This is a genomic window from Paenibacillus sp. FSL R10-2778, from assembly GCF_038593035.1.
GTDB lineage: Bacteria > Bacillota > Bacilli > Paenibacillales > Paenibacillaceae > Paenibacillus_AQ > Paenibacillus_AQ odorifer.
Genome location: NZ_CP151956.1, coordinates 3,055,330 through 3,170,672 on the forward strand (window position 1 = coordinate 3,055,330; position 115,343 = coordinate 3,170,672).

Annotated in this window: 119 protein-coding genes and 1 pseudogene (1 of these 120 running past the window's edge); 100 read left to right on the forward strand and 20 right to left on the reverse strand. The window is 41.4% G+C overall.

The window, feature by feature from the left end; all coding sequences use genetic code 11:
* Nucleotides 1-230 precede the first annotated feature (230 nt).
* The 11 genes from NST40_RS13525 (at nt 231) to NST40_RS13575 (ending at nt 9,765) form a co-directional block, all read left to right on the forward strand.
* The gene (locus NST40_RS13525; RefSeq protein WP_256718902.1) at nt 231-494 is read left to right on the forward strand and encodes a GNAT family protein; all 264 of its coding nucleotides are present in this window, start codon (nt 231-233) and stop codon (nt 492-494) included.
* Nucleotides 495-1,707: 1,213 nt separating this feature from the next.
* Nucleotides 1,708-2,067 (forward strand): helix-turn-helix transcriptional regulator, encoded by a 360-nt coding sequence (locus tag NST40_RS13530; RefSeq protein WP_036686667.1) that lies wholly within the window; start codon nt 1,708-1,710, stop codon nt 2,065-2,067.
* A gap of 93 nt (nt 2,068-2,160) precedes the next feature.
* Nucleotides 2,161-2,544, forward strand: a complete 384-nt coding sequence (locus NST40_RS13535) for a DivIVA domain-containing protein (RefSeq protein WP_036686669.1) — start codon at nt 2,161-2,163, stop codon at nt 2,542-2,544.
* 213 nt (nt 2,545-2,757) lie between these two features.
* Nucleotides 2,758-3,630, forward strand: coding sequence for a PRD domain-containing protein (locus NST40_RS13540; protein ID WP_076126156.1), 873 nt, complete (start codon nt 2,758-2,760; stop codon nt 3,628-3,630).
* A 22-nt stretch (nt 3,631-3,652) separates the two neighbouring features.
* A complete protein-coding gene (locus NST40_RS13545) occupies nt 3,653-4,159 on the forward strand; it encodes a PTS glucose transporter subunit IIA (RefSeq protein WP_076126158.1) in 507 nt (168 codons plus the stop codon).
* Nucleotides 4,160-4,206: 47 nt separating this feature from the next.
* Complete coding sequence (gene nagE, locus NST40_RS13550) at nt 4,207-5,661, forward strand: N-acetylglucosamine-specific PTS transporter subunit IIBC (RefSeq protein WP_036686675.1); 1,455 nt, start codon at nt 4,207-4,209, stop codon at nt 5,659-5,661.
* A gap of 143 nt (nt 5,662-5,804) precedes the next feature.
* Complete coding sequence (locus NST40_RS13555; protein WP_036686678.1) at nt 5,805-6,122, forward strand: hypothetical protein; 318 nt, start codon at nt 5,805-5,807, stop codon at nt 6,120-6,122.
* 119 nt (nt 6,123-6,241) lie between these two features.
* Complete coding sequence (locus NST40_RS13560) at nt 6,242-6,760, forward strand: sigma-70 family RNA polymerase sigma factor (protein ID WP_076301889.1); 519 nt, start codon at nt 6,242-6,244, stop codon at nt 6,758-6,760.
* Nucleotides 6,761-6,806: 46 nt separating this feature from the next.
* A complete protein-coding gene (locus NST40_RS13565) occupies nt 6,807-7,892 on the forward strand; it encodes a DUF4179 domain-containing protein (RefSeq protein ID WP_248548173.1) in 1,086 nt (361 codons plus the stop codon).
* A complete protein-coding gene (locus NST40_RS13570; RefSeq protein ID WP_342410796.1) occupies nt 7,892-8,884 on the forward strand; it encodes an ABC transporter ATP-binding protein in 993 nt (330 codons plus the stop codon). The genes NST40_RS13565 and NST40_RS13570 overlap by 1 nt, the downstream gene beginning before the upstream one ends.
* On the forward strand, nt 8,881-9,765 hold the full coding sequence (locus tag NST40_RS13575) for an ABC transporter permease subunit (RefSeq protein ID WP_076183784.1): 885 nt from the start codon (nt 8,881-8,883) through the stop codon (nt 9,763-9,765). Before NST40_RS13570 ends, NST40_RS13575 begins: the two co-directional genes overlap by 4 nt.
* Before the next feature lie 77 nt (nt 9,766-9,842).
* On the opposite strand, the gene NST40_RS13580 is transcribed toward NST40_RS13575, so the two are convergent.
* Nucleotides 9,843-10,169, reverse strand: a complete 327-nt coding sequence (locus NST40_RS13580; protein ID WP_036686688.1) for a winged helix-turn-helix transcriptional regulator — start codon at nt 10,167-10,169, stop codon at nt 9,843-9,845.
* A gap of 194 nt (nt 10,170-10,363) precedes the next feature.
* On the opposite strand from NST40_RS13580, the gene NST40_RS13585 reads away from it, so the two are divergent.
* The 6 genes from NST40_RS13585 to NST40_RS13610 all read left to right on the forward strand — a co-directional run bounded on the left by NST40_RS13585 (nt 10,364) and on the right by NST40_RS13610 (nt 15,863).
* Nucleotides 10,364-11,146, forward strand: a complete 783-nt coding sequence (locus tag NST40_RS13585) for a GTP cyclohydrolase II (RefSeq protein ID WP_076183786.1) — start codon at nt 10,364-10,366, stop codon at nt 11,144-11,146.
* 78 nt (nt 11,147-11,224) lie between these two features.
* Nucleotides 11,225-12,280 carry an ABC transporter ATP-binding protein gene (locus NST40_RS13590; protein WP_076126169.1) on the forward strand — a complete coding sequence of 352 codons (1,056 nt, stop codon included), beginning with the start codon at nt 11,225-11,227 and terminating at the stop codon, nt 12,278-12,280.
* A 127-nt stretch (nt 12,281-12,407) separates the two neighbouring features.
* Nucleotides 12,408-13,157 carry an ABC-2 family transporter protein gene (locus tag NST40_RS13595; RefSeq protein WP_051491475.1) on the forward strand — a complete coding sequence of 250 codons (750 nt, stop codon included), beginning with the start codon at nt 12,408-12,410 and terminating at the stop codon, nt 13,155-13,157.
* Between the two features lie 6 nt (nt 13,158-13,163).
* Nucleotides 13,164-13,949, forward strand: coding sequence for an ABC-2 family transporter protein (locus NST40_RS13600; protein WP_036686696.1), 786 nt, complete (start codon nt 13,164-13,166; stop codon nt 13,947-13,949).
* Between the two features lie 114 nt (nt 13,950-14,063).
* Nucleotides 14,064-14,693, forward strand: a complete 630-nt coding sequence (locus NST40_RS13605) for a hypothetical protein (protein WP_076279014.1) — start codon at nt 14,064-14,066, stop codon at nt 14,691-14,693.
* A gap of 36 nt (nt 14,694-14,729) precedes the next feature.
* Complete coding sequence (locus NST40_RS13610) at nt 14,730-15,863, forward strand: GNAT family N-acetyltransferase (RefSeq protein WP_342410797.1); 1,134 nt, start codon at nt 14,730-14,732, stop codon at nt 15,861-15,863.
* A gap of 112 nt (nt 15,864-15,975) precedes the next feature.
* Here NST40_RS13610 and NST40_RS13615 read toward each other — a convergent pair whose 3' ends face one another.
* Together NST40_RS13615 and NST40_RS13620 are read right to left on the reverse strand one after the other, a co-directional pair.
* The gene (locus NST40_RS13615; protein ID WP_312147961.1) at nt 15,976-18,279 is read right to left on the reverse strand and encodes an MMPL family transporter; all 2,304 of its coding nucleotides are present in this window, start codon (nt 18,277-18,279) and stop codon (nt 15,976-15,978) included.
* A 47-nt stretch (nt 18,280-18,326) separates the two neighbouring features.
* Nucleotides 18,327-18,947: a TetR family transcriptional regulator gene (locus NST40_RS13620; protein WP_076218025.1), complete on the reverse strand. Its 621-nt coding sequence runs from the start codon at nt 18,945-18,947 to the stop codon at nt 18,327-18,329.
* Between the two features lie 254 nt (nt 18,948-19,201).
* On the opposite strand from NST40_RS13620, the gene NST40_RS13625 reads away from it, so the two are divergent.
* From NST40_RS13625 to NST40_RS13695, 15 genes are all read left to right on the forward strand, one after another.
* Complete coding sequence (locus NST40_RS13625) at nt 19,202-19,822, forward strand: DUF3885 domain-containing protein (RefSeq protein ID WP_076305484.1); 621 nt, start codon at nt 19,202-19,204, stop codon at nt 19,820-19,822.
* Between the two features lie 181 nt (nt 19,823-20,003).
* Nucleotides 20,004-20,957 (forward strand): phospho-N-acetylmuramoyl-pentapeptide-transferase, encoded by a 954-nt coding sequence (gene mraY, locus NST40_RS13630; protein ID WP_076279012.1) that lies wholly within the window; start codon nt 20,004-20,006, stop codon nt 20,955-20,957.
* A 106-nt stretch (nt 20,958-21,063) separates the two neighbouring features.
* Nucleotides 21,064-21,375 (forward strand): helix-turn-helix transcriptional regulator, encoded by a 312-nt coding sequence (locus tag NST40_RS13635; protein ID WP_076183917.1) that lies wholly within the window; start codon nt 21,064-21,066, stop codon nt 21,373-21,375.
* Between the two features lie 81 nt (nt 21,376-21,456).
* Entirely contained in the window at nt 21,457-22,626 is a 1,170-nt protein-coding gene (locus NST40_RS13640; protein WP_076275727.1) for an MFS transporter, read from the forward strand.
* 152 nt (nt 22,627-22,778) lie between these two features.
* On the forward strand, nt 22,779-23,399 hold the full coding sequence (locus NST40_RS13645) for a thermonuclease family protein (protein WP_076218022.1): 621 nt from the start codon (nt 22,779-22,781) through the stop codon (nt 23,397-23,399).
* 67 nt (nt 23,400-23,466) lie between these two features.
* Nucleotides 23,467-23,904 carry an NUDIX hydrolase gene (locus tag NST40_RS13650; RefSeq protein WP_076218042.1) on the forward strand — a complete coding sequence of 146 codons (438 nt, stop codon included), beginning with the start codon at nt 23,467-23,469 and terminating at the stop codon, nt 23,902-23,904.
* A gap of 109 nt (nt 23,905-24,013) precedes the next feature.
* Complete coding sequence (locus tag NST40_RS13655; RefSeq protein ID WP_076275726.1) at nt 24,014-25,117, forward strand: PRK06851 family protein; 1,104 nt, start codon at nt 24,014-24,016, stop codon at nt 25,115-25,117.
* 148 nt (nt 25,118-25,265) lie between these two features.
* Nucleotides 25,266-25,982 carry an AzlC family ABC transporter permease gene (locus NST40_RS13660; protein ID WP_076275725.1) on the forward strand — a complete coding sequence of 239 codons (717 nt, stop codon included), beginning with the start codon at nt 25,266-25,268 and terminating at the stop codon, nt 25,980-25,982.
* A complete protein-coding gene (locus NST40_RS13665; protein ID WP_036686713.1) occupies nt 25,979-26,290 on the forward strand; it encodes an AzlD domain-containing protein in 312 nt (103 codons plus the stop codon). Before NST40_RS13660 ends, NST40_RS13665 begins: the two co-directional genes overlap by 4 nt.
* Nucleotides 26,291-26,321: 31 nt before the next feature.
* A complete protein-coding gene (locus tag NST40_RS13670; protein ID WP_076275724.1) occupies nt 26,322-27,821 on the forward strand; it encodes a PLP-dependent aminotransferase family protein in 1,500 nt (499 codons plus the stop codon).
* A gap of 36 nt (nt 27,822-27,857) precedes the next feature.
* A complete protein-coding gene (locus NST40_RS13675; RefSeq protein WP_076218018.1) occupies nt 27,858-28,847 on the forward strand; it encodes an ROK family protein in 990 nt (329 codons plus the stop codon).
* Between the two features lie 80 nt (nt 28,848-28,927).
* Nucleotides 28,928-29,194, forward strand: a complete 267-nt coding sequence (locus tag NST40_RS13680) for a PQ-loop domain-containing transporter (RefSeq protein WP_076275723.1) — start codon at nt 28,928-28,930, stop codon at nt 29,192-29,194.
* A 49-nt stretch (nt 29,195-29,243) separates the two neighbouring features.
* Nucleotides 29,244-30,119, forward strand: coding sequence for a serine/threonine protein kinase (locus NST40_RS13685; protein WP_076275722.1), 876 nt, complete (start codon nt 29,244-29,246; stop codon nt 30,117-30,119).
* A gap of 26 nt (nt 30,120-30,145) precedes the next feature.
* The gene (locus NST40_RS13690; protein ID WP_076275721.1) at nt 30,146-30,586 is read left to right on the forward strand and encodes an NUDIX domain-containing protein; all 441 of its coding nucleotides are present in this window, start codon (nt 30,146-30,148) and stop codon (nt 30,584-30,586) included.
* A gap of 64 nt (nt 30,587-30,650) precedes the next feature.
* Nucleotides 30,651-31,184 carry a hypothetical protein gene (locus tag NST40_RS13695; protein WP_076126201.1) on the forward strand — a complete coding sequence of 178 codons (534 nt, stop codon included), beginning with the start codon at nt 30,651-30,653 and terminating at the stop codon, nt 31,182-31,184.
* A gap of 11 nt (nt 31,185-31,195) precedes the next feature.
* Here NST40_RS13695 and NST40_RS13700 read toward each other — a convergent pair whose 3' ends face one another.
* Nucleotides 31,196-31,630 carry a DUF4395 domain-containing protein gene (locus tag NST40_RS13700; protein WP_076126204.1) on the reverse strand — a complete coding sequence of 145 codons (435 nt, stop codon included), beginning with the start codon at nt 31,628-31,630 and terminating at the stop codon, nt 31,196-31,198.
* 142 nt (nt 31,631-31,772) lie between these two features.
* Between NST40_RS13700 and NST40_RS13705 the strand changes: the two genes are divergently transcribed.
* The 3 genes from NST40_RS13705 to NST40_RS13715 all read left to right on the forward strand — a co-directional run bounded on the left by NST40_RS13705 (nt 31,773) and on the right by NST40_RS13715 (nt 34,884).
* Complete coding sequence (locus NST40_RS13705; protein WP_143761845.1) at nt 31,773-32,156, forward strand: hypothetical protein; 384 nt, start codon at nt 31,773-31,775, stop codon at nt 32,154-32,156.
* Between the two features lie 653 nt (nt 32,157-32,809).
* Nucleotides 32,810-33,379, forward strand: a complete 570-nt coding sequence (locus NST40_RS13710) for a TetR/AcrR family transcriptional regulator (protein WP_076186025.1) — start codon at nt 32,810-32,812, stop codon at nt 33,377-33,379.
* Nucleotides 33,380-33,429: 50 nt separating this feature from the next.
* Nucleotides 33,430-34,884, forward strand: coding sequence for a DHA2 family efflux MFS transporter permease subunit (locus NST40_RS13715; RefSeq protein ID WP_076130929.1), 1,455 nt, complete (start codon nt 33,430-33,432; stop codon nt 34,882-34,884).
* Between the two features lie 195 nt (nt 34,885-35,079).
* On the opposite strand, the gene NST40_RS13720 is transcribed toward NST40_RS13715, so the two are convergent.
* The 4 genes from NST40_RS13720 to NST40_RS13735 all read right to left on the reverse strand — a co-directional run bounded on the left by NST40_RS13720 (nt 35,080) and on the right by NST40_RS13735 (nt 37,888).
* Nucleotides 35,080-35,898 carry an SDR family oxidoreductase gene (locus NST40_RS13720; protein WP_076275719.1) on the reverse strand — a complete coding sequence of 273 codons (819 nt, stop codon included), beginning with the start codon at nt 35,896-35,898 and terminating at the stop codon, nt 35,080-35,082.
* 58 nt (nt 35,899-35,956) lie between these two features.
* The gene (locus NST40_RS13725) at nt 35,957-36,490 is read right to left on the reverse strand and encodes a PadR family transcriptional regulator (protein WP_081387354.1); all 534 of its coding nucleotides are present in this window, start codon (nt 36,488-36,490) and stop codon (nt 35,957-35,959) included.
* Between the two features lie 268 nt (nt 36,491-36,758).
* Nucleotides 36,759-37,253, reverse strand: coding sequence for a hypothetical protein (locus tag NST40_RS13730; protein WP_076275718.1), 495 nt, complete (start codon nt 37,251-37,253; stop codon nt 36,759-36,761).
* 137 nt (nt 37,254-37,390) lie between these two features.
* Complete coding sequence (locus NST40_RS13735; protein ID WP_342410798.1) at nt 37,391-37,888, reverse strand: hypothetical protein; 498 nt, start codon at nt 37,886-37,888, stop codon at nt 37,391-37,393.
* A 132-nt stretch (nt 37,889-38,020) separates the two neighbouring features.
* Here NST40_RS13735 and NST40_RS13740 point away from each other — a divergent pair, with 132 nt between their 5' ends.
* From NST40_RS13740 to NST40_RS13765, 6 genes are all read left to right on the forward strand, one after another.
* Nucleotides 38,021-38,353 (forward strand): PadR family transcriptional regulator, encoded by a 333-nt coding sequence (locus NST40_RS13740; protein WP_036678319.1) that lies wholly within the window; start codon nt 38,021-38,023, stop codon nt 38,351-38,353.
* Complete coding sequence (locus tag NST40_RS13745) at nt 38,350-39,675, forward strand: FtsW/RodA/SpoVE family cell cycle protein (protein WP_342410799.1); 1,326 nt, start codon at nt 38,350-38,352, stop codon at nt 39,673-39,675. The genes NST40_RS13740 and NST40_RS13745 overlap by 4 nt, the downstream gene beginning before the upstream one ends.
* Nucleotides 39,676-39,734: 59 nt before the next feature.
* Nucleotides 39,735-40,646 carry a hypothetical protein gene (locus NST40_RS13750; RefSeq protein ID WP_052097010.1) on the forward strand — a complete coding sequence of 304 codons (912 nt, stop codon included), beginning with the start codon at nt 39,735-39,737 and terminating at the stop codon, nt 40,644-40,646.
* 14 nt (nt 40,647-40,660) lie between these two features.
* Nucleotides 40,661-41,425 (forward strand): M15 family metallopeptidase, encoded by a 765-nt coding sequence (locus NST40_RS13755; protein ID WP_340012537.1) that lies wholly within the window; start codon nt 40,661-40,663, stop codon nt 41,423-41,425.
* 129 nt (nt 41,426-41,554) lie between these two features.
* Complete coding sequence (locus NST40_RS13760; RefSeq protein WP_340012538.1) at nt 41,555-42,295, forward strand: copper amine oxidase N-terminal domain-containing protein; 741 nt, start codon at nt 41,555-41,557, stop codon at nt 42,293-42,295.
* A gap of 247 nt (nt 42,296-42,542) precedes the next feature.
* The gene (locus NST40_RS13765) at nt 42,543-44,042 is read left to right on the forward strand and encodes an MDR family MFS transporter (protein ID WP_076194336.1); all 1,500 of its coding nucleotides are present in this window, start codon (nt 42,543-42,545) and stop codon (nt 44,040-44,042) included.
* 71 nt (nt 44,043-44,113) lie between these two features.
* Here the strand turns inward: NST40_RS13765 and NST40_RS13770 are convergent, their stop codons facing one another.
* On the reverse strand, nt 44,114-45,007 hold the full coding sequence (locus NST40_RS13770) for a DMT family transporter (RefSeq protein ID WP_076129293.1): 894 nt from the start codon (nt 45,005-45,007) through the stop codon (nt 44,114-44,116).
* 128 nt (nt 45,008-45,135) lie between these two features.
* Here NST40_RS13770 and NST40_RS13775 point away from each other — a divergent pair, with 128 nt between their 5' ends.
* From NST40_RS13775 to NST40_RS13805, 7 genes are all read left to right on the forward strand, one after another.
* Nucleotides 45,136-46,011, forward strand: coding sequence for a LysR family transcriptional regulator (locus tag NST40_RS13775; RefSeq protein ID WP_076278999.1), 876 nt, complete (start codon nt 45,136-45,138; stop codon nt 46,009-46,011).
* A 359-nt stretch (nt 46,012-46,370) separates the two neighbouring features.
* The gene (locus NST40_RS13780) at nt 46,371-47,120 is read left to right on the forward strand and encodes a sulfite exporter TauE/SafE family protein (RefSeq protein WP_340012539.1); all 750 of its coding nucleotides are present in this window, start codon (nt 46,371-46,373) and stop codon (nt 47,118-47,120) included.
* A 189-nt stretch (nt 47,121-47,309) separates the two neighbouring features.
* Nucleotides 47,310-48,353: a LacI family DNA-binding transcriptional regulator gene (locus NST40_RS13785; protein ID WP_076194330.1), complete on the forward strand. Its 1,044-nt coding sequence runs from the start codon at nt 47,310-47,312 to the stop codon at nt 48,351-48,353.
* A 10-nt stretch (nt 48,354-48,363) separates the two neighbouring features.
* Nucleotides 48,364-49,524: a Gfo/Idh/MocA family oxidoreductase gene (locus tag NST40_RS13790; protein WP_076185992.1), complete on the forward strand. Its 1,161-nt coding sequence runs from the start codon at nt 48,364-48,366 to the stop codon at nt 49,522-49,524.
* A 25-nt stretch (nt 49,525-49,549) separates the two neighbouring features.
* Nucleotides 49,550-50,272 carry a ThuA domain-containing protein gene (locus NST40_RS13795; RefSeq protein ID WP_342410800.1) on the forward strand — a complete coding sequence of 241 codons (723 nt, stop codon included), beginning with the start codon at nt 49,550-49,552 and terminating at the stop codon, nt 50,270-50,272.
* A 20-nt stretch (nt 50,273-50,292) separates the two neighbouring features.
* Nucleotides 50,293-51,396: a Gfo/Idh/MocA family oxidoreductase gene (locus tag NST40_RS13800; RefSeq protein WP_076217926.1), complete on the forward strand. Its 1,104-nt coding sequence runs from the start codon at nt 50,293-50,295 to the stop codon at nt 51,394-51,396.
* Between the two features lie 75 nt (nt 51,397-51,471).
* Complete coding sequence (locus tag NST40_RS13805; RefSeq protein ID WP_076275711.1) at nt 51,472-52,266, forward strand: hypothetical protein; 795 nt, start codon at nt 51,472-51,474, stop codon at nt 52,264-52,266.
* Between the two features lie 89 nt (nt 52,267-52,355).
* Here NST40_RS13805 and NST40_RS13810 read toward each other — a convergent pair whose 3' ends face one another.
* On the reverse strand, nt 52,356-53,177 hold the full coding sequence (locus NST40_RS13810; RefSeq protein ID WP_076275710.1) for a DUF2785 domain-containing protein: 822 nt from the start codon (nt 53,175-53,177) through the stop codon (nt 52,356-52,358).
* A 28-nt stretch (nt 53,178-53,205) separates the two neighbouring features.
* Nucleotides 53,206-54,090 (reverse strand): AraC family transcriptional regulator, encoded by an 885-nt coding sequence (locus NST40_RS13815; protein WP_076217923.1) that lies wholly within the window; start codon nt 54,088-54,090, stop codon nt 53,206-53,208.
* 124 nt (nt 54,091-54,214) lie between these two features.
* Between NST40_RS13815 and NST40_RS13820 the strand changes: the two genes are divergently transcribed.
* Genes NST40_RS13820 through NST40_RS13830 form a run of 3 tightly spaced genes read left to right on the forward strand, consistent with a single transcriptional unit; the run spans nt 54,215 to nt 56,667 of the window.
* Nucleotides 54,215-55,102 (forward strand): sugar phosphate isomerase/epimerase family protein, encoded by an 888-nt coding sequence (locus tag NST40_RS13820; RefSeq protein ID WP_076217922.1) that lies wholly within the window; start codon nt 54,215-54,217, stop codon nt 55,100-55,102.
* A gap of 18 nt (nt 55,103-55,120) precedes the next feature.
* On the forward strand, nt 55,121-56,152 hold the full coding sequence (locus NST40_RS13825; protein WP_076275709.1) for a Gfo/Idh/MocA family oxidoreductase: 1,032 nt from the start codon (nt 55,121-55,123) through the stop codon (nt 56,150-56,152).
* Nucleotides 56,153-56,193: 41 nt separating this feature from the next.
* A complete protein-coding gene (locus tag NST40_RS13830; RefSeq protein WP_076194362.1) occupies nt 56,194-56,667 on the forward strand; it encodes a GNAT family N-acetyltransferase in 474 nt (157 codons plus the stop codon).
* A 63-nt stretch (nt 56,668-56,730) separates the two neighbouring features.
* Here the strand turns inward: NST40_RS13830 and NST40_RS13835 are convergent, their stop codons facing one another.
* Nucleotides 56,731-57,225 (reverse strand): hypothetical protein, encoded by a 495-nt coding sequence (locus tag NST40_RS13835; protein WP_076129305.1) that lies wholly within the window; start codon nt 57,223-57,225, stop codon nt 56,731-56,733.
* A gap of 170 nt (nt 57,226-57,395) precedes the next feature.
* Here NST40_RS13835 and NST40_RS13840 point away from each other — a divergent pair, with 170 nt between their 5' ends.
* The 8 genes and pseudogenes from NST40_RS13840 (at nt 57,396) to NST40_RS13875 (ending at nt 62,098) form a co-directional block, all read left to right on the forward strand.
* Nucleotides 57,396-58,262 carry a S66 peptidase family protein gene (locus NST40_RS13840; protein WP_076275708.1) on the forward strand — a complete coding sequence of 289 codons (867 nt, stop codon included), beginning with the start codon at nt 57,396-57,398 and terminating at the stop codon, nt 58,260-58,262.
* A 172-nt stretch (nt 58,263-58,434) separates the two neighbouring features.
* The gene (locus NST40_RS13845) at nt 58,435-58,962 is read left to right on the forward strand and encodes a ClbS/DfsB family four-helix bundle protein (RefSeq protein WP_076275707.1); all 528 of its coding nucleotides are present in this window, start codon (nt 58,435-58,437) and stop codon (nt 58,960-58,962) included.
* A gap of 15 nt (nt 58,963-58,977) precedes the next feature.
* The gene (locus NST40_RS13850; protein WP_076217918.1) at nt 58,978-59,493 is read left to right on the forward strand and encodes a TlpA disulfide reductase family protein; all 516 of its coding nucleotides are present in this window, start codon (nt 58,978-58,980) and stop codon (nt 59,491-59,493) included.
* A gap of 10 nt (nt 59,494-59,503) precedes the next feature.
* Entirely contained in the window at nt 59,504-59,635 is a 132-nt protein-coding gene (locus NST40_RS13855) for a hypothetical protein (protein ID WP_256718900.1), read from the forward strand.
* Between the two features lie 646 nt (nt 59,636-60,281).
* Nucleotides 60,282-60,722, forward strand: a complete 441-nt coding sequence (locus NST40_RS13860) for a hypothetical protein (RefSeq protein WP_179086965.1) — start codon at nt 60,282-60,284, stop codon at nt 60,720-60,722.
* Nucleotides 60,723-60,766: 44 nt separating this feature from the next.
* A complete protein-coding gene (locus NST40_RS13865; protein ID WP_076275872.1) occupies nt 60,767-61,498 on the forward strand; it encodes a DUF5071 domain-containing protein in 732 nt (243 codons plus the stop codon).
* Between the two features lie 43 nt (nt 61,499-61,541).
* Nucleotides 61,542-61,868: pseudogene (locus tag NST40_RS13870) on the forward strand (PhzF family phenazine biosynthesis isomerase); the annotation flags it as partial.
* Nucleotides 61,869-61,882: 14 nt separating this feature from the next.
* Complete coding sequence (locus NST40_RS13875) at nt 61,883-62,098, forward strand: sulfurtransferase TusA family protein (RefSeq protein WP_076129310.1); 216 nt, start codon at nt 61,883-61,885, stop codon at nt 62,096-62,098.
* Nucleotides 62,099-62,100: 2 nt separating this feature from the next.
* Here the strand turns inward: NST40_RS13875 and NST40_RS13880 are convergent, their stop codons facing one another.
* On the reverse strand, nt 62,101-62,985 hold the full coding sequence (locus NST40_RS13880) for a LysR family transcriptional regulator (protein WP_076135116.1): 885 nt from the start codon (nt 62,983-62,985) through the stop codon (nt 62,101-62,103).
* Between the two features lie 173 nt (nt 62,986-63,158).
* Between NST40_RS13880 and NST40_RS13885 the strand changes: the two genes are divergently transcribed.
* The 9 genes from NST40_RS13885 to NST40_RS13925 all read left to right on the forward strand — a co-directional run bounded on the left by NST40_RS13885 (nt 63,159) and on the right by NST40_RS13925 (nt 73,489).
* On the forward strand, nt 63,159-63,848 hold the full coding sequence (locus NST40_RS13885; RefSeq protein ID WP_076135115.1) for a YeeE/YedE thiosulfate transporter family protein: 690 nt from the start codon (nt 63,159-63,161) through the stop codon (nt 63,846-63,848).
* Between the two features lie 66 nt (nt 63,849-63,914).
* A complete protein-coding gene (locus NST40_RS13890) occupies nt 63,915-64,142 on the forward strand; it encodes a sulfurtransferase TusA family protein (RefSeq protein ID WP_076129313.1) in 228 nt (75 codons plus the stop codon).
* A 22-nt stretch (nt 64,143-64,164) separates the two neighbouring features.
* A complete protein-coding gene (locus NST40_RS13895; protein ID WP_232061338.1) occupies nt 64,165-64,725 on the forward strand; it encodes a YeeE/YedE thiosulfate transporter family protein in 561 nt (186 codons plus the stop codon).
* 84 nt (nt 64,726-64,809) lie between these two features.
* A complete protein-coding gene (locus tag NST40_RS13900) occupies nt 64,810-66,030 on the forward strand; it encodes an FAD-dependent oxidoreductase (RefSeq protein WP_076275705.1) in 1,221 nt (406 codons plus the stop codon).
* Nucleotides 66,031-66,274: 244 nt separating this feature from the next.
* Complete coding sequence (locus NST40_RS13905; RefSeq protein ID WP_076129315.1) at nt 66,275-67,243, forward strand: ABC transporter permease subunit; 969 nt, start codon at nt 66,275-66,277, stop codon at nt 67,241-67,243.
* 29 nt (nt 67,244-67,272) lie between these two features.
* A complete protein-coding gene (locus NST40_RS13910; protein WP_036678249.1) occupies nt 67,273-68,169 on the forward strand; it encodes a carbohydrate ABC transporter permease in 897 nt (298 codons plus the stop codon).
* A 72-nt stretch (nt 68,170-68,241) separates the two neighbouring features.
* Complete coding sequence (locus tag NST40_RS13915) at nt 68,242-69,927, forward strand: extracellular solute-binding protein (protein ID WP_175617374.1); 1,686 nt, start codon at nt 68,242-68,244, stop codon at nt 69,925-69,927.
* A 171-nt stretch (nt 69,928-70,098) separates the two neighbouring features.
* Nucleotides 70,099-71,679 carry a response regulator gene (locus NST40_RS13920; RefSeq protein WP_076217915.1) on the forward strand — a complete coding sequence of 527 codons (1,581 nt, stop codon included), beginning with the start codon at nt 70,099-70,101 and terminating at the stop codon, nt 71,677-71,679.
* 16 nt (nt 71,680-71,695) lie between these two features.
* Nucleotides 71,696-73,489, forward strand: coding sequence for a sensor histidine kinase (locus tag NST40_RS13925; RefSeq protein WP_076217914.1), 1,794 nt, complete (start codon nt 71,696-71,698; stop codon nt 73,487-73,489).
* A 37-nt stretch (nt 73,490-73,526) separates the two neighbouring features.
* Here NST40_RS13925 and NST40_RS13930 read toward each other — a convergent pair whose 3' ends face one another.
* Complete coding sequence (locus tag NST40_RS13930; protein WP_036678243.1) at nt 73,527-73,733, reverse strand: DUF1657 domain-containing protein; 207 nt, start codon at nt 73,731-73,733, stop codon at nt 73,527-73,529.
* Nucleotides 73,734-73,945: 212 nt separating this feature from the next.
* Here NST40_RS13930 and NST40_RS13935 point away from each other — a divergent pair, with 212 nt between their 5' ends.
* The 12 genes from NST40_RS13935 (at nt 73,946) to NST40_RS13990 (ending at nt 90,308) form a co-directional block, all read left to right on the forward strand.
* Entirely contained in the window at nt 73,946-74,806 is an 861-nt protein-coding gene (locus NST40_RS13935; RefSeq protein WP_076129318.1) for a DUF421 domain-containing protein, read from the forward strand.
* Between the two features lie 872 nt (nt 74,807-75,678).
* Nucleotides 75,679-76,896: a right-handed parallel beta-helix repeat-containing protein gene (locus tag NST40_RS13940; RefSeq protein ID WP_081387376.1), complete on the forward strand. Its 1,218-nt coding sequence runs from the start codon at nt 75,679-75,681 to the stop codon at nt 76,894-76,896.
* A gap of 199 nt (nt 76,897-77,095) precedes the next feature.
* Nucleotides 77,096-78,538 (forward strand): spore germination protein, encoded by a 1,443-nt coding sequence (locus NST40_RS13945; RefSeq protein WP_076217912.1) that lies wholly within the window; start codon nt 77,096-77,098, stop codon nt 78,536-78,538.
* Nucleotides 78,535-79,686 (forward strand): Ger(x)C family spore germination protein, encoded by a 1,152-nt coding sequence (locus NST40_RS13950; RefSeq protein WP_076275704.1) that lies wholly within the window; start codon nt 78,535-78,537, stop codon nt 79,684-79,686. Before NST40_RS13945 ends, NST40_RS13950 begins: the two co-directional genes overlap by 4 nt.
* A 21-nt stretch (nt 79,687-79,707) precedes the next feature.
* The gene (locus NST40_RS13955) at nt 79,708-80,796 is read left to right on the forward strand and encodes a GerAB/ArcD/ProY family transporter (protein WP_076217910.1); all 1,089 of its coding nucleotides are present in this window, start codon (nt 79,708-79,710) and stop codon (nt 80,794-80,796) included.
* Nucleotides 80,797-80,927: 131 nt separating this feature from the next.
* Nucleotides 80,928-81,905: a MoxR family ATPase gene (locus NST40_RS13960; RefSeq protein ID WP_076217909.1), complete on the forward strand. Its 978-nt coding sequence runs from the start codon at nt 80,928-80,930 to the stop codon at nt 81,903-81,905.
* Nucleotides 81,906-81,908: 3 nt separating this feature from the next.
* Nucleotides 81,909-82,997 carry a DUF58 domain-containing protein gene (locus NST40_RS13965; protein WP_076217908.1) on the forward strand — a complete coding sequence of 363 codons (1,089 nt, stop codon included), beginning with the start codon at nt 81,909-81,911 and terminating at the stop codon, nt 82,995-82,997.
* Nucleotides 82,994-84,322: a hypothetical protein gene (locus NST40_RS13970; protein WP_076275703.1), complete on the forward strand. Its 1,329-nt coding sequence runs from the start codon at nt 82,994-82,996 to the stop codon at nt 84,320-84,322. Before NST40_RS13965 ends, NST40_RS13970 begins: the two co-directional genes overlap by 4 nt.
* 132 nt (nt 84,323-84,454) lie before the next feature.
* A complete protein-coding gene (locus tag NST40_RS13975; protein WP_081387349.1) occupies nt 84,455-87,052 on the forward strand; it encodes a hypothetical protein in 2,598 nt (865 codons plus the stop codon).
* Nucleotides 87,053-87,091: 39 nt separating this feature from the next.
* Nucleotides 87,092-87,811, forward strand: a complete 720-nt coding sequence (locus NST40_RS13980) for an ABC transporter ATP-binding protein (protein WP_076275702.1) — start codon at nt 87,092-87,094, stop codon at nt 87,809-87,811.
* Entirely contained in the window at nt 87,801-89,189 is a 1,389-nt protein-coding gene (locus NST40_RS13985; protein ID WP_179086823.1) for an ABC transporter permease, read from the forward strand. Before NST40_RS13980 ends, NST40_RS13985 begins: the two co-directional genes overlap by 11 nt.
* 30 nt (nt 89,190-89,219) lie before the next feature.
* Nucleotides 89,220-90,308, forward strand: coding sequence for an efflux RND transporter periplasmic adaptor subunit (locus tag NST40_RS13990; protein ID WP_076129326.1), 1,089 nt, complete (start codon nt 89,220-89,222; stop codon nt 90,306-90,308).
* A 19-nt stretch (nt 90,309-90,327) separates the two neighbouring features.
* Here NST40_RS13990 and nagZ read toward each other — a convergent pair whose 3' ends face one another.
* Nucleotides 90,328-91,626, reverse strand: a complete 1,299-nt coding sequence (nagZ, locus tag NST40_RS13995) for a beta-N-acetylhexosaminidase (protein ID WP_076275701.1) — start codon at nt 91,624-91,626, stop codon at nt 90,328-90,330.
* Between the two features lie 127 nt (nt 91,627-91,753).
* Here nagZ and NST40_RS14000 point away from each other — a divergent pair, with 127 nt between their 5' ends.
* A complete protein-coding gene (locus tag NST40_RS14000; RefSeq protein ID WP_076129328.1) occupies nt 91,754-92,257 on the forward strand; it encodes a ferritin in 504 nt (167 codons plus the stop codon).
* A gap of 37 nt (nt 92,258-92,294) precedes the next feature.
* On the opposite strand, the gene NST40_RS14005 is transcribed toward NST40_RS14000, so the two are convergent.
* The gene (locus NST40_RS14005) at nt 92,295-93,653 is read right to left on the reverse strand and encodes a PQQ-binding-like beta-propeller repeat protein (RefSeq protein WP_076275700.1); all 1,359 of its coding nucleotides are present in this window, start codon (nt 93,651-93,653) and stop codon (nt 92,295-92,297) included.
* Between the two features lie 249 nt (nt 93,654-93,902).
* Here NST40_RS14005 and NST40_RS14010 point away from each other — a divergent pair, with 249 nt between their 5' ends.
* The 9 genes from NST40_RS14010 (at nt 93,903) to NST40_RS14050 (ending at nt 102,069) form a co-directional block, all read left to right on the forward strand.
* Entirely contained in the window at nt 93,903-94,772 is an 870-nt protein-coding gene (locus tag NST40_RS14010) for a cation diffusion facilitator family transporter (protein ID WP_076129330.1), read from the forward strand.
* A 135-nt stretch (nt 94,773-94,907) separates the two neighbouring features.
* Nucleotides 94,908-95,318 (forward strand): bacteriohemerythrin, encoded by a 411-nt coding sequence (locus NST40_RS14015; protein ID WP_051491008.1) that lies wholly within the window; start codon nt 94,908-94,910, stop codon nt 95,316-95,318.
* Nucleotides 95,319-95,470: 152 nt separating this feature from the next.
* Nucleotides 95,471-96,664 (forward strand): metallophosphoesterase, encoded by a 1,194-nt coding sequence (locus NST40_RS14020; RefSeq protein ID WP_076129331.1) that lies wholly within the window; start codon nt 95,471-95,473, stop codon nt 96,662-96,664.
* A gap of 141 nt (nt 96,665-96,805) precedes the next feature.
* Complete coding sequence (locus NST40_RS14025; RefSeq protein WP_076129332.1) at nt 96,806-97,255, forward strand: MarR family transcriptional regulator; 450 nt, start codon at nt 96,806-96,808, stop codon at nt 97,253-97,255.
* Between the two features lie 17 nt (nt 97,256-97,272).
* Nucleotides 97,273-98,079, forward strand: a complete 807-nt coding sequence (locus NST40_RS14030; protein WP_076275699.1) for an NmrA family NAD(P)-binding protein — start codon at nt 97,273-97,275, stop codon at nt 98,077-98,079.
* Nucleotides 98,080-98,150: 71 nt separating this feature from the next.
* Nucleotides 98,151-98,828 (forward strand): response regulator transcription factor, encoded by a 678-nt coding sequence (locus NST40_RS14035; RefSeq protein ID WP_076129334.1) that lies wholly within the window; start codon nt 98,151-98,153, stop codon nt 98,826-98,828.
* Entirely contained in the window at nt 98,825-100,201 is a 1,377-nt protein-coding gene (locus NST40_RS14040) for a HAMP domain-containing sensor histidine kinase (RefSeq protein ID WP_076194281.1), read from the forward strand. Before NST40_RS14035 ends, NST40_RS14040 begins: the two co-directional genes overlap by 4 nt.
* Before the next feature lie 69 nt (nt 100,202-100,270).
* Nucleotides 100,271-101,389, forward strand: coding sequence for an ABC transporter permease (locus NST40_RS14045; protein WP_076275698.1), 1,119 nt, complete (start codon nt 100,271-100,273; stop codon nt 101,387-101,389).
* A complete protein-coding gene (locus NST40_RS14050; protein ID WP_076129337.1) occupies nt 101,386-102,069 on the forward strand; it encodes an ABC transporter ATP-binding protein in 684 nt (227 codons plus the stop codon). The genes NST40_RS14045 and NST40_RS14050 overlap by 4 nt, the downstream gene beginning before the upstream one ends.
* 24 nt (nt 102,070-102,093) lie before the next feature.
* On the opposite strand, the gene NST40_RS14055 is transcribed toward NST40_RS14050, so the two are convergent.
* From NST40_RS14055 to NST40_RS14070, 4 genes are read right to left on the reverse strand one after another with little or no spacing between them, the layout of a single operon-like run.
* Nucleotides 102,094-102,984 carry a LysR family transcriptional regulator gene (locus NST40_RS14055; RefSeq protein WP_036678189.1) on the reverse strand — a complete coding sequence of 297 codons (891 nt, stop codon included), beginning with the start codon at nt 102,982-102,984 and terminating at the stop codon, nt 102,094-102,096.
* 22 nt (nt 102,985-103,006) lie between these two features.
* Nucleotides 103,007-103,861 (reverse strand): SDR family oxidoreductase, encoded by an 855-nt coding sequence (locus tag NST40_RS14060; RefSeq protein WP_076275697.1) that lies wholly within the window; start codon nt 103,859-103,861, stop codon nt 103,007-103,009.
* A gap of 34 nt (nt 103,862-103,895) precedes the next feature.
* On the reverse strand, nt 103,896-104,375 hold the full coding sequence (locus NST40_RS14065) for a GNAT family N-acetyltransferase (RefSeq protein ID WP_256718899.1): 480 nt from the start codon (nt 104,373-104,375) through the stop codon (nt 103,896-103,898).
* A 26-nt stretch (nt 104,376-104,401) separates the two neighbouring features.
* Complete coding sequence (locus NST40_RS14070; protein ID WP_305953559.1) at nt 104,402-105,238, reverse strand: AraC family transcriptional regulator; 837 nt, start codon at nt 105,236-105,238, stop codon at nt 104,402-104,404.
* A 154-nt stretch (nt 105,239-105,392) separates the two neighbouring features.
* Between NST40_RS14070 and NST40_RS14075 the strand changes: the two genes are divergently transcribed.
* The 10 genes from NST40_RS14075 to NST40_RS14120 form a co-directional block, all read left to right on the forward strand.
* On the forward strand, nt 105,393-106,556 hold the full coding sequence (locus NST40_RS14075; RefSeq protein WP_076275696.1) for a Gfo/Idh/MocA family oxidoreductase: 1,164 nt from the start codon (nt 105,393-105,395) through the stop codon (nt 106,554-106,556).
* A gap of 25 nt (nt 106,557-106,581) precedes the next feature.
* Nucleotides 106,582-107,343 carry a sugar phosphate isomerase/epimerase gene (locus tag NST40_RS14080; protein ID WP_076275695.1) on the forward strand — a complete coding sequence of 254 codons (762 nt, stop codon included), beginning with the start codon at nt 106,582-106,584 and terminating at the stop codon, nt 107,341-107,343.
* A gap of 32 nt (nt 107,344-107,375) precedes the next feature.
* Nucleotides 107,376-108,476: a Gfo/Idh/MocA family oxidoreductase gene (locus NST40_RS14085; RefSeq protein ID WP_076275694.1), complete on the forward strand. Its 1,101-nt coding sequence runs from the start codon at nt 107,376-107,378 to the stop codon at nt 108,474-108,476.
* Nucleotides 108,477-108,495: 19 nt separating this feature from the next.
* Nucleotides 108,496-109,497 carry a Gfo/Idh/MocA family oxidoreductase gene (locus tag NST40_RS14090; RefSeq protein WP_076275693.1) on the forward strand — a complete coding sequence of 334 codons (1,002 nt, stop codon included), beginning with the start codon at nt 108,496-108,498 and terminating at the stop codon, nt 109,495-109,497.
* A 236-nt stretch (nt 109,498-109,733) separates the two neighbouring features.
* Nucleotides 109,734-110,774 (forward strand): hypothetical protein, encoded by a 1,041-nt coding sequence (locus tag NST40_RS14095; protein ID WP_342410802.1) that lies wholly within the window; start codon nt 109,734-109,736, stop codon nt 110,772-110,774.
* A gap of 216 nt (nt 110,775-110,990) precedes the next feature.
* The gene (locus tag NST40_RS14100) at nt 110,991-112,499 is read left to right on the forward strand and encodes a malate:quinone oxidoreductase (RefSeq protein ID WP_076275692.1); all 1,509 of its coding nucleotides are present in this window, start codon (nt 110,991-110,993) and stop codon (nt 112,497-112,499) included.
* Between the two features lie 137 nt (nt 112,500-112,636).
* Nucleotides 112,637-113,053: a GntR family transcriptional regulator gene (locus NST40_RS14105; protein ID WP_076129346.1), complete on the forward strand. Its 417-nt coding sequence runs from the start codon at nt 112,637-112,639 to the stop codon at nt 113,051-113,053.
* Nucleotides 113,050-113,736: an ABC transporter ATP-binding protein gene (locus NST40_RS14110; protein WP_342410805.1), complete on the forward strand. Its 687-nt coding sequence runs from the start codon at nt 113,050-113,052 to the stop codon at nt 113,734-113,736. The genes NST40_RS14105 and NST40_RS14110 overlap by 4 nt, the downstream gene beginning before the upstream one ends.
* Nucleotides 113,733-114,578: a hypothetical protein gene (locus NST40_RS14115; RefSeq protein WP_342410807.1), complete on the forward strand. Its 846-nt coding sequence runs from the start codon at nt 113,733-113,735 to the stop codon at nt 114,576-114,578. The genes NST40_RS14110 and NST40_RS14115 overlap by 4 nt, the downstream gene beginning before the upstream one ends.
* 24 nt (nt 114,579-114,602) lie before the next feature.
* A protein-coding gene (locus NST40_RS14120; protein ID WP_076275689.1) for a hypothetical protein crosses the window boundary here: on the forward strand, nt 114,603-115,343 show its 5' portion. It continues 474 nt past the right edge of the window; the window shows 741 of its 1,215 coding nt (coding positions 1-741); the start codon lies at nt 114,603-114,605; its stop codon lies off the right edge, out of view.

Consider the following 115,343-nt stretch of genomic DNA (forward strand, 5'->3'; position numbering starts at 1 on the left):
TGTTATCATAATCTCTAAATTATTGACTCGGAGGTATAAGATGAGAGAGATAGATTACTGTCATTATTTTTGGCAGGATGAGAAAATAAGACTAAGATCTGTTCACATTTGCAGAATTCTCATCACAGCGACTGATGTTTACGATCGAGAATCTAAATGATTAATATGTGGTTGGAGTAAATTTTAATAGCATAGACGAGAAAAATGGTACGTTCAGTATAGGCGTGCAAGTGGATAGAGATCATCGAGGTAAGGGGTATGGGACAAGAGCTATCAACATCCTGTTGAAGTATGCTTTTTTGGAGCTTAGACTCAACAAATTTAACGAATGTGCGCTCGAAGGTAACGAACCCTCAGCAGCTATGCTTAGAAAAGTGGGTTGTGTTCAAGAAGGCGTGCGCCGTAAAGTTATTTATACAAATGGACAGTATTTAGACTTACTGTTGTTTGGATTGACGAAGGATGAATTTATGGAGAAAAACGCTATGAAATAGTGCTTAGGAGAGGTTACTTGGAAAGCGGAGTGGCGCAGGGATTATAGCTGAGAAGGACGTTTAGAAAATGAACTTGGCAAAGTGGAACTTATTAGTTACCTAAAAAGCGATTCTTCAATACATGGAGGATCGCTTTTTTGCGTTTTGCTGTTCGAATTGATGTTCTATTGAAGCTTGCGGACCCAGAAGACGCTATTTGCATATTTTTCGCTTTTTCAGAGTAGTATCGGACTCCAGTGCAGCTATTCCTCAAGAATCGCTCTATTTATGTTACTTTTTATACCAATAGCGTCCATGGGGTCCGATAGCACACCAAAAGTGGGAAAAAGCAGCGAATAGAGTCAACTGTGTCCGATAGCAACTCGAACGAGCAATCTTGAACAAACTAAACAAAGAATGGGAGGGGAGCGTGCTGAAGCCTGTGGATTCAGATAGAGTTTATTTCGTGCAGAAGTTTGTGGGCTCAGATAGAGTTTATTTCGTGCAGAAGTATGTGGGTTCAGATGGAGTTTGTAACGTGCTGAAGTATGTGGATCCAGGTAGAGTTTGGTTTGCGTAGAAACTTGCCGATCTAAATAGAGTTTGGTTCACGCAGAAACTTTCGGACCCAGAAGACGCTATTTGCAAATATTAAGCTTTTTCAGAGTAGTTTCGGACACCAGTGCAGCTATTCCACAAGAATAGCTCTATATATGTTACTTTTTATGCCAATAGCGCCCATGGGGTCCGATAGCACACCAAAAGTGGGGAAAAGCAGCGAATAGGGTCAACTGGGTCCGATAGTAGCTCGAACAAGCAACTGATCAAACTAAACTGATCAATCCAAACTGATCAATCCAAACAAACCAAACGAATCAAATTAAACAAAGAATGGAAGGGGGTGCAGAAGCATGCGGGTTCAGATAGAGTTTGTATCGTGCAGAAGCATGTGGACCTAATTCTTCGAGGATCATTCTACGAAATCAACGATGTACCATCATTTATTCCATAATTTCATCATATGAAAAATTCACAATAGAAAACCACAAAAAAACCAAACTCTACCTACTCACATCCACATAAATCATCCTATATCCCACCAAATTTCTATAAACAACGTAATAAGTGAACCCTCTATCAAATTTCAGGTTGTGAAAGTTGGAAAATAGTGCTTATACTAGAGTAATAGAAGGAAAGATTAGCCAACAACATTTACAACATGAGGAGGGTTTATATGGCGTTTATGATTGCTCAACGAGCGTTTATCAAAGTGTATCTTATAACAATGGTAGAACAACACCGCGGTTACGGATATCAAATGCTGGAGGATTTACGTCGGGATTTCAAAGCCCATGGTTATTCTCCTCCACAGAGTGAAATCTATCGCGCCCTGCATGAGCTGGTGCAGCAAGGGATTTTATATCGAACCAAGCAGCTGAAAGGCAATGACCCTAAAGTGGATTTTCAAGAAATCGTACTTTACCATTTCACCTCAGATGGAGAAGAGAAAGCAAAGTTATATAAAAAGCAGGTAAAGACGGATCTTGACCGTTGCTTAGGCATTTTGAATAAAGCTGTTGTGGACAACTATTAGAACTGCAACTATAGTAATATTTTCAGGATGCTCTCACCCTGTTATAATGGTTACTGCCGGATGATTGCAGTATATACTTGGAGGTAGCAAAAGATGGATGAACATATGAAACGCCGGTTAGACAAACAGCGGAAGCTGTTCAGTCAACTTGGCATCACATTAGACGCTCTAACCATACATGAAAAAGAATTCAGCATGAAGCTGCGTGGCTACGATGCGGAGGAAGTAGATACATTTCTGGACAGCGTAATCAAAGATTACGAACGTTTCTATGCGACGATAGCTGATCTGATGGATAAATGGCAAGAGCAGCAGCTGGAAATGCGGGAATTAAAGGCAGAAACAAAAACAGAGGTTATCCAGGTTCCTGTTTCCCGAGGCATTGATCCAAAAGAATTGGAAGAGGTTATTCTGAGGCTTGAAACTAACGTCCGCCAGCTTAAAGATAAGCTTCCTCGCGTGGAAGAGTTTTTATAAGGCGCTGTTTGGGATAATGGGAGCTCCGCTTGACATTTCTAAATTTACCATTGACGAGTTAGCAGTTCATGAATTATGATATGTTCATAAATGATCATTTATATTTTAGTGGCGTGTTACCGTTAAGGGCATGAGCCAAGAATTGTCTTTATTTCCATTAGACAATTCTTGGCTTTTTTTGTTCCAATTTGACGATAATTAGGGAGAGGAGTGATGAGCTTGTCGCGAGAGATCGAGCAATTTCAAGTACAGCGTGTAATTGGGAATAACGTTGTAATGGTTCAGGGAAGCAAAAACGGGAAGGAATATGTCATCATTGGCAAAGGTATTGGATTTGCAGTGAAGGGTTCTGGTGTGATCGAAGGAAATGATGCTCGAATTGAGAAATTGTTTCGTCTAGAAGATCGCGAAGCCTGGAGCCAATATCAAGTTTTGCTGGAAGATATAGATCCTAAGGTAATGAAAATAACTGATGAGATAATTGCAGATATCCAAAGTCAATTTCCTGACAAGTTAAACGACAAGATTTATCTGGCACTCCCGAGCCACATACAGTTCACCATCTACCGTCTGCGCAACGGGATGGATATTATTAATCCGTTTTTGCAAGAAACCAAAATGTCATTTCCGAAGGAATTTGAGATCGCTTACAAGGCATCGGAGAAAATCAATGCTGAATTTCAAGTGCAAATCCCCGAAGATGAGATTGGATTTCTTACTTATCATGTGTATTCAGCAGTCAATAATGTATCGGTTGGTCAGTTAGTCAAGGCCTCTAATATTGTCAATGAGCTTCTAGACATGATTCAGCAAGAACGAAAGATAACTTTTGAGCACGGCAGTATGAATCATATCCGATTAATGATCCACTTGCGTTTTTCGCTGGAACGTATTTTAAAAGGATCACTAATAGATAATCCCTTTGTGAAACATATTAAGAAAGAATACAAAGAGGAATACAAGCTGGCTAAAAAGCTCGGTAAAGTAATGCAAAGATCGCTTGAGGTCGAAATTCCGGAAGAAGAACTATGTTTTCTAGCCATGCATTTGCACCGGTTATTTCAGACCTTAGTGAAATCAAATTAACATCTTAAGAGGAGTGGAGCATATGTTTTCCAAATGGAAATCAAAAAAAGAAGAGAAACATACTGAACATACCATCGAAATCATGGCACCAATCAGCGGGGAGTCAGTTCCACTAGCACAGGTTCCGGATGAAACCTTTGCTGGCGGTCATATGGGTAACGGAATTGCAATAAAACCATCTGAAGGAATTTTGAAAGCGCCTTTTGACGGTAGGGTTGCTCATATCGTGAAATCGAGTCATGCAGTCATTCTGGAACATTCCTCCGGTATGCAATTGCTATTACATATCGGAATCGATACTGTCAGCCTCAAGGGCAACGGTTTTGTCAGTCATATAACCTCTGGAGATCAAGTAAAAGCAGGTCAAACCCTAATCGAATTTGATCTGGACGTAATTCGCGCGGCAGGTTGTGACACAATTTCGCCTGTAATCGTGACCAGTACAGAGGAGAATCCACCTCAAGTAAGCGGACATTATGGTCAGGTTACAGCAGGACAGGATCTGATTCTTACCGTGGCTTCAAAGTAAATGGTTTATAGAGCACTACTACTATTGAACCGAAAGGATGATTTTAAATGTTGGCTTTTCTACAAAAACTAGGTAAGTCGTTAATGCTTCCTGTTGCAACCATGCCGGCGGCAGCTATTCTTCAAGGGTTTGGTTTGCTTAACTACGAAAAAGATATTCCGCTAGGAGCGACCATTGGTGGATTTCTGAATCAATACTTTGCTCCATTTCTAAACGCCGGAGCGAATGCGATCTTCGGTAACCTAGCCTTAATCTTCGCGGTAGGGGTTGCCATTGGATTTGCCGGTGACGCCGTAGCAGCTTTGTCAGCAGTAATTTCTTACATGGTACTGACTAAGATTCTGCTTATCGTACCGCTTCAATTCTCTTTCATCAATGATGATGTTGTATTGAACATGGGTGTGCTTGGTGGTATTTTTGCCGGTGCTTGGGCAGCGTTCTTATACAAGAGATATCACAATATAAAAATGCCTGATTGGCTCGGATTTTTTGCAGGTAAACGTTTTGTCCCAATCATTACGGCAGCTTCTATGATGGTTCTTGCTGTATTTGTGGGTATGATCTGGAGTCCGATACAAGATGTTATTAGTGACTTCGGGAACTGGGTTGTGTCACTGGGGGCTGTTGGAGCATTCATCTTCGGTACAGCTAACCGCTTGCTGATTCCGTTCGGTCTTCACCACGTGCTTAATACGATTGCTTGGTTCCAAATTGGTGATTTTACGAATGCAGCTGGTGAACTGGTGCATGGTGACTTGTACCGCTTCTTCGCTGGAGATAAAACTGCTGGGATGTTTATGACTGGATTCTTCCCAATTATGATGTTTGCGCTTCCAGGGGCAGCACTTGCATTTATTCATACAGCTAAACCGGAAAAACGTAAAATGGTTGCTTCCATCTTCATCGGTTCTGCCATTGCTTCTTTCTTAACAGGGATCACTGAACCACTTGAGTTCTCCTTTATGTTCGTAGCACCACTCTTGTACGGAGTTCATGCTTTATTAACAGGATTCTCCATGGCCTTGATGTACATTTTAGATGTTAAGCTTGGTTTTGGTTTCTCCGCAGGTTTGATCGATTATCTTGTAAACCTGAAACTGTCTACTAATGCATGGATACTTATTCCTGTGGGTCTTGGATTCTTCGTCTTGTATTATGTACTATTCCGCTTTATTATCTCATTGTTCAAGCTAAAAACACCTGGACGTGAAGATGATGATGAAGAAAGTCTGTTAGCACCACCTGGAGGTAATGGAACGCCTTCATCGTCTTCTAAAGCTGCTCAAATTCTTGAGAACATCGGCGGTCCATCGAACATCCGCAATATCGATGCATGTATCACACGCCTTCGTCTGATTGTTAATGACGAAAAAGCCGTTAAAGATTCCGCATTGAAACAGCTCGGAGCTTCCGGTGTTATGAGACTGGGTCAAGGGGCTGTGCAGATCGTATTTGGTCCAAAATCAGAGCAAATTAAAGATGATATTCAAAAGCTTTTATAACTAAATTGATCATGTTGAAATCATTAAACAGGGCTGGTTCTCATACCAGTCCTGTTTTTTTGCTGTGTCCAGAGATAAAGGGTTGCTTTATAGATAATGCCTAGTATAATACTTGGTATAAGTAAGCAAAGGAGTCGGTACACATGTCAGTCGATGATTATTTGGATCTTTTAAATTACGCCAAGGCGATTAAAGATGGGCAGTGGCAGGCTGACATCATTGAGCGCTTAAAGAATCTTAGTGCAGCAGCGGAAAGTCCTCAGATACAAGAAGAAAGTGTAATAGAACTTTGGTCAAGGTTTGATGCCATTAACATAATGATCATGAAGCTGTTTGAGAAGTTACGGGAGAATGAACATTCAGAGCAACAGTTTCAGTGGAAAGAGCAGCTCTGGGAGCTTAGGCTGGAACGGAGTATTTTATCTAAAAAGATTCTTAATCGTTACATTCGAATTAGGTAAACACTAGAAGACAGTTTCCTTATTAATTTAGGGGCTGTCTTTTTTTACGTAATCTTGATACAAAAATACATTGATAGTCGTCTTACTTATAGCTGCAGCTGATAAGGAGGATTTACAAGATGGAAATTCCGGAATCTGAAATTTTTAAAGCAATATTCTATGAACATTATCCTATTGTCAGACGTAAGCTGACCGCTTTGGTTCGTGATGAGTCGGCAGCAGATGATTTGGCACAAGAAGTTTTTCTGAGATTGTATCGTAACCCCCCAGATGATCCAGCAGCGCTGGGTGCCTGGCTTCATAGAGTCCTTACTCGTATTGGATATGATTATCTGGACAAAAAAGCAAGGGAACGGCGGCTGCAAAATAAACAAGAACAGTTATACGAAGTGAGGGAATCACCTCCTTCAGGAGAGGAAGTCTTAATCAGTAAGCTGGATCAGGAGGATGTTCATGAATGGTTGAACGAGCTGCCTGACAGGGATAGACAAGCGCTTCTGCTTAGATACTCTGGTTACAGTTATGCGGAAATAGCAGGCGAGCTTGGTCTAAGACCTCCCGTAGTAGGGACATTACTGCACCGTGCGACCCAGAGGTTAAGACAAAATGCAGCAAAATCACTGTCTCAGACGGAATAATAAAACGAGATAAGCGAAGCTCCAAATTATTTAGGAGGGATTACTAATGACTAAACAACCGCTAAATCAAGATCATAATAAACAACATACAGATGAAGCCTGGGCCAAATTGCAAAACAAGTTAGCGTCTGAGCCTGCAAGTCCCAAATGGTCTGTGTGGAGTCAGCAGTTGTCTGTGGATGGTATGAAAGATGATGACAAAACAGATCCACATATAGACCAGCCTCAATCTACGGATGACAATCCAAAAGCTAATATCCGATCCAAGCGTCCTCGCATGAATCGTCGGCGCAAATGGGGAGTAGCAGTGGCAGGTGCCGCGATCTTTGCGGTTATACTTGGAACTCCAGTAGGAAATACGGCTATGGCATCGCTGCTGAATCAATTTCGGATGGAAGAAGTTACAGTTGTGAATGAAAATGATATCCGGGATATTTTTTATCAGGTAAATGAAAGTCAATCCATGAATGAAGCTATGAACAAATTTGGTGTGTTTACAAGTTCCTTTGGTTCAAATAAAGGGATTATTCCGCTAGATCAGGTGGAAGAGACTCTAGGTTTTACACTTCCAAGCGGAACTTTGCTCGAGAATGTGAAGAGCGCATATATAACCAATTCACAAGAAATAACCTTGAAGCTTAATATTGAAGCAGTTAATAAAGCAATGAAAAGATTGGGTGCAAAACAGCTTCTTCCAGAAGCCATAGATGGGAAAGAAATTAAATTAGATCTTTCGGAGATCGTGAATTATGATCTTTCGATAGATAATGATAAATGGGCTAATCTTACACAGACGAAGACTCCTTTAATTACGGTAGATCCAACTATAAAGGTTGATGAAGCTTTGGAAGCTATAATCGATTTTCCATTGCTGCCAGATTATCTGAAATCCAGCTTAAAGCAGAGCCGCATTTTATCGGGTGAAATTCCTCTGCCACTGGTAAAAGGCCTGAATACCGATCAAATAAAGATTAAAGATACAACGGTTCTACTGAATCAGAATGAATATAGTCAAGGGATTGTGTACTCGGCCGTTTGGGTACAGAACGGACAACTGTTTGATTTCAACGGAGGAAGCGTGTATACAGATAAAGCTGTATTCTTAGAGAAGCTAGGGGAGTTGATTGAATAATGACGGCTGCTGCAATAGAAGCGAAGTCTTTGACCAAAGAATATGATAACGGACGTGGTTGCCGTGATGTAACGATTACTGTTGGGAAAGGGGAAGCCTTTGGCTTCCTCGGCCCTAATGGTGCGGGGAAAAGTACCTTTGTCAAAATTTTGGTAGGTCTCATTCGTCCATCGAATGGTAGTGCTACTCTATTTGGTCATAAGATCGGTTCACTTGAAGCCAAGTCCCAAATCGGATATTTACCGGAATTATATCGCTATCAAGAATGGCTTACGGGGGAAGAAGTAGTAAGACTGCATGCCAAGCTGTGCCGTGTAGATCGATCTGTAGCCGACAAAAGAATTCCAGAGCTTCTAGCGGAAGTTGGAATTGGAAACCGTGGACGGGATCGTGTGAAACATTATTCCAAAGGGATGCAGCAGAGATTAGGGCTTGCTTGCGCTCTTGTAAACAATCCGGCCATCGTTTTTCTGGATGAGCCCTCATCGGCGCTAGACCCGATTGGACGTCAGGAAGTTCGGAATATTTTGCAGAGGTTAAAAGAGAAGGGAGTTACAATATTTCTTAACTCTCATCTACTGGAGGATGTTGAACTCATCTGCGACCGTATGGCACTGCTGAATAACGGAGTTATACTGCGGCATGGGAAAGTATCTGAGATCTTAAATAAGCGAACAAGCTGGCATTTTAAAGTGGGCGGTTTTACGCCTATTTTGTTGTCTTGGTTACAGGATAGTACTGAACTTCAGATCAAAGTTTCAGCGGATATCGGAGCTCAATCTGAAAAAGGAGCTTCATTCCCAGCTACATTGGAGAGTAGCACAGTTTGGCTGGAAGCGGAATTGGAGAATGAGGAGCAAGTAGGCTGGCTGAACACGTTAATTATTGAACAGGGCATGACCTTATATGAAGTCTCACGGAAGCGAGAACGTCTGGAAGACTGGTTTATGAGTGCTGTATCCGGCCTAAGTCACAGAGGTGAACACGAATGAGAATAATCATAGGAATGACCTGGAAGGAATTGCTGCGTAAACGAGTAATGGTATTAACATTGCTTATGACCATTGTCTTTCTTATAGGGTTTTGGTTTGTGGCAAATACGATCGGACAAAGCGGAATACCGAACAGAACAGATATTAGCAGTGGCGAGCATCTCTTAGCTAATTTTACAAATGGTGCTTTTATATTATCACTTGGCTTCTTTTTTGGCGCTTTTGTACTCGCCTTTTTGGCGATCTTCAGTTCCTTCTCAGCTATTGCAGGTGAAGCGGAACAAGGGGTTATGCAGGCTTTACTGCCAAGACCGCTGCCGCGGTGGAAATGGTATACAGGTCGCTGGCTTGGATATGTGACGCTTGGGATCGGTTATGCCCTGATTTTATTTATTTCTATTTTATGGATTACTGAGATCCATGCCACCGTTCCTAGAGATGCCGTAGTCCTATTGAAATCATTTTTGTTATTCTCCTCTGTAGTACCTTTGCTAATTACGATTTCTATGCTGGGTTCTGGATTCTTCTCAGCAGTGGGGAATGGTGTCTTTATGACAATGTTATATGGAGCTGGCTGGTTAGGTGGGATGATTGATAAGATCGGAGGATCGCTGAGATTAGAACCCGATGTCCTTGACACATTAAATAATCTGTCAGGAATGATGGCACTGCTTATGCCAGTGGATGGTTTACAGCGGAAAATGACCGCCGTCCTGTTCAGCGCTAATGAAATGAGTGGAATGATGGGGTTGTTCGGCAGCATGAATGGATTGCTGGATTTTAATACGGTTCCGTCAAATATGTTTATTTTTTATGCGATTGGATATACCCTGTTAGCTTTTGTTATAGGTCTACTTCGCTTCGAGCGAAAAGACTTATAAAGGGGATGTTAATCCAAAAAGAGCCCTCTTGTCTCATGATCGGGACAATTAGGGCTCTTTGTGTTGTGTAGCGGGAATCATTTCTTAATACCAAGCTCAATCCATTCGGTAGACCAGTTTCCAATTTCACCAAGTATAGGAGCAAGCGCTGTGCCTTTTGGAGTCAGAGAGTACTCAATACGTACTGGCATTTCAGGATATACAGTTCGCTCTATAATGCCTTCGGTTTCCATTTCCTTCAATCGGTCAGATAACACCTTGCCACTGAGATTGGACAGACAGCTCTCAATTTCACCAAAACGGCGTGGCCCTGGCATAAGCACGAAAACAATAAGCGCGACCCAACGTTTACTTAGCAAGTCTACCGCTTTTTCAAAGCGAGGACACATGTTGAAATCATTCATAATATCACCTCGACATTCATTATATCATAAACTTACATAAAGTAATTATAAATATTTAAAGATATATTATAACTTGACGAAGTTATATTACAATGATAAACTTACTTACAAATAGTTACTTATAATTTAACTAATATTTTATCCTTATGCTTAGCTCTATCTAAGCATTGATGAACAATGAGGAAGGTGTAATTATGATTAAACCAGAAATCACTTCTATTTTACAGAATAAAATCACGCGAATTCCTTTAGCAAATTCCACAAATATATTGGTTGGACCCATTACATTACCGGTGAATTTAGACGGCGAGACCGTTGTTTTTAAATGGTACAACTGGCTGAATACAACGGATGCAGAGCTTCTTCAAGAGGATAGCAGTAAAGCAACGGCAGCTTTAATTTCACGTTTGCCATCCATGAACTTAGCAGAAGGACAACAATCCAGTGTGTTGGTATATGGCGATTTCGAAGAATCTGAGGATGCATTGATCCGGATGCATAGCATCTGCCATACTGGCGATATTTTTGGCAGTAAACGTTGCGATTGCGGCTTCCAGCTGCATCAATCCATGAAAATGATTGTTGAGCATGGCTCTGGGGCATTATTTTATCTCGCGAATCATGAAGGAAGAGGCATTGGCCTGTTCAGCAAATCTTTAGCGTATCTTTTACAGGAAGAAGGATACGATACAGTTGAGGCTAATTTAGAGTTGGGATTTGCTGATGATTCAAGAAACTACGAAGAGGCAATCAGTGTTCTGCAAACTTTACGTCACAAACCAGTGACGCTGATTACGAATAATCCGAAGAAATTGGATGCGCTCAAGGCTGCAGGGATGAATGCCGTGAAAAGAGTAGCGTTATGGGGAGATGTATCTTCTTTTAACGAGAAATATTTGCGGACTAAAGTCGCTCGCTCAGGGCATTTAGAAGCTGTGAAGGACACCCATTCGCTAAATGAAAGACTGGCTAAGTAAAGATTGAAGTAGTGCTTTTGCGCTTCTTCTATTATAATGGGGTACTGGGAACCAACTCTAAGCTTAGTGAGGTACAATATGACTGCTATTCAAGTACAAGACTTACGCAAAACATTCAAAGTACAAAAAAACCGCGAGGGTCTCAAAGGGGCCTTCGCTGATTTGTTTAAAAGGGAATATACGGAAGTGACTGCGGTGAAGGACATTTCCTTTTCCATTCCTGAAGGTGAGATCTGTGGATATATCGGCGAGAACGGTGCTGGGAAATCGACCACGATCAAAATGCTCACAGGTATTCTCGTGCCGACTTCCGGAAACCTGACAGTAGGTGGGTATGTTCCGTATTTGGAGCGCGAGAAATTCGTGAAAAATATCGGTGTGGTATTCGGGCAACGAAGTCAGCTATGGTGGGACATTGGCGTGATTGAGTCGTTCCAGCTCCTGCGCAAGGTTTACCGGGTGTCTGAACAAGATTTCAAGAAACGGCTGGATGAATTGGTCGAACGACTGCAACTGCAAGAACTGCTGAATCGTCCGGTTCGTAAGCTTAGTCTAGGTCAGCGGATGCGTTGTGAATTAGTGGCAGCATTGCTTCATAATCCATCGATTGTATTTCTGGATGAACCGACCATTGGCTTAGATATTGTGGTGAAGTCAGAGATCCGTGAATTCCTGAAAGATATGAACCGCGAGCATGGGACAACCATACTGCTGACTACACATGACCTGCAAGATATTGAGGCGCTTTGCTCCCGAGTGATAATGCTTGATGATGGCCGTATCATTTATGACGGAGGACTGGAAGACCTGAAGCAGCGTTGGGGAACTGGACGTGAGGTTCAATTTCAATTTGGAAATGCAACGAAACGTCAGCAACTTGAGTTATGGACTGAGGGATTGCCTGTTACTTGGTCTGCGGAGAACGATTTAGGGGCGTCTGTCTGGATACCGCTAGAGCTAAATGTATCGGATGTATTAGGCAGAGTAGTGGGAAAAGCAGACATTACTGATATCAAAATCATAGAGACCAATACGGACGATATTGTTCGCAGTATTTATCAATCCGGGTCTGCAGACAAGCCTGATGAAATGGCTGCCGCTCTGAAGGATGAAAGAGAGGCTTTACATGTCTGATAAGCTTAATCCTGCAACAGCTATGTCTTCCTCCTCAGGAAGTTCATCTTCTGGCGGTCCTCAGGAGAATAGCCGTAAATTACTATTCGGGGCTTACTTAGATTTTATACGCATCCGTTTTCTTACCATGCTTGCTTATCGGATTAACTACTACTCAGGTATTCTTATCTATTCACTGAATATTGGGGTTAACTATTTCACTTGGATGGCCATCTATGGCAATGGGGATTCATTGGGTGGCTTTACTGCAACGCAAATGACGTCATATGTAGCTGTATCGTGGATGGCTAGAGCCTTTTATTTTAATAACCTAGACCGCGAAATCTCTACGGATATCCGTGATGGAAGTATCGCTATCCAGTTTATAAGGCCCTATAACTATGTCTTAGTCAAAATGATGCAAGGTCTTGGAGAGGGAATGTTCCGCTTCCTCTTATTTATGATTCCCGGCATGGCCATAGCGATGTTGCTGTTCCCGGTTCAATTGCCAACAGCGCCATCTGCTTGGGCAGGGTTCCTGGTGATGCTCTTTTTCAGCTTTTTAATTAATTCACAGATCAATATCATTACAGGGCTCTCGGCATTTTTTGTAGAAAATAATGAAGGCATGATGCGAATGAAGCGGGTGATTGTAGACTTATTCTCCGGCTTAATCGTACCGATCAGTCTGTTTCCTAACTGGTTATCTTCCGTACTTGAGGTGCTGCCGTTTCAGGCGATTACCTACTTGCCAGGTTCAGTGTTTACGGGACGGGTGCAAGGGGTTGGAATATGGAATGTATTAGGGATACAAATTATTTGGTTCCTGGTATTGCTGATTCCAATTGTCTGGTTATATCATGCGGCGCGGCAGCGTCTCTTCGTGCAGGGAGGTTGAGGAAACATGTATTACCTGGGATTATTAATTGAATATATCAAAAACTATATGAAGAGCCGGCTCACCTATCGCGCTGACTTTTGGGTAGAGGTCATTTCAGACTTACTTTTTCAAGCTACCAACTTTATCTTTATTCTCGTAATTTTTATGCACACAGATAGCCTGGGCGGCTGGAATCAGAATGAAGTAGTGTTCGTTTATGGATTCTTTATGGTGCCATTTGGGGTGTTTAGTTGTTTTGTGAATCTATGGGGATTTAGTGAACGTTACATCGTTAAAGGTGAGATGGACCGTATTTTGACACGCCCAGCTCATAATTTGTTCCAGATCTTTTTGGAAAATGTTGATCCACCAGCACTTATGGGCTCATTCATAGGTATTATTATTATGGCCATCAGTGGCAGCAATTTGGGTCTTCCCTTTGAATGGTGGACGATACCGGCTCTGATCATTCTAACGTTAAGTGCGGTCGCCATCTATACGGGGATTTACACAACGTTGACTTCATTGTCTTTCTATTCGGATGCTCCTACCGGCATTCTTCCGTTAATGTACAACATTCAGACTTATGGCCGTTACCCGGTAACGATTTACAATCGTGCTATACAGGTATTGCTTACTTGGATCATTCCATTTGCATTCGTCGGAGTGTATCCAGCCGCGCTTTTTCTACAGCGGGAGGAGATGACCAGCCTTGCTCTGATGACACCTGTAGTAGGCGCTATATTCCTGGGGATTGGTTTGTTAGCCTGGAGTTATGGCGTACGAAGATATAAAGGTGCGGGGTCTTAAGTTAAGCTAGTGTTTTGTTAAGTTGGAAAGGCCACCTTCGGGTAGTCTTTTTTTTCACCCGGAATTCATGAATATGCTAAAATCATTTATATCTACAATGGGGAGGAATCATAGATGAATGTGTTAGATATTTTACCAGCACCCGAAAACTTAAAAAAACTTATGAAAATACTTGCTTCTCTAAATATTGTCCTATGTCCAGAGGACTGGCTTCGCTATCATAGTTTTGATTCTAAATTTGATAAGAATGTTTCTCTAGCATCGATCGATAACGGCTCAGGCGATAATTTGTTTATTATTTTTACACCTCATGGAACGATAATTAAAGGTTTTGATCATGAGTCCGAAGTAAGTCCATATGCGCGTGACGAACATGAAGTTTGGCCAGGAATCTATGAAGAGGTCCCAACCTCGCTATTGTCTATACTGGAAGATGAGGCGATAGCTAAGGATGATGTTACTTTTTGTTTTTGGCGTGAAAATAATGATTTGACGTGGCAGAAGGGGAAGGTAGAGATTCCAGCGGAGGTAGAAGATGGTTCGGACTTTTTGCTAGGGACTATTTTCCGCACAGCTGAGGATTTTGTGGAATTTGCCGAAGGTTATTTTGAACTCACACTCCCTTTAGAGGTTGTTGCACAAGTTTATGAGGGGGCAGCCATTACAAAAGAGATGATCAAAGCGTTAAATCCTGATGGTGATGTAGAGACAATCCTTCAGGAGTTAGCAGAGCTAGACTCTTAGGGACTTATTGATTTTGAAAACAAAGGGGGATGCGAAATGGAACTTTACGTGGAAAAGCTGAATGCTGATGCTGCTAGGGATATTTTAAGCTGGCAATATGATCCACCCTATGATTTTTACAATAATGAACTAACTCCTGAAGCTATAAGTGAAATGCTAGAGGAAGCATTTTTTTCTGTACTTGATACAGATAAACAATTGATCGGATTCTTCTGTGTAGGAAGTCCGGCACAGGTTCCAAATGATATATATACATATTCTCAGGATTTTATAGATGTGGGTTTAGGAATGAAGCCTGAGTTAACCGGACAGGGGAATGGGACACTATTTTTCACAACAGTCCTTAACTATATTAATGAGAGATGCGAGGAAAAACCAAAGCGGCTGACAGTGGCGAAGTTCAACGATAGAGCGATACGCTTGTATGAAAAACTAGGATTTAGCAGGGAAGCTGAAATCGTTAAAGGAACTACAGAATTTATAATTATGATTTATAATGAAAATGATAATCTTACTCCCATGTATGAGCGGGCAAAACCCGGCGAAATAATTACTTTTGGTTCTTATCCGCAAATGGCGGACGGAGCAGACCAAATGCCGATAAAGTGGCGGGTGCTGCAAAATTCAGGTAGAGAACTGTTCATTTTGAGCGAGTATATTTTGGACTGCAGGCGGTTTCACGATGAATATGTTGATGTTACATGGCATGACTCCGATTTGCGAAAGTGGTTGAACGATGAGTTTTATAATGCCGCTTTTAATGACTCCGAGCACAGGCTCATCAAGACTACACAATGCACAGATAACGGAGAGGGAAGTATAAACACGGAAGAAAAGATTTTTCTGCTTAGTGTTTCGGAGGCGAATGAATTCACCTTTAAACTTGGAGAAGATACTTTACGTGCGAAGCGTAGGGCGATAGGAACGGGATTTTCTAAAGAGAAAAAGAACGATGGATGTAAATTGTATGTGTATGATAAAAAAGTCAAAGCTGATTATATCCTTGAGAAAAATGAAGAGTTTGGCTGCTCATGGTGGTGGCTGAGAACTCAACCTGCGATTTCTTCACGTGCGTATTTTGTAGGTACTCGTAGCAGTATTCGCAGTTACGGACATGTCAACTTAGCTTGTTACGGTGTGCGCCCCGCTTTAATCCTTAATCTTCAATGAGATAATTTCCAGAGCCTTGCCCATCTGCTCTTCGCGGGAAGTGAACCCTGCCACAGAAACAAAACAGCCTGAACCCCTAGGAATACAGGACTCAGGCTGTTTATTATTGTATCTATTTCATGGAATTAGATTTGTCTTTAGCATTGAGTGTAGCAATCAGTTTCTCGCCTTCGACATCCAGGTTTGGCAGAATACGGTCGAGCCATTTTGGAAGTGCCCAAGCTTTGTTGCCGAAAATAGACATTACAGCAGGAACTAATCCCATTCGAATAATGAAAGCATCGATTAAGATCCCTACGGCCAGTGTAAAGCCGATTTGTTTAATCATGACATCATCCGTAAAAATAAACCCTGCAAAAACGGAGATCATAATTATAGCAGCGCCTACTACGACACGACTCACCTGGTTGTATCCATGAACAACGGACTCTGATCCCTCATGACCATGAACGTACGATTCACGCATGGAACTGACAAGGAAAACCTGATAGTCCATCGCAAGCCCATATAGGATACCCGTAACGATGATTGGCATAAAGCTTAGCAATGGGCCACCGGTGTCGAAACCAAAGAGAGAATGGAGCCAGCCCCATTGGAACACGGCTGTGGTGATCCCGAAGGTAGCGAGTATGCTAAGCAGAAAGCCGATCGTAGCTTTGATAGGAACGATAATCGAACGAAATACCAACAGAAGAATAATGAGCGATAGGAGAATGATGATTCCTACATAAATGGGAAATACATCTGCCAGTTTGGCCGACATATCGATGTTAACAGCGGTAAAGCCGGTAACCCCGAGTTTAACATCATTACTTTGAGCGATACTAGATTCAGTGGCACGTAAATCATTCACCAGATTTTTGGTTGTTATATCGCTAGGACCCGTTTCTGGAATCAGACTGAAGATAGCTAAATCCTTAGTCATACCCAGAGGAGTGACCAACGCGACATTCTTTTGAGCTTGGAGCTCTTTTACAAGATTTCCTAGGAGCTCCGGAGTGACTGGATTGGAAGAATTCTTTGGTTCTGCAACCAAAATAAGCGGTCCGTTAAATCCCTCTCCAAAACCCTCGGATATAGCATCATAACTTTGTCTTGCTACCGTATCCAAATTCGCTGAGGCAGCTCCGGGAATGCCCATTTCCATTTTGGCTATAGGGGTTGCTGCTACGCCAAGTACCACGACGATGGCAACAATAGTGACCCAACGATACTTGATGACGAATTTAACCCATCTATCAGCTATACCGCGGTTACCCGTTGTATGATGATCCTTGTTTTTCTTGCGAGCTTTAGGCGAACAGATGCGTTCACCCACCAATCCGAGCAATGCCGGCAATAAGGTTAAGGCAACAAATACGTTGATAAGGACGGTAGCAGCTGCTACTAACGCCATCGTAGATAAGAAAGTAAGCCCGATTACAAGCATACCGCAGAGAGCAATAATAACCGTCAAACCGGCGAAAAATACGGCGCTGCCGGATGTGCCAATTGCTCTAGCCGCAGCTTCTTGTGCGCTTAATCCTTGATCAATAATCATCCGGCGTTGGCGATTTACAATGAAAAGAGCATAATCGATTCCGACGGCTAATCCAATCATAAGCGCCAAGACGGAAGTGACACTAGGCATTTCAATGAATTTGGAAATAGAAAATGCTCCACCTACACCGATGCCGACTCCAAGCAGTGCAGTTATAAGGGGCAGACCTGCTGCAACGACAGAGCCAAGCGTCACCAGCAAAACAATTGCAGCAATGACAAGTCCGACAATCTCAGCTGATCCTACACCGATAGATACTGATTTGAGTGTCTCGCCCGGCAGTACAGTGATGTTGGTATCTTTCTCGACATTCATGACGGTATCAATTACAGAATCAAAAATATCTTGAGAGATAGCAGATTGCTCAATAGTAAACTGGAATTGGAACAATGCAATGCTACCGTCTGCGGAAAGAATAACTCCAGGTACTGGAACGCCATCTGCCATCAGAGGACCATAGGAAAGGGGTGCTGTGGCTGCTGCAGACTGATCCATACTGGCAGCCTGAGTTGCTTCAGTAGTTGAACTACTTGCTTCCGCTGCATAATCCGCAGGATTAATCACTTCGTTTATACCGTAAACCTCATTAACACCTTTAGTGATCGCTGCCAAACGTTCTGGCGTATCCAATCGCTCATTTTCAGGTGCTTTGAACACGACACTCCCTTGTCCACCAGATGCAGCCGGAAGTTCTGTTGCTAATTGATCCAAAATCTTTTGCGATTCTGTGCCTTCAATCTTCATTTCTGAACTGATATGAATACCATTCATGCTGATCATAGAGATGACAATTCCTAAAATTAAAATCCAACCTAAAATGAAGTACCCAGGTTTGCGATAAGCGGTTTTTCCCACTCTGTATAATAATGTTGACATGTATCTATTTTACACTCCCTCGATGATGAAAACTGATTGTTAGCCTATTAGAATCCGTTGCGTAAATATCCGTAAATAGTTTCCAAAAATTGATCGAACGTAAGCGTTTCAGGACTTGGATCGTCGCTCGTCGTTTGTCCCGGAAGCAGCACATTAAGTTTTCCGTCAATTAAGGGAAGTACAGTTCCGTAAACCGAATTTATAAGCAGATAAGTATAGACCTCGTCATACTTACCATTTGACAAGTGCAACAATGTTTTTTGTGCTCCAGTTTGCGTAAGATGTATTGCTCTTAGATAATGGGGCTCGAGAGCTGGGAATTTTCGGGAAAGTAAAGAAAGCTCACGCAACCTCCCTATAAGCTCAGATGTAAGTTGCATCTTAATTAGTTGATATAAGGTATCCAGCAGGGAGGCATTTTCAGGGATTTTGGTGAGCAATTCTTCATACTCATTTGTGTTCCGTACGGTAACTGCTCCCATCGCAACTGCCTCTTCCTTGCATGTGAAATAGTTTGCGAAAGTTCTTCTGGAGTAGCCGGCTTTTTGCACGATATCTTCAACAACAAAACCGTCCAACCCATGTTCAAGTGCAAGTTCGAATGCCGCTTCTGCTAGCGCTTTTTCAGTGGCTTCTTTTTTGAAATCTCTCAACGTTTGTTTAATCATAATTTATGTATACACCTCCCATATAGCTGTAATTGTGGTGAAGAACCTATGAAGTATTCAATTTTTCCAAGGTTACCTCTGTGAGGATTAGTATTGCAGATTATATTCTATCGCAAACTTGCCCAAAGTGCAAAGTTGCTCATTGTGCAAATTTAGCTTCGGGATCTGCTAGAAGAAAATTCCCAGCAGTTTCACAGCTATATGACTACGGCTGAAAATTGAATTGTGGTATAAATAAGAATGGAGGGGATCAAATGCTACAAGAAACATGTGATTATATAAATGACAATTTTCCTGAATATTGGAGCGATATCAACATCCGTTTTGAGTTAGGAAATCCTTATCGAAACGGATCAAAAAAGAGAATTGATCAAGTAAATAAAAGGGTAAATATAATATTCGAAGAATTGTTTAAACCGAATGATGTTATATATGTTTTAATCAAAGATTGGGGAGCAAATGCAGATCCCATGTTTGGAAATACAACCCCTGACTATCTATATGAAATACTTCAAGATAGAGCTATAGAAAGGGAGACCTTCTTTGAGATCGACGAAGAAAAAGATGACAACGGTAACAGCATTCAAGTTAAAAATGAGTATCAACTTATAGTTTTGTCGGGGATAGTTTCTTCGATTCCATATAAGAAAATTTTTGAAGGGATTTCTCATTATGAGCAGGGAAGAGAACCTTCCATTGGGCAAAAAGTTTACTTTCTAAGTCGAGAAAAGAACATTCTATTTCACATGTATGATGATAGAGGATGTATCGCTTACGCTCTTTCAGTACCAAATCTAAAGATACTATATACAAAATATAACGACTGGATTGTTGATTACTGGAGAGAGTATATGGATGGTATATTCAAGAACTAGTTCTTATTTAACATACATGCAGTATTGCTAGATGAGCATTGAAAACAGGAAATAAAAATAGAATAATTTCTCTTTATCAACAGATGAAAAGAGTACATAATTACAGACGACCTCATTAACTCTAGAAATATTTTGTGAGTATTATAAATGATCTTTTCAAAGAGGGGAGTTCGTTTGTTGTATGTATGGAATTCTGGCTGTTTCCGGCCTGTCTTTTCTTCTGGTGGCGGTGTTTACACCTCTATTGATCTGGACGCTGCATAGACTGAGGTTGACGCAGCCGATTCGTGCCGAGCTTCCAGCAGATCATCAGGCCAAACGGGGTACACCACTAATGGCAGGGTTGATCCTGCTTATCGGGATAGCGATTTCGCTGCAGTTTCAACCTGGGCCTCTAATGTTACTCTTATGCGTTGTGTTTTTGTTGTTTAGTTCAGTCGGATTTTTGGATGATTTCAAAAAGGCTTTTTGGCAAAACCCATCCGGCATCAGCGGCCGCTCAAAACTAGTGCTTCAATTTCTTTTTACTGGAATTATATTATATGTGTTGTTCCATTCGTTCGGCCTGACGAGTAATATCGAGTTATTTAAAGGCCAAAATCTGCAGTTGCCTTTATACCTTTATGTGACTATCATTTTGCTGTTTGTGGTCGGCTCCGCGAATGCCATCAATTTTACAGATGGTCTCGATGGGCTACTGATCAATGTTGCCATACCGTCGTATTTTTTCTTTTTTATGATTTCGGACAAACCTGAAGTGCAGACATTTTCACTTGTTATGATCGGTTGTCTGCTAGGGCTTTTGCTTTACAATATTTATCCTGCAAGAGCGTTTATGGGCGATACTGGATCACTCGCGATCGGTGGCTCCCTTTCCGTTCTGGCTGTCATTGAAAAGGTTGAGCTTTTGATTCCGATTTTGTTTTTCGTTTATTTTGCGGAGCAGTTGTCGGTCATTTTACAAGTTTGGTACTACAAACGGACGAAGCTGCGGCTATTCCGGATGGCTCCGATCCATTACCACTTCAGCTTAAAATACGGATGGAGTGAAAACAAAATCGTGATGATTTTCGGTTTCATTTCTTGGGTATCTGTACTGCTGTGCTGGTTGATATGGAAATATTTAATTCACTAAACGAACAATTCGATACGAAATATGAATCTACATAATGTTATTGCAACAACGAGACATCGGCATCTTTTGTATTTACAAATCTATAAAAATAGATATAATGAAACACATGGAACCTTTATTGATATTCAAAGCGTTGTCTAACGAGACTCGTAGTCAAATTATGATGTGGCTAAAAACTCCCGAGGAATTTTTTGATGAAAAGCCTTATTTACAACAAGGCCTAAATTTTCAAATTGGGATTTGCGTGGGAGATATTCAAGCTAAAGCGGGGCTTGCACAGTCGGTTATTTCGAGCTATCTATTGACTATGCAAAAAGCTGGTTTGCTGGAATCTGAGCGAATTGGGAAGTGGACGTATTATCGTCGAAACGAAAAGACAATTCAAGAGTTTTCCGAGTATATTAAAGAGAAACTATAGGAGAAAGGAGGAAGGGATTTTTTTTGGTAATACATATCTACAAATCTAAATATGTAAATATAAATGGAGGATTATTTTAAAATGAAAAAGGTTAACCCTTTTCTTATTATTATTTTGGCTTTAGGCGTATTTGGCATTATTACAACGGAAATGGGGATTATAGGTGTTCTGCCACAGGTAACTCAAAAATTTAATATATCAACTTCTCAGTCTGGATGGCTTGTAAGTATATTTGCTTTAGTTGTTGCTATTTCAGGTCCATTTCTGACCTTATTGGCTTCTGGAATTAATCGTAAAGTAATTCTATTAACTGCTGTACTTATTTTTGCAATTTCAAATATTGTTTATGCGTATACGACCATGTTTGAAGTAATGCTGATTTTCCGTATTATCCCTGCTATTTTTCATCCCGTGTTTTTTTCAGTTGCACTTGTTACCGCTGCCCAACTTGTTCCTCCGGAAAAGAGCACCAAAGCAGTTACAAAGGTTTTCGCCGGAATAACGGTCGGGTTTGCTTTTGGTGTGCCTTTGACTTCTTATCTCGCGGACAAAATTTCGTTAGAAGTCGCTTTTCTGTTTGGAGCTGTCGTAAGTATAATTGCCTTTTTAGGAATACTAGCTTGGCTTCCTTCCATGCCAGTTAAAGAAAAAATGTCATATGGTAAACAACTTGGTATTTTACGCAAACCCCTATTGTGGTTAAATATTGTGGCAGTTATTTTTATCTTTGCAGCTATGTTTTCTGTGTACAGTTACTTTGCTGAATATCTTGGGCAGGTAACACATATGAACGGGTCAGGGATTAGTATCATGTTGATGACCTTTGGGATAATCATGATTTTTGGGAATTTTTTATTTGGAAGCCTTTTGCATAAAGGCATTACAAAGACCGTTATCATGTTTCCATTGTTATATGCGGTAACTTACTTATTCGTATATTATCTAGGTTCTTATTTCCTTCCGATGGTTGTTATCATAATCATTTGGGGGGCAGTGCATTCCGGCGGACTGATTGTCAGTCAAGCATGGTTAACGACCGAAGCGAAAGAAGCTCCCGAATTCGGTAACAGCTTGTTTATCTCATTTTCCAACCTTGGAATAACAATAGGGACTGCTATCGGTGGTTGGTTTATTTCTCATGCAGGAATACATCGACTCATCTGGATCGGAATTATGTTTTCCCTGCTTGCTTTCTTATCGATCATAATCAAAATAAAGATTTCCAAATTAAACGTGGTGGAAGTAGAGTAAAGGCGAAACAGCGATAGCCAAGTATCTTTTTTCTGTTACATGGCTGTCGCTGTTTTCTATGATTAGTAGTACAGTCTTGTGTTTTTAAGTTTTTTAATTTATTTTTAATAGACCCCATGAAATTACATACGTGTATAAGAAAGAGGTTAACAATGAATAAGATTTATCTAGTAAAAAGCTTTTTAGCTATCACACTCTTACTTGGAACAACAACTGCCTGCAACTTAGCCGAGCAGATTACTTTAGAGCCAGTTCCAACGATTACGGCTGATTCCAGTTCTGGATTAGATTCTGCGCCAGACAATACAACAGAGGACAACAAACGTTTAATAGATGCAAAGGTAACACGAGTAGTCGATGGTGACACCATGAAGCTGACTATAGGCGGCAAAAAGGAAACCATTCGTTTATTGCTGGTCGATACTCCAGAGTCAGTGAATCCGAACATTCCCGAACCACAGCCCTTTTCGCTAGAAGCTTCTGATTTCGCCAAAAAGATGCTTACGGATAAAGTTGTACAAATTGAACTTGATGTATCGGAGCGCGACAAATATGGCCGCCTACTTTGTTACCTCTATATAGATGGGAAAATGTTCAATGAGATTCTGCTAGAGCAGGGTTATGCACGTGTAGCCTATGTATTTGCACCTAATACAAAATACGTAGATCAATTTAGAGCGATTCAGGATAAGGCGCGAGAGCGGGGAATAGGTATTTGGAGCATTGAAAATTACGCGCAAGACAATGGTTTTCATGTGCAGAAAAAGAAATAAATTTTAATTAGCTTAGGATATTTGAGCCTATTAGAAGAAAGGATGTAGTTTTTTGAGCGATTATATTATGGAGTTAAGAAAGCTGGTAGGTACCAGACCGCTTATAATGGCAGGAGCCTGTGTTTTATTGTGCAGCAATCATCAATTATTATTACAACGTAGAACGGACAACGGATGCTGGGGTTTGCCAGGTGGCTCGATGGAGCTTGGGGAGACTTTAGAAGAGGTCGCTAAGAGGGAGCTTTTTGAGGAAACGGGCTTAACAGCCAAAGGTCTTGAATTGTTCGACATGTTCTCTGGAAAAGATCTTTATTATAAATACCCGCACGGGGATGAAGTATATAATGTTGTGGCTGCGTATCTATGCACAGACTTTGATGGGGCGCTAAAGGTAGATGGAATTGAAGTGCAAGAATTGCGTTTTTTTAATTATGCAGAATTGCCAAGCGAGCTGTCTCCTCCAGATGTTCCCGTCATTAAGAGGTTTTTGGATCGTTTTGTTTGAAACTGAATTATCTAACGAAACCACATCTCACTCAAAGCGTCACCTTTCCTTGGGTACATTAATAAGATGAACAATGAAACATGACATCAGCCCGGAAAGGTGTGCGATTATGGACGGAACAATCCTGAATTTCTTTGCTGGCGGCAACACAGCTCACGGCTTCTCTAACCTCTATGAGTCGTCATTGCAAGGTTTAACACGTTTGTTTGTTTTAAAAGGAGGCCCCGGTACGGGGAAAACTAGAATCATTCGAGAAATCGGAGATCTTCTGGCTCAACAAGGTTATGAGATCTGGTTAATTCACACAGCGTCAGATAATGATTCACTCGACGGAGTGGTTATTCCTGAATTAAAAGTAGGAATTATAGATGGTACGGCTCCACGGGTCATTAAGCCAGAATTGCCTGAAGAGGCCATCATACATGTGAATTTGGAGCAGGCCGTCGATACGCTCCAGTTAAGCCAGCGTTGTGTTGAGATCGACAGCTTAGTTGATCAGTACACGGAAGAGCATGAACTCGCTTATTCAGGCTTTGCTGAAGCACTCCGCATTCATGACGAATGGGAAGCGATTTATATTGCGACAATGAATTTCCAAGCCGCTGATGAGCTGACTCAGGAGTATATTCAACTTCTGTATGGTGATCAGAACTTCGAAAAAGTAAGCCGGGTGGATCACCGTTTTTTAGGTGCAGCTACGCCTAAGGGTGCAGTGGATTTTGTACCTAATTTAACCGCAGGGCTAAAAAGATATCTTGTAAAAGGTCGCGCGGGTTCTGGTAAATCTACACTTTTAAAAAAATTGGCGGCTGAAGGAATAAAACGTGGTGTCAATGTTGAGATTTACCACTGTGGTTTCGATCCGAAAAGCCTTGATATGATTATCGTACGAGAGCTTGGGTTTGCTATTTTTGACAGCACAGCTCCGCATGAGTATTTCCCTGATCGTGCTACCGACGAGATTGTTGATATGTATTCACGGTGCATTCAGCCAGGTACGGATGAAGCTTTTGCCGAAGCCATCGCAAGTATTAAAGAGAGATATTCCAGCACCATGAAACAATCCATTCAACATCTGACAGATGCCAAAGTATTTTTGGATGAGTTAAAGACAATCTATGCCGCCGCTACAGATTTTGACCATGTAGATCAGATTAAATCCCAAATTCAACAAGAAATCAGCGGGATTGTGGAAAGTCCTCAGGAGGTTTAACCTTCATTAAAGATCGCTCTCTTAGCGGGCGGTCTTTTTTCTATGTCAAGAAATTGGTATGGTACATACGCACCCATGCGGTTATTTCCACCAGAATTGTATCCAAGTATGCTCTCTCTAGGGACAACGATAAGGGAGAGAGAAACTTATGAGTGATCAGAAAGTGATGTTTAGAACGGGTCTTAAGGATTCTGTAGCTATTGTTGCAGGATTTATTCCTGCTTGTTTTACGTTTGGATTGGTCGGTAAGGGATTAGGCCTGGGGAGTCTGGAAGTGTTCTTATTGTCAGCGCTCGTATTTGCGGGAGCCAGCCAATTTATTGGCGTGAAAATGCTTGCTGCTGGTGCCGCCGCTCCAATGATCCTGCTGCTTACATTGATCATTAATTTAAGATATTTGTTTATCAGCCTATCTTTTGGGGGTCAGCTTGACCGTACAATCAATCCGCTGGCCAAAGTCTGGATTGGGTTCAGTTTAACAGAAGAAGTGTACGCTGTTAGTATGATCCCCCGCAATCATTCAAAAGAAAATATAACTCTTCCATATTTGCTGGGTCTACAAATTCCTCCGTATATAGCAAATTTGCTGGCAACAGCTGCGGGAATATCGCTGGCATCCTACATTCCGGCTGTATACTTACCTGCTTTGAACACCTCATTATATGCCTTACTGATAGCACTAATAGTGCCACAACTAAAGGGAAGCATTCGGAATTTGGCCATATGTTTAGCAGCGGCGGGTTCTTCATGGCTTCTACATCCCGTACTTGGAAACTCCTCGATACTTGCAGCTATGTTAATGGGTATGGCAGTAGGCTCCTTATTTCGAAAGCAAGCTGAAGTAGAAAAGGAGGTATCCGTATGACTATTCTGATCATTATCGGGATGGCAATCCTTACATTTTCATTTCGTTTTGTACCTTTGCTGCTGACAAAGCATACGAATGGCTCTTCCAAAGTCCAAGCTTTGTTGGAATATTTGCCTATCGCGGTTCTTAGTGCTTTAACGGTTCCTGGGATATTTCAGGTGGACGCAGATGACAATCTTGTAGGTATCGCTTCGGGTATAGTCGCTGTTATACTGGTATTAATTAGGAAAATACCGCTGTTACTCGTGATCTTAGGCGCTGTTTCTGCAGCACTAATTGTAAAAATCCTTACTATGAACCATTAAGAAAACCCGGATTAGAAGGGTAGGAAATCTTATGAAGCATGAATTGCTGATTACTCTCGATAAACAAAGACCTATTCCATTAAGCCGTCAAATTTATGAGCAGGTTCGTAATGCTATCCATTCAGGAGCTTTAAGTGGGGGGGATTCACTGCCTCCATCAAGGACTTTGGCCAATCAACTGGAAGTATCCAGAAGTGTAATTCTTCAATCCTACGAGCTACTTCAAGCAGAGGGTTATCTGGAGATGAGAAAAGGGGCAGGAACCTATATAACGGGGCTGCCGGTGGAGGAGAAAGACCCCCAGGATTCTGAGAACCCTTACAATTTTATAACGAAGGGTCCTGATTTCCTAACACTCAATCCTACTTCTATTATAGAAAACGACTTGAACACAGTATTATGTAATTTTCGGCACGGTGTACCTGCATGGGACGCTTTTCCAATGGATAAGTGGCAAAAAGCATTAATGAATGCCTGTCGTCGTGCATCTCCTGATACTTTGGGTTACGGCCCGGTCGAGGGCTCTTTGGGACTACGCCAAGAGATTGCACGTTTATTACGGTCCACACGTTCGATGCCCGTGGTTCCGGAGCAAATTGTGATTACATCCGGGGCAACGCAGGCATTGGATATATTATCGAGAATTTTTGTTTCAAAAGGTGATCATGTTATTGTTGAAGATCCATCACATAACGTTGTGCGGGAGATTTTTTCGTTCGCTGGAGCGGTGGTTACACCCATCAGAGTTGACCTAGAGGGTATCTGTGTAGATGAGCTCCAAGCAAGCTGTGATACCATCAAAGAAGATCCTCATAAAAAACCAAAACTAGCTTATGTCACTCCTTCGCATCAGTTTCCTTTCGGGGTGACCCTGTCGATGAAACGAAGAGTGCAGTTACTGGAATGGGCCAAAGCCAATCAAGCTTTTATTATTGAAGATGATTATGACAGTGAATACAGGTACGAGGGTCCGAAGCTATCATCACTTGCTGGACTAGATGTTGAGGGTAGAGTAATTTATGTAGGCAGTTTTAGTAAAGTGTTATTTCCTTCTCTGCGCATAGGTTATGTTGTATTGCCTCCGACTTTGATTCAACCTTTTTTGGCGGTCAAATGGATAACAGATCGTATGTCTTCTGCTTTGGATCAGGAAGCGTTGGCGGAATTTATTCAGAATGGACATTATGCAAGGCATGTTACGCAGATGGGGAAACTTTATGCTGCCCGCAGGGCTTGTCTAGTAAAAAGTTTGGATGCTGAATTTGGCAGTCGTGTCCGCTATTATGGGGAAGAGGCGGGTCTTCATTTATTAATTGAGCTGGAATCCAATGCCGAAGAGCATCGTATAGCTGAATTGGCGTTACGATATGGAGTTCGGGTCTATCCTGCGTCTTCTTATTTTGTGGGCATTAAACCTCAAGGTCCTGTCTTTCTACTTGGTTATTCCAATCTCACCGAGAATCAGATTAAGATGGGTGTGAACCGCTTGATGTTAGCTGAAACGGAAGCGGCAGTTAGTACTAGAACTTAATCGAAAGCGATAGAATATCTAATTCTGGAGGTTTTTATGAAACGGTATATGTTAGGGATTGATCTTGGCGGAACCAATATTAAAGCAGGGGTTTACGATACTGATTTTATGGCTGTAAAAGAAAGATCTATACCAACAGAGGCTGCTAAGGGCCCGGCCCATGTGTTGGGACGGATTAGAGAAGCAGTACGTTTAATCACGGATGAAGCGAATATTCCATTAGATTTGGTAGAAGGAATGGGAATCGGAGTGCCAGGATTACTTGATCCAGTAACGGGAATTTCTTTTTTCTCACCGAATTTTCCGGAATGGGAGCATGTACATGTTGTAGATGAGATGAAAAAATTCTATGACTTTCCTACTTTTATTGATAATGATGTTAGGGTTAATCTTTATGGTGAATGGCAACAAGGTGCAGGAAGAGGGTATAACAATCTGGTTCTGATTACCTTGGGAACGGGATTAGGGTCGGGTATTGTGAACGACGGAAAAGTGATCTACGGTACGTCGTATAGCGCTGGTGAAATTGGGCATATGAATATGTACAGGAACGGGCGTCCCTGCAAATGTGGAAGCTCCGGTTGTTTGGGGCGATATGTGTCCGCGATTGGCATGGTGAATACTTTTAAAGAGAAGCTGAAAGAAGGAAGAACAAGTATTATTCAGACTTGGACTAAGGATCAAGATGAGCAAATTACCGCGTTAATGATATCTGAAGCTTACGAACTTGGAGACGCTCTCTCTATGGAAGTAATGCAGGAGACTGGAACTATACTTGGATTTGGATTAGCGAATGTTGTGAATATCCTCAACCCGGATCTTATTATTGTAGGTGGGGGAATGGCAGCGGCGGGAGATAAATTGCTCCAACCTGTAAGAGACACTGTGCATCATCATGCATTGAAGCTATCAAGCAGTAAGTGTAAAATTGTTCAAGCAGAGCTTGGGAGTCGAGCAGGAACTATAGGTGCGGCCTCTTATGCGTATAGTAAACTGCAAGATGCAGGAAAATTATACTTTGCTTAGTGTTATTTGATTTTTTACATCAAATGGAACCAGATCAAGCCACCCGGAATACAACTGTATAAAACCGTGGAGGTGCTCTTATGTTTGCAATCATGCAATTAATAGGTGGAGTGATTCTTTCTTTGGGATGGATCCCGCAGATTGTTCAAATCCTCAAATCAAAATCCGTAGCCGATTTAAATCTCAAATCGTATTTACTTATGCTGCTCGGGATTAGCTTAATGGAAGCTTATGCGATCAGTTTGGCGGTTACGGGGGTTGGATTAGCTTTTTTGATTACGAATACGATGTCTTTATGTGTTGTATTGCTGGTTATTATTCTAGTGATTAAATATCGAACAAGATAATGAATGAAGCTTATTAATTTAAACTGGATAGTTAACGCAGGAGGTTAATTTGCGCGAAAAAAATTATACATATGAAATCGATGCGATAACTTTTCAATTACAGGAAGCCTGTGATTTTGCTTGGTTAACTAAGCTGGGAAAAGTGTTTAAAGTGTTCGATCAGCAAGACTCCGGAAATCTTTCTTTTGGAGTGGAGCAGGATGGGAAGAAGTGTTTTGTGAAATTTGCTGGGGCGAAACCTTTGACTTATGCCGGGAATCCTCAGGATGCTGTTAACCGTTTAATTGAAGCTATTCCGTTATATAACGAACTTAGATATGATGCGCTGATCGCGCTACTGTCGCATTTTGAAGTTGAGTCGGGGTATGTAGCAGTCTTTGATTGGTTTGCAGGTGAATGTTTACATTCGCATTGGCTGTTTGCGGGAGAAGCGAAGCTGAGTCATCCGGAGTCGCCTTTTTTTCGTTATAAGCAATTATCCGTTGAAAAACGTCTGTCTTCATTAGATGTAATCTTTTCGTTTCATGAATATGTGGAGTTACAGGGTTATGTGGCTGTCGATTTTTATGATGGAAGTATTCTATATGATTTTGTAAACGATGAAACTAAAATTTGTGATATTGATTATTATAGACGTAAGCCTACTGTAAATGATCTGGGAGAGAACTTCTGGGGTTCATCCAGATTTAAGTCACCGGAAGAGTTTATCTTGGATGCGCCGATTGATGAAGTTACGAATGTATTTAATATGGGTGCCACAGCATTTGTTTTGTTAGGAGGAGCATCCGATCGATCGTTTGCAAAATGGGAAACCAGCCAAGCCCTCTACGAGGTTGCTTTGCGGGCTGTCAGTGCGGTGAGGGAGCAGCGGTATCGGAATGTAGAAGAATTTAAATTGGCTTGGGATGCGGCAAAAAATGTTTGAGGCTGGAGGGAAGGCGAGGGATATAATTGCAGGTAAACTTTTATGATTTGGATAAGGAAAAAGAAGTTGAGCTGAAGTACGTTGTTATTATGGTTAAACATGGTGAAGAATGGATTTTAGCGAGACATCAGAACCGTTCGACGTGGGAGTTTGCCGGAGGGCATATAGAGGTTGGCGAAATCCCGGAGCAGGCTGCTGCCAGAGAATTATATGAAGAAACGGGTGCGGAACAATTCTCACTTTTTCCAATAGCTATTTATAGGGTCACTAGTATCGACACTCCAGAAAATTATGGTAAGTTATATTTTGCAAATGTGGAACAGTTCGCAGAACTTCCTCCTTATGAGATGGCAGAAATCAGAGGATTTACTGAGATACCAAAAGAGCTGACGTATCCCTTGATTTACCCAGCCTTGATATCAAAAGTTCAGGATTTCATTAACCATTCATCTTCAGCTGTAGGATAAGAATGATAGCCCTGCTGTTGTCACATGATATGATTAATAAATAGAACAAGCAGGAGGGATTTCATTGAAAAGAGACATTCAGCATGTACCCTATGGCTATGAGCCGCCAGTTGAGCAACGTAAAGGGACTTTAGTGTTTTACGACTCTTTTGAACATATAACAGATCAAGAGCTTGAAGTGGCGGCAAAAACTGCAACAGACCGGCGTTTCACCAAACTGGTGTTATATCCACTTCATGAGGAAACGGTGCGACGGATGACCAAAGAGCCGGTGAGCGCTTATTATAAGCGAGAGGACCGGCTGCATGAATGGAAAAGGGAGCAAGGGCGTAGCTTTATCACGGTAGAGAGTTTGGAAGGGAAGCGAAAGAAGTATACTCCGCTTGATTCAGCGTTGCGGCATCTTTTGGAGATCTATCCTTCGCCGATTTTTCTGTATTTAACGCCTGAGGTGGCGAATCAGTTTGCGTCTTATTCTTCTTTTGAAGAGTGGATTGTAAAGATTCGGTTATTGTTGCCAGCTGCACCTTCATCACTGCATCCACGGTTACTAAAATTTCGCCATCGCTGGGATGTTGTTGGAGAAGAGAGAGATTAAGATTAACAAATTTAATTTGTGCTGCTTTGTTTACGTCTATAATTGTACATTCTCCATTGATAATGGATAAAACATCCGATACAAAAACCTAAGATTGCCACAGTGGCGGCCACCGCAACGAGCGCTGTGAAAATGTAAGCTGCGATCGTCCAGCCAACGATGAAGCTGATCAGACCCCCTGCGAGGCAGAAGACTGCTATGCTTTGATTAAACTGTTGTTGTGACCAGTCTTCGAGTACATAGTGGGAACGCTCTTTTGTCAGAAACCTGGCAGCTAGCTTAATGATGGGATTATAACCGAACAAAAGACCGAGCAATCCGGCAAACAAGGGCAGCGCTAGTATCCAGTGTTGTCCTGTTAGCCATGTTAATATTACAGAAATGACGATAAACGCCTGATTAGTTTTTACTAATGGCCGGGGAATTCCTTTGGGCACGTTTTGCATTTTATTCATACCTTTCTCATTGGAATAATTATAGTATACGCTGGGATTGTGGGAATGGGAAGTAGATAATTTCAAGCGGACGTGGGGTGTCGGGAGTTGATTTAGTGATGGAGAGAGAAGGTATGGAGATGGCTGGAAGCGGATGGGGAAGATGAGGCGGGCGGATGGAGGTAGGTGGAGCAGATGGGCGGATGAAGCAGACGGGCTAGAAGGGGGCAGATGGAGCAGATGGGGCGAGTGGGGGCAGAAGGAGCAGATGGGCTGGATGGAGGCAGGTAGTAATTTATTGAGAAAATACAGATGGACATTAATAGCATCCCACCCCAAGCACATTACGTCCTCACCTCCTCTCCACAGCACATTGGGCCTTCTCTCGTTCACACCATCTCCTGCACTTCATCTGCCTCACTTCATCTGCCTCACTTCATCTGCCTCACTTCATCTGCTTCACCCCATCTGCTTCACCTCATCTCAATCACTCCATCGGACCCCAGAGTCCTTATATGCTGGAAAAGTAACCTTTTGAGTAATTATCGGACCCCAATGCAGCTATGAGCACAAAAAGGGATAAAAAAAGTCTGGTTTCAGGGGAATAGCGACGGTGAGGTCCGATAAATTGTGAAAGGACATGATTTAGCGCAAATAGCTGCATCTGAGTCCGATAGGAATGTTAGCTTGAGAGCAAGTGTAATACATGGAAAACAAAAGTGTGGGAGTAAGTGTGAAGCAAGGGAGTAGACGGACAAATGCATGCGCGGAAATAGTGTGAGGCAAGTGTGCGACCTAATGAAGCTAATAGCTCGATGAGAAGTAAATGTGAAGTAGAAGGATGTACGAAATTAGGAGCTATTGGACCCCACAGTCCTTATATGCTGGAAAAGTAACCTTTTGAGTAATTATCGGACTCCAATGCAGCTATGAGTACAAAAAGGGATAAAAAAAGTCCGGTTTCAGGGGAATAGCGGCGCTCAGGTCCGAAAATGAGCCCAAAAGCATGTTTTAGCGCGAATAGCTGCATCTGAGTCCGATAGGGAGGATGGAGCTAACCCAACCCAACCCAACCCCCACGATCTTCCACCAAAATTACTTTGAATTTAAGTAATTTATGTGTTGACATATCTCTTTGAAATATGGTTTTATTATGTAGACCAATTGTTATAATGCAAAGGAAGTGTCAGCTTGTCGAACAAGCCGAATACGCGTGAGGCGATTTTGGACACAGCTTCGAAATTGTTTTTTTCTCAGGGATATCATGCAACAGGACTGAATCAGATTATTAAAGACAGCGATTCACCGAAGGGGTCTCTTTATTACTACTTTCCTCACGGTAAAGAAGAACTGGCTTTAACATGTATTAACCGGACTAGTGAAGTTGTCGCTCAGAAGCTTAGACATCATATGGAGAACAGCAAGAGTGCGTCTGAGGCAATGGAGGATTTCATTCTAGGAATGGCTAAAGATGCTGTGGAATCCTCATACGAAGGGATTGTTCCGTTTAGTTTTTGGTTGGCGGCGGAGACATCCTGTATTAGTGAGGAGCTGCGGACTGCGTGTAAATCTGTGTTTATGGACTTGCAGGATGTGATCAAGAAACGTCTTTTGGATGAGGGCGTAGAGAACAAGCCCGCGGCCGATAAGGCTTCAGTGGTAATCTCTTTATTTGAAGGGGCGCTTCTCCAGACGCTGACTTTTCGGGAGGAACAACCGCTTCTCGCGGCGGCAAAGTTTATCCCAGTAATACTTGGTTAGATACAGACAAATAGATAAGATTATCAGGAGGACTAAGGGTGGAAGCAACTATGCAAGGGAACCAACAAAAAGAGGTCAAGAAGTTTAAGACTATTCCAATTCTTGTCTCTTTATTACTAGCAGGTTTTATCGGAATGTTCAGTGAAACGGCATTAAATGTTGCCTTAAGTGATCTTATGAATGTCCTACAAATTACCCCAGCAACAGCACAATGGTTGACAACAGCTTATCTGCTTACACTGGGTATACTAGTACCAATTTCGGGGATGCTGCTTCAATGGTTTTCGACGAGACAGCTGTTTATAGCGGCTTTATGTTTTTCAATCCTAGGAACATTCCTAGCAGCAGTATCACCTAACTTTGAGTTCTTACTTACAGCAAGAGTGGTTCAAGCTATGGGAACAGCGCTTCTGTTGCCACTGATGTTTAATACAATCCTTATCATCATTGCTCCTGAAAAACGTGGGGCAGCAATGGGGATGATCGGTCTGGTTATTATGGTTGCTCCGGCGATTGGGCCTACCATTGCTGGACTGCTTATTGAAAGCCTCAGCTGGCACTGGATCTTCTGGTTGTCATTGCCATTCTTAGTGATTGCATTGATATTCGGGATTCTGTTCATGCAAAATGTAACAAAGGTGACGAAACCGAAGATTGATATCCTCTCCATTGTGTTGTCTTCACTCGGGTTTGGCGGTATTGTGTTTGGTTTCAGCAGTGCCGGTGAAGAAGCGGGCTGGGGAAGTCCGAAAGTGATCATTGCGATCATCGTAGGTGTAGTAGCACTGTTATTGTTTGGACTTCGTCAAATGAAGATGAAGGAGCCAATGATTAATCTGCGTGCTTTTAAATATCCAATGTTCGCTATTGGTGTAGCTATGGTATTTATCTGTATGATGGTTATTCTGTCCTCCATGTTGATTCTTCCGATGTACCTTCAACAAGGACAAGGTTATACAGCTTTCAAAGCGGGTCTGTTGCTGCTTCCAGGTGGAATTATAAACGGATTGATGTCCCCAATTATGGGTCGTATGTTTGATAAATACGGTCCGAAATGGCTCGTGATTCCAGGTCTGATTATTGCAGCAGTAGCCTTGTGGTTCTTCTCCAGTATTACTGTAGCTTCTACGGTTGTGTTCGTAATCGTACTTCACAGTACGCTTATGATTGGTATTTCGATGGTATTTATGCCGGCACAGACGAATGGTATTAACCAGTTGCCACTAGAACTTTATCCAGATGGTACAGCTATTATGAATACACTGCAGCAGGTTGCTGGTGCGATTGGTACTGCATTAGCAGTCAGCATTATGACCGCGGGTTCAAAAAGCTACATGAAAACTGTGGAGAACCCAGCAGATCCAGCTAATATGTTACCTGCGTTCACGAACGGTGTACAAAATGCTTTTATTTTCGGAATGAGTATGGCGATTGTAGGACTAATTCTTGCTTTCTTCATAAAAAGAGTAGTTGTTAATCATAAAATGAATACCCCGATGCATTAATAAATAAATTTGACGCAAGAAAAGGTGTTCGAATAGGTTAGTTTGTAAAATCCCCTTAGGATAGACAGTGAAAAAAAGTTCATGATCTCATGGACTTAACACTGTTGATCGAAGGGGATTTTTTTTTTCGCAATAAGAAAGAGGACCACTCCTCGTTAGAATACCGAAAAGCGACTCCACTTAAAGCTTTCTTTTTTAAGAAAAATGCTGGGATATATTAGTCAGATATTCTTCTTCGGCCGTATTTTCTTTCATTTGAATGAGCATTTTTGCATCTTCACCAACAACATATCGGAATTGACTTGTCTCATCTGTGGCGGCTTGATATATTGTTTCCGCAACAAGTTCTGGAGGCGAAGCATACGCAGGTTGTTTTTCCATCTCACCCAATTTACCCAAAAATGCAGTAGTAAAAGGTTTATATTCCGTTAATGCATCATTAAAAAAGAACTCCATCGATCTACTACCAAAGTCTGTCTGAATGGCACCAGGTTCAATTAACTTAACTTTGATGTTTTGTGATGCTAATTCATAAGATACGGATTCAGAAAAACCTTCTACGGCAAATTTCGTTGAATGATACAGAGACATTGTAGGAAAGGTTACTTTCCCACCCATAGAAGAGATATTGATAAGCAAACCATCTTGGTTAGCTCTAAAATGTGGCAGCATGGCTTTAGTCATACTGATAAGACCAAAAACGTTGACTTCAAACTGTCTTCTGATCTGCTCATCTGTAGCTACTTCTATAAGTCCCATTGTTCCATAACCAGCATTATTGAGAAGAACGTCAATTTTACCGAACCGTTTGATCGCCTCCTCTAACGCAGGTTGAATCGTGTCTGCTTTCTCAACATCGAGCCGTAACACCAACACATTATCGAGTGTAGTGAATTCACTTTCTTGTTCAGGTGAACGCATCGTGGCTACCACATTCCATCCTCTTTCAGCAAAATGTTTTGCTGTAGTTCTACCGATACCAGACGAAGCACCCGTTATAAAAATTGTTTTCATCTACAATTCCTCCTAAAAGTTTTATGAGCGGTACATCTTAACCTGGTTCGTATTAAACTCACTTCGGAAGTGCTAACTTCTCCATGTTTAACAATCCCTCAGCAATGGTTGTTAGTTTAGCCTTATATTCTTCTATGCCAATTTGAATGCAGATGATCTGTGCTGGATGCATTTCATCTTTATAAAGCGAATACTGAGCGAGTAATTGATCTAACTTATGTTGTGATTCCTCTTGAGCTTGCTTCAACCAAATAATCACCTTCTCATACCCGACAAATTCACCAAAATAAAGCCTCATCATAAAATCAGATTTCTTAATACTGTCAGCCTCTAGTGGAGCTAGTAAATAGGCATTAAAACTATCTCTTCCTTTATCCGTGATGTTTAAAAGATTTTTATTAGGCTTACCTTCTTGAGGTATGTTTTCCTTAGTAATCAGACCCTCCTTTTCCATGCGAGCAAGCGTAGGGTAAATCGTTCCATAACTAGAACTATAGAAATTAGAGAATATTTCCTCCAATAACTGCTTTATTTCGTATCCAGTCAACGATTTTTTCATAAGCATGCCTAAAATAACATCCTGACTGTTCAAAATAGGGCCTCCTTTAAGTTTCTAAATATTTGTATATCGTTATCACAATATATCAGACCTTTATATATTGAGTCAATATATATTGGACGGATACTTGGAGTTGTTTTTTTATGTATTCATTTCCCTAGAATATAAATGCAGTGGCAGTAGAATGAGGACTACAAGTATGAGGATTATAATAATAAATAGGCATTCCGAAAAAAACGACGATCGCTCCCTGGCAGAATACCGGGGAGCGATCGTCGTTTAATTCTCACTTTATTAATTTTCATTGTGTCCATTCCATCATATATACTCGTTGTAACTCCACGTTAAGGATCACGATACAGTAGCTACCATCATCTTTTTTCTTATAATAATACAATCCTCTTTCTTCGTGTTCTATAGGGTTCGCCTGAAATAATTTTTCGTATTTTTCTTTTTCATTTGGATAAATGGCAATCACAGAGTCTTTGAAACTTGATATTCTCTCTTTTAAGAGGTCAATGGAATCAACATTGAGGGGATGCCAAAATGCTGCGTCTTTGATTTCTTTGAATTGCTTTTCGTCATAATCTAATACGTAATAGCTTTCGCCATCCCCATGGAAACTAGGTAGACTTTCAAATATCACCTTTGACTCTGTAGGTTTAGAGATCGATATGCCCCAATTTATCTTCCACGTCTCATAATAGTTCATCGAATTGTTACGGAGCATATATCCAACGAAAACAAATATGAATAGAACGGTAAAACTCAAGATTGTTATTGTTGTTTTTCTCATCGTTGATCTCCTCAACATCCTGCTTGTATTACCATTATTATACATGAATGAGGAGGGAATAAGGATTATTAATAGAAACTTTACATGCATAGATTTACGATGTATAGTTGTCCTAGGTATAAAAGGATAACTAATATTCATGATATACAGATATTAGTCATTAGAAGAGGAAGTAAATCAACGGTATAAATCCCGTAGAATGAGCTGAATCCGGTCCAAGTAAGCAAATCAACGGTATATATCCCGTAGAATGAGCCGAATTCGGCTCGACGGAGTAAATCAACGGTATATATCCCGTAGAATAAGCCGAATCCGGACCGACGAAGCAGATCAACGGTATATATCCCGTAGAATGAGCTGAATCCGGTCCGAGGAAGCAAATCAACGGTATAAATCCCGTAGAATGAGCTGAATCCGGTCCAAGTAAGCAAATCAACGGTATAAATCCCGTAGAATGAGCCGAATTCGGCTCGACGAAGCAAATCAACGGTATATATCCCGTAGAATGAGCCGAATCCGGCTCGACGAAGTAAATCAACGGTATATATCCCGTAGAATAAGCCGAATCCGGACCGACGAAGCAAATCAACGGTATAAATCCCGTAGAATGAGCCGAATCCGGTCCGACGAAGCAAATCAACGGTATAAATCCCGTAGAATGAGCCGAATCCGGACCGACGAAGTAAATCAACGGTATAAATCCCGTAGAATGAGCCGAATCCGGTCCCACGCCAATTGTAAAGTTAGAATTTAGGAGGTGTTAGCCGTTGAAAGTAAGTAAAGAGATGCTGAAGGGCAGTACGGGTACGTTAATTCTGACACTTTTACTGGAGAAGCCATTATATGGTTATGAGTTAATCAAAGAGCTGGAGCTGAGATCACAGGGTGTTTTTTCATTAAAAGAAGGAACCTTGTATCCAATTCTGCATGCGATGGAAAGTGAGCGCTGGGTAGAGGCTTACTGGATGGAGGTAGAGGGAAGGAAGCGTAAGTACTATAGAATTCTGGATGAAGGTAAAGAGAAACTCAAGGAGAAAAAAGCAGAATGGGTTATGTTTAAAGGTGCAGTTGACTCCGTTCTGGGAGAGGGTGGTGTATGATGAAAGAGAGGCAGCAGCAATTTTTGGATGAAGTGTGTGCAGAGATTAAAGCGAAAAAAACTCACCCAGAGATACGTCAAGAATTAGCTAGTCATCTAGAAGATTTAATTTGTGAAAAAGAATCAGACGGTGTATCACGGGAAGAAGCCATAGCTTGGGCGATCGCACAAATGGGAAATCCGCAAACGTTAGGAAAGGAACTTCATCTAATACATAAACCACATGTACCTTGGGGATTGTTTGGCGTTGTAGCTTTATTATCCGCGATCAGTCTGATCGGAATGAGTTCTGTGGATGTAGGCTACAGTGATATTGTTAAAGGTGCTTTTTTGGATAATGCGTTTAGACGCCAAGCGATAAATATACTCATTGGAATTGTATTGATGTTTGGATTGTATTTTATCGATTTCAGAAAGCTGAAAAGTTTCTCGTGGGTATTATACGGAACATCAATAGCAGGAATTCTGTCGAGTATATTCTGGGGGATAACAATGAATGGAGTGAATTATGGTCCTAGGATTTTTTTGATCTTACCTGATATGACATCCTATCGTCCTTATGTTTTGATAGTCGCGTTAGCAGGGATTTTAGTGAATCGTAAGGAATCGGCTAAAAAGAAAACTTGGCGAAGTGGGTTGTTCGACATAAGCCTTCTGTTAGCACCTGCATGGCTTCTTATCTCTCTAAACTCTCTTCCAGAGCTTGTGGTGTATCTAATCTCTTCACTAGTATTATATGTATGGATTACTCGCGATTGGATAAAGAGTGTAGTATTATTAGGGTTCTTTGTAATAGTTGGACTAATGGTCATCTTCAATAGCGACTACCTGATGGCCAGAATTATTAGTGCAATAAATCCATCTTTAGATCCAGAAGGTTATGGCTATATCTATCAAGTAATGCGTGAAGTTATTAGTTCAGCAGGTTGGTGGGGGCACGGATTCGGAGCAGTAGAACAAAAGCTGCCGTATGTCTACTCAGATATGTTGCCTGTCTATCTTATTCATTGTTTTGGTTGGGCGGGGGCGCTGCTTTTGCTTACAGTTATCTCCTGGTTCTTTATTAAGCTTCTATCTACGATACGAGCGATTCGTGAGCCCTATGGACAAGCTTTAGTGTTGGGTTTGGCATTTTTACTAGCCATAAGACTAACCTATGGTCTTGCTGTTTTGAGCGGCGGAATGATGCTGACTTCTATCCCGTTCCCTTTCCTGAGCTATGGGAGTCATGTATGGTTTGAATATGCGGCTATTGGACTTTTGATGGGCATTTATCGTAGGAAGGATATTGGAGCCGTCCAGGATAATACTGTACTGAGTTAGATTCAGGATCCTCTCATATGTCTAATTATTAAGTATGAATACTTAAGGGAGGTCTTTTAATGGGATGGAAAAAAACAGGCTTGTTAAGTGTTGCCTTTGCCCTAGGCTCTATGGGAGGGTTTGGGAGTATACATACAACTGATACTGTAGCTGCCGCAACTGTGAAAGAATCTGCAAAAGTCTATAACCAATTTCAACAATATGTACAGAAACCGGCATCTCTTGCTAACGCACGGAATTATTTGATTAACCATATCAAAGAAGTGGATACCTGGACAGCAACTCAGATGACACTCCAGCTCGAAAATGCACAGAAGGCATATTTACCTGTGTACTCTGAGAAGGTTTTTCCGGAGAATGTTCAGAAAGAGATAAATAATGCTTTTTCCAAAAGCAAAAATCTAACATACAGCACACTCCTTAATGCGATCAAAGATGCTAATGTACGCAATATGTTAATTGAAGGACGGGATAAGGGGTATAAGCTGGAGACTAGTGAGGGCATGTACTATCCAGTGATGCATTATGAGGGGTTCAAAAGCTTTAAGCCGTATGTCACGAAGGACATCGCTGCTTATATAGATATCATGGCCACTGAATCGAATCAACCAAGTGTTTTTGATGCAGCTATTGTGATTAGTTGGACAGAGTTAACGAACAGGGCGCTTGCACTGGAGGATTTTGTGACGAAATACCCAGCTTCCAATCGGTCAACCGTTCTTCAAAAAGAGCTGCTCAATGCAACTTCACGCTTATTATATGGATCAAGCAACACACCAGCTTATGACTATGATGAGCAAGTAATCAAACCTGAAGTAAAGAAGGCGTATGAGAATGCATTAAAAGGAAACAAAGGCGACACCAGAATCCTAATGATTTTAGAAAAACTACTGCAGTTACTTGATTCCACGAATAATAAACTCACACCTGAAGTGGAGAAATTTCTAAATCAAACGGTTAATTCGAAATGAAGAGGCGGGATCTATTGAGAAGCGGATTTAGAGGAACAAAAATCATAGTTTTCGCATTTGTGCTGTTGTTATGGACAAACACTATTTTTATGGGCAGTGCAGATGCAGCTTACGTTGGATCATCTACAGACAATGTACTGCAGCAAATGCAGCTGGAGAAGAAAAACCGTCTGCCGCAAGGATTTGTCTATTTGGATGAAGTGATACCTACTGCCCAATTTGAAATTCGCTATTACGGAGACAATAATTTTGTAGGGAAGCGGATTGATGGTTATAAAGCGCCTTTAGCGATCTTTTCACAGACTGCAGCTACAGCCTTGAAGGCAGTAAGTGAGGATTTAGCCAAAAAAGGATATATCCTAAAAATCTATGATGCTTATCGTCCGCAGACCGCGGTGAATCATTTTGTAAGATGGTCACAGAATTCCGCGGATACTAAGATGAAGCAGCAATATTACCCGCTACTGGATAAACGTAATTTATTCAAACTCGGATTTATAGCGAAAAAATCAGGACATTCCCGTGGCAGTACCATCGATTTAACGATCGTCAATAAAGAGACCGGTCTAGATGTAGATATGGGCAGCCCGTTTGATTTTTTCGGAGAGATCTCTTTTTATGATACATCGTTAATCACCAAGACTCAGAAAGCAAATCGCGCAATTCTCAAAGAGGTTATGGTGAAGCAAGGCTTTAAACCTTATAGTAAGGAATGGTGGCATTTTACGCTGATAAAAGAACCTTTTCCTAAGCAGTATTTTGACTTCAAGGTGGAATAGTTATTTAAAAGAAGCGGCCCAACATAATGTTGAACGGCTTCTTTTTTTTCTTGGCTTTATTATCCTTAGGATTAGCACATGCTGGAAACGCACATAATACTTGTAATAACTAAAGGGAGGTTTCGAGCGATGATCAAAATGGCAGCGGTAGTTGTGTTAGGTGTTCTGTTTTTAACTAATGGATTTGGTGGATTTGCCGCTCCAACAGTATGGGCAGACTCCGGCCAGGTTAGCGTAATTTTGAATGGTAAACTACTGGAAACTAATCCCCATTCAGCCTACAATAAGGGTTCCACGGTCATGATTCCGCTCAGAGAGGCTTCCAATGCACTGAAATATACAACAACATATCAAAAAAGTTCAGAAACTATAACACTAACAAAGATAAATGAAATAATTAAATGGAAGCTTAACGAACATTTAGTTAGCATCAATAATGCACAAGAGTTGGTTTTTAAAGATGATTTCGAATTCAGACAGGATCATATCTATGTTCCAATCTCCTTTTTTAAGACAATTGGTTTATTAACCTCATATGATGGGGAGTCCAATCAAGTTGAAGTGTATACCCCTGAAGTGACAGCGAGTGTTATAGCGGGGTTACTGGTCGGCGGTAAATATAATGAATTATCGGAGCGATATCATTATGATGTGGTCGTAAATAAGCCAAGCTCAAATGGATTACTGGAAGACTGGAAGCAAATTACGATAAAAGCCGGGAATTATCATGGGATTAAATCTACAAAAAGTAGCTATAACGAGGATCAATTTTCTATCCGCTGTGTATTGGATTTTGCAGAGACAGAGATTCCACTTGAAATTATTTTGAACACATCGGGCAAAATTATAGAATTAAGAGAGACACTCTAATCGGAAAATGATTCCATGATGACTATGCACATTTCCCAAGCGAGAAGATTTTAGGGGATTATGCATAGTCTTTTTGCTGTTCTAATATACTTTCCCAGATAATTTCTGAAGGGTATCGTAAACCCGATGTGTTTTTAATGTAAAAAATGGTTTTATTTGTTGACTTCCAGATTCATCGAATGTAAATTAAAATTTGAAATAATAAATAAAGCATTTAATTAAATTAGAGAAATGAGTGGAGTACTGGATGACAAAAACATTGACCGGAATGAGTTCTGCAGAAGAGCAACCCTTTTCGTTAAAAGCAATCATCCCCCCGCTTCTTGCTATTATTGTCGGTATGATTATGGTTATTCTGGATGGTACTGTTGTGAATGTGGCCGTTCCCAAGCTGGTTGATTATTTTGCTTCCGATCTCAAAACGATTCAGTGGGCGATTACGGGTTATACTTTAGCTTTAGCGGCAGTAATCCCACTCGCGGGCTGGATGACCGATCGTTTTGGATCGAAACAAGTTTTTCTGGCAACTCTTACGATGTTTATTCTTGGCTCTATGTTATGTTCGGTTGCACAAAGCTCATCTCAGCTCATTATTTTTCGAGTCATTCAAGGTCTTGGCGGGGGGATGGTTGCTCCCATTGGGATGGCGATGGTTTTTAAATTAGCTCCAGTAGAACGTCGAGGTTCTATTATGGGGATGCTTGGTATTCCAATGCTCTTAGCACCGGCACTCGGTCCAGTCTTATCCGGTTGGCTGGTGGAGTACGTAAGCTGGCACTGGATCTTTCTGATTAATGTACCTATTGGAATTGTTGGCATTATTCTTGGTGTTAAATATTTGCCGAAGTCTGAACAAAAGAGCAAAGGCAAACTCGATATCCTAGGCATTATCCTTGCCCCAATTGCCTTCTCTATGTTGGCTTATGGGGTGAATGAAGGCGGTGGAACAAGCTGGTCGTCTACTCCCGCTATTGTTGGCTTATCTGTTGGAGGGGTTGCATTGATCCTTCTTGTCATTGTGGAGCTGCTTCACAAAAATCCGCTTTTACAACTGCGAGTTTTCCGTTCGTCGGATTTCACTCGGGGTATTATTTTAACTTGGGTTATGCAAGCTGCTTTGTTTGGGTCCATGTTATTTGTGCCCCTTTACCTGCAGCAGATTCGAAGCTATACCCCGCTGGAGACCGGTTTGATTCTACTTCCGCAGGCTTTAGCTTCAGCAATCGGAATGCCGATTGGCGGCAGGTTGTTTGATAAGATCGGGGCTCGTCCGCTGGCGTTTGTTGGACTTAGTATCATTACGGTCACCTTGTTCCTGTTATCCGGAATTAGTGTTACAACAAATTTATCGTTAATTATGACATACCTGGGTTTCTTAGGCTTTGGGATGGGTCTAACGATGATGCCTTTGAATACTCATGTCTTGAATGCTGCTCCACGTGAATGGGTGGGAAGTGTAACTTCACTTACTGCTGCTGCTCAACAAGTCGTTGTTTCATTTGCTATAGCTGGAATGACAGGTTACCTGACTAGTCAGATCGCTGTTCATATGGGAGCACTGAAAGCGGGAAGTAATCCTTTGACAGCCGCAGTTAGTGGTTTTGATGATGTGTTCTTCCTGTCTGGCTGCATAGGAGTGGTAGGTGTATTGATGAGTATTATTTTGCGCAAGCCTAAGCTTTCTGCTGGCGATCCTACCTCTGGAGAGGGACAGAAGGCAGATGCGGCGATGATGATGGGGCATTAATGGAATCCATAAACTTAGATAATATAGAAAAGGCGTCGTTCAGCTTGTATAGTTGAACGACGCCTTTATTGTTATAAATGCTCTGGTTTCTTCTGAGCCCACGATGCGGGGAGACTTGCTTTACCAAGCAGCTCAGAAGCCACGATTCCCAACAGAACAAGCGCTGCGCCAGCATAGCCTTGCATCGATAACTTCTCAGCAGCGAACCAATAACCAAACATCGCAGCGAAGACCGGCTCAAGGGAGAAGATTAGTCCGGTGCGGGTTGGTGAAGTATATTTTTGAGCAATAGGTTGCAGGATGAAGCCACAGGCACTGCATAGGATACCAAGCGCTAGAATTGCTGCCCAACCTGGCAAAGTAGAGGGGAGCGAAGGTGTCTCGAAGATTGCGGACAACACTAAGGCCAACCCTCCGGCAAATCCTAACTGCAAGATTCCAATATTCAGGGAATCACATTCTTTTACCGCCTTGCCTGTAAATAAGATCTGTACCGCATAGAACACTGCCGAAAGAATACACAGAAAGTCACCCGGTTGAATAGTTAAGGTTGCATTTAAGGTAAGAAGTCCAATCCCGGCTATGGCGAGGATGGAGCCGAACACTTGCGGAGGTGCAACTCTTTTTTTGAAAATAACTCGATCCAAGATCGGTACAAAAATAACCGTCAATGCAACTAAAAATCCTGCATTTGAGGTGGTGGTTGTTTGAAGTCCGAAGGTTATACATGTGAATACGCCTAGCAGGAGGAATCCGAGGAGAGCACCATATTTTAATGTTCTCATGTCTACTCGTCTTAATCGTTTGTGGAATATCATAGCGGCTAATATAAAAGCAAGTCCGAAGCGGAGTGCAATCAGATTGAATTCGCCTAACGTACCTAACCCCATTTTCATAAATATGTAGGAGGAGCCCCAAAATAATGTTACAACTAACAGCAGCAGCTCAGCTTTGAGCGGTTTCATCTCTTCATCCATCCTTCTTCATTTTCAACTCAATATAGTATAATACGGCTCTATACATAAGGTAACTGAATGTTTATCATAGGATACATGAGTAAAACTTATGTAATTTATAAGGGTGGGAACAGAGGTTGAGCATTAATAAATATGAGATTTTTCTGAAAGTTGTAGAGCTAGGCAGCTTAACAAAAGCAGCAGAAATGTTGGGTTTTACGCAATCCGGAATTAGTCACACCATTAGCAGCTTGGAGATGGAGTTTGGGTTCGCGTTATTAATTAGAAATAGATCCGGTGTGAAATTAACGGTAAACGGGGAACAAGTTCTGCAGCCTATCCGTGAAATCTTGAAATGGAACGAGAAATTGAAGCAGGAGGTAGCGGACATCCACGGGCTAGAGATTGGCACGATCACCATCGGTACGTTCACCAGTGTGTCTGTGCATTGGCTGCCAGGGATGATTAAGCAATTTCGCAGTGAATACCCATATATAGAAATCAAGCTGATGGAAGGCGGTTATTTGGAGGTTGAGCAGTGGATAGAGGCTGGAGTGATCGACTGCGGTTTTATTTCACTGCCTACACGTGAGAAGTTTGACGTAATTCCTTTAAAAAAAGACCGGATGTTAGGGATTGTATCTAAAGAGAATCCACTTAGTGCAGAACCCTTTCTTTCCTTATCGCAAATTGCTAAGGAGGATTTCATTATCCCGAAAGCAGGCTCGGATTATGATGTTAGACGTGTGCTGGATAAGGCGGGTATTAAACCTCATGTTAAATTCTCAGCAGGTGATGACTATGCCATTATGTCGATGGTGGAGAAAGGCCTTGGCATTAGTATTTTGCCAGAGCTTGTCTTGACCCGGCAAAATTATAATGTGGCCATGCTAGAATTGGAGGAACGTAGTTTCAGATCGTTAGGAATTGCTGTCCACTCTATGAAATATGCTTCTCCCGTCACCAAAAAATTCCTAAAGCATGTGCAGGTGTGGCTGAAAGATAACACCTAAATAAATACGTCAAAAAATAAGAAACTGATACCTCATCAAAGTTAAGGGAGATCAGTTTTTTTGTTTAGTACTTCAGCTAGTTTTTCAGAAAACAGGAACTACACACAGGCCGCTGTAATTGATTTTAAAGGATTTTCATTAAATATATGTATATCTCCATTATCTTATAGTTTTTACGGCATTATAGAGGATTTGAGAGACGTTAAATTGCATGTTTATCCTCTATTAATATCTGTTTTACAATAATTAATATGTTATAATTAGAAGAGTGGAAATAAGGAATGTATTCAGATGTTCTGGAAATGTGAGGACTTTATGCACAATTACGGATGGATAAGATTAGGAGGAGGATTAAGCGATTGAGCGTTACAATAATTACACTTGTCGTAGTAGCAGTATTTATAGGTGCCTTAATGAGAACCGTGTTTGGTTTTGGTGAAGCGATTGTGAGCATGCCACTGCTTGCACTGCTCCCGATTCCTCTACATACCTCAGTTTCTTTGATTGGATTGGCAGGCCTCACGGTTGCCTCACTTACAGTTGTGAGTGGGTGGCGGCATATAGAACGATCTATTTTGATTCGATTAGCACTCTCAACAGTGATAGGAATTCCTGTAGGACTTGTCATGCTTTATTTAGCACCGGCAAGTGTAATTATGACTGGACTTGGTATATTTTTGATTGTTTATGGAGTTTATTCGGTGATTAAGAAGAGAATATTTAAGACGATCGATCATCCCTTGCTTAAGGCAAAAGGCTGGGTGTATCCTTTCGGATTCGCTTCGGGTGTACTTGGCGGTGCTTATAACTTTAATGGTGTCCCTGTCGTGATCTATGGTACTTTACGACAATGGAATCCGGATCGTTTTCGGGGTACGTTGCAAGCTCATTTTCTTATTTCTGGTGTACTCGTTGTAACGGGTCATGCTATCGGGGGATTGTGGACGGTGGATGCTCTTGTTCTTTATGGATATTCTATTCCAGCAATTCTCTTAGCTACGGTCCTTGGGGTATATGTGAATAAACGTATTCCTGCTAAAAAATTTGAGAGTTACTTATTTCTGATTATCATTTTACTTGGTGTCCTAATGCTAGTGCCTCGCGGATAGTTGAAAAGAAAAAGAAAGACGTTCTTCCCCCTTACTGTATATGAACGTCTTTTAAATTTATCCAATCTTAGGGTTGACGAAGAGCCTTGTTCATGAGAAAATGTACGCGCGTACATTAAATGAATGCGTTTTCGAATAGCGAATTGAACGAGGCTAAATGTCACTGTTCATAACCTATGAGAAGGAGGAATTTATATCGCCAGCCGTAAAGAGGTTGCCGAGCTTGCAGGTGTCTCAGAAGCCACAGTATCTCGCGTGTTAAACAATGTTGGTCCGATTAAGGAAGAAACGAAGGAACGTGTGTTGGCAGCTGCACTGAAGCTAGGCTATACCCCTAGTTCACTTGCTCAGAGCTTTGCTCGTAGACGGAGCGGGAACCTGGGTGTAGTGATGCCTTATTTGCCGAAAGCCCGCTTGTTCTCCACTTATTATTTTTCGGAAATATTAAGTGGAATAGGGAGCAAGGCGCGAGAAGAGGGTTATGATCTGTTAATGCTGTTTCGGAATGCCGAAGCGCCAATGGATTATAACGAGTTGTTTAAGATGCGGAAGATCGATGCTTGCATTGTGCTTGGCGCTAAAGAAGAGCCAGGTGAGCTAGCCTCACTCCGCCGTTTGAAGGAAGAAGACCATCCTTTTTGTCTGATTAATCAGCATTTTGCTGGGGAAGCTTTTCACGAGGTGGATGCCGATCATGTCGAAGGAAGCTGGCAAGCGGCTAAACACTTACTGGAACAAGGGTTTAAGAGGATTGCTTTTCTAAATGGGCCAGAATCTTATTCCAACAGCCGAGATCGTTTAACGGGGTATACCCGCGCTTTGGCAGAGGTGAATCTTTCTGTAGACTCTTCACTTTTGTTCGAAGGTAACTTCAGCCGGAAAAGCGGAATTATAGCTGCCAAAGAAATGTTGCCTTTGCTGAATGAGATTGATGCGATTATGGCCGCCAATGATCGGATGGCCATAGGTTTGCAGCAAGGACTACAGGAGTTAGGAATACCAAGGGATCGCCTGCCAGCTATTGTGGGTTATGATGATTCGGAAGCTGCGGAGCTTACCACACCTGCATTAAGCAGTGTGCGGGTTCCCTTTTACGAACTAGGTGAACTTGCCGCAGCCCAAATCATTGAATTGCTGGGAAACAATCTGGCAGAAGTACCCGCACCAGCCGTACAGATCAAATTACCGACAGAACTAGTTATACGAGCTTCATCTAAATCTATCAACACTTAGGAGGAATAAGATGAAACAGCTTCGCATTGGAATGATCGGTTATAAATTTATGGGTAAAGCCCACAGTAATGCTTATCGCAGTTTGCCTATGTTTTTCCCGAAAGCGCTTAAACCGGAAATGTCTGTAATCTGTGGACGTAATAGTGAAGCGCTTGGAGAAGCTGCATCGCAGTTAGGCTGGGCGGATTGTGTTACGGACTGGAAGGATCTGATCGCTCGAGAGGATATTGATCTTATAGATATTAATGCTCCCAGCAACGCGCATAAGGAGATAGCTTTGGCAGCAGCCAAAGCAGGTAAACATATTTTTTGTGAAAAACCACTTGCGCTGACCTTGGCGGATTCCCGTGAAATGCTGCAAGCTGCTGAAGACGCGGGAGTTACACATATGGTTGGTTTTAATTATCGCTTTTCTCCGGCAGTTCGACTGGCTAAGAAGCTCATAGAGAGTGGGCGGCTGGGAAAGATTTATCATTTTCGGGCTTGGTTTCTACAAGATTGGATAATAGATCCGGATTTCCCTTTAGTATGGAGACTGCAGAAGGATATCGCCGGTTCGGGTTCGCATGGAGATCTGGGGGCGCATCTCATAGATTTGGCTCATTTCTTAGTAGGTGATATGAAGGAAGTAATCGGCATGAGCGAGACCTTCATAAAAGAGCGTCCGCTCGCCGCTGAAATGACTGGTTTAAGCGCTAAAGGAGATAAGGATGCACCCAAGGGTAAGGTTACCGTTGACGATGCCACCTTGTTTTTAGCCCGTTTTGATAATGGTGCTCTGGGCAGCTTTGAAGCTACAAGATTCGCAGCGGGTCATCGCTCTACCAATTCTTTTGAGATCAATGGAAGTCTTGGCAGTGTGAAATTCGACTTTGAACGTATGAATGAATTGGAAGTTTATTTGACCTCGGATGCCGAGGATGTGCAAGGTTTTCGCCGTGTGCTGGCGACCGATCCTGCTCATGAGTATGCAGAGGCTTGGTGGCCGCCTGGTCATACGATTGGTTTTGAACATACGTTTATTCACGAAATGCTGGAGCTTTCTAACGCAATTGAAGAAGGTCGTCAGCCAGAACCAAATTTCAATGATGGAGTGAAATGCCAAGCGGTGTTAGAGGCAGTAGAACGCTCTATTGATGAACGCCGGTGGGTCGATTTATCTGAGATGTAATCTAACCTTAGAAGGAGTGCTGAAGATGAGAAAAGCATTGATTGTATGGGGCGGTTGGGATGGTCATGAGCCTGAGCAGGTAGCGGATATATTCGCTAAAATGCTGCAAGAGGAACAGTTTGAAGTTGAAGTATCGAATACACTGGAGGCTTTTGCTGATGCAGATAAGCTTCTTGGACTAGATTTGATCGTTCCGGTATGGACGATGGGTACAATCGAGCAGGATTTTGTGAATCATGTCTCCGCAGCTGTACAGCATGGAACAGGTCTTGCCGGTTGCCATGGCGGGATGTGTGATTCTTTTCGTAATAATGTAGATTGGCAGTTTATGACGGGTGGACAATGGGTAGCTCATCCTGGGAATGACGGCGTTAACTATACCGTAGAGATTTGTCAAAGCTCAAGTCTTCTGGTAGAAGGATTAGAAGATTTCAGCGTTTGCTCAGAGCAATATTATCTGCACGTAGATCCAGCTGTTGAAGTGCTTGCTACGACTCGTTTTCCAGTAGTTGAAGGACCTCATTCGTATAATAAGGCTGTTGATATGCCAGTAGCTTGGACAAAACGTTGGGGCTTGGGCAGAGTTTATTATAATTCACTGGGGCATCATGCGGACATTGTAGATCAGCCGCAAGTGCGTGAAATGATGCGCAGAGGGTTAATATGGGCAGCTGAAGGTAAAGCGCAAGCATTATCCAATGTTTCGGGGGTTAGGAATAGCTATAGTGGAATGGCAGACAGTCAATAAATTCTGGGAGCGATCAGCGAATGGATAAAGTCAAAGTTGGTATTATTGGATGCGGTAAAATCAGTAGCATCTATATGGAGAACTGTCAAAAGTTCGAGATCCTTGATCTAGTTGCATGTGCAGATTTGGATTTGGTGAGAGCACAAGAACAAGCGGATAAATACAATATTCCAAACGTCTATACCACAGAACAATTACTGAATAATCCAGAGATAGAAATCGTAATCAACTTAACGATCCCAGCTGTTCATGCGGAAGTATGCCTGAAAGCTATTGAAGCGGGTAAACATGTATACGTTGAGAAACCTCTAGCTGTGACGAGAGAAGAAGGCCGCAAAGTTCTGTCAGCTGCGCGGGAAAAGGGAGTACTTGTGGGCAGTGCACCGGAGACATTCTTCGGAGCGGGAATTCAAACGGTTTTGAAGCTGATAGATGAAGGAGTAATTGGCGAACCTGTTGCAGCTACTTCGTTTATGCTGGGCCGTGGACATGAGCATTGGCATCCAGATCCGGAATTTTATTATGCCGCTGGTGGAGGTCCAATGTTCGATATGGGTCCTTACTATTTGACGGCTTTGGTGCAGCTGCTGGGTCCTATTCATACGGTTAGCGGAATGACTGGGAAAGCGCTGGAAGAACGTACGATTACAAGCGAGAAGAAATTTGGGAATAAAATTCCTGTTCAAATTCCAACTCACGTAGCCGGAACCTTACGATTTGAAAATGGTGCCATTGCAACGTTGATTACAAGCTTTGATATCTTTGGCGGGAGCAACCTGCCGCATATAGAAATCTACGGAACGCTAGGAACGATTCAAGTTCCAGACCCGAATAACTTTGGGGGTCCCGTGAAACTCCGGCTTATGGGTGAGAATGAGTGGACGGAACAGCCGTTGTTGTCAGGGTATGATCAGAATACCCGCGGGATTGGACCAGCAGATATGGCTTACGCCATTCGGACGGGTAGAGGGCATCGTGCCAGTGGTGAACTGGCTTATCACGTATTAGAAGCAATGTGGGCTTTTCATGATTCTTCTGATGCTCATTCATTCTACGAAATGGAAAGCACCTGCACTCGTCCTGCGGCACTTCCAATCGGTCTTGCTCCTTACACTTTGGATTAGAGAATTCTTCCTGAAATTGCAACCTATCACTTCCGGTCTTCGTTTGAGAAGATGAAGAGTGGAGGTGTTAATAGGATGCGTAAGATAATTATTGGTTGGATATGGATTCCCGTTGTTATTTTGTTAATCAGTGGCTGTTCAGAGGCTCAACAAGCGAATAAGGAGCCGGTTCCAACTCCTGTAATTAGTTCAGAACCACAAATTCTAGCTTCTCCGAACCCTGCAATGGATGATCCAGGCGCGGTTAAGACTTTCTTATCTGCTCAGAGGATTCCTAACGGAGATATTTATCTGCAAGATAACAAGGTTCATATTAATATTGTAGGTTTGAACTCGGAGATTGAGCAAAGCTTTGCTCAGACTTTCACTGCAGGTACTTATGAGCTTCATGATGTGAAATATACGATGCAAGAGTTATTAGCTGCTCAAGAATTGTTGCATGAACAAGAACTATACCAGAAGCTGAATCTCTACGGCTCTGGTGTAGATACTATTGGTAATAAAGTAACTATTACCATTCCGTCAGATGATGCGGAAGCAGCTAAGCTTGAAATTGAAAAGTGGATCGATCCAAAGATGTTGACCTATGATATTTCAGAAATAGGTGATCCGCATGTAGTAGGTACAATCGTTGATATCGATACTAAACAGGCGAAGCGGATTCTAATCCTTGAACCTGGTAACGAAGATCCATCTTACTGGTTCACATTCAATGCGAAATCTGAAATGTTTAATGAAGCTGGAGAGACCATCAGCTTTAAGGATTTACAGGTTGGACAGCAGGTTAAGTTATGGAATACAGGGATGGTGCTGGAATCTTTTCCCGCGCTTGCGAGTGTGCGGAGGATGGAGCTAGCAATTACTGAGTAATCTAATAGACCCGTCAACAGGTAGCAAGTGCTCCACGTATTTGAACTGTAGATGGAAAGTGAGGGTGCTCTAACCCTCACTTTTTTTAATTAGGAATAGTATACTTTTTCTACTTTATATAATGTATGCTCGATTGTTGGACAGAGATTGGCATGTACTTTGTAATACTTAACTCGAAAATATAAACTTTTCAAAAAGTTCTTTATATTATTTTTTTGTTTAAAAGCAGGAAGAAATTCTGGATTTTTCTCCACATCACCAAAACTTTGAATCCATTGCTCTACATAAGTCTGACTAAGCATTTTTCTATCTAAAACACTCATTATGGATCTTACCATTCGCTCATCTTCCCCATCGGAGTATATTCGATCTGTTATGGTCATCTTTTCGTAAAACAAATCGAGGATAGTTATGAGGTCATTTTCATCCAGTTCGGAGCATTGAGCCAATTCATCTAAAGTATCTGCTGCATGGGCTATAGCATGAGCCCAGCCTTTTTCTTCGTCATACCCCCGGTAATCCCGCTCATTTTGCACACTGCAAAATACCTTCTCTTTTATCTGATGAATTTGCTCTCTTGAGAGAAATGGTGATTCTTTATGCCTCATGAAGAGGAGTGGGATGACTAGCATAGAGAAGGATCTAGTAAAGACAGAGTCTGTATTGGTTTCACCAAGCTTAAAATGCAAATGGTTTTTATCCAAGATAAGAGGTATAAGTTGTTCCAGTTCGTTTGTGGTTAGAGAATTACCTGGGATCCAATGTGATAAGGTTGTATAAATTAGCTCATCCCGTAGTTGGGCATCTAAAGAACCAATGTTATTTATCATTTCTTGTACCAACTGGAAGGTATCGGGAGGTGCTTGGTAATCATTTTCTTTTATGCATATCAACGTTTCTTTTAAATTCATTTTACATGCTCCTATTTTCCAGTGTGAATTATTTTCTAATACCGGATGGTGTAGTTCCTTTATATTGCTTAAACAGCTTGGTAAAATAATTAGGATTGTCGCAGCCCACTCGTCCAGCAATCTCCGTTACAGTAAAATCTGTCTCCAGCAGCAGACGTTCTGCTTCATTTACGCGGCAAAGATTAACATAATCGATGAAGGTTCGGCCGGTGAGCTTCTTAAAGGTTTTGCAGAAATGGTATGGATTTAGATTAACGGATCTCGCGGCACTTTCAATGGTCATTTTCTCATCAAAATGGTTCTCCATGTACTCCAGCAGTGGCTTAAAACGCTCACGATTGAAGGATTGACGTTCATTTGTTCTGCCAGAAACCTGTTCAGGCAAAAAGGTACGGGAGAGCAATACAAAAAGCAGATGAAGTTGATTTTTGATGATCAGCTGAAATGCAGGACCTTTCTGATGCACTTCATCCACGATAGTGCTCAGAAGAGAGTAATAAGTGGAACAGGTTGGAACTAGTGCCGCTGGTTTAACTGGTAGCTGATATCGATTCTCCAAATAGGGAGCTACGAATTGTTCATGTTGAGGATCTTGCTTCCAATCTTTAAATAAAGAACTATGAAATACGACGGATATAAATCGGACATGATCATCCCGCAGACTATATCCAACATGCAAACCTCCAGAAGGAACAAACAAAACCTCTCCGGGATGCAGTTCGTAGGGTTTGCTGTCGATGTGGAAAATGGCGCTGCCTGCTTGCATGATAATGATTTCGAAATGCTCATGCCAGTGTAGAAAAAGGATGTTCTGGCCGATTTTCGCATGTCTGCATTCATTAAAAAACAATCGAAACGGATAGGTGTTTCCTTCTAATTGAGGGTATTCTTTAAGATCATTAGGATAGCTCAATATTTATTCAACTCCCACAATATACGACTATATAAACACAATATAATAAGAGTTTTAAGCTCAAATGCAGTATATACTCGGGTTATAGAACTTACTATAAACCAATATTGGAGTGGTACACAAGATGAAGGATACAATGCGTATAGGTACATTAGTTGGTGGCGGAGATGCTGTTAGAGTGATTCCGCAAATCGTAGGTCATGGCTTCGAATCTTTTAGCTTAACCTTCTGGCAGACTACAGGTGAAACAGATCTTGTGGAAACTGGTAAGCGTGTGCAAGAACTTGCGGCAAAACATGATTTTGTGATTTCATCGGTTGGCATCTTTGGCAATCCTTTGACGAATACGGGTGACAATTCCGATGCATTAGCGAGCTGGGAACGGCTTATTGATCATGCTCATGTATTTGGTACTGATATGGTATCAGGATTCACGGGACGACTACCAGGAGTGTCCATTGATGAATCGATTCCGAAGTTTGCCGAGGTCTTTGGTGAGCTGACAAAAAGAGCAGCAGATCGCGGAGTAAGAATTGCTTTTGAGAACTGTTCCATGGATGGCAATTGGACTTCAGGGGACTGGAATATCGCTCATCATCCAATAGCCTGGGAAAAGATGTTTAACGCTGTCCCTGCTGACAATATGGGACTCGAATGGGAGCCCTGCCATCAGATGGTGCAGTTGATTGACCCGATTCCACAGCTGCGCAAATGGACAGATAAGATTTTCCATGTACACGGCAAGGATGCCACCATCGCTTGGGATATTGTAAAAGAATATGGAATCCACGGCCCGAAACCTTATGTATGGCACCGTACTCCGGGTTTTGGTGATACGAACTGGACGGATGTTATCTCCATTTTGCGTCAGGCTGGTTATAAAGGCACCATTGATATTGAAGGTTGGCATGATCCTGTCTATCGGGATGAACTGGAAATGACGGGTCAAGTACATGCCTTGAATCATTTAAAACAATGCCGCGGGGGCAGCTTTGTGCCTAATCCGCTTTAATAAGTCAGGGGGAGAAATATGACAGCACAGTACCGTGTAGCGGTTGCAGGTTGCGGAGGAATGGCTAATGCATGGATTGAATACGCTTTATTGCGTCCAGATACTAAGATCGTTGCTCTAGTAGATATAAGGTTGGAGTCGGCTGAGGCGATGGCCGCGAAGCATGGGATTTCATGTCTGACGTTTACGGATATTAAGCAGGCGATACAGGAGACCGCAGCAAATCTCATCTTTGACGTTACTGTTCCAGGAAGTCATTTCAATATTTCTAGCACTGCATTGGAACTTGGATGTAATGTCTTTAGTGAGAAACCTTTAGCTGAGACTATGGAGGAATGTAATAAGATTGTTGAGATCTCGGAACGGACTGGAAACGCTCATGCTGTGATGCAGAACCGCCGTTATGATCCTCGTATTCGTTCTTTAAGAAAAATCATAGAATCAGGAACGATTGGTAGAACAGGATTTATCGGTGCAAGCTTTTTCCTTGGGGCTCATTTCGGGGGATTCCGTGATGTTATGAAAAGTCCGTTGCTGCTGGATATGGCGATTCATACCTTCGACCAGGCCCGGTTTATTAGTGGCGCGAACCCTGTGTCCGTATACTGTCAGGAGTTTAATCCTCCCGGCTCATGGTATGAGGGGAATGCTTCGGCAGTGTGCATTTTCGAGATGTCCGACGGTTCAATATTTACCTATCAGGGATCTTGGTGTGCAGAAGGTGCATCCACGTCATGGGAAGCTTCTTGGCGGGTTAACGGGGAGAAAGGAACCGCAATCTGGGATGGTCATGAGCTGCCATATGCTGAGGTAGTTACTGCAGGAGATCAGAGTGATAAGTTCATTCGTGACGTAAAGCGTGTAAATGGTGAAAACGTTGAGATGAGTAAAACATTCCATCAAGGGTGTTTGGATGAGATGTTCTTGTCATTGGCAGAGCAACGTCCTGCAGAGACGAATTGTAGAGATAATCGGTATAGTATGGCAATGGTGTTCGGAGCGCTGGAAAGTGCTGAATCTGGCCGGAAAATCGATCTAGTGGAGTTTTGAGATTGACTTCTGTTACTACAATCGCCAGCAAGGAGATCAAAATGAATATTAGAGCTTACCGAGAATCGGATCTTAGTCAAATTGTCTCATTGTTCTACGAAACAGTTCATTCCGTAAACAAACAAGACTACTCACAGGAACAGCTGGATGCTTGGGCACCTAAAGAGGAAGAGGCACTTAAGCTTAATACTTGGAGAGCTTCTTTACGTCAAAATATCACTTATGTAGCCGAAATTGATAATATTATTGTGGGCTTTTCTGATATGACAGCAGAAGGACATTTGGATCGATTATATGTTCACAAAGATTACCAAGGGCAAGGTGTAGCCTCTGCATTGGTGAATAAGTTTGAATTGAAAGCAAAAGAACAGGGTCTTTATGAAATGGATACCGAAGCAAGCATCACTGCTAAACCTTTTTTTGAACGATTGGGGTACCAGGTTATTGCGAAACAAAGTGTAGAACGAAAAGGTGTTCTGTTGGTCAATTATAGGATGAGCAAAAAAATAATGTAATTCAAAAAAAGCAGGTTGCTCATTAGAGCAGTCTGCTTTTTATGATAAGAAGGATATTCAAATTTACCCATCAATCAAGTTCATTAATGCTACAGTATCAAATCGATCCCCTTGAACTAACCATTTACCGTCCACATCAAAGAGAGTCAATATACCTTCCAAAGGTACACGTTTACTTTCTTTGTCATCCTTATCCAATAAAACAAGATCCACCGTATATTTTAACTCGACAATATCCTTTTTTTGTTCGGAAAGGTTGAATTTTAGGTTTTCCGGTTTTAAAGAAAGCTTTTGTTTATCAGCGATTTTAAATGGGATAGTTGTAATTCGGTTCGCTATAGCTTTTTCGGAAAAGTATTCTGTAAAATACGGTTTCATCTCTTCATTTCGCGCAAGAATGGATTCATCAGACATTAAATCCTCAGAAGCCTTGACGGTATATTCTACATTTTTATATTTCTCTGCGGCTTTAGTAGCATCATCTACTTCTGAACTACATCCCATAATTAACGCCAGGGATAATAATATCATGCTTAATATCAACGGTGATTTACGCATTAGTACACCCCCAATGTATTTGATCTTGCATTATTATACTTATATTACCATGTTGTGGTTTCATAATTTCAAGAAGAAAATGATTCAAATCCCTAAATATGGTATGGTGTAAACATGATCGTAAATTTGAGGTGATTAAACTAAAAAGTCGAATCGAAAGGATTATTAAAATGAACACAACCTTAAAATTTACTCGCGGGAATAAAGTAGGACTGATTGCTTGTTCAGATGGTGTGAGAGTAGAAAACCTAGCTAAAGTAGAGGAATTAAAAAGAGTTTTGCATTCCTTTGGACTCCATGTAGTGGTGGCTAATACTTTGTTTAGAAAAGAGGGATATTTCAGCGGCAATCCCAAGGAAAGAGCAGTGGAGCTGAATCAACTATTTAAAAATACTGAAATTAGCGCGATATTCGATATTTCAGGTGGGGATTCTGCCAATCAGATCTTAGAGTACATAGACTATGAAAGTATTCGAATGAACCCCAAACCCTTTTTCGGAATGAGTGATTTGTCAGTTATTTTGAACGCTTTATATACGCAAAATAATTCGAAATCCTATCATTATCAGTTGATGAATTTAGTGTCTTCTGATGGGGCGGAGCAGCAAAGGGCTTTTTATCGAACATTTTTCGAGGGTCAAAACGATCTTTACGATTTCCGGTATCATTGGGTTCGTGGTAACCAGATGAGCGGGATAGTAATCGGGGGGAATATTCGCTGCTTTTTGAAGCTGGCAGGGACAAGCTATTTTCCGGATCCTTGTGACAAAATATTATTGTTGGAGAGTTTAAGTGGCAGAGCTAACAAAATAGTCTCCTTTTTTGCTCAGCTCCAGCAATTGAAATATTTTGATGCTTGTGCTGGATTGATTCTAGGCTCGTTTTCAGAACTTGAGAACTTTAATGAATTCCCGATAGTAGAAGAGTATGTGAAGGAAATTAGCCATTCCGCCTCCATTCCTATTATAAAGACAGCTGAGATTGGGCATGGCAGTAACAGTAAGTGTATTGTTGTGGGCGATAAAATCACTTTGTAAAATTCTTTATCAAATTCCTCTTGCCAGAGAACTTGGAAATGGAGATTCACTCAAAGGGATCATTAGGTCAGCGTTTACGTGTGCAATTTGGACTGCATATTTATTGAAATCAGAGCGAGTACATAATACGTTTGTAAAGTAATTTAGTAAAGTGTTTAAAAGGAGGGGTATGATGTCTACACAAGATTATCTATCAAAAGAAGAATTGAAAGATGCGATTCATATTGCCTATCAGTCTCTTGATCATGAATTTGATGGCATTGAGAACTCCCAAAGAGACAATCGTATGGAAGGGGTTGATCGAACCCCAGCAGAAATCATTGCTTATCAATTGGGATGGTTGAATCTTGTTATGAAATGGGATAAGGATGAAAAATCAGGGTTAACCGTTATTACACCTTCACCGGATTATAAATGGAATCAACTTGGCGGATTATATCAATCGTTTTATCATACATATGCTGCCTACTCATTAGACGAGTTAAGATCTTTATTTCAAGAGACAGAACATCAGTGGCAGAACTGGATTGATTCTTTAAGTGATGAAGAACTTTTTACGCAAGGCGTGCGGAAATGGACAGGAAACAATCCAAGATGGCCAATGGTCAAATGGATTCATATTAATTCAGTAGCACCGTTTAAGACTTTTCGCTCTAAGATTCGTAAATGGAAAAAGCTTAATGTAACTAAGGAAGTATAAAAGGACGGATTATTTTTGAAGAAGATATCTATTATTGTAAGTACATTTATATTTTTGATTGCATTAAGCTCGATTATACTTGTCGTAGTAAACAACTCTTCTAAACCCATTAAGAGTCCTGAGAACATTGAACTAAAAGAGTTGGCGAATGGAAACAAAATTCAAGTGGACTTTTCGGAGAAACCGACTGTATTCGTATTTTTCACCTCATGGTGTCCATATTGTAATGACGACGCTCCTAAGATTGTCTCATTGTATGAGAAATATAAAAATAGAGTGAACATATACGGAATCAATTTGCTTTATCAAGATGATCTTTCTGAAGTAAAACAATACGTGGCGGATTACAACATTAAGTATCCCGTTCTCCTAGATGAAACAGGTGATCTCCATAAACAATTTGGTGAACAAGCTTTTCCAGCGTTGTTTTTTATAAACTCTGATGGCAAGGTTATGGATCAAATTATTGGCTCGACTGATTTTGACGCAATTGAGAGCTCGTTTAAGATTTTCATTAAAAACTATGATTAAGGAGGTTGAAATGAATACGATTCATTTAGAGGTTTTTGCAGCAAAAGATCAATCGGATGTAGATATATTTTGGGGACTTTTTAATAGTTACATTGATGAATTATCTCTCCACGTATCTATGGGCGATGAACAAGAGATATAAATCCTTTAAATTTGTTTCTTATACATAAGGACGGTACTGTGCTTGGATTTTTAATGTATGTTACTTATTTTGATGAGGGTGGAAAGTGTTTTTTAATGGAGTATTATATTGAACCTACGTATCGGAATTTAGGGTATGGTGAATTTGCCTATTCAATGGTCGAAAAACATGTTTATGCAGACGGTGCAAAGTATATCGAGTTAACCCCGACTAATGATGCAAATGAAAGGTTTTGGCGCAGTGTGGGGTATATGAAATAATCGGATATGGATGAGGATCATAAATACATTTATCGGAAATCACTTTGTATCTAAACCGTAAGGAGTTAATCCCTATGATCAAAAAAAGAAAGAAACTCATAATCATCACCGCATTTCTTTCATTTTTGCTTCTGATGCTGATTGTAGTCTATATAATAAATCCTCAACCTGTTATGTAGAACCAGATTTTACAGAGGTCACAACAACGATACTTTTGAACGATATTGATCCAGACGTATTTAACGCGGATGTGATCGCCCATTCAGAAATTAATAGATGGTTTGGAATCTTTGTCAGGTTTAGTGGAGCTTATTGATGGATTAAATAATGTAAAAGAGTTCAAAACAATCTATAAATCAATCGAATCCCAAAGCTAGGAGGTTGAGATGAAGAAATTCATTATTGTAATTCTAGCCATAATTGCTTTATTGCCATTACATGCGGTCTACGCGGATTGGGCCGGTTCGTTTGTTGTTTATTCAGGTGACATCTACGAAATATCAGACGATGAACTCATCCCCTCCGAAGAAATCGATAAGAAGATAGGGCATGTAACTAAATATTCCGATGAGGAAGGCACGTACAGGGGAAATTTCTCGAATATTTATCCTAAAGGTACGCCCTACTACTCAATTATCAATACGGATCCAAAAGATTACATTGCTATTAAGACCCAAGAGGATATCTTTGTAAAAGCTTATAATAAAGGCCATTATCCCAATGATGAATTGGTTAAAAAAACGATTTGGATGTATTTCTTATTGGGGACATCGGTTATCGTCTTATTAATAATTTGGATAATAAAGCGGAAGAAAGCAGTGTTGTAGCTAGAACGGCGTGGTGGAAAATTCAAGTTCAAAGGGTGAATCTAGTGGAAGAAGCATCTAGTCTAATCAAAAAATTATCATGGCACACACGCGAAGAGGAAAAGGAAGATGCAATTAATAAGCTACAATATATAAAGGATGAAGCTTTGCATTTATTAGTACAACCTATATCAAAAGACTATTGGGATGGAGCGGCTGAAACAGTCATACGTTTAGGATATCCACGTGTGAAAAGCATATTGCCGGGTTTGCTTGAATGGATACAAGATTTAAATTGGCCAGGTGCGGGGGAAATAGCTGGTTTTTTACTTGAAATAGGGGATCCGATGATTCCATATGTTAAAGATGTACTAAATCAACACAGCGATGATCAAGAATGGGTGTATTGGATTTTCGAAAAATTAATTGATCATTGGAACACGAACCAAGTCCAACAGATACAATCAGAATTAATTAAGATTTCACAGGAAAAAGCCAATGACCTATCGGCATTAAGAATCTTATTAACTCACGGTATATACGCAAAAGATATGGTCTGTGAAATAATCCAGCACAAAAAAGATGTCCTTGTATTTGAACTCAAGGAACTTCATGATACTCATCTTGAAATTGATTGTGAAGCTCTTCATAAAGAATTCTTAAATCAACAGCCTAATGTAATTAAACAGTTTCATGAGCACAATAAAGACCGTTTTTATATATGTAATGCGATATCTAACCGCCAAGAAGTTTTAAGAGAAATAGAAATTTTTACTGCTGAGTTTCTCACTTCGTGAAGTTATCAAGCTTTACTGAAATAAATTGAAAGGAGACTAACCAATGAACAACATAAAAGTACCTCATTATGATGCTTTTTCTCCTTATCCCAACAAAGGAAATCCAGCTGGTGTAGTATTAGATGCGGCTCATTTGAGCGAAAGTGACATGCAAGCGATAGCTCATAAGGTCGGTTTTAACGAAACAGTTTTTGTAGTCTCATCAGATGTAGCTGATTTAAGGCTTAAGTATTTTACGCCAGGCCATGAGATCAATCTTTGTGGACATGCTACAATGGCATCTTTATTTGCTTTAAAAACAAAGGGGATCCTTGGTGAGGCTGGCTCGATAAAGATCGAAACAAACGTGGGGGTGCTACCCATTCAATTCAGTATGGTAACTTCATGATTGAAATTGATTGTCTGGGAGAAATCTGTCCAGTACCAGTAATGATGTTAAAAAAACATCAAAAAGCCATTCAAAATGGCGAACAGGTGATGCTGGTTACTGATCATAGCTGCGCAAAAGTTTCCATCACGGATTACTGTCGTGGTTCAAATTTGAAATGTACCATCCAAGAAGTTATTAATGGGGTATGGGAGATTACGATTGAGATATAAGTTCAACACAATGTATCAATCAATGTCTTTTCTATATAACGAATTAATTGTTTCGTATCATTGTCACAACGCTGATTATGTTTTTTTACCATGTAGACATCGTTATTTACTTGGAACTGATCAATATGAATAATCTTGAGTTGTTTACTATACAACTCTTTTTTTATGGACATATAAGGCAGAAAGGCAACACCATGTCCTCTAATTGCAGCAAGCTTTACCGCCTCAAGGGAGTCCAGATTAAACAGTATGTTTAATTTAAGCTCACCCGCAGATATGTTATTTAAAGCCCTTTGCACACAATGAAGCTGTGAGGACCAGATTAACGGATATTTAGGGAGCTCATTCAGTGTGATTTTATCAGGACAAACGGTCGTACTGCTTGCCACTAGCATAACTTGATCAGAAAACACCATATTGGAGCTTAATTCAGATTTCGGGGAAGGCCCGGAAATAAAGCCAACATCACCTTCTTCAAGAAGCAAACGTTCTTCTACTAGTGACGATGCCCCTTCGTTTAGAGTGATATGGCAATTGGGAAAATGCTTTTTTACCTCATATAAGGTACATGGCAGGGCATAATTACAGACTTCTGGAATCGCATAAATAGACAGCTCATGTTGTGTTGGCTGTAAATGATTGATCTCTGTGACCATATCATCATACAATTTACAGATTTGCTCCGCATACTTCTCTGCTATAATCCCTGCTTCTGTTAGGCTGGCCCCTTTATTACTTCTCACAAAAAGCTCAGAACCTAAGGTATTCTCCCAGGATTTCAACTGCTGACTCAGTGCGGATTGGGTGATATGAGATTTCTGAGCGGCTTTAGATATACTTTTTAACGAAGCAATATCTAAAAATAATTTAAGCGTTTCCATATTCATACTTATTCCTCCTGTTGCCCGCTGTTAGTGCAAACTATAGCATACTTGATTACGCTCCATCTGTGCCATTAGTAACACTTATACAGCATAAAGAAAGCAGATAACCACAGCATAAATAAGTATGTTACTATTTTCACATAGTCAATTACATAAAACGATGGAGGTGTTAGACTATGGGGCAAACCGTAAGTCCCGAAACGAAATCAACCCGAACCAGAGCTCCTAGAAAACCTAAAAAGAGTCAGTTGCCCATCGCGTTGCTGGTCACAGTTCTCATTATTGGGTTTGGTTTTTTCCTAGACCATTCCCACGATAAAATGGTTGTCTACCTGCTTTTCGGTATTTCGTTTGGCGTTATTTTGCAAAGATCACGTTTCTGTTTTACTGCATCACTTAGAGATCCATGTATTACAGGCAGCACATCGGTAACAAGAGCTGTACTGATAGCATTTTCTCTCGCTACGATCGGATTTACAGCCATAAAGTATCCAGCATTCCTGGAAGGTAAACCGATTCCTGGGATGGATAATGTGGGTCAAATCAGTTTTGCTTTGATAATTGGCGCAGTATTATTCGGAATTGGCATGGTTATTGCAGGGGGTTGCGCTTCGGGTACATTGATGCGTGTAGGTGAAGGATTCACGATGCAGATGTTGTCACTTGTGTTTTTTGTCATTGGGTCACTTTGGGGATCACATGATATGGGTTGGTGGAGAGCTAACGTTATAAAGGATGCACCCACTGTATTTTTACCAGACGTTTTTGGTTGGCTTGGAGCACTAGTTGTTCAGTTCCTGATCATTCTTCTGTTGTACATCGCTGCAGTTAAATGGCAAGAGAAAAAGATGGGAAGCGCAGATTAGTTTAAGTTATTACGTGAATATTTTCACTATTAGGAATTTGAAAAAATATAAAAGGTGGTTTTTAAGATGGCTGAATTTACACTTGATTGCCTGGGAGAAGCTTGTCCGGTACCGTTAATGAGAACAGAAAAGAAAATGACTGAACTAAATGTTGGAGACGTTCTAGTTGTTGCTATTGATCATAGCTGCGCAATGAAAAACGTACCAGAATGGGCGAGAAAACAGGGACATAATGTGGAAATCGAAGAGGTCGATGATGGCGAGTGGGAAGTTGTTATTGAGAAGGTAAAATAGGATCGCTAAGTAGGAAAGGACGGTGAATGAAACGGTGAACGAATTCTGGTTGAAGATATCGTCTAACCGCTTTTACAAGCAATTGCTCAAAGAACCGTTTACTTATGTAACTGGAGCTGTACTTCTCGCTGTGTTCGCTACAGCACATCTGGCTGTTTTCTCAAAAGGATGGGGAGTAACCAGCGCCTTCGCAGACTGGGGAGCTTGGGCGTATCGACTGGTAGGAGGAAATGTAGATAACTGGGCTTACTTTAGTACGGAGAAAGCTCAAAAAACATTATCTTCCGGATTTTTGAATGATGGTGGGTCCATTCGAAATGTAGGGATTATCTTAGGTGCATTAGCAGCGACATTGTTTGCTTCCGAGTTCAAGCTTAAGAAAATTAAGTCCAAAAAGCAGGTAGTGGCGGCTGTACTTGGTGGGCTGCTTATGGGGTACGGAGCTAGACTGGCTAATGGATGTAATATAGGTGCATTATTTACGGCTATAGCTTCTTTATCGCTTTCAGGCTGGATTTTTGGATTGTTCCTGCTGGTTGGTGCATTTATAGGCAGTAAATTATTGGCCAAATTCTTTATGTAAAAGTGAAATAGACTGAGCTTATAGTGCTGACGAGAGTCAGCCTATTTTATTGAAATCATAGTCTACACAGGAGGGTCAATTGAAATGGAAAAGAAGACAGAACAGTATGATGTCGTCATTATCGGTGGCGGGGCTGCTGGATTAACAGCAGGGATCTATTGTGGACGAGCAAAATTGAAGACACTTCTTTTGGAAAAATCGCTGGTAGGCGGTCTTGCGACTTATACTAATGAAATAGAAAATTATCCTGGTTTTCCTGAAGGAACGACCGGAACAGATCTTATGGGATTATTTCATAAACAAGCCAAAAAATTTGGTGTTGATTTCAAAATGACAGATGTCAAATCTGTCTCGGTAGCGGAAGAGATTAAAGTAGTGGAAACCTTTCGGGTTCGATATGAATGTAAAGTCATTATCATAGCCAGTGGAGGAAAACCAAGAATTACAGGTGCAGCTAATGAAGATATGTTCTTATATGATAAAGGGATTTCCTTCTGTGCAACCTGTGACGCTGCTGCAAATACGGGGAAAACAGTTATGGTCGTTGGCAGTGGTGATGCAGCTATTGAGGAAGGGATGTTTCTGACTAAGTTTGCAGATAAAGTGATCGTATCTGTCATGCATGATCATGGGAAAATGGATTGTAATGAAATTGCCAAAACGCAGGCACTAGAAAACCCTAAAATGGAATTCATGTGGAATACGGTGGTAAGTTCTTTCGAAGGTGAGGAACGTTTGAATTCCGTCGTCCTGAAAAATTTAAAATCTAATGTACTGCAAAGCGTTAAGGTCGATTCATGTTTCTTATTTATTGGATACACCCCGAACACAGAAATTTTATCAGGGGTAGTAGATTTGAATCGTAATGGATATGTACTTATTAATGAGAAAATGGAAACGAATATACCTGGGGTCTTTGCAGCAGGAGATGTGTGCGATAAATTTCTAAAACAAGTTGCTACCGCTGTTGGCGATGGTGCCATTGCAGGGTATGGTGCAGAGAAGTATATCTCTGAATGTGAGGTGTATGAGCATCAAATTCTGAATCAAGGCAAAGCATCTGTTGTTTATTTATGGAATGCCACAGATCCTTCCTGTCGGGAGTTATTGCCTTTAATTGAGGAATTTGAGCAATCCCATTCGGAGGTCAGGGTCACAAAGGTAGATGTATATAAGTCACCCGGACTTGCTGCCAAGCTAGGGATAGATTCAGTTCCTTCTATTGTTTATCTGGATAATGGGAAGGTCCAAAAAGTAATTACTGAAAAGATAAATGAAGAAATACTGAGGACTCTTGCTAATTAAGGAGAAAGTCAAAGACACATGCAGATGTTATCTCTGTATGTGTCTTTTTTTATTCAAGCTTAAGGAATATGAGACGAGCTAATGCAAGAGAGTGTCAAAGTATCAATAATAGTTGTTTTGTCATATATTTTTGAAAGCGCTTAAACCTTATGATTATTTTATAAATGTTGCAACTATAGCGGAGGGAGAAAGGACATCAATTATCTGTACATATCTTCAAAATCATCACAAGGAGGATTCACCTATGGCGAACGCAAGCGTCGCACCAGACAAGAGATCCGGACCGAATCTCAACAAGCAACGAACTAGCGGGATCAGACGCTTTTTTAAGCAAATAGATCTACAGCTTATGGTATTGCCAGCACTTGTTCTAGTTTTTATTTTTGCCTATATCCCCATGTACGGGATTCTAATTGCATTCCAGGATTACAAGTTAGGTAATAGCTTTATTAGCAGTGACTGGGTTGGCTTAAAGCACTTTATTTACTTCTTTAATGCTCCTGAATTTGAAGTGGTTATGAAAAATACAATCATCATCAGCTTACTGAAGTTTTGTTTTGGATTTCCTGCACCGATTATTTTGGCGTTAATGCTGAACGAAGTCCGTAAGATGTTCTTTAAACGGGTGATTCAGACCGTTACTTACTTGCCTCACTTCTTATCTTGGGTAGTTATCGGCTCAATGGTTACCTCGATGTTATCCGTAGATAACGGCAGTATAAATATGCTGCTTGAGAAATTGAAATTCATTGATGAACCGATCAACTTCCTTTCCATGACAGAATATTTCTGGGGCATTTTAGTTACAACCAATGTATGGAAAGAAATTGGATTTGCTTCAATCGTGTACTTAGCTGCCATTGCTGGTATTGACCCGCATTTATACGAAGCGGCTTCGATGGATGGTGCAAGTCGGTTTAAACAGATATATTTGATAACGTTGCCTTCAATTATGCCAGTTGTAATCATCTTTATGATTTTGGCAATCGGTAATCTGGTGAATGCAGGATTCGAAGATATTTTGATCCTAGCTTCCAATCCAGCTCTGCGAGAAGTGTCAGATTCAGTTGATGTATATGTTGTACGTGTCGGTATAGACAATTTCAGGTACTCCTATGCGACTGCTATCGGATTGTTCAAGGCCGTGATCAGCGTGACATTACTTACCTTTGCCAACTTCATTGCCAGAAGAGCAGGGAACAGCTTGTGGTAATGAATTACTCAATATAGGGGGACCAAACTATGAAACGTATTAATATAGGAGATCGAATATTTATAGGATTCATATATGTATTTTTGACCTTACTGGCATTTTCCGCTTTTTATCCATTTTGGAACTCACTTGTTATTTCCTTTAATGAGGGGATGGATACTTCGAAAGGTGGAGTTACTTTCTGGGTCCGTGAGTTCACGCTTGAGAATTATAAGATCGTTTTTGAAGATTCTCGTCTAATGGGTGGATTCGTCATTGCTACATTGCGGACAGTAATCGGTACAGTAACAGCGATACTGGCCACTTCGATATTCGCTTATGGAATGTCGAAGCGTGAACTGATGGGTCGCAAATACTACATGATTATGTGTATCATTACTATGTATTTCGGTGGGGGACTCATTCCGTCATACATGCTTATCAGAAGTTTAGGTCTCTTCAACTCATTTTGGGTGTTTATAATTCCTGCACTGGTCAGCGTATGGAATATGATCATATTCCGGACCTTCTTTCAAGGTCTTCCACAAGGTTTAGAGGAGTCAGCAAAGATTGACGGTTGCGGATATTGGGGGACTTTTGTCCGCATCGTGCTTCCTTTGTCGGGACCAGTTATAGCAACATTATCTTTGTTCACAGCAGTAAATCACTGGAATGAGTGGTTCGTAGCGAGTATTTACATTACGAAAGAGGAGTTAATGCCGATTCAGACCATCTTAAGGCAGATATTGTTCTCTAATATTGCTTCAGAACAGCTGTCTAATGTAGATGCAAGCTCCATTGCTCATATTAACTCGGCTAAGAAAATAACCTCGAAGTCATTAACGATGGCTACGATCATGGTTGCAACCATTCCGATTGTATGTGTGTATCCATTCCTACAAAGATTCTTCGTTAAAGGGGTCTTGGTCGGATCATTGAAAGAGTAGGATGATAGAATGAGAATGGGTTTAGAGCGTATTGCTTTGAACATAGATTACAAATTGAAAGGGGAAAATACATTGAAGACTAAGAGAAAGATGCTTCTCGGTATGATGTCTACCTTGCTATTAACGACTTTGGTTGCGGGTTGTGGTGGCAACAATTCAAGCGCTCCGGCGGCAACTGCTGAACCAGAGAAAGAAGGAGGAACAGCGGTCAACACAGCAACTGAAGCTCCTGCGGCTGATTTGTATGAATTAGGGAAAGAACCGCTTGAAGTCTCATTCTACGGAAATTACGGCTGGTATCAAATGCCGAAATGGGGCAAAGATGCTGCTTCTAAATGGATTTTAGATAATCTGAAGATCAATGTCACAGGAATTAGCTCTGGTGGTAATAACGCTCAAAAGCTGCAAACGATGATCGTTGGTAACGAGCTGCCGGATATTGTGTGGACCGAGAAAGGTGCTGACGTAGAACGTCTTCGCCAAGCGGATATGCTAGTTCCTTTGGATGAATATATTGATAAATATCCAAACTTTAAGAAATACTTAACAGCTGGACATTTGGAATTGCTTCGTTCCCCTGATGGGAAGATCTATCAGCTGCCGAATTATTATACAACTCAACCAAACGGAAACGCCGGTTATGCTATTAATAAAAAGATTTACAAAGAGCTTGGTTCTCCTAAGCTAGAAACGACAGATGATTTGTATGCTTATTTAAATGCTGTTAAGGCGAAGTTCCCTGACGTTATTCCGTTCGAGACGGGTTTAGCGAGAGATGGTAACGGAATTGACCAGTTATTCTCCTCTTTTAAAGAGAGTAATCTGTCGTATACTAGAATATACGCCGTACCTGATGGCGACAAAATGGGTTCGATATACAAGGATGAAGGATTCCGTGAGTCAGTTGTATTTGCTGCTAAATTAATGCGTGAGAAGCTAATGACGCAGGATGCGAATACTCAAACAGAAGATCAAATTAGAGAGAAAGCGATGAATGGCAAGTTTGCTGTTATTGCGACTTTTGATCCAATGAAATTGCTCGCCACTGCTGATGAAGAGATGAAGAAGACGGATCCGGAAGCTGGATATATGTTTATTAAACCGATTTACAAAGCTGGTTTGGATCAAAGTAAGATTACTCCAGGAACGTATAATCAGTTAGGTTGGAACGTTGCTACAATCACTAAAAACGCTAAAAATCCAGAGGCTGTATTCGCTATGCTTGACTGGATGACAGGACCAGAAGGTTCTATGGTTCTTAACTGGGGTCCTCCAGGACCAGAAGGGTATTGGGATGGATTTGAAGCAGATGGACTTACTCCTAAATTTAATAAAGATAAATATCTGAATGAGCCAGAAGCTCTGTCCGAAATTAACGGAAAAGCCGGTGACTTGGTATGGGTAGGTAATACTGTTTTCTTGGATAATACAAAGAAAATGATGTTGCAAACCCTTCCAGCTGACAAGATTGACTTTAGTAACCGTTGGCAGATGGAAGTAACTTGGGCTTCGCAAGGTGACTTTACGGAGTTCCTGAATTGGGATCCGGCTCCAGACAGTGAAGAAGGGATTATCAGACAAAGTGTCAGAGATATCTGGTTAACAGCAAGAGCAAAATCGATGTATGCGAAGACTGATGCAGAAGCATTAGCAATTCTTGATAAAGCACATGAAGATTCTATCAAGGTTGGCTATGAGAAATTCCTTGATTATGTAACAAAAGTATGGACAGAAAATAAGAAAGCTTTAGGTAAATAATAATTTGTAATACGAAGGTTTGCTATTTAGCAAGCCTTCGTTTTTACGTCCCATTTCTTGTACTCATTGTTTTATCAGCTGTTAGGGAAGAGAATGAATGGTATACTGAAAAAGATTGGTTAGTAGAATTCAGCTGGTTGGATTAAAACATTTCAAAGGGGGATTGTGTTGATGTACAACGTATTATTAGTAGACGATGAGATGCTTGATCTTGAAGGCATGAGACAATTCATTCCTTGGAATGAACTGGGTATGCAGGTCGTGGAGGCAGCGAATAACGCGTTTACGGCATGCGATATTTTAGAACAGCATGTTATTGATATTATAGTTAGTGATGTGAATATGCCGAATATGTCGGGTCTAGAGCTGGCTCGGATTGCCATAGAGAAAAAAAACGATATACGTGTGATTTTTGTAAGCGGTTACCAGGATTTCAGCTATGTGAAACAGGCGCTTTCTCTAAAAGCATATAGCTATGTCCTTAAGCCAATGGATGACAAGGAACTTATTGCTGCACTACAGAAAGTAAAGCAGGATTTAGATGATGAAAGTAAACGGCGTGACGTGGAAGAAGCTTATCAGCATATGATTCCTATGGCCAAAAATGATTTGTTGATTCGCTTATTTGAAGGGGAATGGGAGGGGGACACTCAAGCTGGAATGTTGAAGCTTATGAAGTCTTACGGTCTGGATAAGCTGGAGTGGCCTATACGTGTGGCAGTTTTGGAGCTGGATTATTTCAATTGGTTTCAAGAACAGGATAATCTAACTAAACATCTAATGTCCAAGGACTTTCTGTATGAAGTGAATACAATTGCTCAGAAGCACGGTATGCCACATTGCTATAAGGTATCGTCTTATCGAATCGCGTTGTTGATTAACGAACAGGAGATGGAGAAGTTTATTGAAGAAATTTATGAGTCAATTCGCACAAAATTTCCTGTCACTATGACCGTAGGGGTAGGGAAGCCTACATTTGCTATGGACCAGGTCCACACCTCCTATCGGCAAGCTATGGAAGCCGTTGACGGAAAGATGTTTCTCGGCAAGGGCAAACTAATTATGTATGAAACGGTTAGCAGCGAACCTGGAATGATTGATGCCCGTACGTTGGATGCCCGTATGGACACACTTTTTAAAGCGATGAAAGAATATGAGTTAGTCCTTATTTATGACGAGATCGATAAGCTGTTTAAATCCGTGAGTAGTTTAAGATCTAAATTCACGATTCATAATCTAGCCATGTATATTATATGGAAGCTGGATCAGCAGTTGAAAGAGGTTAGTGAGGATTTATTTGAAATCTTAGGTATGGAGTTACATAGTTTAGATATTTTGCTTCAATTCGATACGATCAGTGATATACGCTCTTGGCTTGTACTCAAAACGTTTGAGATATCCGAGTACCTACGCAGCAAAACAGAGTCAGTGAACAATAAACTGATTAGAGAAATTATGCAAATGATGAAGGATAAGATGAGCGAGAATTTTACGTTAAAGGATATTGCACAGCAGTTCTCTTTCTCACCCAACTATTTGGGATATCTATTTAAAGAGGAAACTGGGAAAACGTTCAGCGAAGTACTCATTCAGCTGCGAATGGAACAAGCCGGCAAGCTTTTGAAAGATCCGAAGTGTAAAATCTATGAAATCGCGAGCCAGGTAGGTTACCGTTATCTTCCTTACTTCAGCAGACAATTCAAAGAAGCCTATGGTATGACACCTATGGAGTATCGTAAGCGGGAGAAGTGATGGGGGATGATTTTGCATGAAACAACCAAGAAGTAAACATAAGTATGTGCCGATAGGGTATAAATTAATGCTGACGTATATTTTTTTCATTATTATCCCAGTATCTGTGATCGGTTTTGTCTCTCACTCTATGTACAATGATTCATTACGCGAGCATACAAGCTCGAATATTAAAGGTACGTTGTTGCAGATTCGCGATAATATTGATTACAAAATGGGGGAAGTTACCCGGATATCAACACAATTATATAGTGATTATGATTTCTATCGGAATCTTCGAAGCTATGAAGAAGGCTGGGAAAATTATGACCGGATGTCTATGAAGGTCCTTCCAAAGCTGGACGTAGCTATTCAATCAACGGGTATGAGGATTGGGATGTCGCTATTTTTAAAGAATGAATCCATTCCTGAGATCTATTCGAATTCACTAGAGGGCTATCTGGATAATAGTAGCTTCTATCATCTTTACCATATGAACCGGATTGAAGGGAAATCCTGGTATTATGATTTTCCAACCGAGAAATATGCGGAGACTATGAAATGGTGGCAGATTGAGCGCGATGTAGAAAATAATCGTATCTCGTTGCTACGTAGATTAATAGATACATATGATCCTCTTGTACCTAAGGAGATTGGCTTCCTGCGGATTAATGTTGGCATTCCAGATCTGTTCAATAGTGTGAATTATACGAAGATAGGAAAAGGAAGTATTCTAATTTTAAAAAACGAGTTCGGAAGAACGATGTATCAATCGGGAGAACTACCAGAGCACTATACCAATGAAGCCGAACTTAATAAGGATTACCTGACGATTAGTGAAACAGTTACGGTTTCTAACCAAGCTTGGCAATTAAACGCGCTAGTTCCAATTACGATACTTGAACAGGATGCAGTGAAGGTACGACTGTTTATTATTTTGATGTGTCTTATTTGTTGTGTTGTCTTTAGTTTCGTCGGCATATTTATATCCCGATATTTTTCAATTCGGATTAATAAGTTCGTATACGTGCTGAATGCCTATCGGGAAGGTGATCTTCACAAGCGTATTTCCTATCGAGGCAAAGATGAATTCTCTCAGATTGCAACCGCATTAAATGATATGGGCGAAAATATCGATATGTTGATTAAAGAGGTATATTTGACGCAGCTCCAGAAGAAGGAAGCAGAGCTTGAAATTCTGCAATCACAAATCAATCCTCATTTTCTATATAATACGTTGTCATCTATTATTCAATTAGCCAAGTTTGGTCAAAATGAGAAGCTGCAGCAGATGGTGCTGGAATTAGCGAAGTTTTATCGCCTGACGCTTAATGAAGGACGTACCATGATACCGGTCCCGACTGAAATTGAACAGGCAAACGCTTATTTAGAAATTCAGAAAATTAAATACGGTGAACGTCTGGAAGTTATGTTTGATTTTGATACAGAAATCTGGCCTTATGAGACCATAAAGCTCATTCTACAACCATTTATCGAGAACGTGCTGAAGCACGCCTGGTGTGGTGATCACATTCATTTACGCATTGTTGGGCGTAAAGAGGGCAATAATATTCTGTTCCGTATCATTGATGATGGAATCGGCATGAGACAGGAACGTATTGATCAAATTTTTGATCCAAAGGGTCACACGAATACAGGTTATGGGGTCCGTAATGTGGATCAGCGAATTAAACTACAATATGGATCTGAGTACGGCGTAACCATTTTTAGCCGTGTTGGAATTGGCACTTCTGTTCAGATACTCATTCCTGCTAATAAGGGCAAGCGTGGCATTCGTTCGAATGTTGTACATGATGAAAAGGGGTCTTAAAGCTAGTTTTTCTAGCCTAAGCCCCCTTTAACTTTAATTAGAATCCTTTATATTGAGGCTCTTCGGACTCCAATTCGGTTACCCGGTTCTCTACTTGAGTTACGATTTGTTGTGTTTGCTCGGCTGCGTTTGTGAACAAGGTTTTTGCACTCTCGTTTTGTGTTTCTAATGCAAATTGTTCAAGACTGGCTTGAGCACCTTTTAAAGAAGATAAACATGTTTTAACTTGTGAGGCTACTGTCATTGAGTTTCTCTCCTCTGTGTTGGATTATTAGCATGACGATTGCTATTGTCCTCAAATGCATCTGTCGTTATGCAGGAAAAAAATTCATACTTGTAGTAATAGATGATTTTCCATAAATAAGTAGTGAAATTCCGGATTGAATGCGGCTTTATTGACAAATAATGAGTGTTAGTAAATAAACAAGTTTTGATTCAAAAAGGAGGGTATTTGTAATGCCGGAGTGGTTGGAGGTTGTAGTTCGAACGCTCTTTGCTGTGGTTGTACTTTTCTTTTTAACAAAATTACTGGGAAAGAGACAAGTATCACAGCTCTCGTTCTTCGAGTATATTACGGGGATAACCGTCGGCAGCTTAGCCGCTTACATTTCTTTGGATACGGATAAGTTATGGCATTTAGGGCTCATTGCACTGATTGTATGGGTGGCTTGTTCTTTAGGGATCGAATATCTTCAGATGAAGAGTAAAAAAGCAAGAGACTTTATTGATTTCAAGTCCACAGTACTAATTAAGGACGGAAAAATACTCGAAGATCATATGAAAAAAGAACGTTTAACCACAGATGAACTGCTGGAGGAATTACGCAAAAAAGACGTTTTCAATATATCGGAAGTGGAATTTGCGATTATGGAATCTGATGGAGCCATAAATGTTTTACTCAAGAGTGAATATCAGCCGGTAACCCCTAAGCAATTGGGTATAAAGGTTGCCCCGGAGAAAGAGTCGCAAGTTGTCATTATGGATGGTAAAGTGCTCGACAAACCATTAGACACCCTAAACCTGACGCGAAGCTGGCTGGATGGAGCCCTTGAGAAAATGGGTTTTACGGTTGAGAATGTTTTTCTTGGACAAGTTGATTCTTATGGTGAGCTGACTGTCGATTTGTATGCCGATAACTTTAAAGTCCCACAGCCGCAGGATAAGCCTCAATTATATGCTTTGCTGAAAAAATGTGAAGCTGATTTAGAGATGTTCAGTTTATCAACAGATAACGAAAAAGCTAAAAAAATGTATGAACAATGTTCGGAGCAATTGCAGGCTTCCCTGAAGGTTTTGAAACCGTTAATTCAAAGCTAAGGGTAAAGATAAAGGCACTCTCGAGTAAGATCGAGGGTGTTTTTTTATATTAATTTAAATAAATGTAATAATATGGGCATAAAGTAGCTGTACAACTTCAAAATATTAATTATAGTTGAGATTAGGCTGGAGTTATAGATGACATAAGATTGGAGGAATGCCCTCGGTTTTTATTTAAATTAGAAAACAAGGAGGAAGATGTTCACGTGAAACTAAAAAGAAGATTTTCATTCGGAATTATGGTTACGCTTACAACTTCGCTGGTTCTAGGTAATTTGGTATGGAGTAACCCTACCGCACAGGCAGCAAATATCTTCAGTAATGATTTTGAGAATGAAAATGCCGACAATTGGACGAGTACAACAGGAACTTGGTCTGTAGTTGAAGAAGGTGGCAATCATGTGTATTACCAATCCAGTCAAAACGAAGGACGTTCGTTCTCCGGTAGCTACACGTGGACAGATTACAGCGTTCAAGCTGATGTGAAGATTGATGATTTCAATGGGACTAATCGAACTTATGTGTGCGGGCGTTATGTTGACGGAAATAACTATTATGCTGCATCTCTGTCTAACAGTAATGGTGGGACGCTTGAAATACGAAAAAAAGTGAATGGTTCAAGTTCAACACTGGCTAGTAAAACTGATTTTCCTATAACTACAGGGACTGCCTATACAGTTAGGCTAGAGCTTAGTGGAGATTCGCTTAAAATGTATGTTAATGATGTTTTACAGCTAAATGCACACGATAACATTTTGACAGCAGGAGGTATAGGACTTGTAGCTTATAAGACAGCAGCGAAGTTCGACAATATCAATGTCACCGATATCACCACGGGCACTCCGACACCAACGCCTACTATAGCTCCAACAATTGCACCAACGGTAGCTCCTACGGCTACTCCAACAGCAACACCAGTTGCAGGCTCAATTTATGTAGCCCCTAATGGTCTGGACAGCAACACAGGAACAATTGGTAGTCCAACCACACTGGCCTCAGCGATTACGAAGGTAGCCCCCGGGGAAACCATCTATATGCGTGGAGGGGTTTACACGTATTCTTCAACAATAATTGTTGGACAAGATAATAGCGGAAGCTCTAACTTACGAAAGAACATCGCTGCATATGGGACTGAGAAGCCTATACTGGATTTTTACGCCCAGCCATTTGACCCAGCTCAACGTGGTTTGCAGATATACGGTAACTACTGGAAGGTAAAAGGATTAGAGATAAGAGGCTCAGGAGACAATGGGATCTTTATTGGCGGGAACTATAACATTATTGAGAATGTTGAAACCCACCATAATCGGGATTCGGGACTGCAAATCAGCCGTTATGCTTCATCACTGACCAGCATGAGTCAATGGCCGAGCTATAATCAGATCATTGGAGTGTATTCTCATGATAATTATGATCCGGATAACGGGGAAGACGCTGATGGTTTTGCTGCTAAGCTGACCATAGGTCCTGGTAACGTATTCGATAAATGTATAGCTGCATGGAATACAGATGACGGCTGGGATCTTTACAGTAAATCAGAAACAGGCCCCATCGGAGTGGTGACGATCAAGAATAGTATCTCCTATAAGAACGGACAGACCTCAGATGGAAATTCAACGGAAAACAGTGATGGGAATGGATTCAAACTAGGTGGTGAAAAAATTGCAGTAAACCATATTGTGCTGAATAGCATAGCATTTCAAAATAAAAAACACGGATTCACTTACAATAGTAATCCAGGTTCCATTCAACTAACAAATAATACTTCTTGGAGTAACGGACAGAGTAACTTTGCTTTTGATGCCGGTACTCACCAATTTACGAACAACTTGTCTTTTGCTGGAGGATCGAGTGACAAAACAAGTGGAACCGATATTCTAAGTACTAATGTGTGGTGGAAAAGTAATGCAAGTACCAATGCCAAGGGTTTGGTGGCCAGTGCCGCTGATTTTGTAAGTCTTACACCTTCAGTGGTGCGAAATGCAGATGGTTCTTTTAGTCTGGGCAGTTTCCTCAAATTAACTGGGGGTAGCGATCTAACCGGATCTGGAACACCTAGCGGAACTAATATTGGTGCAACTTTTCCGTGATTTGAAAGCTAGGGGTTTGAGCTCCTTATTTAATTGACTCTGTAGGATTAGATAGGTCATTTTATTCGATATTTTGATGGGCATGAGTCCGGTACTATACCGGATTTGTGCCTATTTGGTTTGTTTTAAGTATAAACCTTCCATCACGTTGGCAAACTAAGCCAGATTAACAAGTCACAATTTTGGGGGTAGTCTGCAGATGTCTGGAATTATTGAAACAATAAAAGAACAACTGGAAGGATCTAGTGATGCAGTTTTTCAAAACATTCGCCTTCATGGGCATTCCTGTGACTTGATCTATATCCCATTCATCGTAAATTCCCTGAGTCTTCATAAAGATATTGCATTGCCGCTAAGAAATGAAGCAAATTCAGAGCACAAATGGCCGGATTTTTTAGAACGATTGGATCGAGGAGCTGTTTTTCCCATCCCGTATCTTAAGGAGTTTGACATAAACAAGGCTGTGGATTTGATTGTTGCTGGAAAAGTAGTGCTTTATTTTGAAGAGCTTCCTTATGTTTATTATTTTGAGATCACGCAATATCAGAAAAGATCGGTTACGGAATCACAAAATGAACTTGTGGTGATTGGACCACAAGAAGCATTTATTGAAGATATTGAAACAAATCTGTCCCTGCTCCGACACAAAATTAAACATCCGGATCTAAAGACTATTCATTATACGATTGGTAAATATACAAAAACTGATGTGTATGTTGTATATATTGAAGGGCTTTATAAAAAAGAAGTTCTTGCTGAAATTGAAAAGCAACTAAATGAAATAGATATTGATGGCATATTGGGCATTAGTTATATATCGGAACAATTACGGAAGGGGAACTTGACACCATTTCCGGTATTTCAATATACAGAACGCCCCGACTCGGTGGCAGCTTCTTTAATGGAAGGCCGGATCGGAATATTACAGGATGGCACACCCACTGCAATGATTGCACCTACCTCTTTTTTTACAATGCTACAATCCTCTGAGGATTATTATCAAAGCTTCTATGCCGCAAGCTGGATTCGAATCGTTCGATTTGTGTTCTCCATCATATCGATGATTCTTCCATCGCTTTATGTTGCGATTACAACCTTTCATCCTCAGATCATACCCTCAAACCTGTTAATTACGATAGCATCTGCCAGAGAGAACATTCCTTTCTCAGCATTGACTGAGGCTTTGATTATGGAGCTTACCTTCGAGGCCCTTAGAGAAGCTGGAACCCGAATACCAAAGCCTGTAGGCCAGACCGTTTCAATTATTGGCGGTATAGTCATCGGTCAGGCTGCGGTGCAAGCGGGAATTGTATCCGCTCCTATGGTTATTGTTGTTTCCATTACCGGTATTGCCACCTACATTATTCCCCATTATGAGCTCGGTCTGACTTTTCGCTTACTTCGTTTCCCTTTATTGATTATGGGTGGAACAATGGGTTTGCTCGGGGTATATATTACAGCTTTTTTGATTTACGGGCATTTAGCTAATCTTAGACCGTTAGGATCACCATATTTACAACCCGTTGCCCCTTTGGTGTTAGAAGATTGGAAGGACACATTATCTCGCTTTCCCTCTAACTATATGAAGAAACGCAGCAAACTTTATAGCAACAGGAATCTAAGGAGACAGAATCAAAAATGAGAACTCTAAAGATAGGAGTTGTTATACTTCTACTCCTAAATTTAACAGGCTGTTGGTCTTCAAAGGTGGAACTGGACGAATTAACCTTTGTGTACGGCTTATTTATAGATGTAGGCAAAGAAGCAGGCACCGTTGAAATTACGATTAACTCTCCTTTGCCCAATCGTCTCAACTCGGGAAGCCAGCCCTCTAGTGGTGGCGGTGATGGGAATAGTTATTCTACAGTTTCTAAGACCGCAGATACGATCGCAGACGCCATGTTACTAGTTCAGAAAGATCTGACACGTCAACTTAGTCTTTCCCAATTGAAAATAATTGTCTTAGGGAAAGCTTATGCAGAACAAGGGATTGGTGAACTCCTATTATGGATTAGAAGAGAGCCAAGTCTCCCCCTTGGAACCTATGTCATGGCTAGTCCCGGCAGTGCAAAAGAGATGAATACATTAACACCTATCTATGAACAATTGCCTTCTGATGTACTGAGGAGCTTTGGAACAGAAAAATACATGTTTTCGACTACAATTAAGGACTGCATATTCGCTGAGGCTTCGGGCGTTGGATTTGCTATAAATAATCTTTCATTTGGTAAAAAAGAAGAAACTACAAAAGAAGGTAAACCACAATATTGGGCAGGCATTCAAGGAGCTATGTTGTTTCAGAATGAGAAAATGAAGGGAATACTAAAGCTTAAAGAGGGGAGGGCATTGGCATGGGCCGCAGGCAAGCTTAAGCTGTCGGTTTATTCTGTTACCTGGGATGGTGGAGAAAGTGCAGCAAGTGTTGTATTTGTTAGCACCAAATCTTCGAAAAAAGTAAAAATAACGGATAAGGGTCCAGTTTTTACAGTGAAATTAAAGGGAAAAGCTAGTGTGATTTATTTAAGGGATCCTAAGAAAAGAAATCTAGAAGAGATCAGTAATATCATTACAGAGAAACTAAGCGATAAAGTAACTGCTAATCTGACCGAAGCTATACGTTTATCCCAAAAAGCAGGTGCGGATGTTCTACAGCTCGGCATGTTGCTGGAATGGAATGATCCGAAACTTTGGAAGCAATTAAGAGAACGTTGGGATAATTACTACGCTCATGAGGCAGATATTAAGGTGAAGACGGACTTTCGGATTGTGGATTTTGGAACAGCAAAATAAAGAACTGAGGAAGGAGAAGTTATGCGTACAACAAAGTGGCAGCTGTTCCGGTTTATCACCATTTTTTTTAGCTCACAAACCACCATTTTTTTGATACCAGCTATTATTGCTACTTCCTCTTATCAAGGCTGGATTGCATTAATCGTTGGCTCCTTATTAGGATTGATATTATTGTGGTTTACAATCTATGTTGGTAAGCTGCGACCTAATCAAGCTTGGGTTCACTTTGGAAAAGAGATCATTGGCAAATGGCCACATAAATTTATGATTCTGCTCCTACTATGCTGGTGTGTTTATTATGTTTCTTTTGATATAGAGAATTTCGTACTATTTTTCGGCTCGAATTATTTAAGAGGAACTCCACCTCTATTTATCCAGTGTGTCGTTGGTCTGGTGATCATGTACACGGCAAGTCTAGGATTTGCAACAATTACATATATGGCCGATGGATTATTTATTATTTTCTTTATTACCGTGATCATTTTATTTAATTTATTCCTTCCAAACGCGGACTTTAATATGGTACCTGCTTTCTTTCATTATCATGATCCTGGAATCGCCCTGAAAGATTCTATTGTGGTCATGTCATGGTTTGGAGAATGGATTGTCCTTTTGTTCATTGCACCTGATTTAAAAATTGAAGCGAAAATGATAAAAAGATTAGTATTTGCGCAGTTCTATGTTTCAATTACGGTCTTAATAGGATGGTTATTGACAATGATGAGTTTTGGTCCACATTTAGGCCAGCAACTCCAATATCCTTTTCTTGAGATGGTGCGTAGTTCGAAAGAAGATAATTTATTAGGTAATACAGACCCGCTTTTGATTGGAATATGGTCGTCTTCGATGTTTATTCACAGCGCTTTCCTTATCTATATAGCTTCAAAATGTGTAGCAGGTTTGTTTAATACTAATAGTAAAAAAATTTACGTTCCCCTTTTAACACTGGCTTCAGTGACAATAGCGTACTTATATTCACGCGACGTCGGCAGATATTACGAACACTACAAAAGCTTTGCCATTGTGATCATTTGGCTAATCGTTGAAAGCATACCCATCTATTACGGGATTGTAGCCTTCTTTCGATATCGGCATAAGACTGCGAAATGAAAATCGAATGGAAGACGGGTGCTGTCTAATTATGGACAGTGCTTTTTTTGTGAATTATAAATCGGGTACGCTTTCTGTTATGATTAAAGCACTTATTACATAATTATCCTCAGATTGGATGGTGTATTCACATGAATCTTCAAGAAGTAACTGAACTTATCAAATCTATTAGGGCTAATCTCGCCAAAGTCATTGTAGGAAAAGAGGAGGGAGTAGACCTGCTGCTGACCGCATTACTTGCGAATGGACATGTCTTGCTGGAAGATGTACCTGGTACGGGTAAAACCTTGCTGGCAAAGGTGCTTGCCAAATCATTGGATTGTTCATTTAAGCGCATACAATTTACGCCGGATTTATTGCCTTCCGATTTAAGCGGGATCAACTATTACAATCAGAAGACGGGAGAGTTTCAGTTCAGACCAGGTCCGGTATTTGCTAATATACTGCTGGCTGACGAAATTAATCGTGCAACCCCTAGAACCCAATCCAGCCTACTGGAGTGTATGGAGGAACGGCAAATTACTATCGATGGGGTAACGCACGGATTAGAGGCACCGTTTCTTGTCATTGCTACTCAGAATCCGATAGACAACCAAGGGACCTTCCCACTGCCTGAGGCTCAATTAGATCGATTTTTGATGCGGATTACTACGGGTTATCCTACCTTTGATGAAGGGATACATATTTTGCAGCGTTTTCGTGAGAATAATCCGCTCGAAGAGTCTTTTCCAGTAGCAACGGCACAAGATATTCAAGCCGCACAGCGTTTAGCCGCATCGGTAAGCATCAGTGATGATTTATTAGGTTATATCGTACGGATAACGGAAGCTACCCGTAAATCTACGGCAGTAAAACTGGGTGCGAGTCCACGTGCTAGTGGCGCGTTGCTTAGATCAGCTCAGGGATATGCACTTATTCAAGGCAGATCCTATGTAACACCGGATGATATCAAAGCCGTGGCTGTTTCCGTGCTTGCACATCGTCTGCTGCTTCATCGGGGATTAGGCTCAAGAGAGGGACAAGCCGCGGATATTGTATTGCAAGTGCTTCGTGAAGTTGAGGTGCCTGCTGAACCCGTGACGTCCTTAAGAGGCGGAAAGGTGGAATGACCTATGGCTTTGCCTTGGTTCATTTTCATTACAGTGGCGTTGGTGTTACTTCTTGCTGACATTTATAAACGGAATGGTCTGAAAGCGCTTAGTTATTCTCGCTATTTTTCACGTAAGACTGCTTATGAAGGAGAACGTATTGAGATGATCGAGGAGATCATTAATGCGAAGCTTCTTCCTTTGCCGTGGCTCCGATTGGAGTCTAGTATTGCGAGAGGTCTGGAATTTGGAAGTCAGGATAATCTTGGGATTAGTACAGGAGAAATCTCTCAGAATCATATTAGTTTATTCTATTTAAAATCTTATCGTCATATTAAAAGACGGCATCATGTTACATGTGAGCGCCGTGGTTTATATCGTTTGGAATCCGTGACTATGACAACGGGAGATCCATTTGGTTTGACTCGAAAAAACAAAACATATCCACTCGAGTTAGAGTTGTTGATCTATCCCGTTCTGCTGAATCTAGACGAGCTTCCATTGCCCATTCATAGCTGGCTGGGTGAGCTTCCTGTGAAAAGATGGATCGTTGAAGACCCTTTTCTGACTGCTGGCATTCGTGAATATAGCTCAGGAGATTCTATGGGATTGGTAAACTGGAAGGCTACAGCACGTACTGGTGTTATGCAGGTTCATAAAAAAGATTACACGGCTGATTCCCGGCTCGTCATCTGTCTGAATATAGAGGACAGTGATTCCATGTGGAGAACGGTGACTGATGTGGAACGAATCGAGCAAGGAATAAGATATGCAGCGACTATAGCTGAATACGCAATGCAGCATGGAATTGAGACCGGATTAATCTGTAATGGCAGATTGGACGATGCTGGCGAAAGAGATCCAATTGAAGCAGAGCCGATGGCTCAGCTCGAAGATATGTTAGAGCTCCTGGCAAGGCTGAAGCTGGATAGAACACTTCCTATGAGTCGACTATTGGAATTGCAGGTTGAGAGTGGAATTAGTGACACAGACTTTCTAATCATAAGCTGCCATAGGGGAGCAGAATTGCAAAAGGCGACGGATCTTCTAATGCAGCAAGGCAATGGTGTGGAATGGCTGGATATTCCGGAACAAGGGAGAGAGAGCGCATGAAGCTTACGTTGTCTGGCTATGTAAGGGAAACAGTGAAACTCTGGTTGTGGTCTATTATTGAATTGTTGCTATTTCTACCGGTTTGGGTTCTATTTCAGATTTATTTGTTGCCCCAACAAGATGAACAAATATGGTTGATTGCGCTGCCTATACTAGCTTTAGCAGGCATTCTTTTGCGCAATTTTTGCAATGTAAGATGGAAGCAATTACTTGCCGCCTTAATCCTCGGGGCATTATTAGGTGTGGCTTCAGGGAGTTTATCCATCGAAAGCCTTCCCTTAGGTGTGGCTGGAATTATATGTACATTCTTAGGGATGACGGTAGACTCTAGAAATAATAGATTCAGAATGTTTTGGATAGGTATAATAATCTATTTTGTGGCAACTATAGCGTTTCATAGAGTTCCTGAATTGGAGCCAAGTGTGCCGTTATTGACCTGGTGTGGCAGTCTGTATTTAATACTGACTTTACTTATTTCTAATAGCAGCTATATACGATACAGCGCACTTACTGAAGAGAATGAAACGCTGCCCAAAGGGATACAACGGAATAATCGTATATATGTCATTGTGATTGGAGTTATTGCAGCTGTACTAGCGGCAGGTGTCGGTAAAGCTATAGGATCATTGGTATGGAGACTCTTACGCTCATTTTTCAATTTTATTAATCAGTTATTTTCTGGCACAAAAGAACCAGAGCCTCCGCCAGCAGAATTGCCGCCAGCAACGCCGATGTTACCACCTGTTGGCGAGCAAAAGCGTGGCTGGCTAGCTATTATACTAGAATACGGGTGTTATATTTTGGCGGCGGTATTATTGGGGTTTGTAGCCTATTATGCACTTCGCTGGTTGTACAGAAATGCTGGAGAAAAGTGGCGGAAAGTCATAGATGCATTGTTATCGATGTTACGTAGGGAACATACCCCTAAGAATAATACAGCATATCTTGACGAGGAGAAAAGCGTCTTTACTTGGGAACAAACCGTTCGAGGGTTAAAGGATTTCTGGAGCTCTCGTCTTCCTTCAAAACATCGTAAGGATCGCTGGGATCAGATGAATGGCGAGCAGGAACGTGTCCGTTGGCTTTATCGGCGGTGGCTTAATATAAAGCGCGATAACGGTTATGAAATGAAAAGTTATCTTACGCCGCAGGAAACAAAAAGGGATGTTTTGCTATGGGGAGATCGTAGCAAGCATAAACGTAAGGGTGATGATGATTCTTTAGCAGCAGATCAATTGATTGAAATATATGAAAAAGTTAGATACGGAGAAGACGAGCCTGCCGCTTCTGATATTGCAGCTTTGAAAAATCAACTGAAATTATAGAATCATTTTCAGAATATATGCAAATTGGAACAAATAGGTTACAAAAGACCTGTAAGAGTTACAACATGGATACAATTGGATCTGTGCTAACCACTATAATAATTCTAGTAAAATACTCGTGGAGGGAAGTCAATGAGAAAGCATAGCAGTACATATGTTGTTTTACTCTTAAGCACCTTTGTCATAAGCCAGTTGACAGGGCATACCGCTTCGGCTGCCGCAGTTAGTTCTGTTCAGCCAAAATCGGTGGTAGCTGCTGCAACTGTAACAGCTCCTAGTAATCTGGGTTCCGTTTCTTTAGGAGCTAATATCAAAGCTACACTGGAAGATGTGAATATTTGGTCACAGCCTGGAGGCAATATTTTAACTTATACAATTAACTATTCGAATGGCAGCAACAAAAGTGCTAGCCTGCTGTATTATTTTTCGAGAGTTATGACCTCTGGCGGCTCTGTTATTCCAGGGAATCCACTAAGTGCGGACGCTACTAAGAAAAAAGTGGGTTCTAACGAAAGCTTGCGCGTTACATATTATGTTAATGTCGGCCAGGTAAATTCGTTAAAAGGTATCAAGATTCCAATGTACGTTTGGGATTCCAAAACCAAGGGGTATCTCAAGCAAGTAGGAACTTTTAATATACCCGCCAACTATTCGCCAACTGCTGTAAACGGTAAAAATGTAAGTACTACAATGAATGACATTCCGGTTGTTGCTAAAAGTGAATCCTTGGAGCTCTACAAATACAGTGGAAAGGTTTATGCCAAGGTGGGCATAAGCTTGACCAATAAAGGCAGCAAAGTCTTAAGTGATCCTGGTTACGCAGCATATTTGGTCTCGGCAGGGGGAAGCTCGTATGAATTGGCCCTTGACCGATCTCAGCTTAGTTATAAAATTCAGCCGCAAGAGAAAAAGACCATTTATTATCTTACAGAAATTCCTTCGTATATGAAGACAGAGAATATGAAACTGCAATTCACCCAAAAGGATGAGGCGCTGAAGCTGGAGATTGCCAAATCTTCGTACAAGCTGCCTGCGGCTACAACACCAAATTTGGTGGTTGGCAAAGGTGTAATCAAGAAAATTGCCATCAATAACAATACGGTTGAAACCCAATTAAATAACGCAACCGTATACGCAGAGAACAATAAGGGATTCTGGACTTTTCAGCTGCGAGTGAAGAATACAGGAAAGACAGCCGTTACGTTACCTTCTTATGAGCTTGCCGTCAAATCCTCAACTGGGACAACCTTTCCGATCAATTCTAAGGGCTTGAGCGGATTAACCATAAAACCGCTGGAGGAAAAAATCATCCCGCTTACCGCACAGGTACCCCTTGAAGTAGAACAAAATTCACTGCAATTGCAGATGATTGAGGCTGTTTCTGCTCCAGATAATAGTGAGACGGGAACTACAGGGGAAGGTGCAGGAACTGGAAGCACTGGTGGAACCAATGTCGCTACGAGCAACACAGCTAAACTAACTGTTCCGGTTGCTTACTTTACAATCTCCTATACCTTGCGTCCTGATATACAGAAAGGGATGGAATATAGAGCAACAAATGAATATGGGACGTTTACTTATAGTTTAGTTTCCTTGCAGCGTTTTCCATGGAAAGACGATGATATCGTTGTTGCCAGATTAAATATTACGAATACCCAAACGATTGCCATGTCTCTGCCGGAATTAAAGGGAGCTGTTCAGGTAGACAATGAAGACATGTTATCTTCAACGGAATTGTTTATGGATAAGGAAACTTCAACGATTGGACCAGGTAAAAATGCTGAAATCTATGTGTTTGCCAAAATTCCTTATACACAAGAGTTCGATAAATTAAAATTAGATCTTTATTCTGTGGTAAAAGAAGAGAAAAGCTCGTTCCTGTCAGTTACTACGAACAGCATGATGAATGCTGTTGCTTCAATTGAAACTGGAGGAAGTTATGTTATCTCTGGTAAAGGAAAGAACGCTAAAGTGCAAGAGAACAAAACCATTATTTATGAAGGGCTTAACTCCAATCTCGTATACACAGAGCTGCTTCTGAGCAGTGAAGAGAAAAGACAAAGCAAAATGGCACGCCTCCAAGCTTATTACAAAACGGAAGATGGTCAGCTATTCGAAGCTACAGCCAATCAGCCCGATACGTCTGCGACTCCAGGTGGTAAGCAATTAATCACCTTCTGGGCGAAGGTTCCGAAGACCGTTAATACTTCTGATGTAAGCCTGTTCCTAGGGCCAGGGATTACTGGGAATAAGCTGACGGAACCGGGTCAGGAATCCACAGGATTTATTAATATGGCTTCACTGTCATTAAATCCGGTCACCACTCCACCAGAGAAGAATTTGACGAAGGTGGCCATTTATCCGTATACCATGTCCGTTCTAAGTTCAGAAGGACGCTCACTACAAGGCAGTGACTCTATAAATATAGTTATGAATTACAATCTTCTTCGTGACAGTAGCTATGATATGGGAACCTTCACACATAAACTAGTCCTCAAAATGACGGATCCATATGGTCTTTCTCAGGAACGAAGCTTGAACATCGGCACCGATATTCTTGAAGGGACCAACAACTCGTATACAGCAAGCTTTAGCAATAATATGTATAAGAATTTGTCAGGAGGAACCTATCGGATCACGCTGTACGATGAATTCCAAGGCGAACGGATCGAGCTGGCTAGTCAAGCTTATAACATCAAGATTGATAAAGCAGTTGTAACTGAGAAATAGCATTTCATATCTATTATTGTACGAAGAGGAGCAGCTCCAATGTTGCGAGTGGAAAATGTAACGCATTCTTATAAAAACGGTAATGAAACTACAGCAGTGCTTCATCAAATTGACTTTTCTGTGAAAGAGGGGGAGATGGTAGCACTGCTGGGGAGCTCGGGTTCCGGTAAGTCAACGATGCTAAATCTGATGGCAGGTCTAATGAAGCCTACTGAAGGCCATATTTATATTGCCGATCAAGATATCGTGAAGATGAGTGAGAATAAGCTATCGGAATTTCGCAGAAAAAATATCGGGTTTATCTTTCAAGCTTATGAGCTGATTACTAGCATGACAGTCCGTGAAAATGTAGAGCTGCCGCTGGTTTTTCAATCCGTTGCACCCTCTATACGTAAACAAAAAGCTTTAGCATTGTTGGAAGGAGTCGGCATTCCTGATAAAGCCGACTTGTTCCCTTCCCAGCTGTCTGGCGGACAGCAGCAGCGTGTCAGTATTGCACGCTCCTTGATTACGGAACCGTCTGTTATCTTTGCAGATGAACCAACCGGAAACCTAGATTCGAAGACAGAAGAAGAAATTATCAATATCCTGCTTAACCTGAACAAGAAGATGAAGACCACCTTCATAGTTGTAACTCACGAGCTAAAAGTCGCGGAGCAAATGCAGCGGATATTCACGCTTCGGGACGGATATATGATTACTGAAAACCAAACTTCTTCGAATACTGAACTCGAAGGGGGTATACTCATTGAGGATTAGTGATATTTCCCGCTTGGCTTGGGAACAGGTCAAACGGCGGAAAGTTGTCACAGGTCTTTGTATGGCTGGCATATCCATTGGATGTGCTGCAATCATAGTTGCATTAAGTATAGGAGACTCCGCACAGAGCTACACGGAGCGGGAAATCAACCGCAATTTCAAAATGGATGAAATTACGGTGTCTCCCAACGGAGGAATACCCTCCCAAGGAGGAGGCAGCGGTGGCAGCGGATCGTCTGCGGCCAATGAAAAGCTTGATCCCGGCAGGCTGACAGCACAAAAGCTGGAGATTATTAAAGGCTTGCGGCATGTAACTGCAGCAGCTCCCTTTCAAGAGCTAGGGTACATACAGATGTTGACTATCGATAATAAAATAACAGATGTACAGCTTATTGGAACGGATCTACGCTTGTTAACGAAATATGATAAGAAATTCAAACAAGGCGGAGCTTCTGATTTGGTAGGAATGGCTGTACTGAACTATGGTGCAACCGTTGGACTGATTGATAACGAAACTCGGCAGCGTCTTTTTGAACAACTGAGTACAGATCCATATAACAATAAGTTGATGGAACAGTACAACAGCTTAAGCATGCTTCCAACAGATATGTACAAGCAACAGGTTCAATTACAGTCTTTTGATCCCGCCTCTCAAACCGGAGGGATGTTAGTTAGCTCACCGATTCAAGTGGTGGGAATCCTCGACAACCCGAGTGGAACGAACGAGGATATGGCTATGTACGACAAGAAGATCTATGTGTCACTAGAGACTGGCGAGCGGCTTGTAGAACAAATGAAGCTATCGAGTGGAACCGCTGGGCAAAAGGGTGTCTATAACTCAGCGATTGTAAAGGTAGACAGCACTGAGAATATCGTGGAACTAGAGAAGCTTATTCAGAAACTTACCTTAACAACAAGCACAAATTTGTATCAAAAAGAGGCACTCGCTGATACCTTCAGCATGGTCAAGAAAGCAGCTCTCGGTATAGGTGTATTTATTCTGATTATTGCTTCGATCTCCATTATCGTTGCGATGACTATGTCCACTCATCAACGACGACGGCAGATCGGTATTATGAAAGTGTTGGGCGCCAATATGGGCCAGATCCGCAATATGTTCATTACAGAAGCGGCATTGCTCGGGATGTTGGGCGGATTGCTCGGCATAGCCTTTTCATACTTGATTGTATTAGGAATTAATAAGCTCATCGGTAACTCTTCAGGAATGGGTGGAGGCGAGCCTTTGGTGATTTATATTCCTCTGATGACTCTTCCGGTAGGGATCGCATTTGCGGTAATGACAGGGGTATTATCGGGTATTTATCCGGCGATCAGTGCATCCAGAACGAATGCACTCACGGCGATTAAACGGGATTAGCTATTTTTAAGTTGAAAGGAAGCCAAAGTGATGAAGAGGAGAATCAAGTGGATTGTATTGGTACTGATTATAATTGCAGCAGGTTATTTTCTATATAGTAAGATGTATAAGCCTGAAGCGCAGTTAGAGCCTGTTGAACCCCCACAAGCCATAACTTTTGAGGTCACACAGGAGACCATTACCAATTCCATACAAGTTAAAGGTAATTCTAATTATGAGAAAGAAACGCTTGTTTATGCTCCATATGCTTCAAAGGTGACAAAGTGGAAGGTTGAAAATGGTGGACAGGTCAAAAAAGGTGATTTACTGTTTACTCTCGATCAGGAAGCCTTGAAGAATGAGATTGCTACACAAGAGGCGACCATCCGTAAAGCAAAGCTGGAAGCAGAGCTGAATGCATTTGTGAGCCAGCAAGACGAGGAGAATGCAGCCCTTGGTGCAACTGAAGCAGAACGGATTAAAGCACTCACAGCCCAAGAAGCAACACGGCTAGGGGACGAGCTTAATCAGGTCAATGCCGAAATACAGGCACGCGAATTAACAGAGAAAAAAGCCAAACTCAAAACAGCACTTTATTATGCTCCGGCAACCGGCATTTTCTTATTTGACAGTGCAAGCGAAATTCCACAGACAGTGACAGATAATCAATATATCGGAAAAATAGTAGATATGAACAAGCTAGAATTCATTGCTCTTGTAGGTGAACAAGACGTCTTCCGTATAAAGACAGGCATGAAGGTCGACGTAAAAATGACAGCTATAAAAGATTTAAAGTTATCTGGAGAAGTTACGAAGGTAGCGAAATTTGCAAAGACAGCTTCAGGGCAGAATGCTACTGCCAGTTCGGTTCCTCAATTCGAAGTGGTTATCACGCTGCAGCCTGACGAGCATTTGATCGGTGGTTTAAGCTTAAACGGAGAAATTGAAACAGTTCGCAAAGAAAATGCCACCGTTGTATCCAGCATAGCTGTAATGCATGAAGGAGACCTCTCCTACGTTATGCTGGATAAAGGGGACGGGCAATATGAACGAAAAGACATCGAAGTGGGTCTGGAAACTACGGACAAAACAGAGGTTCTCTCTGGGTTGAAGGTTGGAGATGTTGTTGTTCTTCAGTAACAATGACTAACGCTTAGATTTACTTCTCAATCGTTTGACGCCAAACGTTAATCTCTTTATTAAGATCGGTAAGATCAGGAACCGGGATTTGCTCATCGGAAAGGTTATATTTGGCTTTTAAGGCTAAGATCCGATAGACGCTTTCATCAATCCGTGTTTCTTGAATCTTACCGTTTTTTACGTTTTGCAGGAGGGAGTCCATGACCCGTTTTTCATTATCATAGCCGTGAGCGACAAGGAGAATATCACTACCTGCATTCACAGTATCTACTGCTGCTGTAGTCAGATCGTAGTTCTTCATAATGGCTCCCATGGTTAGATCGTCTGTAATTACGATTCCTTGGTAGCCCATTTCATCTCGAAGCTGTTCACCAATAATGGTACGCGATAAGGATGCGGGTTTGTCTGGATCTAATTTTGGAAACAAAATATGAGCGACCATTACGGCGTCCGTCCCCTCTTTAATGGCTGCTTGGAAGGGGAGCCATTCTAAGTCAGCTAGCTGACCGGCTGTTTTGTTCACAATCGGCAGATCCAGATGGGAGTCGACAGAAGTATCTCCGTGTCCTGGGAAATGCTTGACAACAGGAACGACGCCTTCGCTCTCAATTCCCTTCATTTCGGCAATCCCTAGTTGAATGACTTGGTCAGCAGCATTGCCGAACGACCGGTCTCCGATGACTGGATTGTCTGGATTGCTATTGATATCGAGAACGGGAGCAAAGTTCATATTAAATCCGGCTGAACGTACTTCTCTTGCGAGCAGTTTTCCCATTTTCTCGGCAGCAGCAGCGTCATTACTTGCACCCACTGTTCCGTTAGAAGGGAATGTAGCATATTCTTTAGGCATCCGGCTGACTTTTCCACCCTCCTGATCAACACTCATGAATAGTGGGGCAGGGTTGCCAGTGTTACTCTTTTTCATAGAATTGATAAGACTGATCATCCCTTTCAGGCTTTTAATATTGTCCTTATAGAGGATGATTCCACCTATTTTGTCTTCGGTAATCATCTTTTTAGCTTGCTCATCAAGGACAGTTCCATCAATTCCAACTAGGAGCATTTGTCCGATTTTTTCTTCCAAAGTCATCTCAGCAACCTGAAGAGCAATTGGATCGCTGACTGCTGAGGGGGTGGGAGCCAAGCTGGTGGTTGGTGCAGGTGTGGATTGGGAGGTCGGTGAATCGGTAGCTTCGGACTGTGAATTACTGCTGCTATTAGAACAGCCAGCAATGAGGAACAGTGACACCATAGCTGCAATAATGAAGAGTGTACCGGAAATCTTAGGCTTTAGGCTGTGACGGGTGAATCTAATCATCTGAATAGTCGTCCTTTCGTTAGCTAAATTAGATATTGGGAGAGGAATCCTTGCTGACTTAGAAGCACGGTGATAAGATAAACTTAAATATTTACATATTAAATTTGAATAATGAGGTGACGGTCCAATGAAAGATGGATTAGTACAAGCACTTAATGAACAGATGAATTTCGAGTTTTATTCCGCTCATGTTTATCTGGCGATGGCTGCTTATTGTTCCGGCGAAAGTCTGGATGGATTTGCAAACTTTTTTCTAATTCAAGCCGAAGAAGAACGGTTCCATGCCATGAAGATTTATAAATTCCTTAACGACCGGGATAACCGTGCTACGCTAGAAGCACTGCCAGAGCCGAAGAACGAATATAACTCGATGTTAGATGCTTTTGAACATGCCTTCGCGCATGAACAGCAGAACACTAAACGGTTCTATCATTTGGCTGACCTTGCTCTGGATGAGCGTGAACATGCGACGATTTATTTCTTGAAATGGTTTATAGACGAGCAAGTAGAAGAAGAAGCACTCTTTAGCAACATCATCAGTAAACTGAAACGAATTGAAAAAGATAGCAACGCCTTCTACATGCTGGATGCCGAGTTTGCTGCACGTACTTTTACAGCTCCGGCTGAATAAGTTATTGAAGCCCAACAGCCTGAGAAATCAGGCTTTTTTATTTTATAGATGTAGGAAGTTTAATCGCGAGCAGCTTATTATCCGTCCGAATCATCAGCATCCCTCCAGTTTTAAGGGAAGGGGCAAAGTTACGAGAGCCTGTGTTCACAGTGAAAATAGGCTTTAGAGTTAACATGTCATAAGCGTGAAATAGGCCATCAGATTGTCCACTATAAACCACGTTTCCGAACAGATCCGTCTGTACCACTGGATTCTCTCCAATATTGAGGTCGACAAGCTGGCCGGTTCCTAGCTTAAGTGCGGATAAAGTACCTTTATCTTGATTTTGAAATAACATTCTTTGTTGATAAACTTGGTTCAATGGAGAGTCTTTTTCTTTAACCATCGAGGCCCAGGTTTGCACCGGTTTACCCTCTGCAGAATAATTCCAGAAATCATATTTCACAAACTTACTGCCCTGAAAGATGTAAAAGTCCTTTCCATCCAAAAACGCGTTTCCATTCATCCCATTATAATTGTACACACCATCTTTATTCTCGGTATCTGTCCATTTATATAAACGTTCTCCTTTTAATTCACCTGTCTTTATGTTGAACACGGATACTTTGACTTTTCGATTTACCGGGTCATCATCCATCATAAATGTATTCGTGATAGAGTAGAGGAGCCCATCCTTCACTGCTAACGGCATCCACTGCCGGGTCTGGTCCCATAGTTTTTTTCCTGTCAGACTGTCATAAGCGGCGAGTCCAGCAGTTGTTAAGGCCCCTTGAGACAGATAGCTGCGAATAACGACCCCGTCTGATTCCATGACCTCTGATAAGCCTGTAAAGTTATTGCTTTTCTCTACAGCCTTCCATTTGATCTTTCCGGTTACGGCGTCAACTGCTGCTAATTGTTCCTCTTGAGTAACATAAATAGTAGATCCTAAACGCTGTATATTTGTAGCTTTGGGGAGTGTTATGGAAGCCGACCATGCTTTTTTACCTGCCTCATTAACGGCATATAGGGAGCCGCTTCGGGTTAGACCGTAGATAAATCCATTGCTGTACGTGAATAGCGGCGCTAATCCACTTCCGAACTCCCATATTTTTTTGCCTGTTGCCGCATTCATTGCGGTTAATTTTTCATTGCGCTGCAACGCAAAGATCTTCCCGTTTTCCGCGAGTGCTGTAATGTCCTGTCCGGTGATTCTGTCTTTTTTTAAAATGGCGAGTTGTGCTGACCAAACAGGTTTTAGGATCGGGGCTGTGACTTCACTGTAATAAGTGTTACTTAGGCTTACAATTGCTTTTTCTGCAGAAATGACTGACATTGATCCACTGTTTGTTATTGGAATTAAAATACTCCCTATAGCTAAACATGTAACAATTTTCTTCGGCAAAGACTGAATCATCACTCCACGCTCCTTTGAATTAGTCATTACTATAATTAGACAATAAAAATAGCAAAAAGTTACTATTCCAGAAGAATGGAAGCAAAGTTGAACGGGGGCAAACTATGTTGCGTCCTGCAAAACAGTTACGACCTTGCAACTCTATTTGACAGAGGGAACTATTGCGCCCCGTAGCAACACTGTTTCTCTAGACCCACCCGATTCTCAAAGTGTAGTATAGAACAATACTATTCTTTGGGGGTTCTTTTTTTGGAAACTTATAACGACATTAAACAAGGCGAAAAAGGAGCTTGGCTAAGCATCGTTGCTTATATCTTTTTATCAGCTATCAAGCTGTTCATAGGTACGGTCTCAGGATCTCAAGCGTTGCTTGCAGATGGATTGAATAACAGTACAGATATTATTGCTTCTATCGCGGTACTAATTGGCCTGAAGATTTCCAGAAGACCGCCGGATTCGAACCACAGCTACGGGCATTTTAGAGCGGAGACCGTGGCTTCATTAATTGCTTCATTCATTATGATTGCGGTAGGGCTTCAAGTTTTGTACCAAGCTGTGAACAAATTTATTCAACCAGCACTGGAAAGTCCTGATCTCATAGCGGCGTGGACGGCAGTGGGCTGTGCTGTAGTTATGATGGCTGTCTATATGTATAATATTAGGCTGGCCCGTGCCATTAACAGTAACGCAATGCGGGCAGTAGCACTGGATAATCGATCAGATGCTATAGTTAGCGTGGGCGCTTTTATCGGAATTGTGGCTTCCTCCTTGGGCGTTCCTTGGCTTGACCCGCTTACAGCCATCATTGTCGGACTAATTATCTGTAAGACGGCATGGGATATCTTTAGCAAAGCTACGCATGATCTGACGGACGGATTTGATGCGGAAGAGCTTGAACATATGAAAGAAACTGTGGCAGAAATTGATGGTGTACAATCCATAAAAGATATCAAAGCCCGTATCCATGGGAATAACGTATTAGTAGACACAACTGTGCTAGTGGATTCTCAGCTAAGTGTAGTGCAGAGTCATGATATTACGGAAGAAATTGAAGAACAGTTAAAAGACCGGCACCAAGTTTCCAATGTACTTGTACATATCGAACCCGTGATGAAGTAGAGATTTATCAGTAGGTGCCATATGTACAGCTAATGGTTGAATATAAGCACCTGTGATGTTGTTAATAGTTCTTTTGTGGAGAAAGGTGGAAAATAAAATTAAAATGTAATTTTCAAGAAACGGAATGGTGATTTCATGATCGCTTGGAAAGATTCATATGATATCGGTGTAGAAAAAATTGACTGCCAGCACAGACAGTTGTTAGCGAAATTGAACGAATTCTTTGAAGCATGCAGTAATCAGCAAGGGAAAGAAAAGATTGAGGAAACACTGAAATTCTTAAAAGAATACACGATTGAACATTTCAGTAATGAAGAGCAGCTGATGGAGGAGATCAACTTCCCTGAACTAGCTGAACATCGTCAGACGCATGCTGATTTCGTGAAGGCAGTTCTCGAATTGGAAGAAACGGTCAAAACAAAGGGAGTATCCGTACTCTCAACCATCAAGCTTAATCGAACGTTAACAGACTGGCTGATAAATCACATCAATAAATGCGATAAGCTGATTGGTCAATGTATGGCCACACGTGATAAAGCGATATAAGATAAACCTCCAAAGAAGATGCCGATGGGCATTTTCTTTTTTTAGTTCCGATGTTTTCCGAACACCGCATTGCAGTTTATACTGGGTTAACGGTTTGTGTTATGATTTGAGATAAGAAGTAGAGAAGTAGTTAGGTAAAGGGGAGAGAAACGATGAAAACATTACGAATGTTAGCTTCAGGATTTGCTATGCTGCTCATTCTGGGTCTTGTTAATTTCTACATTGGCTATCACGGCTGGTTACTTATTCATGAATGGTTTTCAGGTGTTTCGTCAGCAGTATTCTGGACATTATTTATGCTGATCGCTTTTGCGTATGTCATTGGAATGATCCCATGGCCAAAATCGGTTAAACCGATCGCCAGATTCTTTAAAGTGATTGGATCGTATTATTTAGCGTGTATGGAATTTGCAATCATTATGTTACCTTTGGCAGACCTATTATATGTGATACTGGGATGGTCAGGAATCAATCGTACCTATTACATTGCAGAAGCGGGCGGGACAATTCTGATATTACTGGCAGTCTTTCTGGTCTGGGGTTCAATCAACGCCTGGAGTACCGTGATCCGCACACATTCCATACCTATTGATAAATCTATTGGCACCAGCACGCCATTAACGATCGCGGTTGCTTCAGACCTGCACTTAGGGAATATCGTGGGCAATCGTCATCTCAAAAAAATGGTGGCACAAATGAACGCGATGCAACCCGATGTGATTTTGCTGGCTGGAGATGTCTTGGATGACAGCATTGAACCTTTTATCCGCAATAGTATGAGTGAACAGATTAAACAGTTAAAAGCTCGTTATGGTGTCTACGCAGTACTGGGCAATCACGAATATTATGGTGGATCAATTAAGGAATATACCGATTTGATGAGTAGTATTGGGATCAAGGTCCTGCAAGATGAGGTTGAAGAAGTCGCAGGAACGTATATTGTAGGCCGAAAAGACAAGACAGCCGAGACGATGGAAGCTGGTGGCAGACAAAGTGTAAGCACCTTGCTCGAAGGACTTGATCTTACACGTCCTGTGATTATGATGGATCATCAGCCTACAGGCTTCGACGTAGCCGCTCAAGCTGGGGTAGACGTTCTACTCTCGGGTCATACGCACCGAGGACAGATTGCTCCTAATCACTGGATCACTAAACGTTTGTTCGAGCTGGACTGGGGATATCTTCGTAAGGACAATTTGCATGTAGTGGTGTCGTCAGGATATGGAACATGGGGACCCCCAATTCGTTTAGCTAGCCGGTCGGAGATCATTAAGCTGGAGGTTATGCTGGAGGGTTCTAAAAAATACAGTGAAGAGCCTGTTTCCACAAAAACGGTGTTAATCTAAGGTGAGTTTATTTAGAGGCTGTTTCATCAGCAGATTTATTCTGCCAGGTGAGGCAGCTTCTTTTTTTTGACAACTCATGGGGAGTGTAGTATGTTTAAAATTAGTTAAGGACTTAACTATATTGGAGCTGAATTATAGAATATGGATCATTTACAACAGTTTGTGCTGAATCAGCCATTGCATACCAAAGCATTTTTTACATTAGTTGAAGCTACTGCAAATTTAGTTTCTGTTTCTGAGAAATATTGGCAGTCGAAAGGATTGAATGGAGCAAGAATTCGTATCTTGGTGGAGATCTCTAAACAGGGAGGTGCGATTCTGCCTTCTACATTGGCTCACATTATTGGAGTTACCAAAGCTAATATAAGCATGCTGTTAACACCATTGGAGCGAGATGGATTAATAACCCGTTCGAATGATACCAAGGATGGCAGAAAAAGCGTCATTTCGATTACGACTGAAGGCCAGCAATTACTTCTGGAGCATCTTCCAGAGAATCGTCAGGCTGTCGCAGAGAGAATGAAGAATCTGAATGATCAGGAGCTTCATCAACTTATCTTTTTATTACAAAAACTGAGTACATTCGAATAACAGAAAGGGTGTTATGTATGTCGATTATGGTTACAGGAGCCACAGGTCAATTAGGCAGCTTAATTATGGAGAAGCTTGAGAAGTACGTTCCGGCTAGTCAAGTTATTGCTTGTGTTCGTCAGCCAGAGAAAGCTGTTAATTTTTTAGAAAAAGGGTTCGAAGTCCGTTTTGGCGATTATGACCAGTTAGATACGCTGATTGAAGCTTTTACTGGGGTCACAACGTTACTTTTAATCTCCAGCTCTCATACCGATGATAAGATCAGATTACAACAGCATGCTCAGGTCATTCATGCAGCAAAAAAGGCCAATGTGAAGCATTTGCTTTATACTGGATTTGCCTTTCCACCCAAAGGTCCGATTCCTTCTTATCATGTTCATTTACTAACTGAGCAGATGATTCTTGAATCAGGGATAGATTATACGTTTCTACGTAACGCTTTGTACATAGATTTTGTGGGTGTGCTTGGGTTGAAGGAAGCGATGGAAAGCGGCGAGCTACCCACTTATCCAGGGAACTGGCAGTTTAATTCAGTCACTCGTGAGGACCTCGCTTTAGCTACGGCAAAGGTTCTTACAACGAATGGACATATGAACCAAGTCTACGAACTAGCTGCACCAAATGTTTGGGACTTCAACGAATTAGTTGATGTATTATCAGAGTTATCAGGGGAAAAAATTACGTTTCGCCAGGATTCAAGTATTCAGCATTGGATTTATTCGTTTTTAGCGAAGATAGATACTGCTTCTACATCAAAAGATCTGGAGAGACTGATGGAGCGGCCGGTTACCACACTTAGAGAGAGTATCAAGCCTTTTGTTTGATCTGACTTTAGTTGTTCTATCGTTATAAAGTTGTTACTATGAGTTCATCCATTATTCAGGGAGTGTAAATGATGAAGAAGATTTTAGTAGCAGATGACGATGTGAATATTCGAACATTATTAAAACATGTACTAACAAGGGAAGGATATCAGGTGATGGAGGCCAGTGATGGCCGAGATGCGATACATAAATTGCAGGACAGTATTGCGGATTTAGCGGTCGTAGATGTAATGATGCCACATGTAGATGGGTTAGAGCTATGTCAGCATATTAGAGAAACGTATGATATTCCGATCATTTTATTGACAGCACGCCAGCAGCTGAGTGATAAAGAGCAAGGTTATTTGCGGGGGACGGATGATTATCTAACGAAACCTTTTGAGCCTGAAGAGTTGCTATTTCGGATCAAAGCGTTATTTCGCCGCTATTCCATTGCTTCAGATGATCGGATTCGATTAAATTCTCTAGTTATTGACCGCAAAAATTATGAAATAACCGATGGTGATGAGGTTCTGCTGCTACCGGTAAAAGAGTTTGAGCTTCTGGCTCAACTCGCACAATATCCAGGCAGGTTATATACACGTAGTGAGTTAATTGAACTGGTATGGGGCATGGATTATGAAGGGGATGAGCGAACAGTCGATGTACATATCAAACGATTGCGTCAGCGCTTCGTAGATTATCAGGAAGATTTTGTGATCCGAACCGTTCGAGGCATTGGCTATAAATTGGAGATGGTTAACGTATGAGATCCTTGTATGTCCGGATGTGTATTGTCTTCTGTTCAGTAATTGTGGTGAGTAGCCTTCTTGGATTTTTGGTGTCTAATATTTACTATCAAGCCCAGATTAAATCTCAGAACGATGCCAAACTTACCGGAATGGCTATCGAGGTTCAACAATTCGCAGAATCACATCCGGAGACAATGGAGGATTATTTGCGGAGTATAGCCAAGCTGGGTTATAAAATCTATTTAACAGATGCTGAAGGGGAATCAAGATTCTACGGGAAGCCCTTTAGAAAAGAAGATTTGGATGAGCAGCAACTAGAGAAGGTTCTGAATGGGCAAATTTATCATGGGGTTGCGGATTTCCCGGACAGTGCATTTATTACCGGATTTTTTGATAATCAACTGCGTAATTCAATTGGTGTTCCTGTAAAAGTAAACAATGAGACGTATGCTTTGTTTATGCGTCCGGATGCTGAAGTACAATTCGGTGAGCTGCGCGTCTTTTTTGCTGTGATCATTGGGTTCACCGTGTTGTTTAGCTTAGGCTTTGTAATGATTAGCGTACTGCATGTAGTTAGACCTATTACACGTTTGACGACGGCCACTAAACGGATCTCAAAAGGCAGATACGATATCAAATTGAATACGTGGCGGCGTGATGAGATTGGTCAGTTAGCTTCCCATTTTATGATTATGAGCCGGGAGCTGGAACGAACAAATCGGGCACGTCAGGAATTTGTCGCTAATGTATCACATGAAATTGAGTCGCCATTAACATCTATTCAGGGATTTGCCCAAGCGTTACAAGATTCAACCTTACCTGAGGATGAACGGTTACAGTATCTCAATATCATTGACCAAGAAAGCCATCGTCTTTCATTGCTAAGCAAACAGCTGCTTACCTTGTCTTCGCTTGATTATGATCCTAATTCCATACAGAAAAAGTCGACAGACTTGCGTGCACAACTAAGACAGGTCGTACAAATCATGGAATGGAGATTAACAGAGAAACAACTGGCCGTGCGTTTGAATCTTGCAGATATCAGCGTTCTAGGTGATCCAAATCTATTGTTCCAGGTATGGATGAACCTGCTCTCCAACGCCATAAAATACACACCTGCTGAGGGTTCCATTATGATTTCCGCGAAGCTTGTGGAACAGAACTGTATTGTTTCTGTGTCTGATACGGGTGAAGGCATTTCAGCCGAGGAGTTACCGTTAATCTTTGATCGTTTCTATAAAGTAGATCGAGCACGAACACATGAAACCCATAGCAGCGGACTTGGACTTGCGATTTCTCAAAAAATCGTAGAAGCGCATAACGGAACCATTGAAGTAACCAGTACTTTGGGTGAAGGGACTACCTTTACAGTTACACTTCCGCTTTTGTAATTCATTATTCATACTCCGTTCATTTTCATCTTCTAAACTGTGACTATACAGATTAGAAGGAGTGGTAATATGTTTTTAGCCTTAAGGGAAATGCGACATTCTAAAGCCAGATACCTATTAATTATGGTTATCATGTTATTGGTTTCCTTTCTTGTACTTTTCGTCACGGGACTAGCCAGAGGATTAGCTTATGCAAATATCTCTGCAGTAGAGAACATGCCGGCGAATTATTTTGTAGTGCAAGGTGATGCGGATCAGACCTTTAGACGTTCTCAGTTAACAGATACGGAGCTCCAGAATGTACGTGCAGTAGTTGGAGACAATAATGCATCTTCACTTGCAATGCAGATGAGCACTGTCACTGCTAACGAGGCAGACGTAAAAGCAGATATTACTTTTTTTGCAGTAGATATGAATGGGTTATTAGCTCCTAAAGTAGTTGAAGGTGACAAGATTACAAACGAGACAAACGGTAAAGTCCTTGTTGATCGTGACCTGGAACAGTCAGGAATCAAACTTGGCAGTATCATTCGTGATCAGGCAACCGGGATGGAATTTACTGTCGCAGGTTTTGTTGAGGATAGCTCTTACAGTCATACCCCAGTAGTTTATATCAACAATCAGGATTGGCAAGCTATGAAGCAGGGGGTTAACCAAGGAGAAGAAACCTCTTCGTCGGTACCGTTTAATGTGATTGCCCTTAATGCGAATGCTGATCAAGTAAATAAGATTTCAACGAATGTAAAAGATGTAGAGGTCATTACGCAAAAAGTAGCTATATCCAATGTTCCGGGCTACTCGGCAGAGCAGGGTTCACTGCTAATGATGATTGTTTTCCTGTTTGTGATCGCAGCGTTTGTTCTGGCGGTATTCTTCTATGTCATTACGATTCAGAAAACAAGTCAGTTTGGTATTCTGAAGGCGATGGGTACTAAAATGTCTTACTTGGCTTGGAGCGTGGTAGGGCAGGTCATGATTTTAGCTATATCAAGTCTTTGCATTAGCTTACTGCTTACCTTTGGGATGAATAAGGTCCTGCCAGATTCGATGCCATTCCAACTGGAGCCTTCCACCATTCTTTTAACCAGCTGTTTATTCGTTGGGATGTCTCTTTTAGGATCACTAATTTCTGTCGCTAAAGTGGCAAAAGTAGATGCATTAGAAGCTATTGGGAGGGCTGGAGCATGAGTGCGAAACTAATCATGAAGCAAGTAACCAAAAACTACGGTGATGGCGATACAACGGTGTCTGTGCTGAACAATTTGAATCTGATCGTTAATGAAGGGGAATTCGTTGCTGTCCTTGGACCTTCGGGAACAGGGAAAAGTACATTCCTTTCAGCGGCTGGTGCACTTCTAACACCTACTAGTGGTGAAATTTTTATAGATGGGGAATCACTTACAGATAAAAGTAAAAGTGAGCTGACGGAGCTCCGTTTAGAGAAGATAGGTTTTATGTTCCAAAGCGCTCAGTTGTTGCCTTATTTGAAGGTGGAGGAGCAACTCCTTTTTGTAGCCAAGCAGGCGAAAATGAGTGCTAAGGAAGCGAAGGAACGGGCTGCTGATTTGATGAAGCGGCTGGATATCTGGAAACGGCGTAATCATTATCCGGAACAGCTCTCCGGTGGGGAGAAGCAGCGTGTAGCTATCGCTAGAGCGTGGATGAATAAACCAGCGATTCTCTTTGCAGACGAGCCGACAGCCAGTCTGGACTTCAAACGCGGAAGAGAAGTTGTACGAATGATCGCTGATGAGGTGAAGAGTGAAGGTAAAGCAGCGGTAATGGTCACTCATGATGAACGGATGCTCGAATGGTGTGACCGGGTTCTGCATCTGGAAGACGGGCATTTGGTTGAACATCAAGTATAATTTCATAGTGTGGAAGAAAAAAAGCTACTTGTCTTTTCTAAAGACAAGTAGCTTTTTTATAAAGACATCGGTAGCTAAGGAAGAAGAACATTCTTGATGTCGGATGATTGAGAATTGCCTTTCCAGATGATGTTGCCTGATTGGCAGCTCTTTGATCTCACCGCTTTCTAGTTCCTTCCGTACAATCCATCTGGAGAGCATGGCGATTCCGAGACCAGAGGCCACAGCTTCTTTAACACCTTGAGAGCTGTTGAAGACATAGGATCTTTTAACAGAAATATCTTCCTCCTGTAGGAAATGATCACTGAAAGCTCGTGTACCTGAGCCGTGTTCGCGAAGCACCCAAACCTGATCCTGCAACATACTCTGCTCCACAGAAATCGCTTTTGACAGAGGGTGGGTAGCAGGAGCGACCATAATCATCTCGTCTTTCATATAAGGAGTGACATTCAGATCATTCTCATGGACCTCACCTTCAATAAACCCTATGTCCAGTTCGTTGGATTTAACGCCTCCAATAATCTCCTCAGTATTGCCTATCGTCACTTGCAGCTTGACCTGCGGATATTGATTGGCAAAATCAGCAAGTCTTGCCGGCAAAATATATTCACCTATAGTAAAACTAGCGCCGATATGTATACTCCCAGTGACTTCGTCCTGAAGCATATGGATTTCCTGACTTGCTTCATCGAAATGAGCCAATATTTGTTTGGCGTGTTTATAAAGAATACTGCCCGCTTCTGTTAATCTAACCTGTTTAGAAGAACGATGCAGGAGTTTAGCACCGAGCTCATTCTCAAGATTCCGGATATGCAGACTGACACCGGGTTGAGATAAATTCAGCGCTTCTCCTGCTTTGGAAAAATGACTCAGTTCAGCTACAGTAACGAATACGCGTAATGGATCTACAATCATTGTAATCCCTCATTAGATTAGTCTATACTCCCGAATAAGCCAAGAATCCACCGTCAACGGGGACGGTAACTCCGGTCACAAAGCTGGACATTGCTTCATCTGCTAACCAGAGTAGTGTGCCAAGCAGATCCTCCGGCTTTCCAAAGCGGCGCATTGGAGTATGAGAGATGATTTTTTGGGAACGGTCTGTAAGCTCGCCATCTTCACGAACCAACAGCTTCTCATTTTGTTTAGTAAGGAAAAAGCCAGGGGCAATGGCATTCACACGTATACCAGACTCAGCGAAATGAACGGAGAGCCACTGGGTGAGATTATTAATTCCTGCTTTGGCAGCGCTGTAGGCAGGTACTTTGGTCATTGGAGAAGGTGCACTCATGGATGAAATATTAATAACAGATGTGCCCGTTCTGCCGAGCATCTGCTTGGCAAAAACTTGGGTTGGAATCAATGTTCCAATCAGATTTAGGTCCATCACATTGCGAAATCCATCTACACTAAGGTCAAAAAAAGTGAATATGTCCGGGTTCTCCAGGTCATCATTTTTGAAAATCTCTTGGGTCGTATTTGCTGAGGAATCATTTCCGCCAGCACCGTTAATTAATAGATCGCAAGGACCCCAGTGATTCTTAACAGCTTCTGCGGCTTTCACAACACTCTGTTGATCTGTAACATCACAGGAGAGTGAAATCGCTTGACCGCCTGCGGCTGTAATTTCAGCGGCAACCAAATCTCCCTTAGCTGCGGTGCGATTTAGAATCGCGACTTTAGCTCCTTGCCGACCTAACTCTAGCGCCATAACCCGGCATAATACACCGGCTCCTCCGGTAATCACAGCGATTTTTCCTTCTAATGCTGGATGCAAATTTAATTCTAGCATAACCATTGAACCTCCCTAAAAGTCCTGAGTGTGATTAAAGTTCCTTATCAAGTACATGCTGTGATTTTTTTTGCGAAAATCCTATATGATTATAGAACTGTACAGCATCTTCTCTGGTTTGATTGGTACGTACTCTAATTTTGCTAAACCCTGTTTGGATTGCCCATCGTTCACAGGTTTCTACAAGCTGTCTGCCAATTCCTTCTCCGCGGCAAGTCTGATCAACAACAAGACCTCCGATTTCAATAAATGAAGGAGATTCAAGTAAGATTCGAACGGTCGCATGTATCCATCCTACCAATTGGTGATTTGATTCAGCTACATATACAGTATGATCTTTGTGTGTTCCGATTTCTTGTAGTCTTTCTCCTAATTGTTCGATATTCAAAGGATATCCAAGCTGGCTTGAGAGTCTTGCTATCTCTTGAATGTCGCTTATAGATGCTGTTCTGATAAGAATATCGTTCACCACCTCAAAATTGTAGGTTAGAGCCTTTTTATTATAGTTCAACACATAGATTAGGACATTCCCTAATAAATTTACTTAGTGCTGTTACGATAGGCAGAAGGGGAGATTCCTATTGTCTTTTTGAAATATTTAGAGAAATGGGCTAATTCCATACTTACTTGCTCCGCGATATCTGAAATGCTGAAATTGCTATAAGAAAGCTGTCTTTTAGCATGCTCCATTCTTTTCAATTGTACATAATGCATGGGGGGAACCCCTATAAATTTCTTGAAGTAGGGGATGAAATAGTTCGGATGTAAGTGGACAATTTCTGCTAACTCTTCTATTTCTATGGGTTTATCCAGCCGCTCATCAATATATTGAAGCACATAGGCGAGCTTTCCTTGATCCCCCGTATGTATAAATTCTTGCATAAAGTCTGTTTTGATATTTTCGTTCGATTCAAGACAAGTAGCAATTAGATTGAGGACGTTCGCCTGAGTACGCAGAATGGACAATACATCATCTTTTTGAAACTGTTCGATCATTTCTGTGAAAATAACCCGTACGGAATCTGGGTTGGGCGCATCACAGATAAACAGTTTGTTTGCCGAATGGAATAAGGGCCACTCCCCAATATCAGCATCAAAATGGCAGAAATAGCGTGTATAGGGATCATTCATTGACGTCTCTGTAGTTTGAGTGCTTCCTGCGGGCATGATCATTAGCTGACCTGCTCTCGGATAATAAGTAACACCGTTAATGATAACTTTTCCCTCACCGCGGTCAATAAAATACAGCCGATTAAAGGTTGGAGTTTCCAACGTACGATTCCACCCGCTATATCCGCTTCTAAGTTGGGCATGGGTCACTTTTACGGTAAGATTCTGGAGGAATCTGCCGGTAAGGTTACCTGGATTATTCATCATCTAGCTCCTCTATGACTTGATTATCCTTATTATAACGAATTAATTTAACTAAATCATCTTATTATTGTGCAAATAATGCTTAGTTTCGCTCATGTTCATGTCTATTAATTAAGTATATTCTCATAACATAACCTCAAATAGGGAAGTGATCTGATTGAATAAAGTACGGTATGGCATTATTGGAATTGGGAATATGGGGAGTGCACATGCACAAAGTCTGTTGAATCATATTAAAGATGCTGAGCTTGCAGCTGTATGTGATGTAAGGGAAGAACGTTTGAAATGGGCAGAAGAGCATTTACCGGAAAGTGTACAGAAATTTGCAACACCCCAAGAGTTATATGAGTCTCATCTCATAGATGCAGTATTAATCTGTACTCCACATTATGATCATCCAACTTTAGCTATCGGGGCTTTTCAATATGGCTATCATGTATTGGTAGAGAAACCGGCTGGGGTCTATACCAAAGCTGTTAAGCAGATGAACGAAGCTGCAGCAAAGTCTGATCGTAAATTCGGAATCATGTATAACCAGCGGACGAATCCTTTGTATCAAAAGCTTAGGGATCTCATACAGTCTGGTGAACTAGGCGAAATCCGCCGCACAAATTGGATTATCACCAACTGGTACAGATCACAAAGTTACTATAACTCCGGTGGTTGGCGGGCTACATGGGCAGGCGAAGGTGGTGGGGTGCTGCTGAATCAAGATCCTCATCAACTAGATTTATGGCAGTGGACGACAGGTATGATGCCTAAGCGGATCAGAGCGTTTTGTCATTTTGGTAAATATCGCAATATTGAGGTTGAAGATGATGTAACCGCTTATGTGGAATATGAAAATGGTGCGACAGGGCTTTTTATCACCACAACAGGTGAAGCACCGGGAACTAACCGTTTCGAAATTACTGGTGATCATGGAAAAATCGTAGTGGAAGACGGGAAATTAACCTTTTGGCGTCTACGCACGCCGGAGCCGCAATTCAATGCAGAGTTTACGGGAGGATTCGGCAGTCCAGAATGTTGGAAATGTGAGATTCCTGTAGAAGAGGGTGGCGGGGAACAGCATAAAGGAATTTTGCGTAACTTTACGAATGCCATTCTACACGATGAGAAATTGTTAGCTCCGGGTAAGGAAGGCATTCACGGTCTAACGCTATCTAATGGGATGTATTTATCGGCTTGGACCGACGATTGGGTGGAGTTACCGATTGATGAAGATTTATTTTATGAGAAGCTCATGGAAAAGGTGGAGAATTCTAACGTCAACAAAGAAACCACAGCCGCCCAAACCTTTGATGTTAAGGGAACTCATTAAATTTTAATCAGAGAGGAAAGATCATATGAATCGTTCAACCATTGCTGCTCAAATGTACACATTACGTGATTTTACTAAAACTGCGGAGGATTTAAGATCTACTTTTCAAAAGGTCTCTGCTATGGGTTATGAAGCTATTCAGATTTCAGGCATCGGACCAATCGATCCGAAGCTCGTAAAAGAGTATGCAGATAAAGCAGGACTGGCAATATGTGCAACCCATGTGTCTTGGGATCGGCTAGTGAACGATTTAGATGCTTTAGCCGCTGAACATAAGCTGTGGAACTGCAAAAATATTGGACTAGGAAGTTTACCGGAAAAATTCCGTACGGGGCAAGAAGGTTACCGTGAATTCGCCAAGCTGATGTCGGGCATTGCAGTTACACTAAAAGAACAACATGATCTGCAATTTGTTTATCATAATCACGATTTTGAATTTGAACGGTTTGATGGATTGACTGGCATGGAAATTCTGCTCACTGAGTCTGATCCTGCCGTTGGTTTTGAGCTGGATTTATATTGGGTTCAAGCGGGCGGAGGGAGTCCAGCCGAATGGATACGCAAAGTTGCAGGTCGAATGCAGGTAGTGCATTTAAAAGATATGGCGATTGTTAATAGAAAACAGATCTTTGCTGAAATCGGTGAAGGGAATATGAACTATAAAGAAATTATCAATGTCTGTCGCGAAACGGGTGTTGAATGGTTCGTAGTGGAGCAGGATGTTTGCCGCCGTGATCCTTTTGAAAGCTTGGAGATCAGTCTGCGGTATCTTCTTAATACCTTATAGAATGGAGTAATACTAATAGAAGGAGGGTTTCTATGAATCGAAAAAATGGGATGACCTATGCACCAACGTATGAATCCAAACCCGTAGTGAAGGCGGGGGAATTCATCATTGCCGCTATTGCCCTAGATCACGGTCATATTTACGGGATGTGTAACGGACTGGTTGAGGCAGGGGCAGAGCTGAAATGGGTATATGATCCGGACGAGGAAAAGGTCAGAAATTTTATTAGTAAATATCCCGGTGTCAAAGCTGCCGGATCAATGGAAGAAGTTCTGGAAGATCCCGAAGTACAATTAATTGCAGCGGCCGCAATTCCATCTGAACGAGGACCTTTAGGCAATAGAGTAATGGCTCACGGTAAGGACTATTTTACGGATAAAGCCCCTTTTACGACCCTGGAACAGCTTGAATCCGCTAGAGCAATGGCAGCTGCAACCAATAAGAAATATATGGTCTACTATAGTGAACGCCTTCACGTTGAAAGCGCTATCTATGCGGGGCAGCTGATTCAACAAGGCGCTATTGGCCGTGTCCTGCAAGTCATTGGATTAGGGCCACATCGTCTAAATGCTCCTAACCGGCCGGAATGGTTTTTCCAAAGGGAGAAATATGGTGGGATTCTATGTGACATAGGCAGTCATCAAATAGAACAATTTTTATATTATGCAGATTGTCAGGATGCTTCGGTTATTCATAGTAAAGTGGCCAATTACAATCATCCGACTTATCCCGAATTAGAGGATTTTGGTGATGCTACTCTTGTAGGGGACAATGGGGCAACACAATATTTTCGCGTGGATTGGTTTACCCCTGATGGGCTGGGCACTTGGGGAGACGGGCGCACGATGATTATGGGGACTGAAGGATACATTGAACTGCGTAAATATACTGATATAAGTCGTTCAAATACACCGGATCATGTGTACTGGGTCAATGGGGAAGGGGAACATTATGAGCATGTAGCAGGGAAGGTTGGTTTTCCTTTCTTTGGTGAGCTAATCCTTGACTGTCTGAATCGGACAGAGCTGGCGATGACACAGACCCATGTGTTCAAAGCTGCCGAGCTATGTCTGAAGGCTCAAGAGCAAGCGATCAATCTAACCCCCAGCAATACTCAGATAACGATGGAATGATGAACGGAGGGTAATATAGATGAAAGAACTTGGAGCAGCCATTATTGGATGCGGAGCCATTTTCCCTCTTCATGCAAAAACATTAACAGGCATCGATGGTGTGAGACTACTTGCGGTTGCAGATATTGATGCTGTTAAAGCATTGCAGACGTCTAATGAATATGACTGCCAAGCCACTAATGATTATAGAGAAATTTTAAAGGATGACCGTATTCATGTTGTACATCTCTGTACGCCTCATTATTTACATGCAGAGATGGCTACGGAGTTGTTACAAGCAGGAAAACATGTCCTTACCGAAAAGCCTATGGCGGCAGATCTTCCTTCAGCCAGACGAATACTTGAAGCCGCACAGCAAAGCACAGGTCAGCTTGGTGTGGTGTTTCAGAACCGTTATAATGATGCCTCGATGTATATTAAGCAGGTGATTGACTCAGGAATATATGGGAAGCTGCTCTGTATGAAAGGAATCGTGACCTGGCACCGTAGCGAAAGTTATTATAGCGATAGTAACTGGAGAGGACGCTGGTCTACGGAAGGTGGAGGTCTGCTAATTAACCAAACCATTCATACACTGGATTTACTTCAGTGGTTTGGTGGAGAGGTGGCATCGGTGAAAGGGAGTATTACCACGGATGTGCTAAATGGGGTCATAGAGGTAGAAGATACCGCCCATGCCTGCATCGATTTCACTAGTAATGTCAGAGGGCTTTTTTATGGTACAAATACCTATCTGGAGAATTCTCCAGTGGAGCTGGAGCTAGTTTTTGAAAAGGGTACTATCAACCTCCGCAGAGATCATTTATATCTTTGGAAGGATGGAAAGGAAACCTTGCTGTGCGAGCCTAGTTTCAGTGCCACGGAAGGTAAATCCTATTGGGGCACCGGGCATAAGAGACTGATTGAGGACTTCTATGAGCATGTCGCCAGGGGTCAAAAGTTTTGGTTGGATGGTGCTGAAGGGATAAAAGCGCTGGAGTTGGTGGCGGGGATTTATAGTTCATCGCAGAAGGCTGAATAAATGATAAATAAGCTGTATCAAAAGTAGAGTAATCTACGAATGATACAGCTTATTGTATTTTAATGTAAAACACTTGTACTCAATCCTCCTAAATCAACGAAACTCTAAATAACCTGTAACCTTCCTTGGTAGCTTGTCCATGGGGGTGATTTATGTAATTATGTTCTTGGGTAAGTAATTCGTAGATTTACAATAAATATACACTGATGATTAACGGCAAGTAGGAGGGATTAGGAATGAGTGTTACATGGAAAAGAAGGATTCTGATCAATGATCCTATTTCACTAGATCCAGTTCAGATTCAGCAAGACTTGTACAGCGGCAACCAAGTTATTGTCCAGTTCTCTGATCCATCGACCTATGGTTCGATTCTGGATGAAGTAAATGAGCTTTGCGCGCGTTTTGATGAAAATTTTGGAGTGCGTTTTTATGGCCACTATTCTGTATCCTTTGATTGTGAGACACTCCTGCAGATTCCAAATGTTAAAATGCTGCTGCTGAATTGTCTTCACCAGGCACATAACACGAACGTATTGGCTAAGCTGAATAACCTGTATAGTCTGAGCGTGGGGATATATGAGCTTGAAAATCCGGAAATTCTGAGTATAGATACGTTACGGTCTCTAAGTATTTTAAATATTAGCTCGGAGAAAAAGATGCTTAATCTGGAATACCTAAAAGAATTCTCCCGTTTAGAACAGTTGCATGTTATAGGTAAGGTTAAAAACCTTGATGCTATTGGAGATCTGGAGGATCTTACCTATCTCGCGCTGCACTCCATCAGCAACAAACCCTTACATTTTATTAATCGGCTAAAGAAATTGAAAGACCTACGTATTTTACTTGGAGGCAGAGAACATATTCAGGACATCGAAGAAAATGAAATCGAGAGCCTGGAAATTTGTAGAGTCCGTGGCTTTCATGACCTGAGTAATATTTCGGTTTTTCGTGCGTTAAAAAAGCTTGTGATTGAAGATCAAATCCAGCTACGTGAGATTAACTTTGATCAGCAGATGAAGGCACTGGAAGAGCTAACGATTATGAATTGCAAAACATTGGCTCATTTGACGGGAATGGAGCAATTACCTTTTCTGCATAAGCTTCGTATTTTCAAAACGGCGATCGATTTTGATTTATTTATAGAACAAGAGCTTCCAATCGGCTTAACCACAATAGAGTTTGCAACTTTTAAAAGAAAAGTAGATCAGGAAATTCAAAAAACAATAGTGGGGTTGGGCTATCAAAACGGAATTGTCTACAATGAGAACAGGGCATGATGCAGCCTTTTTTTGTTCCATAAATCTTGAGGACTTATTTCTATCTTTTTTACAAGCTTTTAAATATTTTATTTTTTTCATATAATAGTAGATATTAAATTTATAAATAATTGTAATACGACATGATAAGGTTATAATTGATACAGAAAAGGTGTGACGCCTAAGAAGGAGCGCCCACATCCTTTCTGCAAAATTCAGGGGATAAGGATGGTAATAATGGGCAAAAGTGCAACTGATACAGACGTCATTTTAATTGGTGCCGGAATCATGAGTGCGACTTTAGGAACACTTTTGAAGGAATTAGTACCGGAATGGAAAATTAAAGTATTTGAAAAGCTTGAGAAAGCAGGGGAAGAAAGCTCTAATGAATGGAATAATGCAGGAACCGGACATGCGGCGCTCTGTGAGCTTAATTATACTGTTGAAAAGCCAGACGGATCTATAGATATTAGCAAAGCTATTCAGATTAATGAACAGTTTCAGCTTTCGATGCAATTTTGGTCTTATCTTGTAAATCGCAAGCTGATACATACTCCCCAGGACTTTATTATGCCGTTACCTCATATGAGTTTGGTGCAAGGGGAGAAGGATATAGCTTTTTTAAAGAAAAGATTTGAAGCGCTCTCAAAAAATCCTTTATTCCAAGGGATGGAATTTTCCGCTGACTCTAAAAAACTGATGGAATGGATTCCGCTTATTATACAAAATCGTCCTGCGAATGAATCCATTGCGGCTACAAAAATTGACTCTGGAACGGATGTTAACTTTGGTGCTTTAACGCGTATCTTATTTGAGCATTTAAAGAGTAAAACCGTCGATCTTCACTACAAACATAGTGTCAATAGTATGAAACGCAATAGTGCTGGCTTATGGGATCTAAAAATCAGAAATGCCAGCGGTAACATCGAACAACATACAGCGAAATTTGTGTTTATTGGTGGCGGGGGAGGAAGCCTGCACTTACTGCAGAAATCCGGTATTCCTGAAGGAAAACATATTGGAGGATTCCCAGTAAGCGGTATTTTTATGGTGTGTAATAATCCGGAAGTTATTGCGCAGCATCATGCCAAAGTATACGGCAAAGCTAAAGTTGGAGCCCCTCCAATGTCCGTACCGCACTTAGACACAAGATTTATCGACAATAAAAAATCGCTTCTATTTGGGCCATTTGCCGGCTTCTCACCTAAATTCTTAAAAACGGGCTCAATGTTTGATTTAATAACTTCTGTAAAACCGGATAACCTCATAACAATGCTGTCGGCAGGTGCTAAAAACATGTCATTAACAAAATACCTGATCGAACAAGTGCTGTTATCGAAAGAAAAACGTCTGGAAGAACTGAAAGAGTTTATCCCCAATGCCAAAATTGAAGATTGGGATCTTGTTGTAGCTGGTCAGCGTGTGCAAGTTATCAAAGATACAGAAGCTGGCAAAGGCACACTTCAATTTGGTACGGAGGTTATTAGTGCCGCTGATGGTTCGGTCGCAGCATTGTTAGGGGCTTCCCCTGGAGCTTCTACGGCTGTTCACGTGATGCTTGAAGTGCTTAACAAATGTTTCCCTCAATATATAAAAGAATGGGAACCTAAAATAAAAGAAATGATTCCTTCTTATGGCTTGTCACTAATGGATAATCCCGTGCTTCTGCAGAAAATTCACACTACAACAGCAGATACACTGGGTTTAGGTGGAAAAGAACATGTTTTTAATCAAAAGGTGTTTTAGTAATAAAGGAGCTGCCGAGAGGCAGTTTTTTTTTGCTCAAATCTGAACTATTGACACAAAAGTGTATTACACGTATAGTACATAAATGAGATGTATGAACCACTTAGTACACACACTTAGTATATGGAGTTGGTTGTATGACAGAAGAACAGAAATCAGGCGTCAGCTTTAATATTCGTGAGCCGGTATATATTCAAGTTGTGCGTCATTTCAAGGAACAGATCGCCACAGGGCAAATCGGAGCGGGAGACAAAATTCCTTCACGGCGTGAACTGGCATCAGTAATGAAGATTAATGCGAACACGGCGCAGAAGGCATATAAGGAAATGGAGGAACAGGGTTTGATCGTAACAGAAGGGAATTCCCCGAGCCGAATTACACAGGATCAGCAAATCCTAAACTCGATTCGAGCTGAATTAATCGAAAGTGCAGTGGATATATTCATCAGCTCCATTCAGAATATTCAAATTCCAGTTGAAGAACTGGTAGAGATCATAAAGACAAAATATACATCCGAGCGCAAGTTATCTCCAGAGGGTGGTGACACAAGATGATCCAAGTGAATCAGATGGTGAAGAATTATGGATTCAAGAAGGTACTAAATGGCGTTAGCTTCACTGCTGCCAAGGGAGAGATTACCTGCCTGATCGGAATCAATGGTGCCGGGAAGTCAACAGTGCTGAAGTCCATCATGGGACTGACACCATTCAAAGGGGAAGTTTTAATCGATAATGTATCACTAACACCTGCGATGTATGAGAAAATCACTTTCATTCCAGATTCGTTAACGATGCCCTCTAATATGCGAATTGCTGATTGCTTGAGCTTTATGGCTGGCTTTTATCGGAATTGGAACGCTGAACGTGCAAAGGAAATGCTTAAGTTCTTCCGACTGAGCTCTTCAGATCGCGTATCCTCATTGTCGAAAGGGATGGCTGCGAAGGTGAATTTGTTGCTGGGACTTGCCTTGGATTGTGATTACATCCTAATGGACGAGCCGTTCTCGGGAATTGATATGTTCAGCCGCGAGCAAATTACTGATGTGTTCACGAGTGAATTGATCGAGGATCGTGGTGTGATTATTACAACTCATGAAATTTACGATATTGAGCATTTAATTGATAAAGCGGTCTTGCTACAGCATGGGAAGGTAGAACGTGAATTCTACTGTGAAGAAGTTCGCGAGCAGGAAGGTAAGTCCATTACGGACGTAATGAGAGAGGTGTACATGAAATGAGAGCTTTTGTGAAGCTATTGAATTTTGAAATGAACCGATTTGCCAAAATATATATTGGACTCATGGTGCTGACAGTTGCCTTGCAGCTTGCAGCAGTCACCATCGGTGCTAATCATTGGCTGGATTCTGCGAATGAGGCAATGAGAGTGAATCAATGGACACTTGAGCAATATCACAATGTGACTGGATATATTCAGCTAAACAGTATGATGTATGCTCGCTATAATGGACTTCTATATTTCGGACCCATATTTTTGAGCATAACAGTGTTGCTAATATATAGCTGCTTCATCTGGTACCGTGACTGGAGAGGTAAAAATACGATAGTATATCGCCTGCTCACCTTGCCATCCAATCGGGCGAATTTGTATTTTGCCAAGCTGGTTACGATCTTGCTATTCGCATTTGGACTTGTTGCCCTGCAAATTGTCCTTGTGCCACTGGAGCGTTTGATAGCACAGTCGATTCTTCCTGCTGAACTATATCGGAACATCTCGGTATTTGATTATTTGAAGTATTCTACTGTGCTTAAAGTTCTGGTTCCGCCCTACTTTTCTGAGTTTGTTCTATATTATGGACTGGGCATTACGGGCTTGATCGTCTTGTTCACAGCGATTCTAATGGAGCGGAGCTACAGACTGAAAGGGATCGGCTTTATCTTATTATACTTAGCGGTTCTAGCTGGATTAGCCTCAATACCCTATCTTATGGGTTATAGCAGATATGATAGCTACTTTTATCCCGGAGAAATCATAGGTGCTTGTCTCGGATTAATAGTGATTATTGCTGGAGGTTCGCTTTGGTACAGCTTGTATCTATTGCGTAAGAAAATATCGGTATAATTGAAGGGGTATGGAGGTTAGGGAATGAGAAAATATATGGTTACCGCCGTTCTTGTAGTGTTCTCGGTTGTTACAATCGGGACGTATTATGTACAAGCCTCACAAGAGACACTACCTAATTATAAGCTGACGATGGTTCAAGGGGATGCTTCTCTCGTTGAAGGTATAGCCTTATACGGAAATTATCTGACTAAGGATAGTGTTTTTGGCATCAAACGAGCTAATATCACTACAAATGGTACAGATTATCCAGATGAAAAGTTAACGATCAGCCAAAGCTTAAACCGAAGACCAGTGAATACACAATTGGATAAATGGAGGGATCAGCATCGTCAGTTCATGCGTGGAAAGAAGAACTTAGCTGGGTTCTATGAAAATCAGGATATGCTTGCTTACGTGAATTGGACCGTAGATAAGCAGCAATCAAATGATTCATCAGCGAAGAAAAATGCTAGACTCAGTATTTCTGTGCTTAATAAGCAGAAGGATAATACGCAGGAAATCAGATCCGATATCAATGTGGATCATGATATTTCAGATATCTATGTACAAAATGTACAGCTTGTTGATCAAGAGCTTGTTGCAATGGTGTTTTTGAATCACGGCGCCAAAGGTTATGTAACTGAACCGCAGATTATCCGTGTTAATCTAACAACAAAGGAGATTACGAATGAGCCGCTCGTATTACCAGGAGCTAAATCTGAAGCAGCAAATGGGGATAATCAATTCGTTAGGTTAGCCAATCAAAATCTGGATCACTCGGAT

Excerpts from the sequence above, each read along its gene's own strand:
- NST40_RS13530 (WP_036686667.1), top strand. The coding sequence starts at position 1,708 with ATGGCGTTTATGATTGCTCAACGAGCGTTTATCAAAGTGTATCTTATA.
- NST40_RS13535 (WP_036686669.1), top strand. The coding sequence starts at position 2,161 with ATGGATGAACATATGAAACGCCGGTTAGACAAACAGCGGAAGCTGTTC.
- NST40_RS13540 (WP_076126156.1), top strand. The coding sequence starts at position 2,758 with ATGAGCTTGTCGCGAGAGATCGAGCAATTTCAAGTACAGCGTGTAATT.
- NST40_RS13545 (WP_076126158.1), top strand. The coding sequence starts at position 3,653 with ATGTTTTCCAAATGGAAATCAAAAAAAGAAGAGAAACATACTGAACAT.
- nagE (WP_036686675.1), top strand. The coding sequence starts at position 4,207 with ATGTTGGCTTTTCTACAAAAACTAGGTAAGTCGTTAATGCTTCCTGTT.
- NST40_RS13555 (WP_036686678.1), top strand. The coding sequence starts at position 5,805 with ATGTCAGTCGATGATTATTTGGATCTTTTAAATTACGCCAAGGCGATT.
- NST40_RS13560 (WP_076301889.1), top strand. The coding sequence starts at position 6,242 with ATGGAAATTCCGGAATCTGAAATTTTTAAAGCAATATTCTATGAACAT.
- NST40_RS13565 (WP_248548173.1), top strand. The coding sequence starts at position 6,807 with ATGACTAAACAACCGCTAAATCAAGATCATAATAAACAACATACAGAT.
- NST40_RS13570 (WP_342410796.1), top strand. The coding sequence starts at position 7,892 with ATGACGGCTGCTGCAATAGAAGCGAAGTCTTTGACCAAAGAATATGAT.
- NST40_RS13575 (WP_076183784.1), top strand. The coding sequence starts at position 8,881 with ATGAGAATAATCATAGGAATGACCTGGAAGGAATTGCTGCGTAAACGA.
- NST40_RS13580 (WP_036686688.1), bottom strand. The coding sequence starts at position 10,169 with ATGAATGATTTCAACATGTGTCCTCGCTTTGAAAAAGCGGTAGACTTG.
- NST40_RS13585 (WP_076183786.1), top strand. The coding sequence starts at position 10,364 with ATGATTAAACCAGAAATCACTTCTATTTTACAGAATAAAATCACGCGA.
- NST40_RS13590 (WP_076126169.1), top strand. The coding sequence starts at position 11,225 with ATGACTGCTATTCAAGTACAAGACTTACGCAAAACATTCAAAGTACAA.
- NST40_RS13595 (WP_051491475.1), top strand. The coding sequence starts at position 12,408 with ATGCTTGCTTATCGGATTAACTACTACTCAGGTATTCTTATCTATTCA.
- NST40_RS13600 (WP_036686696.1), top strand. The coding sequence starts at position 13,164 with ATGTATTACCTGGGATTATTAATTGAATATATCAAAAACTATATGAAG.
- NST40_RS13605 (WP_076279014.1), top strand. The coding sequence starts at position 14,064 with ATGAATGTGTTAGATATTTTACCAGCACCCGAAAACTTAAAAAAACTT.
- NST40_RS13610 (WP_342410797.1), top strand. The coding sequence starts at position 14,730 with ATGGAACTTTACGTGGAAAAGCTGAATGCTGATGCTGCTAGGGATATT.
- NST40_RS13615 (WP_312147961.1), bottom strand. The coding sequence starts at position 18,279 with ATGTCAACATTATTATACAGAGTGGGAAAAACCGCTTATCGCAAACCT.
- NST40_RS13620 (WP_076218025.1), bottom strand. The coding sequence starts at position 18,947 with ATGATTAAACAAACGTTGAGAGATTTCAAAAAAGAAGCCACTGAAAAA.
- NST40_RS13625 (WP_076305484.1), top strand. The coding sequence starts at position 19,202 with ATGCTACAAGAAACATGTGATTATATAAATGACAATTTTCCTGAATAT.
- mraY (WP_076279012.1), top strand. The coding sequence starts at position 20,004 with ATGTATGGAATTCTGGCTGTTTCCGGCCTGTCTTTTCTTCTGGTGGCG.
- NST40_RS13635 (WP_076183917.1), top strand. The coding sequence starts at position 21,064 with ATGGAACCTTTATTGATATTCAAAGCGTTGTCTAACGAGACTCGTAGT.
- NST40_RS13640 (WP_076275727.1), top strand. The coding sequence starts at position 21,457 with ATGAAAAAGGTTAACCCTTTTCTTATTATTATTTTGGCTTTAGGCGTA.
- NST40_RS13645 (WP_076218022.1), top strand. The coding sequence starts at position 22,779 with ATGAATAAGATTTATCTAGTAAAAAGCTTTTTAGCTATCACACTCTTA.
- NST40_RS13650 (WP_076218042.1), top strand. The coding sequence starts at position 23,467 with ATGGAGTTAAGAAAGCTGGTAGGTACCAGACCGCTTATAATGGCAGGA.
- NST40_RS13655 (WP_076275726.1), top strand. The coding sequence starts at position 24,014 with ATGGACGGAACAATCCTGAATTTCTTTGCTGGCGGCAACACAGCTCAC.
- NST40_RS13660 (WP_076275725.1), top strand. The coding sequence starts at position 25,266 with ATGAGTGATCAGAAAGTGATGTTTAGAACGGGTCTTAAGGATTCTGTA.
- NST40_RS13665 (WP_036686713.1), top strand. The coding sequence starts at position 25,979 with ATGACTATTCTGATCATTATCGGGATGGCAATCCTTACATTTTCATTT.
- NST40_RS13670 (WP_076275724.1), top strand. The coding sequence starts at position 26,322 with ATGAAGCATGAATTGCTGATTACTCTCGATAAACAAAGACCTATTCCA.
- NST40_RS13675 (WP_076218018.1), top strand. The coding sequence starts at position 27,858 with ATGAAACGGTATATGTTAGGGATTGATCTTGGCGGAACCAATATTAAA.
- NST40_RS13680 (WP_076275723.1), top strand. The coding sequence starts at position 28,928 with ATGTTTGCAATCATGCAATTAATAGGTGGAGTGATTCTTTCTTTGGGA.
- NST40_RS13700 (WP_076126204.1), bottom strand. The coding sequence starts at position 31,630 with ATGCAAAACGTGCCCAAAGGAATTCCCCGGCCATTAGTAAAAACTAAT.
- NST40_RS13705 (WP_143761845.1), top strand. The coding sequence starts at position 31,773 with ATGGGGAAGATGAGGCGGGCGGATGGAGGTAGGTGGAGCAGATGGGCG.
- NST40_RS13715 (WP_076130929.1), top strand. The coding sequence starts at position 33,430 with ATGCAAGGGAACCAACAAAAAGAGGTCAAGAAGTTTAAGACTATTCCA.
- NST40_RS13720 (WP_076275719.1), bottom strand. The coding sequence starts at position 35,898 with ATGAAAACAATTTTTATAACGGGTGCTTCGTCTGGTATCGGTAGAACT.
- NST40_RS13730 (WP_076275718.1), bottom strand. The coding sequence starts at position 37,253 with ATGAGAAAAACAACAATAACAATCTTGAGTTTTACCGTTCTATTCATA.
- NST40_RS13745 (WP_342410799.1), top strand. The coding sequence starts at position 38,350 with ATGATGAAAGAGAGGCAGCAGCAATTTTTGGATGAAGTGTGTGCAGAG.
- NST40_RS13750 (WP_052097010.1), top strand. The coding sequence starts at position 39,735 with ATGGGATGGAAAAAAACAGGCTTGTTAAGTGTTGCCTTTGCCCTAGGC.
- NST40_RS13760 (WP_340012538.1), top strand. The coding sequence starts at position 41,555 with ATGATCAAAATGGCAGCGGTAGTTGTGTTAGGTGTTCTGTTTTTAACT.
- NST40_RS13765 (WP_076194336.1), top strand. The coding sequence starts at position 42,543 with ATGACAAAAACATTGACCGGAATGAGTTCTGCAGAAGAGCAACCCTTT.
- NST40_RS13770 (WP_076129293.1), bottom strand. The coding sequence starts at position 45,007 with ATGAAACCGCTCAAAGCTGAGCTGCTGCTGTTAGTTGTAACATTATTT.
- NST40_RS13790 (WP_076185992.1), top strand. The coding sequence starts at position 48,364 with ATGAAACAGCTTCGCATTGGAATGATCGGTTATAAATTTATGGGTAAA.
- NST40_RS13795 (WP_342410800.1), top strand. The coding sequence starts at position 49,550 with ATGAGAAAAGCATTGATTGTATGGGGCGGTTGGGATGGTCATGAGCCT.
- NST40_RS13800 (WP_076217926.1), top strand. The coding sequence starts at position 50,293 with ATGGATAAAGTCAAAGTTGGTATTATTGGATGCGGTAAAATCAGTAGC.
- NST40_RS13805 (WP_076275711.1), top strand. The coding sequence starts at position 51,472 with ATGCGTAAGATAATTATTGGTTGGATATGGATTCCCGTTGTTATTTTG.
- NST40_RS13810 (WP_076275710.1), bottom strand. The coding sequence starts at position 53,177 with ATGAATTTAAAAGAAACGTTGATATGCATAAAAGAAAATGATTACCAA.
- NST40_RS13820 (WP_076217922.1), top strand. The coding sequence starts at position 54,215 with ATGAAGGATACAATGCGTATAGGTACATTAGTTGGTGGCGGAGATGCT.
- NST40_RS13825 (WP_076275709.1), top strand. The coding sequence starts at position 55,121 with ATGACAGCACAGTACCGTGTAGCGGTTGCAGGTTGCGGAGGAATGGCT.
- NST40_RS13830 (WP_076194362.1), top strand. The coding sequence starts at position 56,194 with ATGAATATTAGAGCTTACCGAGAATCGGATCTTAGTCAAATTGTCTCA.
- NST40_RS13835 (WP_076129305.1), bottom strand. The coding sequence starts at position 57,225 with ATGCGTAAATCACCGTTGATATTAAGCATGATATTATTATCCCTGGCG.
- NST40_RS13840 (WP_076275708.1), top strand. The coding sequence starts at position 57,396 with ATGAACACAACCTTAAAATTTACTCGCGGGAATAAAGTAGGACTGATT.
- NST40_RS13845 (WP_076275707.1), top strand. The coding sequence starts at position 58,435 with ATGTCTACACAAGATTATCTATCAAAAGAAGAATTGAAAGATGCGATT.
- NST40_RS13855 (WP_256718900.1), top strand. The coding sequence starts at position 59,504 with ATGAATACGATTCATTTAGAGGTTTTTGCAGCAAAAGATCAATCGGAT.
- NST40_RS13860 (WP_179086965.1), top strand. The coding sequence starts at position 60,282 with ATGAAGAAATTCATTATTGTAATTCTAGCCATAATTGCTTTATTGCCA.
- NST40_RS13875 (WP_076129310.1), top strand. The coding sequence starts at position 61,883 with ATGATTGAAATTGATTGTCTGGGAGAAATCTGTCCAGTACCAGTAATG.
- NST40_RS13880 (WP_076135116.1), bottom strand. The coding sequence starts at position 62,985 with ATGAATATGGAAACGCTTAAATTATTTTTAGATATTGCTTCGTTAAAA.
- NST40_RS13885 (WP_076135115.1), top strand. The coding sequence starts at position 63,159 with ATGGGGCAAACCGTAAGTCCCGAAACGAAATCAACCCGAACCAGAGCT.
- NST40_RS13890 (WP_076129313.1), top strand. The coding sequence starts at position 63,915 with ATGGCTGAATTTACACTTGATTGCCTGGGAGAAGCTTGTCCGGTACCG.
- NST40_RS13900 (WP_076275705.1), top strand. The coding sequence starts at position 64,810 with ATGGAAAAGAAGACAGAACAGTATGATGTCGTCATTATCGGTGGCGGG.
- NST40_RS13905 (WP_076129315.1), top strand. The coding sequence starts at position 66,275 with ATGGCGAACGCAAGCGTCGCACCAGACAAGAGATCCGGACCGAATCTC.
- NST40_RS13910 (WP_036678249.1), top strand. The coding sequence starts at position 67,273 with ATGAAACGTATTAATATAGGAGATCGAATATTTATAGGATTCATATAT.
- NST40_RS13920 (WP_076217915.1), top strand. The coding sequence starts at position 70,099 with ATGTACAACGTATTATTAGTAGACGATGAGATGCTTGATCTTGAAGGC.
- NST40_RS13925 (WP_076217914.1), top strand. The coding sequence starts at position 71,696 with ATGAAACAACCAAGAAGTAAACATAAGTATGTGCCGATAGGGTATAAA.
- NST40_RS13930 (WP_036678243.1), bottom strand. The coding sequence starts at position 73,733 with ATGACAGTAGCCTCACAAGTTAAAACATGTTTATCTTCTTTAAAAGGT.
- NST40_RS13935 (WP_076129318.1), top strand. The coding sequence starts at position 73,946 with ATGCCGGAGTGGTTGGAGGTTGTAGTTCGAACGCTCTTTGCTGTGGTT.
- NST40_RS13945 (WP_076217912.1), top strand. The coding sequence starts at position 77,096 with ATGTCTGGAATTATTGAAACAATAAAAGAACAACTGGAAGGATCTAGT.
- NST40_RS13950 (WP_076275704.1), top strand. The coding sequence starts at position 78,535 with ATGAGAACTCTAAAGATAGGAGTTGTTATACTTCTACTCCTAAATTTA.
- NST40_RS13955 (WP_076217910.1), top strand. The coding sequence starts at position 79,708 with ATGCGTACAACAAAGTGGCAGCTGTTCCGGTTTATCACCATTTTTTTT.
- NST40_RS13960 (WP_076217909.1), top strand. The coding sequence starts at position 80,928 with ATGAATCTTCAAGAAGTAACTGAACTTATCAAATCTATTAGGGCTAAT.
- NST40_RS13965 (WP_076217908.1), top strand. The coding sequence starts at position 81,909 with ATGGCTTTGCCTTGGTTCATTTTCATTACAGTGGCGTTGGTGTTACTT.
- NST40_RS13970 (WP_076275703.1), top strand. The coding sequence starts at position 82,994 with ATGAAGCTTACGTTGTCTGGCTATGTAAGGGAAACAGTGAAACTCTGG.
- NST40_RS13975 (WP_081387349.1), top strand. The coding sequence starts at position 84,455 with ATGAGAAAGCATAGCAGTACATATGTTGTTTTACTCTTAAGCACCTTT.
- NST40_RS13980 (WP_076275702.1), top strand. The coding sequence starts at position 87,092 with ATGTTGCGAGTGGAAAATGTAACGCATTCTTATAAAAACGGTAATGAA.
- NST40_RS13990 (WP_076129326.1), top strand. The coding sequence starts at position 89,220 with ATGAAGAGGAGAATCAAGTGGATTGTATTGGTACTGATTATAATTGCA.
- nagZ (WP_076275701.1), bottom strand. The coding sequence starts at position 91,626 with ATGATTAGATTCACCCGTCACAGCCTAAAGCCTAAGATTTCCGGTACA.
- NST40_RS14000 (WP_076129328.1), top strand. The coding sequence starts at position 91,754 with ATGAAAGATGGATTAGTACAAGCACTTAATGAACAGATGAATTTCGAG.
- NST40_RS14005 (WP_076275700.1), bottom strand. The coding sequence starts at position 93,653 with ATGATTCAGTCTTTGCCGAAGAAAATTGTTACATGTTTAGCTATAGGG.
- NST40_RS14015 (WP_051491008.1), top strand. The coding sequence starts at position 94,908 with ATGATCGCTTGGAAAGATTCATATGATATCGGTGTAGAAAAAATTGAC.
- NST40_RS14020 (WP_076129331.1), top strand. The coding sequence starts at position 95,471 with ATGAAAACATTACGAATGTTAGCTTCAGGATTTGCTATGCTGCTCATT.
- NST40_RS14025 (WP_076129332.1), top strand. The coding sequence starts at position 96,806 with ATGGATCATTTACAACAGTTTGTGCTGAATCAGCCATTGCATACCAAA.
- NST40_RS14030 (WP_076275699.1), top strand. The coding sequence starts at position 97,273 with ATGTCGATTATGGTTACAGGAGCCACAGGTCAATTAGGCAGCTTAATT.
- NST40_RS14035 (WP_076129334.1), top strand. The coding sequence starts at position 98,151 with ATGAAGAAGATTTTAGTAGCAGATGACGATGTGAATATTCGAACATTA.
- NST40_RS14040 (WP_076194281.1), top strand. The coding sequence starts at position 98,825 with ATGAGATCCTTGTATGTCCGGATGTGTATTGTCTTCTGTTCAGTAATT.
- NST40_RS14045 (WP_076275698.1), top strand. The coding sequence starts at position 100,271 with ATGTTTTTAGCCTTAAGGGAAATGCGACATTCTAAAGCCAGATACCTA.
- NST40_RS14050 (WP_076129337.1), top strand. The coding sequence starts at position 101,386 with ATGAGTGCGAAACTAATCATGAAGCAAGTAACCAAAAACTACGGTGAT.
- NST40_RS14055 (WP_036678189.1), bottom strand. The coding sequence starts at position 102,984 with ATGATTGTAGATCCATTACGCGTATTCGTTACTGTAGCTGAACTGAGT.
- NST40_RS14060 (WP_076275697.1), bottom strand. The coding sequence starts at position 103,861 with ATGCTAGAATTAAATTTGCATCCAGCATTAGAAGGAAAAATCGCTGTG.
- NST40_RS14070 (WP_305953559.1), bottom strand. The coding sequence starts at position 105,238 with ATGATGAATAATCCAGGTAACCTTACCGGCAGATTCCTCCAGAATCTT.
- NST40_RS14080 (WP_076275695.1), top strand. The coding sequence starts at position 106,582 with ATGAATCGTTCAACCATTGCTGCTCAAATGTACACATTACGTGATTTT.
- NST40_RS14085 (WP_076275694.1), top strand. The coding sequence starts at position 107,376 with ATGAATCGAAAAAATGGGATGACCTATGCACCAACGTATGAATCCAAA.
- NST40_RS14090 (WP_076275693.1), top strand. The coding sequence starts at position 108,496 with ATGAAAGAACTTGGAGCAGCCATTATTGGATGCGGAGCCATTTTCCCT.
- NST40_RS14095 (WP_342410802.1), top strand. The coding sequence starts at position 109,734 with ATGAGTGTTACATGGAAAAGAAGGATTCTGATCAATGATCCTATTTCA.
- NST40_RS14100 (WP_076275692.1), top strand. The coding sequence starts at position 110,991 with ATGGGCAAAAGTGCAACTGATACAGACGTCATTTTAATTGGTGCCGGA.
- NST40_RS14105 (WP_076129346.1), top strand. The coding sequence starts at position 112,637 with ATGACAGAAGAACAGAAATCAGGCGTCAGCTTTAATATTCGTGAGCCG.
- NST40_RS14110 (WP_342410805.1), top strand. The coding sequence starts at position 113,050 with ATGATCCAAGTGAATCAGATGGTGAAGAATTATGGATTCAAGAAGGTA.
- NST40_RS14115 (WP_342410807.1), top strand. The coding sequence starts at position 113,733 with ATGAGAGCTTTTGTGAAGCTATTGAATTTTGAAATGAACCGATTTGCC.